Here is a 115343-nt window from a genome sequence, read left to right as displayed (position 1 = left end):
CTGGCACTGTAAGCGCGATACCTGCATTGGTAATAACCTCAATGGTTCCTGAGTATGGTCCGGCACCACAGCTGTTAACAGCCTGCACACGGTAGTAGTATTTTGTTCCGCTCAGCAATCCAGTAGCATCGTAGCTGCTGGCACTAAGATTGCTGATCACCCGCAGGCTGGCACCAGTAAAGGCTGAATTGTCGGCTATTTCAATGGTGTAACTTGTGGCATTTGTAACGGCAGCCCAGTTTGCAGTAAAGGCCACGCAGCCTACATTGGTAGCAGCACTGGCAACAGCCTGCTCGCCAAAGCCAATGTTATGGCTTGCATTAATAGTAGTAATGCTTATCGGGCACTCACCTGAAGTAGCCGAAGTGGCAGGCCCAAAGGTAAAGTTAACTTCGCCACAAAGTGCAGCATCAAATTCAAGCGTAAACAGTGCTGCTCCAGCCTCAAGGCTAACAGCTGTGGCTGAAGTCCAGTCTACACCAATGCTGCCAGTGGTTTCATCAACTACAATATTGGCACCTGTTAAGGCTGATGAAACTATGTTTTGGAAGTCCAGTTTAGCGGCATCTGCCCAATTGGCTTTGAACGCCAGGCTATTCAGGTTAGTGATTGCATCTGTAGTAATTACCGACACCTGCAGCTTACCAGTTGTTGTAACAGTGGCTGGGCTGATGCTGAAGCCAAGCGCTGCAGTTTGCAGGGCATTGGTGGTTACCTCTACTTCATTTGAATTAACACTGGCTCCGCAGGCAGCGTTTGCTATAACGCGGTAGTAGTATGCTGTGTTCGCTGTTAAGCCGGTGAAGTCTTCAGTAGTAGCAGGTGCAGCAACTGTACTTGTTTGCAGTCCACTGGTGAATGAAGCATTCGTTGCTATTTCCACTGTATAGGAAGTAGCACCTGCCACTGCAGACCAGGAAGCCTGGAAGCTGTTACATGAGATATTGGCAGCAGCAGGCTGTTGTGCAACTGGTGCAGCTAACTGCTCCAGCGTAATTTCTCCTGTTACCGATACTTTTGTTTCGTTACAGATGTTGCTGGCAGTAACCCGGTAGAAGTACCTAACCCCTCTGTCGAGGCCTGGAACCTGGTGGCTCGTACCTGAAGTGGTTATTGGGGTAACTACCGGAGTAGTAAAGGCATCATCAGTAGCAACTTCAATTACATAAGCCGAAGCATTGTTCACAGCAGCCCAGCTCAGGCTAAAGCTATTACAGCCATCTTCGAGGGCTGTAACAACCGGACTGTTTTCCGGAGCCTCCACTGTTTTTATCTCAACAGCTTCAGGTAACGAAGTAGCAGCACATTTGCTGTCGGTAAGGCTTACTACTGAATAAAGAGTAGTAGTCGTTGGTGCCACTGCAACAGTATGACTGGCTGTGGTGATATTTTCAATCGTATAATCGTTAGTACCGTCGCTGTATACAAAAGTATAAGGAGCAGTACCGGTAAAGCCGAACTGAAGGCTGGCTTTGCTCTCCTCACCCGGACAAATAGTATCTTCGCCAACGATCGCCAGCGTTACAGTTGGCGTTTGGTTGATGGTGATGGTTACTTCGTCAGTATCCGTCTCATTACTGATACATTCTGTGGTAGCAGGATCTTTGCTTAGACGCACTTCAACTCTAAGGCTGCTTCCGCTAATGCTGGTAGCAGTATAGGTGCTGCCGTTCTGGCCACTTACTACAGTACCATTTACCACCCATTCGAAAACAGGATTGGCACCTGCGTTTTCAGCAATTGCTGTAAATGCTACTGAGCCGCCTGCGCAGGCTTCGGTTACAGGTGCGCTAAGTGTAACACTTGGGTCTACAGCTGGTGTAACAGTGATCTCTGTCGTTTCTTCGTCAGAACATTCATTCTGAGTGATACTATATAATATAGTATACTTTCCGGCGGCGCTTGCTGAAAATACACCTGATACAGGATCAATCGTTGCGCCAGTTGTTTCCACAACACTAAAAGTACCACCACTTACTTCCGGATTGAAGTCAGCTGTGTTGCTAATACAAACCGTAGCCGGACCACTAAAAGCTGCATTTACTTCCTTCAGCGTTACAGTAGCTTTAGCGGATAGGGCTGATGTCTGGCTGCCAGGGCACTTAACCGTTGGGTCCTGTACCACCTCTACCCACACCTCGTCGTTAGCCTTAGGATCGGCTAAGGTGTAGGCTGGCAGATTTTCACCAACAGGATTTCCATTCAGGAACCACTGGTAAGCTGGTACATCACCTCCATTGGTCACACTGGCGCTATAGCTTACAGGCGCTCCCGGACAAACATCAGAGGTAAGTGGCGAAATGCTTACAGATAATTGTTCTGTTGGATTTACCGTGATGGTTACAGAACTGTTCAAGGCTTTAGTACAGCCATTTGCATCCGTAATGCTAGTGAGGGTGTATATAGTTGTTACTTCAGGGCGTACAGTAATGCTGTTCTCCCCTGCAGCAAGGCTTACAGTTTGTACCTGGTTGCCATCGCTGTACTCCAGGCTAAAAGGTGCTGTACCGCTAATCAGCTCAAGTTCCAGTTCCTGGCTGGCACCAAAACAGATGCTTTGGTCTGTAGTAGTCCATGCTGCATCCGGCAGTGGGTTAACCTTAATATTCTCAATGGTGTTAGAGGATGCGGTATTTTTATTACCGCACTGTAAGTCTCCCTGGGTAAGAAGCAGTTGCACATCATCACCCTCTGCAAGACTGGTGGTGGTGAAGGTTTCTGCTGTAGAAGCCTCAACACCATTTACCAACCATGAATAGGTAGGATTGGCACCTCCATTGGTGATTTCAGATACAGTAAAAGTAGCAGGTGCACCTGCACAGATTGTTGCCGGACCCGCAATTGTAACTGCTGCATCAAGCATTGGGTTTACTGTAACCGTTACACTGGCGCTTGCCTCACATCCGTTTTCATCTGTGTATGTATATACAATTAGATGCTCCCCAACAGTGGTGTTTTTAGGATGAAAGGTACCTCCACTAACGCCAGGACCAGAAAATTTTCCACCTGCCGGTAAGGCGTTCAAACTGTAAGACTTATCATTCAGACAGAATACTGTCTGCTCCATGGTAAAATTGATGACAGGCAATGGATGCACTGTGAATTGCTGGCTGGCTTCATTCGTACACCCCTTCTCATCTGTATACCTATATATTATAGTATAGATCTTATCAGACTCCAGTGCCTCTGCTAAGGAAACCTGTGTGGCTTCAACATTATCTACATAATATTTACCTCCAGCGGGCAAGCCACCATCCAACACAAAAGTCCCTCCTTCTGCATAGCATGCTTCAGTAGCTGATAGGTTTAAGGTTACAGCTGGCTTTTCCAGCTTGATCACCTGTGCTGTAACAGCTAAATCTTCCCTGCTACACGTATTGGCATCACTCACTGACTTAAGGGTGATGGTTCTGCCTGCAGTTACATTTTCAACCGCAATTGTATAAGTATTTGCATTGATATCTGTAACTGTTACATCTTCTATTCCATTGTTATAGGTTACACTAAATGGCTGAAGACCTGTGAGGTTAACAGTTAACGCTCCATCTGCTTCATCACAAACCTCTATGGTACTGCTCTGAAAGCTGGCGGTTGGCAATTGATGAAGGACAAAGCTAACGGCGATGGCTTCACTCTCGCAAGCAGTAGCGTTGGACTGGGTAATATAATATGTATGGGTTCCTGCCTGTGTAATATCAAATGCAGTGTCATCATCAGGATCAAAAGAAGTAATACCTGAAGCAACAAGATCTGTTAAAGCTTCATCGCGATATACTTTTGCAACATTCTCAGCATTGTCCAGTGTAATAACAATTGCCTCTACATCAGACCTGGAGTCGGCACAAACAGCATCTGGTGTGGATGCCGTTGGTGGGTTGGGGTAAGCTACTGTAGTCAGCGTAATCTCACCGGTCATTTCAGCTGTGCAGCTGTTAGCTGTGGTCGCATAAGCTGAAGCTGTATAAACACCTGCAGTATTGAATGTACCGAACGATACAGGACCACCGTTGCCTGTAACTGTAGCCACTATTTCTCCACCCCGTATAAGGTTGTAGGTGATTTCTGTTTCAGAATTGCTTAAACCTATGGACGCTCCTGCTGTCTCCTCACAAAAAGTAATATCTCCGCTTGCAGTAAGTGCGTAGCTGGTTGGAAGAGGAGTCACATTAACACTGAAGCTGGCTTCTTTACCTTTACATCCGCCGCTATTGGTTTCCTGCACAGTTACCTGTCCGCTGCTTGCGCCAAAATCAACAGCTATTGTGTTGTTCTCGGGTCCGGTTGCGCCAGATACAATTGTGGCACCTGCAGGAACAGTCCAGCTATAGCTCGATCCGGTAGTTACGGGCACACTATAAGTTACATTCTTTTGGTTTTCGCAAACAGAGGCAGTACCTGAGATAGTAACATCTATGGGTGTTTTACCTACCGGTTCGATAACAAAACCATCAGAAAAAGGGGGAACACAGTCATCTATCTGGCTGTCATAGATCTCAATCTTGTAATTTCCTTTTTCTATGCCTGTGAATGTATACGAATTCTCATAAGTCTCAGGACTATATTGATACTCAACAAACGTTATAAGACCTATCCTTTTATATAGTATAAATGCATAGGGAGCAACACCACCCTGTATGGAAATAGTGGCTGTACCGTCTTTTGCATTCGGACAGCTTTCAGGAGTGAATGTTACTTCTGAATTTTCTTTTGTTGGACATCCTTGTGCATACAGTGTAGTGCTTCCAAAAGAAGCAAGCAGCAAAGCAGCAAAAAATATCCAAAAAAAACGACGTTGTAAATTTGATGCCATGTTAATCTTGCTCATTTATTATTGGATGCGGAGATCAATTCTACCTACCTGGCTGCAGCCTGCATTTGTGAATGCCTCTACTAAATACACGCCGCTGCTCAAAGCTTCACCTTTATATTGGTTCCAGGGTGCCCTTGCCCCTTTTGAAAGATTCTTTATATTGACAGCAAATGGTTTGGCTCCATTCGCAAAAAGTACAGTCAGCTTTTTTGCACCACCAGCCACGCCAGTTTGCCTGATGGTGAGATCACCATCTAATGCCTGACCTTGCGGCAACTTAACCTCATGCTTTGTAACACAACCATCTGCATCTCTAACGGTCACAGTGTATGATCCGGCAGGGAGTCCATTCCTGGTTTCACCAGATACATCATCCGACCACTGAACATTGTATGGTTTCTTTGCTCCACTTACTTGAAGAGACACTCTTCCGTCCATTCCATTGTAGCAGGAGGGTGCCGTAACAGCATGCGTTATGCGCATATTGCAGGCAGCCCGCTTTCCGGATGCTTGTGCCCAGACACTATATCCCAGTAAAAGGGCTAAAACGGTAAGTATTAAATGTTTCATCTGTGATTGATTTGCAGATTCTATGCTCCGGCTGCACAAAACTTATTTATGCTGCTCTTACGGAGGCTATTACACCTTTTCAGATAGTAAAGATGTTTGTTATATGCGGGCTAAAAAATTCAATAATACTGAAATTACTACATCAGAAATCTTGCTCCTGGCTTTCACAAATGCAGATTCGGCAGCGGAGAGGTAATAAAAATGGGGGAAAAATTCTGAAAAAATCTCCTGCTTTGATTTTTGAGTTTAAGACTTGCGTTATAAATAGTTGTTACACAAAGCATTAAAAACAAAATAGCTACTAGCCTGTACCTTTCTTCGAATCAGGGGTATTCTCCAACTAAAAAGGCAGCTTTTCCGTCACTTGGCGCAAACAAAATTGAACAGAACCATTTTTTTGCTGTATTTTTACAGACAGATGTAAGAAACGGAATTAAAAAATGATTAAGCAGCTTTTATACTTAAATGGGTAGTTTTCGCTTCTCGTTTTTATATTAGACAAAATTTTTAACTTTGCCGCCACTACAACTGTTAGTTGTTTATAAGGTATAGAACTAAACTTTTCGTACTACAATGGCTTTTGACATAGACATGATCAAAGCAGTGTATGGCCAAATGGGCGATAGAATCTCCAGAGCCCGCAAAATTGTCGGCAGGCCGCTTACACTCGCAGAAAAAATTCTTTATTCCCACCTTTACCAGGGAGACCCAACTGAAGCATACGGCCGCGGTAAATCTTATGTAGAATTTGCCCCCGACCGTGTTGCCATGCAGGATGCTACTGCTCAGATGGCCCTGTTACAGTTTATGCAGGCAGGTAAAAAAACAGTGGCTGTACCTTCTACCGTTCACTGCGACCACCTGATACAGGCAGAAATTGGAGCTGCAGAAGACCTGCAGAAAGCAAATACCAATAATAAAGAAGTATACGACTTCCTGGCATCGGTTTCTAATAAGTATGGTATTGGCTTCTGGAAGCCGGGTGCCGGTATTATTCACCAGGTGGTGCTGGAAAACTACGCCTTCCCCGGCGGTATGATGATTGGTACCGACTCCCATACGCCAAATGCAGGCGGCCTTGGCATGATTGCCATTGGTGTTGGTGGTGCCGACGCCGTAGACGTAATGGCCGGCATGGCCTGGGAGCTTAAATTCCCTAAACTGATTGGTGTTAAACTAACGGGCAAACTAAGTGGCTGGACAGCCGCCAAAGACGTTATTCTTAAAGTAGCTGGTATTCTTACCGTAAAAGGCGGTACCGGTTATATTGTAGAATATTTCGGTGAAGGTGCCGATGCCATCAGCTGTACCGGTAAATCTACCATCTGTAACATGGGTGCGGAGATTGGTGCCACTACTTCGCTGTTTGCCTATGGCGATAGCATGCGCTCTTACCTGGAAATGACAGAACGTGCCGATGTTGCCGCTGCTGCCGAAGGTGTTCGTGAGCACCTGCGCGCCGACGATGAGGTGTATGCCGATCCGGAGAAATTCTATGACCAGGTAATTGAAATTAACCTTAGCGAACTGGAGCCACACATTAACGGACCGTTCACGCCTGATGCTGCCTGGCCAATTTCTGAATTTGCCGCTGCCGTTAAAGAGCACGGCTGGCCAGAGGAGCTTGAAGTAGGCCTTATCGGTTCCTGCACCAACTCAAGCTACGAAGACATTACCCGTGCTGCTTCTGTTGCCCAACAGGCGATAGATAAAAAACTGAAGGTACAGTCTGAATTTACCGTAACCCCTGGCTCTGAACTGGTACGTTTTACTACGGAGCGTGATGGCCTGCTGGAGCCTTTCACCCAAATTGGTGGTGTGGTGCTGGCAAATGCCTGCGGACCTTGTATCGGACAGTGGGCGCGCCACATGAAAGATCCAAGCCGCAAAAACTCCATTATTACCTCCTTTAACAGGAACTTTGCAAAACGTAACGATGGTAACCCGAATACGCATGCCTTTGTAGCCTCTCCGGAGATTGTTACAGCCATGACCATTGCCGGCGACCTTACCTTTAACCCGCTTAAAGATAAGCTCCGCAATGCCGATGGCGAAGAAGTAATGCTGGATGAACCAATGGGTATTGAGCTGCCGCCTAAAGGCTTTGCAGTAGAAGATGCCGGCTACCTTGCCCCTGCCGAAGATGGCAGCCAGGTAAAAGTGGTAGTTGATCCTGCTTCTGACCGTCTGCAGCTGCTTGATCCATTTAAGCCAAACAAACCAGACGATTTCCGTGGCCTGCGCCTGCTCATCAAAGCGAAAGGCAAGTGTACCACCGACCACATTTCTATGGCCGGCCCCTGGTTAAAATACCGCGGACACCTGGATAACATCTCCAACAACATGCTGATTGGTGCAGTAAACTTCTATAACGAAGCCACCAATAAAGTGAAAAATGTGCTGACAGGTGAGCATGGAGAAGTGCCTGCCACAGCCCGTGCTTACAAGCGCGAAGGCATTGGTACTGTTGTGGTAGGTGATGATAACTATGGCGAAGGTTCAAGCCGTGAGCACGCAGCCATGGAGCCACGTCACCTGGGCGTACGTGCCATACTGGTAAAATCTTTTGCCCGTATTCACGAAACTAACCTGAAGAAGCAGGGTATGCTTGCCATTACCTTTGCCGATCCTTCTGATTACAACAAAGTTCAGGAAGACGACACGATTGACATCATTGGCATAGACAGCTTTAAGCCGGAAACCCCGCTTACAGTAAAACTTACCCATGCCGATGGTTCTATGGATGAGTTTAAGGTTAACCACACCTATAACGAAGGCCAGATTGCCTGGTTCTGGGCTGGTTCTGCCCTTAACCTGATCAAGCAAAAAGAAGGTGCTGTTTAATAAGCACTCTCAGCAATAAAAGAAAAGCCAGCGCATTTGCGCTGGCTTTTTTCATATTCATATGAATTGAAGAGTAAGGCAGATCCGTTTGGCCAGCAGGGGGCTCCCTGTGCAACACCCACTCTCCTACTCTTTCTCAAGGAAATGCTTTTTCACCAGGCCATCGGCATCAGATGGCCTTACATGGCCCATCCATTCATTGCCAACAATTGCTACGGGAGCTTCTTTGCAGCGACCCGTACACTTGGTTTTTATTACCTTGCTTACCTTTTTAAGCTTGTTCTTGTCCAGCGCTTCTTTAAAAGACTTCTGTAGAGATTTGCTATCTGACTTGCAGTCAGAGCCGGTGCAGACAAACACAAAATTCTGTATGTGGCTATAATCTTTCTTTCCCATGCTTGTTCATTAACGGTAAAGCAACAGTTGAGGCTTTACTAAAGTTCTAACCAATTACCCCTGCCATCCATTGCATCAGCAAACCACAAATATAGGCTCCATAGGTGCCCAGGGCGTAGCCTAAAACAGCTAAAAGTACTCCTACAGGCGCCAGAGACTCATGAAATGCCGAAGCCACCACTGGTGCAGAAGCCGCTCCGCCCACATTGGCCTGGCTGCCAACAGCCGTAAAAAAGAAGGGGGCCTTGATCAGGTAGGCTACAAACAACATCACACTCACGTGCACCAGCATCCAGATGATGCCTACCACGAAAATTCCAGGGTTATCGGCAATGGCTGTTATATCCATGTGCAAACCAATAGTAGCCACCAGGATGTAGATCATTACACTGCCCAGGCGGGAAGCACCCACCCCTTCCAGCTTGCGTGCCGATGTAAAGGACAGCAAAAGCCCTACCGTGGTGGCAATCACAACAATCCAGAAAAAGCCGCTGGTTAAGCTAAAGTCAGTAAGCCATTTGTAAGGCAGGGTGTAGGCTTCTCCGGGATTTACTGCTTCGGTGCTGGGTGCTACAGCATATACCCTTGTTTCTGAAACCTCCTGCAGCCAGGGTGCAATAAGATCTGCCGCTAAATGTGAGAGCCCTACAACACTAAACCCAACACTCAGGATAATGATGGTATCAGTAAGGCTCGGCATTTTAGCAATGCTCAGGCGGTACTCTTCTATACGCTTGCGCACATCTGCAATGGCAGAGGCATCTGCCCTGAATAAACGATCCACACGCCTGGAGCGTCCGGCCCCGAACAGCAAAAAGGCCATCCAGATGTTGGCTACAATTACATCTACAGTTGCCATAATGCTGAAGATACCGGCACCATACTGATCTACCTCGAACAGCTCTTTCATGGCTGCCTGGTTGGCACCGCCGCCAATCCAGCTACCGGCTATGGTAGACAGGCCCCGCCAGATCGCATCACCACTTACTATATCAGGGTTAAAAATAGATACTATCCACATGGCAATGGGTCCGCCAATGATGATGCCCAGTGTACCTGCCAGGAACATGATCACAGCCTTGGGGCCCAGCTGTACAATGCCCTTGAAATCTATGCTGATGGTGAGCAGCACCAGGGCACCCGGTAGTAAGTAACGTGATGCCATAAAATACAGGTTCGACTCATGCGGATCTACAATGCCAAAAGTATTGAGCAGCGAAGGCAGAAAGTAGCAGAGCAGCAGTGCGGGTACTACACCATAAAACTTTTGCCAGAACGGATGCGAGCTTTTAGAAGTATAGAAAATAATGCCTAGCAGGGCCATTAGTATGCCAAACACTACGGCATCATTAGAAATTAAAGCTTCAGACTCCATAAAGATGGTCCTAGTGGTTCTAAAACCGGAAAGATAAGTAAAATTTCCTGCCCTCCCCTAAAACATCAGGCTCATAAGATAAAATAAGAGCATGTTTAACCTTTAGACTTTTTGCGACAAAAGCAGTAAGCAGACTTGCACTCAAATGCTTAAGCCACTAAAAAAGCTTACAGAGGTTTGGCTGAAAAAAAGAACTGAACGTTCAAAAGTATTATGAAAGGATTCCTGATTTTGTTACCTGAAACCCTACCAGCTGCAAATTAAGGCAAATGGGAGGGTTAATGCCTATATAGCAAATGCCGCGCTTCCATTTCATTTACCATGCTTACAAACTCGCTTAAGATCATGGCGGTAGCACCCCAGACCACCCGTTCATTTACAGGGTAGTAGGGCGTTCTGATCCGGTAGAGGCTGCCGGGTGGGGAGTCGGTAAAGCGTATAAAATTTTCTTCCAGCAGATCTTGCAGAGATAGCTCCAGCACCTGCTCCACCTCTGCAGGATCGGGTTTAAACTCGGGGGCAGCCGGCATATAGCCCACTACAGGCAGCACCACAAAATTACTTGGGGGTATGTACAGCTCTGACAAGGTTCCCAATATTTGCACGCCCTGCCGCGGAATACCCATTTCTTCTTCGGTTTCGCGCAGGGCCGTGTAGATGCGGTCAGGATCATCGGGCTCCCCTTTTCCGCCCGGCAGGCTTACCTGACCGCTGTGGTGCCCTTCGTACTGTGGCCGCTGCATGAGGGGTAACCAAATGGTATTTTGCCGGGGGTAAAGCAGTAGCAGCACACTTCCCTGCCGTGCATCGGGCCGCGGCTTTATTTTAAAGCGCACATCCTGCTCGAGCTGCGGCGACATAAGGGCCTGGGCTTTGATACCCGGTAATGGCTGCTGCAATCGATCTTTCAGTGCTTTAATGAAGTCTTCCATCATATTTAAAAACAAAAAAAGCTTCCACTGTTTGGTGGAAGCTTCTCTTTAAAAAGAGTAGTCTGTTCTTCTCTTTAAGTAAGAATTTCAGGCTGCTCTCTCACGTAAGAGATTTATTCTCCGGTCTCGTTCTTATCGTAGCTTATTTTAGGAATCTGCTTATCGATCATATAGCGGCCCACACCTTCTTCTCCAATGGTATCGAAAAGTTCAAGTGCGCGGCGTGCAATGTACTCCTCTTCGATCTGCTCTTCGAGGAACCACTGCAGGAAGGTAGCAGTTGTAAAATCCTGCATCTGGTAGCATTTTCCTACAATGCGGTTAATAGACTGGGTAATGGCTATTTCCTGCTCCAGAGTTTGTTCAAAAACAGCCCTGAAAGAATCGTAATCCTGCTGAATACCAGTTACTTCCGGTGATACAGCATTACCGCCAACATCCAGTATATATTTGAAAATCTTCATCATGTGGCCTCTTTCTTCTGAAGATTGCCTGTAGAAGAAGTTAGCGCTGTTTTCAAAGCCATGCTGGTCGCACCAGGATCCCATGGCCAGGTATACAGCAGATGAATGTGCTTCGCGTTTTATTTGCTCGTTCAGAGCGGTTTCTATTTCTTCTGTAAGAGATGTCTTACGTCTTAATAAATCTTTCATAATCAAAATTGCTTGTGCGTCTCTTTCTTATACTGACGAAAATACATCTAAGTTGCCTTATTGCAATATCCCCAGCTAAATTTGGAATTGTTCTAAATCCGAATAAGACAGCATGGATATGAGCAGTCTGCAAGATTGTTGCCAGTAAGCCCTTGTGATATACCGATGCAGGTAACAGGCTGCAGGTGATTCAGTAGGCCATTAATGCCAAAGAATATTACATTAAAGCATCAATTGCGTGTGCAAAAAATATAGGAAAAGCTTTTCCCCTCCTACCTAGCAGAAAGAAGCAGAACGGCGAAGGCGCTCATGCAGGATTGAGTTTAGCTCCATCATAGCCCTGGTACCATTCAGGAGGTCCTGAAACTCCAGCACATCCATCACTGTAAGTACAAAGCAACGATCACAACCGCAGGGAGTGAGAATTTCCAGATCGTGGGCACGGCTGGTATTGGTTAGCAGCTGCTCTACATTGATGTTGGCAGCCAGCTTTTTAAGTGAAAAGAAACAGGGCAGTTTCAGCAGGGAACGCCTACCGTACCACTCCAGTACTAGCAAACTACGCAGGTTGTCCTGATAAATGCAGCCGTTCAAAGTGCGGTATAATTCCTTAAGGTGCTGATCTTGCATAGGTCTAAAAGTTCATAACACAAAGATGAGGCTTATTTAGATTAAATCCAAATAAAAGCTATCAACTATAGTTATCATAACCTTTCAGGATATAGAGGGTTATTTGTTTAAACAACTGACAAGATCATGAAACATATTTCTTTAATTATAACATTTTTCTCCCTTGTTTTTGCTTTTCAAAGCTGCGCTCCCACCAACCTCACCTACCACGAAGCGCAGCAACGTAACCTGCGGAAACTTGATACCGAAGCACAGCGTACCGATTCAGATTTTCTGGTTGAGGCCGCAAATTATAACCTCCTGTTTATCGATATTTCTAACAGGGCAATGCAGGAGGGTTATGCCCGTGTAGTAACAGACTTTGCAAACAATGCCAATACCGAGTACCGTCGCATGCACGACGACCTGAAGAAGCTTGCAAAAGATAAGAAAATGTCGCTGCCTACTACCATGAGCGACCGCCTACAGCAAACATCCAGGGAGTTGGTTACCAGCGATAGAAGAGCTTTTGATAAAGGCTACCTCAACACCATGGAATCACTGCACGAAAATGCCATCAGGCTGTACGAAGATGCTGCAATAAGAGCGAACGACAGTGATATCCGTGCTTTTGCCGCTGCTAAGCTTGATCTGATCCGTGCCAACGAAAGAAGGGCCGACGAACTGGAAAACCAGCTGCTTTGATGCAACGTTAAAATTCTATAAGCACTACAAACATGAATCATCCCGAATTTTTAAGGAGCTAGCGTTCCTAATAGAAGTGGCCTCTGGAGATTTCCAGAGGCCACTTCTATTAGCAGTACAGTCATTGCGAACGCAGCGAAGCGGAGTGTGGCAATATGGCATCTATGCGCGTAGATGCCAGATTGCTTCGTCGTGCCTCCTCGCAAAAACTAGTACCTTTAAGCAAAAACAGCCTTGGAATAGCATCCAAGGCTGTTTTTGCTTATTTTTTCCCAAATCAAAATTCTGGATAATTCATATTTGTAGTCTGTTTCAGCATTAAGATGCTCTCAACAAATTTCAGGAATCTACAGGCTTTGTAAAAAACATGCTGTAGTTATTACTGGCAAAGCTCCTGCATTGCCTGTATGCCGGAGGGTTCCTCCTTTTCGGCAGATATTTTCCAGGCTGCACAGGCCTTATCAAACTGGTTCTGGCGGTAGTAAAGCTCACCCAGGTAGTAGTTTACCTCATCCAGGAACGGGTCTTTCTGTGCTGCCTTTTGCAGATAATTTTCTGCCTGTTCAAACTGCTCACGGTACAGCAACAGAATTCCCTTGTTACGGTATACCCAGGCGTTTGTAGAATCTATCTGCAGGCTTGCATCTATGTCGCTGGCGGCTTCTTTATACTTTTCGAGCTGCGTGAGCACAAAACCCCTGTTGTTCAGGAAGTACGGATTTTTAGGCTGAAGGCGTACAGCCCTGTTGATTACTTTCAGGGCTTCATCATATTTCTTTTGTTCAATCAGCAGCATCGCCAGCGCATTGTAGGCATTGGCCTCGTTGCTGTCCAGCTTTATGGCTGTTTCCAGGTCGGTGCGGGCGCCGGTAAAATCAAGCTGATCCATCTTAACGATGCCTCTGTTCACATATGCTTCAGCATTTCTGGGATCCAGCGACAGCGCCCTGTCAAATGCCATCAGTGCGGAATCTCTTTCCTGAAGATGGTTATAGGCCAGGCCTTTTGCAAAATAAACATAGGCCGAATCCTGGTAGTCGCTGGAGACCTGCTTCAGATCCTGTAATGCCTGGCTCCAGTTCCCGGTTTCGAGATAAACATTGGCTCTATTGAAGCGGGCATCGGTATATTCAGGGCTAATCTGCAGCGCTGCTCCGTAATCTTCCAGGGCCTGCTCATACTGGCTTGTCTTAAAATAAGCTATTCCACGGTTATTGTAAGCATCTGCATATTTAGGATTATGCTTCAGTGCCTGGGTGTAAAGACGGATGGCTTCGGGGTATTGTGCCTGTTGCAGATAGGTGTTTCCTTCCTGTAACAGATCATATGCTTTTTCTTCATTGCTGGGGTTACAACCAAGCACCAGTAAAAAAAGCAGTAGAAAGTAGGTATACTTTTTCATTTCCACCACAAATATAGAACCCACTGCGCATTCGTTCATACTTTAGCAGCAAAAAGAAAACGGAAGGGCTACTATTTGGCAAGGAGGGCCAGTAAACTGCCTGGCTGCAGCAGCTGTGTTGCTAAACTACTGGCACTTTGTTGTTCAAATTCAACAGAATACAGGAATGGGTGTGGTTAAAAGCTACTGTTATCTTTTCCTGTTCTTGTCTTTCACCTCCCCATCTTCTTCATCATCTATTGTTTTATCTACCTTGAGCGGGGGCTTTTCTCCTTCATCGGTAAGGCGGGGAGTTTCGTAATCTTTATCCAGCACCTCCTTTACCTTATCGCTCTGCACTTTCACATACTCTGCTTCTCCTTTCTGCGAAATGCGCCGGTAGTATTCATACACAGGCACAGCATAGTGTTTTGGCTCTATGCGATGTCCGTAACGTTTTGCCCAGACAGCTGTAAAAGCCGCCCCTAAAAAGAAAATAAGGCTGGCATAGGAGGTCCAGAGCAGAATAAGAATAATAGAGCTGGCAGCACCATAGGCAGAAGCAGGATCGGTTATACCTATATACCTGGCAATAAGCGCCTTGCCTAAAAGAAAAAGTACAGATGTTACAAAAGCACCAATCCACACATCGCTCCAGGATACATTAGCATCTGGCAACACTTTATAAATTGTAGCAAACAGCAGCGTAATCACTGTTACTGAAATCACAAAGTTAACAACGTCGATGATATAAGTTGAGTAGCTTGAATAAACATCTATATGCTCTGTCATGTACCCGCTGATAGCAGTAACAACAGAAGATACAATAAGAGAGGTCAGCAACAGAAAGCCCACCACCAGCACCATACCAAAAGCAAAGAGCCGGTCCAGGATTAACTGTTTGAAGGCCCTTTCAGGTATTACCTTCAACTCCCAAATATCATTCAGGCTTATTTTGAGGTGAAAGAAAACCCCTGTTGCTGCATAAACCAGGGAGGCAATACCTATGATGGTAGCAATGGTACTACGCTGGGCTTCACTTGCCGCCAGGATGGTATCCTCAACCTGGCGGGCACCTTCAGAACCCAGTATGTCGCTTAGCTCACGATAAACCTGGCCCCTTACTGTTACGCCACTAAAAAACTGCCCGGTTACGTAGAATATCACTACGAACAAACCGGGCATTGAAAAAACGGTGTAATAAGCAATAACGGCGCTTAAACGGAATGGATCGTTCTCCATCCACTTGGTATAGGTGGCCACAAGCACTGACCAAACCGTTACAGCACGCCGTTTTATTCTTTTCATCCGCCTACAACCTCACCACCATTGATATGAATGATCTGGCTGGTCATGTAGGAACCATCTGCAGATGCCAGGAATACATAGGCGGGCCCTACCTCACTGGGCTGTCCGGGACGGTTCAGAGGCACTTTTTTACCGAACTCATCTACATTATCCATGGTGCTGGGAATCAGGGGAGTCCAGATGGGACCCGGTGCCACACCATTTACCCGTATATTTTTCTCTGCCAGGTTTTTGCCCAGGCTGCGGGTAAAGGCCGTAATGGCTCCTTTGGTGGAGGAGTAATCGAGCAGGTGCCCGCTACCCCTGTAAGCGGTAACACTGGTTGTATTGATGATGCAGTCTCCCTCCTGCAGATGCTCAAGCGCCGGCTTGGTTAAATAAAACATGGAGAAGATGTTGGTGCGGAAGGTTTTCTCCATCAGATCCAGATCCAGGTCATCCATCTCGTCTGTGGGGTGCTGCTCGGCTGCATTGTTTACCAGTATATTCAGCTTACCATACTCGTCTACTGTTTTTTGCACACACTGTGCTGCAAAATTACGATCACCAAGGTCTCCGCGCAGCAGCAGGCATTTTCTGCCTTCTTCTTCCACCATGCGCTTGGTTTTACTGGCATCAGCATCTTCGCTGAGGTAAACAATGGCAATGTCGGCTCCCTCACGTGCATAATGCACGGCAACAGATCGGCCAATGCCACTATCACCACCTGTAATGAGTGCTACTTTGCCTTTTAGTTTATCACTGCCTTTGTAATCGTCCCTGATCACCTGCGGCTCCGGCTGCATCTGCGACTCCTGGCCCGGCGTTTTCTGGGACTGATCTTTTATTTTATCTGACTTTTGTTCGGGTGCGTTACTCATATTCTTTCAGTGCTATTTGTGATTTAAAATTTAAAAGGAGCAGGCATTGTACAGCATATACCAAGAGCATACTGCTGCACCCCTGCTGGCTACAGGGCATGGCCGGAGCACTAAGCCCTGTTTACCTCGCTCTCAAGCTTAAGCACTTCACTGCCATCCTCCTGGCTAATGAGGAGCGCCTTGTTTCCCGGCTCCCCTTTCCTGGTTATTTCGGAACCTTTGATGGTACGTTTCACTTCATGATCGTACGTTTTTTGTACTTTACCTTCGGCTGTGCCTGAACCCCAGTTCCACTTAACTTTTGTGCCTTCCCTGATCATACTGCAATAGTTAAAGTTTAAAATACAGAGTTTAAACAAAGCTTTCCGGCTTATGTTTCTGTATTACGAGCGAATCTGTAACCCTGGCTAACAAAGCAGGCACTTAAGGCAAAGTCAGGCCATCCAGGATATTTTTTTCAAACCGGAACGACCTGGCATTCATACAATTCCGGGAAACAGTACTTTGCCACAACATTTCAACCCGAATGTAATACCAAAGTGCCTGCTTAATATTCAGAAAGCACAAAAGCAACAAACTGTTAACCCACTGTTTCGTAGGTTATACAGTGAGCTTCGTATATTTTTTTAACACATTAATTTTTTAAACACGATGGCTTACAACATTTACACAAATCTTTTTTACGGACAAACATTATCAAGCAGACCTATGAGTGAATCAAAAAAAACAACAGATAAAGAAACCATCAGAAGCTGGGCCGAAGCCCGCAATGGTGTTCCTGCATTTGTAAAAGGAACAGAAAATAATGATAGTGGTGTACTGCGCATTCATTTTCCGGAAGCCAGCAGCAGTGACAGCCAGTTTGATAAAATCAGCTGGGATAATTTTTTTGATCAGTTTGAGAAAAACAAGCTGGCCATGGTTTACCAGGATAAAAAAGATAATGGACAGACAAGCACCTTTTATAAACTGGTGAGCCGTAATGATAAATAATCCGGGCTTTTACCTGGACAGTAAACTCCATAAAGCCAGGTTAAAAAGGCAGCCTTTAGCAAGCAGGGCTGCCTTTTCCGTTTATAAGTTTTAAGGCCGCGGTGAATGTTTTCAGATCAGGGATGAAGAATAATCTTGCCTATATTCTGCTGTTCTTCCAGCATTCTGTGGGCTTTACCTGCTTCCAGCAGGGATAAACGTGCATGAATAACCGGTTTTATTTTTTCTTCAGCCAGCAAATTGATCAGGTTTTTCATGGAGTGCCGCAGCAAAGGTCTGTTCTGGATAATACTGAATAAATGAAAAACGCTAACGGTGTGACTGGGTGCCGGGTTGCGGGCAAAGGCTTTCAGGATATTTGCTCGGGGCATACCACCACTGATTCCAAACCATATTATTTGCCCCAGAGTATTCAGCATCCTGAAGTTATCTTTGAAGCCTTCGCCACCTACGGAATCCAGGATCAGGTCTGCACCCTGCCCATAGGTACAATCCATTACCTTGCTTAATACATTTTCTGTTTTGTAGTTGATTACCTTCCAGCAGCCGGCTTCGCGTAAAAAGCGGGCTTTTTCATCGGTACTGGTTAGTCCGATAACCCTGGCGCCGGCCAGCTTTGCTAACTGCAGTACGGCGGTACCCACTCCGCCGGCAGCAGCATACAGCAGTATGGTTTCCCGCTCACGCACCCTGCGCATGGTGTGCAGCATATGCCAGGCGGCTAAATAAGTTACCGGCAATGCAGCTGCCTCATCCAGGTCTACACCGGGCGGAATGGGAAAAATCCTTTCCTGGCTAACCGCCAGGTAACTGCTGTAGCAGGGCTTGCCAAAAACCAGCACTGCCTGCCCTGCCGTGAAATTTTCAACACCGGGGCCTACCCTTTCTATGTATCCGGCACATTCAGCTCCGGGTGTTGCGGGAAAATCGGGCATATAAGGATAATGCCCCCTGCGCACCAGTATATCAGCAAAATTTATGCTGATGCTCTTTACTTTAACAAGCACCTGACCCACCCTGGGCACCGGCTTATGTATCTGTTCCAGTTCGAGCACATCTGTGCCACCGGTTTTATACATTCTGATCGCCTGCATGGTTTCGGCCATAAAAAATGGGTTTACATGATAAAAACCTGGTAATTCAGAAGTCAGTACCTGCTTAAACTACTGAATATATGAAAATTACCCGAAACATTACAAGTACAGCTTTTGCAATAATACCGGAACGGCACTATTCAGGGAGAATTAGTATTTTCGCGGCATGTTTTTCATACTCTCCAAAACCCTGGGCCTGTTGCTGAACCCGCTGGTGCTGCTGATCATATTACTGCTACCGGCGCTGTTTCTGAAAAAACCGCTGCTAAAGCGTATTTTCCTGGCTGCGTTTGCCTTTTTCTCTATTCTATTCACCAACCCTTTTATTACCAACGAGGTAATGGAATGGTGGGAGGTGCCTCCGGTGCCCTTTAAGTCGCTTACAAAGCCATACAGCACAGCTATTGTACTTTCGGGGGTAACAGTATCAGACAAAAGCCCACACGACCGTGTTTACTTTTCCAAGGGTGCCGACAGGGTAATGCATGCCGTACAGCTCTATAAAACAGGTAAAGTACATAATTTACTGCTTAGCGGTGGCTCCGGCTCGCTCGAAGCCGATACCGTAACGGAGGCTGAACGTATGCGGCGGGTAATGCTGCTTTCCGGCGTACCCGATTCGGTAATATTGGTTGAAGGAAAGAGCAGGAATACACACGAGAATGCCCTTTTTACAAAACAAATGCTGGATAGCATAGGGCAGGAACAGCACTACCTGCTGGTTACCTCGGCCTTTCACATGAGGCGTGCGCAGGCTTGCTTTGAGCATGAAGGGCTGCAAACCGATGCCTTCACCACAGACTTCTACAGCTCCGATACACCCTATGGGTTAGATAGTTTTCTGCTACCTCGGGCAGAGGCGATTGTTGCCTGGGATAAGCTGATCAGGGAATGGGTTGGCCTGCTGATGTACAAGATATCGGGTTACGCATAAAAGAAAGAGAGTAGCACTTTGCTACTCTCCTACCCATATTGTTTTCTGGTTCAGGAACTCATACATGCCCACATCGGCCAGCTCCCGGCCATAGCCAGAGAGTTTAACACCACCGAAAGGTACTGCAGGGTCGCTGGCCATCATTTTATTCACATATACTGCACCGCTTTCTATGCGACGGGCCAGGGCAATACCCCGTTCCTCATCTTTCGTCCATACCGAGCCCCCCAGCCCGTACACAGAACTGTTGGCGAGGTCAACAGCTTCATCTTCGTCCATCACCCTGAATACAGAAGCCACAGGGCCAAAGAGCTCTTCTTTATATGCAGGCGTGCCCTTGGGTATGTCGGCCAGTATGGTAGGGGTAAAGAATGCACCTTCCTTATCGGGCCTCTCGCCACCCAATACCAGGGTAGCTCCTTTTTTCAGTGTTTTTTGTACCTGCTCCAGCAGATCTTCTGCAAGATCTTCGCGGGCCATCGGGCCATAGTCTACATCATCGTCCGTTGGGTCTCCTATTTTCAGGGCCTCCATTTTTTCGCTGAACTTTGCCAGGAACTCATCGTGGATCTTATCCAGCACAATAAAGCGTTTTGCTGCGATGCAGCTCTGGCCCAGGTTTATCATGCGGCTTTTCACAGCCCATTCGGCAGCTTTATCAAGGTCGGCATCATCGAGCACCACAAACGGATCGCTGCCGCCCAGCTCCAGCACTGTTTTTTTAAGCCGTTTGCCTGCGCGTGCAGCCACAATACCCCCGGCCCTTTCGCTGCCGGTAAGGGTTACCGCTTTTATGGCTTTATGATCGATAAGCTTTTCGGTTTTCTTGCCCCCTATCAGCAAAGACTGAAATACACCTCCGGGAAAGCCCGCCCGCTGAAAGATCTCCTCCAGTGCAAGGGCTACCTGAGGCACATTAGAGGCATGCTTTAGAATACCTACATTGCCGGCCATCAGGTTAGGGGCTGCAAAGCGAATCACCTGCCAGTACGGAAAATTCCAGGGCATAATGGCCAGTACCGTACCAATTGGCTCATAAGAAACAAACGCCCTGCCCTTCTTTACATTCAGGGGCCTGTCTTGCAGAAACAATTCGGCATGTTGGGCGTAGTAGCGGCAGGCATCTGCGCATTTCTGAATTTCAGCTCTTGCTTCCTTCAGGGTTTTGCCCATCTCGAGTGTCATGAGGTGGGCGTAATGTTCCAGGTCATCTTCCATGATCTGTGCGGCTGCATTCATGCATTCCACGCGCTCACTAAAGGGGGCCTTGCGCCAGTGGCGAAATGCATCCTGCGAGAGATCCAGTACATTTTTTATATCACTATCAGAGGCCTCGTTAAATTGACGGATCGTCTGGTTATTAAATGGATTTACTGATCTTATACTCATAGTTTAAAAAACTGCCTTATCTGTAAGATGTTTGTAATTGACTTTTGTACATATATAAACTTTAGTTGCCGGCAAAAACAGCTGTTGCTGCCTCAGGTGTAAACTTCGTGCATGCCTTAACAACTGGTACTCACTACAACGATTTATACATGCAGTTGTCACAACGTATTTTAAAACTTCACGAAGTAAAGATAAGTGAAGTTCCTGTTTTGGGTATAAATCATAAATATGTTCAGCGAATTTCAAAGGCAGCAGCCACTGCAGATAATAAAAGCTGTAACCCCTGAATTTCATGTAGGATAAGTCGGCCTGAACAGTAGGAATCTAAGCTTTCAGCCTATATTTTTGAAGGATCATCAAACAACATTATGAAACAACCACCCTTACGCTTTCTTGAAGTTATTTCGTCGCTGCTGGCTTTGCTTGCCGTATGTGTACTAATTGCTCTGGTTGTAGTGATACAACTACCACGGCCAGCAGAAAACACCCCGGGCAGCCCACAGACAGCCCAGGCAAGTGCCGCACCTGCCTATGATGAGCAAAAAGCGCTCGCTGCAGGCCTGCAGCCGAGCCCTACCGGCAAACAACTTTTCAACAACAACTGTAAGCAGTGTCATGCCATTGATGCGGTTGTGGTAGGCCCTGCCCTTGGTAATGTTACCAACAGAAGAAGCACAGAATGGATCCACGCTTTTGTAAGAAACTCCAGCAAGGTTATTCAGAGCGGCGATCCTGTGGCAAAAGAGTTGTACGAAAAATTCAACAAGACCCAGATGCCTAACTTCAACTTTAATGATGAAGAGCTTAACGCACTTATAGATCATATTAAATTTGAAACCAGCGCCTACGGCATGTAGCAACCCGGGGCAAGAGCATTGAATACCGGGCTTATCAGAAACCTGCTACAGAATAGCCTTCCTGCCGGAGGTGGTGGAGACCGCCCTCTAAAAAGTAAACCTGTGTAAAACCTGCCTTTTGCATATACTGCAGGGCTTCTTCACTGCTTATGCCATCGTGGCAATAGAGATAGTATACTTTACGGCGGTTCAGGCGGTTGATGGATCTTTTGAATGCCTCCGGATTATCGAAAGCCAGGTTGAGTGAATTGGGCAGATGCTCCTTATTCCACTCGGCCCTGTTGCGCACATCGATGAGCTGCCCCGGCTGCTGCTGAAGTGTGTACACAAAAATGTTAGGAGACAGACTGTAATCAGCTGGTTGTGAGCAGGCAAACAGACTTGCAATGACTATAAAACATGCAAACCTATAGTAATACTGCCCCTTCATAGCTAATCCTCCAGAAATGATTCTACATAAAAATAAAAGCGAAACAACAGCAAATTGTTTCGCTTTTATTTTGTCATTTATGGTAATAATTATAGGGATTAACCTACTCTGAAAAAGCTTTTATGCTGCTATACTCCACTGCTCTGATTACAGGCAGGAATAGCTACCGCTAAAAGCGTTTACATATAATCTTTGATGGCTTCTCCCAGGTCGTATACCCGGGTATTTTTCAATGCCGTTTCCATAATGCTGAAAGCCGCTGCAGAACGGTAACCGGCACCACAATGTACCACAACAGGCTTATCCACTGGCACCTCTCCTGCCCTTTCACGCAACTGGTGCAAAGGAATAGGTATGGCATGATCAAAAATTTTGCCCTGCCTTACTTCTGCTTCGTTCCGCACATCAACAACCGTATAATTTTGGGGAGCTGCTTTAAAATGCTCCAGGATAAGAAACATATCATGCTCCTCGCCTGGCGACTGGTTTACCACTGCTCCTTTTATATTGCTTTCGTAGCCAATTTTGGCAGCTTTGCTGATAAGCCTGTCCAGCATTTCAGCACTATCGGCAATCAGGTAAAATGGCTCCTCTGGCCCTATGATACTACCCAGCCAGGTCTCAAACTTTGGCCCGTCCATTAGGTTAATGGCTCCTTTGATGTGGCGGTTCTTGAACTTTAGCTGATCTCTGCTGTCTACAATTACCACCCCAGGTTCCAGAGGCTCTTCTGCAGTAAGGCGCTGTACCTGGCTGATGCTCTCCTCAAAATCCGGGGCACCCGTTTTATTAAGTACTATTCCCCTACTGAAATACCTGGGCATATGGGGCTGATCTGCCAGTAGTTTTTCAACAAACGCCTGTTCAGACATCTCCTGAAGGGCATAGTTGTGCTCCAGCTCCCTGCCAATGGTACTGGTGCGTTCATTACTGATGTTCCTGGCACATAAGGATCCCGCTCCATGAGACGGGTAAACCAGCACATCCCGGTCCAGCTCCCTAATTACCTCACGAATGCTCCGGTACATCTGCTTTGCCAGGAACTCGGGCTTTGTCTCTCCCTTACCTTCTGTTTCCCGTAAATCGGGCCTGCCTACATCGCCTACAAAAAGCGTATCTCCGGTAAAAACAGAATGCTGGCGGCCATCACCATCAACCACTAATACAATAATGCTGTCCAGGGAGTGGCCCGGGCTATTAAAAGCTTTAAGTTTTACTGCTCCAAGTGCCAGCTCGTCGCCACTATCAAAGCCTGTATGCGGATACTCCGCTTCAGCCTTTCGACTAATGTATATGGTTGCGCCTGTTTTCTTGTGCAGCTCCAGGTGAGCACTTATAAAATCGGCATGTGTATGAGTTTCTATTACTGCAACTATTGCTGCTCTATGTTCCCTTGCGTAGTCTAAATAAGGCTTAGGATCCCGCCCGGGATCTATCACTGCTATTTTGCCTTCGCTCAAAACTGCGTATGAAGCCTGTGCTAGGCCTTCGTCATAAAATTGCTTAATCTTCAGCATAAAAATTTTGGTTTAGCTGGCTTAGAACATAAACATACCGGAAGGGAAATGTTCTACGGCTTAAGCCAGAACTACGCCAGATCAGCGCCGCAAGCACGTGGTGCCTTAAAACAGAAAGGAAGGCCCTAAAGCCTTCCCTCCAATGTGTTTGTGTTCAGAAAAGTATTATTTAATCCAGTTCCTCACCAGGAGGTAATCCAGGAAATAAGTCATTTTAAGTGAAAAGGTGTGGGTGTGAGGCTTGCGTATAAAATGATTTACGTTTTCTGAAAAGCCGGGACTGTAACCCTCCAGCCAGTCTTGCGATGCATCTTTCCAGGCGAAGGTAAGGAAACTGCCGGGAGCTATCTGCCAGCTATAGAACAGGTCTATGTTAAAGCTGTTGAAATTCACATCAGGATCCATAACGCCATCCTGATCCTCATCTGCAAGGTAATCGGTTGGCAGGGTGGAGCCATCTGCCTGCAGGCTCATAAATTCACTGTCGTAGCGCACCCGGCTCCAGTAGTAGCGGGCACGCAGGTTCAGGCCCATCTTGTTGTTGAAGGTAAGGTTAAGCCTTAGCGAAGGCTCCAGGGTCTGTATATGCCTGTTCCCGATAATGATTGCCTCCAGGGCCCCGTTATCCTGCTCAAGGGTAGTAACGTATCCGCGCTCATTTCTGGCCCTTGAGTAGTTAAGACCTGCATTAACAGAAACATTATTGCTTAACCGGTAGCGTGGTTCAAACCAAAGGCCCCAGTCGCGCGCCTCCCAGGCTTTACGGGTAAACCGCCAGAGCTCCACGCCTGCTGCAAAACGCTTTCTGCGGTCGGTACCCACATACAGAAACTCGTGATGACTGGGCAGGCGTGTAAAATAATAACCTTCCACACGGGGCTCAAAGTAGTCGTGACTGTTAAAGGGGGTCTGGCTCTGGCCAAAAGACAGGTCCCAGAAATTCCTGAACTGTACCCAGCCATTGATGTCGCCACCCGCGTTGGTGAAGGTAGAAGGTTTATAGAGCCGTTCGTACGACAGGTTCACATTTATCCCTCCCTGGTTAATGATCCATACAGGTTCAAAAACCTGGTAGCCCATCCATAAATAATGGCTTACTTCATTTGGAGCCTGTATCATGCCCAGGTCATTGATATCGTAGCGGTCACTTTCCACATTGCGGCTTAGCCTGAACTGGAAGTTGCCACTGATCTTACCTGCAGAAAGTGCATAGCGGTAACCATCGCTGCGCTCCCTGAAGCCGGTATTAGGATCGGCATTGGCCCAAACATAGCTAAGGGCACCAAAGCCCTCTAATTCATACATGTTTTTCTTGTTGCGCAGCCTGAATTCGGTGGCTGTTACATTGGCATCACGACCTCCTTTCTGGCGGGTAACATTGGTATTGAGCAGCGAGATATTTGAGTTGTTCGGCAGGTTCTGGTCAACCACCACAATATTGAAATTTGTTACTGGATCCATGAGCAGCTTTCTTCTCTGCAGCTCGTAACCGCCCTGCAGGTAGCCCTCTGTGTGGCGTATGGTATCCTCAATTTCCAGGATGGTTTCATTGGTTACGGCATTAAACAAACCTATGCCAAGACCTTTGTGGGTGCGGCCCGAAATTTTGGTTGCATTCAGCAGCTTTGCATTTCCAGGAGAACCCACTACTGTTGCTGTTTCCGGTACCTCCCGGTTAAAAGTATTGAAAACCTGGCCTACCCTTCTGCTGTAAAACAGGCCATTTTTATTGAACAGCTCTGTGCCTTCTGTAAAGAAAGGGCGGTTTTCGTCGTACTGCACCTCATAAGGTGAAAGGTTCAGCACCTGGTTGTCTGACTGCACCTGGCTGAAATCAGGAATCAGGGCCATATCCAGGGTAAAGCTTTCGCTGATGCCCCATTTAACGTCCATGCCGCCGCCAAAATTAGTAGAAGTACTGCGACTGGCCCTGTCGTGGCCGGCAATAGCACTAACATAAGGAAATAACTGCAGCCGCAGCGGCGGGTCTATGTTGTTGATACCGCTAAGGGTACCCGACTGGTTTACAAGGCCAGCCACGGAAGCATCTACCGGGCTCCAGAAAGCTTCGTCGTTTTTGCTGCGTACAATGCGCATAAAATTCAGGCCCCACAGCTGTTCCGGTCGTTTGGCAAAGCGTATGGCCGACCAGGGAATTTCCAGCTCTGCCACCCAGCCCCCATCAGTTAATTGTACGGCACTGTTCCAGACGGCATCCCAGGAAACATCTTCGTTATTTGGTGTTATGTAGAGATCGAGCTGAACACCGGCAGAGGTAACTGCAAAATAGAAGGCATTCTGCCCCTGGTTATAGGTATCCAGCACAATACCGAAGCGATCCGCAACACTTTCGAAATCATCGCGCAGGCCCAGCTCCCTGGCAACAGATTCCGGGGCCGGATCGCGCATATACGCTAAAATGTAAAGCGCATAATCGGTATAACCTGCCTTTATTTCTGTAATATAGGGAGAGGTTTCCAGGTTTTTCGGACTGATCTGGGTGAAATTTCCCGAAAACCCAAGGGGTACGTGCTGCCATACCTCATCATCACCTTCGCCGTCTATTTTAGGTTTTTCCGGCAAGGCAGTGGCCTGCATATGTCTTTTTTCAGGTGTTAGTTTTTGCTCCTTTTTGTCTTTTTCACCTTCTTTTTTTTGCTCCTGATTTGTTTGAGCATAGCCGCTGATTGTTAAGAACAACAGCAGGTAAAGAAAAGCACTTACACGCATGAAAAGAAAGATTGATTTTTATGCTGCAGCCCCATGATTTCGTTAGAATAGTATGATTTTTTTACTGGCAGAAAACAGTGTGTGACAAGCTACAAATATACTTTATAATAGGTGTATTGACTAATGATTATGGCTGCTGCCCTTGTAACTTTAGCCTTAACTATTGCGTGAAGTAAATAGAATTATGAAGAAACAAGTATTTCGCTATTTAGGCCGTTCGGCCAATAAATTGGATTATTATCGGTTCCGCTTCAAGCAGCGAACCGGCCTGCTGGGGCAGCCGCGCATACTGCCTTTCAGGGGCTTTGGGAACGACACTACTGCCATTATCAGGGGGCTTGTGCTCGAGGATAAGGGCCACCAAACCTTACCGGAAACTGCCAATCGCTGGCACAATGCATCTGCCCTTTTTAAACGCTACATCAGCAGCGAAACTCCCCGCGTGCAGCTTCGCGCTCATTTTCAGGGACAGCACAAAACTGTACAGACCGATTCAGAGGGCTATTTCTACCTGTCCTTTAATGTAAACAAGCTGCCGAAAGTTACCGAGCCCTGGGATAGTGTACGGCTTGAACTGCTGGATAAGGTTACCTACGACCAGGGACCTGTACGATCTACAGGCGAGATTCTGCTCTCCGGGCAGGATAACGAGGTAGGTGTTATTTCCGATGTTGATGATACCATACTGGTCTCCAGGGCTACAAATGCCTATAAAAAAATTCGGCTCATGCTCTTTCAGAATGCGCAAACCCGTTTGCCATTTGAGGGCGTTGCAGCTTTTTACCGTGCACTGCACCGCGGCTATCACCAGGAGCGCTTCACGCCTATCTTTTATGTAAGCAGCAGCAGCTGGAAACTATACGATATGCTGGAAGAGTTCTGCCATGTACAGAATATCCCGAAAGGCCCCCTGTTGTTACGCGACAGCCGGCTCGACAGGTTCAGGTTTATGGCTTCACTGCATGAAGGGCACAAACTGGCGCAGGTAAAAACCATTATGCAGATGTACCCGCAGAAATCATTTATCCTGATTGGAGACAGCGGCCAGAAAGACCCTGAAATATACCGTGAGGTAGTCTACAGATACCCGGAGCGGGTAAAAGCCATTTACATACGTGATGTATGCAGGCCCCACCGCCACGAAGAAATAGCAGCAATAAGGCAGGAACTGTGGAATAAGGCTGGCGTTGAAATGCTGCTGGTAAAGAATACAGTTGAGGCCGCCGAACATGCGGCCAGCAAACAATGGATAGAATCTAATGCCCTGCCGGAAATACGCGGAGAGCAGTTAAAAGACCAGGAAGCAGAAGATCTTGTAGAAGCCTAAGCTGACAGGTTTGAGTATTAGGCATCTGGTATGCAGAAAACAGCGCTTGTACCCTGGCAGCAGCAGCCTCTTCCATTTATGCACACATAAAAAAAAAGAAAGGCCACCGGTAGCGGTAGCCTTTCTTTGTATTCCGGTGGTTGTGGAATGGAGATATTCCTTAATACATCACTTCCTGAATCTTATAATTACGTCCGCGGAAGCTAAAGCTCTGTCCGGGCTCTTTGCCTTCCATTGCTTCATAAATAGGCGTTTGGGTAGAGATAATAAAATACTTCTGCCCGTCAAGCTCAAAATCTCCCAGGCTGGCAGCAACAAAAAAATTCATTTTATCTGTGATCACCAGGGAGCCAAAACCAACGCCTGTACCCTTGCGAACACCCTTTACACGCTCCAGTATGGTAAGCACTCCTGTGGCTTCGTGCATGCGGCGGGCATACATGCTCTGTTCATTCTGACATTGGGCAGTAAAACTGTCGGTCATCTCTTCATTGCTGCGCTCGGCTAGCGCACTCTCCTGAATGGATATCATAGCCTCCCGGGCCGTCTGTACCATTTGTTGCTGTTTTTCGATGCAGGCATCCAGCAAACTATTTTTTAATGATTTATGATCAACTGCTTCCATTGTAGTATCTAGGTTGGCTTTTTAACGAAAACGATTTCTTTTAGTTCTGTTTTACGGATATAAAATTTAGTGGTTATTTTACAACATTACCATTTTTCATTTTTACATGAGCAATATGCGCAATTATGTATTTGGAGCTGCCGTACTACTGTTTGGTCTGGGGGGGTGTCAGTCTGGCCAGACAGGCAGCGAGACTCAGACAGTTGCAGTTGACACTACCCGGAGGCCTGCTGTGAGGGCTTCTGTTAATCTAGAGAAAAAACTTGAGAAGTACACTCAGGTGCGTTTAACTTCTGATTTAAGTCAGCTTTCCGACAACCAGCGGCGCATGATCCCCCTGCTTATCGAAGCAGCCGACATCATGAACCAGCTGTTCTGGTACGAGGCATATGGCGATCCCACTGTTTTGCTTACTGGTGCCGACAACGACTCCCTCAGGCGCTACATCAACATAAACTATGGGCCCTGGGACCGGCTGGAAAATAATGCAGCATTTGTTGAAGGCGTAGGCCCTAAGCCCGAAGGCGCTAATTTTTACCCGGCAGATATCACCAAAGAGGAGTTTGAAGCAGCAGACCTCCCGGACAAAACCAGCCAGTATACCTTTATCAGGCGCAATCCCGACAGGAGCCTTACGGCTGTTCCCTATCACCAGGTATTTGCACCGCAGGTAAAAAGAGTGGCCGAGCTCCTTAGACAGGCGGCAGCCCTTGCAGAGGACCCCGGCTTTAAAAATTACCTTGAGCTACGGGCAGAGGCCCTGCTTACTGACAACTATCAGCCCAGCGATCTTGCCTGGATGGACATGAAGAATAACAGGATTGATGTTGTTATTGGTCCTATCGAAACCTATGAAGACCATCTGTATGGCTATAAAGCAGCCCATGAGGCCTATATTCTCATCAAGGACATGGACTGGAGCCAGCGCCTTGCAAAGTATGCCTCTTTCCTGCCCGAACTGCAGCGCAACCTACCGGTAGATGCCCGCTATAAAACAGAAACACCCGGCACAGATTCAGACCTTAACGCATACGATGTGGTATATTATGCCGGCGATGCCAACGCCGGCTCTAAAACGATTGCCATAAACCTGCCCAACGACGAGGAGGTGCAGCTGCAGAAAGGCACACGCCGCCTGCAGCTCAAAAATGCCATGCGGGCTAAATTCGATGAGATTCTTATTCCCATAGCAGAAGAGCTTATTGCCGAGGATCAGCGAAAACACATAACTTTTGATGCTTTTTTTGCCAACACCATGTTCCATGAAGTTGCGCACGGGCTGGGCATCAAAAACACCATCAACAATAAAGGCACCGTACGCGAAGCCCTCAAAGAGCATGCCTCTGCCCTGGAAGAAGGCAAGGCCGATGTACTTGGCCTTTACATGGTTACACAGCTACTGGATAAACAGGAGCTTGATGGCCAGCTGGAGGATTATTACACCACCTTCCTTGCCTCTATTTTCCGCAGCATACGCTTTGGTGCCAGCAGTGCCCACGGCAGGGCCAACATGGTTCGCTTCAATTACTTTGCTGAAAAAGGAGCTTTTGAACGCGATGCCACCACTGGTACTTACCGGGTAAACTACGAAAAAATGAAGCAGGCCATGAACGACCTTAGCCGCGATATACTGGTGATGCAGGGCGAAGGCGATTACAGCGCCGTAAGCCAGCTGGTAGCCGAAAAAGGTAACATCAGCGAACAGCTTCAGGCCGACCTTAACCGCCTTTCAGCCAAAAGCATACCGGTAGATGTGGTATTTGAACAGGGAGTAGAAACATTGGGTTTGCAGTAGTCGTAAAGAGTCTTCTAATCTTAGGAGACTTACTTATGACTTTATACATAGAATTGCCAATGCTCGTGATCCGGGACTATAACGGTGCCGATGGCGTAAACCAGATTATGGATGATCACCTGACAGACCTGGTGCTTAAACCTTTTGAAGAAAGAGATATAGCTGCAAAGCTTATTAAAATAGACTTTGTAGATCCCATACCGAATGCAAATGATGAACTGCTGCGCTACGAAGTCGAGGCCGATGTGGATGAAAAAGAGTTCAGGGCAGCGTGGCTGGTACAGGCTTTCGAAGAAGAAGGTTATGAAAAAGGATTAACCATCAAAGATCATCATGGTGAAAGCCTTTACCACGATGAAGATACAGCTGACATAGTTTTACGAAGAAAAGTAAAGATGAAGTAAAGCTCATTTTCAATATTTGCTCATTCAATCTGGCGCCATGGTGTAGCAACCATGGCGCTTTTTTTGTTCCGCGCCTTCCAATCACAAAACAAGAGGGCGTGCATGACACTTAATATTGAAGTATAACATTGTGAGGCAAAGAAATTATTAATAGCTAAGATGGATAACCCTATTGGAAAGAAAAAATGGGCAATTGCCGAAGGATATATTCCCAGCTGGAGTAACGGGCCCGAACCAGAATTTTTAAGCCATGAAACTGCCTGCATTCTTAATGCGGGAGAACAGGATGCCCATGTGGTACTTACCGTCTTTTTTTCTGACAGAGAACCTGCAGGACCCTATCGGTTTACCGTACCGGCACGGCGCACCAAGCATCTGCGCTTTAATGAGCTGAAAGATCCGGAGCCAGTTCCTGCCGGAAAAGACTATGCCAGCCTTATAGAATCAGATGTGCCCGTGGTGGTACAGCATACCCGCCTGGACTCCAGGCAATCAGAAAATGCACTGATCTCCACCATTGCCTATTCGCAGAACGACTAAGCTGCCATAACCTGTGAAATACAGGCTGCATCTGCACCCTCTATAATCACGTACAAAGCCGCCCCGGCAGCTATTAATATGCTATTGGCTGGCTTACATTTGTAAAACAAAAAAGCCCGCCTCAAGAAGAGGCGGGCTTTACGTTTGGCGGGTTTACTTAGAAGCTAACCACGCCTTCCACTACTACCCCATTGAATTCGCCACCATTTCTGATATCAGTGGCTGCGAAGCCTTTGTATTGTTGTTTTACATATTCACCTTTCAGCAGCACGTTCTTAGTTAAGAACCAGCCAAGGCCACCTTGTACCCTGTTGATGGTAGGCTCAAGTCCACCCAGCATCTCACCACTTACTGTGTTGTAGCGGCCTGCTACATAAACCTGATCGTACATTGGCAGGCGGTACACGACTTCAGCTGCTAGTTGGTTCCAGGGGCGGTTTTCTGGTTCGCCATAGGCAGAACCTGTGGCTCTTTCAAGGGTACCGAAGAACTCCAGACCACCTATTTTCACGAATGGGTTGATCATTACCGCTGTGATTTCGTTGGTCATGTTAGGGTTGAAACGACCTGAAGTGAAGTTAGCAGAGGTAGTTGCCAGTGTGTTTTCCATCACCAGGTAGTAACGAGAGCCGGTACGGTCGCCACCATAAAGGGTGTTTCTCACAGAGTTTTTAGTGGTGTACACAGAACCAGTCAGACGAACCCTTACATCTTCGTTAAGCTGTTTGTCATAACCAACTTTACCTATTACAACAGGAGATCTTTTTCTGTCTGTTACTTTGTTGATACCACCCTGGATCTCACCACCGGTTACACCAACCACAGCCAGGAAGCCGCTTGGGTGCTGGTAAATCACCTCACCACCAATTTCTGTGGTAAAGGCATCCATGATCAGGTTACCCACCAGCGGGTTGTAAATGGCACTACCGTTGTCTGTTCTGCGGAAGTGGGCATCGCCATAGTTCACTTCGTAGTGACCGGCACGGATGCTTACATTCTGCATAATCCTGTCTAAGACCGGAAGGTTGAGCATTGGCAGTTTATCTACTTGCAGGTAACCACCTTTCACCCAGGTCTCCTGGTGGTGGCGGCTGGAAAGGTAGGTCTGCAGGCTTACGCGGATACCATCGGCCAGCTGTGCATCGATGTTCAGGTTAGCTGTGGCCAGGTTAAAACCTGATCCTATGGCATATAGCTCGTTAGTATTTTTGCCTGCTTCGTTAAATACCGCTGTGGCTGTATTGCTGTGGCTTAGTGCCTGGAACTGCTGGGTAAAGCCTGCTCCCAAACGAACAGCCAGACCATTAAATTCTACTGTATCTCCGTGTTTCTTAGGCTCGAATACGTTCAGACCATTCTGGTCGTGAGGTCTGAAGTACTGGATAGGAGCGTATTGTGCAAATGCACTACCGAAGCTACCAACTGCTGCCAGCATTAAGGCGGCTCCAAATTTTGTTAATTGAGAAGTTTTCATGACTTGTTTAGTTAAGGGGTGTTAGTTTTTTTCTGATACCGGAGTATTAGTTATTTACCAGGTCTTGTGAAGAACTTAATTGTATGTTGAAGTTGATGGTGATTGCATCGCCTGTTGTTACGCTGCCAAACATAAAGGAGGGTGGCTCTACACCGTACTCACTCATCTTGATGGCTTTGCTGCCCTGGAAGCTGATGGCGCCTTTGCTGTCAGCCCTGCCTATAAGCTCAATGGTTTCTGCTTTGCTTTTACCAGCAATGGTAACAGTACCAAGGGCAATGATTTTTGTGGCTCCGTTTTGCTGCTCAACGCTCTTGATGCCGGTAAGCACAAAACTGATGTCTTTATGCTTGCCTGTGTTCAGTGCCTTGTATGCATTCTTGTCCATGGCATCTTTGCCGCTTTTCAGGCTTTCTGCCGCAAGCTTAAGGTTGGCCTGCTTAATATTGTTGATCTTGCCGCCCTGCTGATCCAGTACCACTGTGCCCTGTACAGAGCTGCTTTGCATAGACCAGTCGTGCATGGTGGAAGTACCATCAACCTTTACAGTGCTCTTTGGAGATATCTTATAGCTCTCCTGGGCAAACACCCATATGGGAAGTAAAACGAGTAGTAGAAGGGTTAGTGAGCGTTTCATGGTATTAGTGATTTTGTTGAAACTGTGCTGCGGTTTCCCGCTCTTGTTGATACAAAGCTACTATCGCCCGCCCCCCTGGAACATGATGAATCTTGGTTTGAAATATGATAGTTAGAGTGGTTGTAAACTGACTAATGTCAGGTATAATAAAACAGCCCTAAGTGCAATCGTATGAAGCCGCCTGGAAGCCTGTTCCGGAATAAAAGACTCTAAAGTCCTATTTTGATGCAGTAATAGATCAAAAAATAATTTTTATTGAAAGAAATCCATTAGAAGCCCAGAAAAGCAGCCTGGGAATAGTTTGCTAAGCCGTGATGCATCAGGCACTGCAAAAATAGAGCTGCACTACCTTTAGGATGTTGGAAAATCCGGGGCAGCAGCTTAACCCTTTTTTCTCAGTTTTTGGTAAGCTGCATCAGTACTAATCTATATCTTAGTAAACTGATCCCATAAGCCTGTGCAAGCCGATACCAAGAACTTTAAAATATACCGCTCGTCTGCCGGTTCCGGCAAAACCTACACCCTTACCCGTGAGTATCTTTCCCTGGCACTGCAAAGTCCGGATTATTTTCGCTCCATACTGGCCGTAACCTTCACCAACAAGGCTACCCAGGAAATGAAAAGCCGCATAATTGAAACCCTGCACGAGCTGGCAGAAGGCAAACCACACTCCATGCGGCAGGAGCTGATGGTACTTACTGGCCTTTCTGAACCACAGCTGCAGCAAAGGGCATCACAGGTATTGTCTTCTATCCTGCACAACTATTCCCACTTTGCTGTTAGCACCATCGACAGCTTCTTTCAGCGTATTATCCGCTCTTTTGCCAAAGAGATAGGCTTAAGAGCTGGCTTTAAAGTTGAGCTGGATCAGCAAAAAGTGCTCGACGACCTGATAGACCGCGTACTGGCCGGCGTTGGGGTTGACAAACACCTGACCCGCTGGCTTACTCAGTTTGCCGAAGAACAAATAGACGAAGGTAAAACCTGGGATATACGCCGCAGCATCCGCACCCTGGCCGGAGAGATTTTCACCGAAAGCTATAAAGCCCACGAGAAGAGCCTTAACCGCATTGCACACGATGAAAAAACACTGCTGAAAGTACTGGGCCAGCTAAAGGATCTTAGAGTAGCATTTGAGCAGCAGATGCATAACATCGGCAGTGCAGCCCTGCAGTTTATGGAAGATCGCGGACTTAGGGTGGAAGATTTTGCCTACGGCCGCAGTGGCCCGGCAAACTACTTCAGCAACATCTTAAAGGAAAATGCAAAATATGAACCAGGCAGCCGCGCCAGGGAAGTGCTGCTCGATCCGGAAAAATGGGCAAGCAAAAGCAACAAGCAGCGAGACTTTGTAGTATCTGTAGCCCTGGAAGGCCTGCAGCCGCTTATGCAGGATGCAGTTGCGCTGTTCGACGATGGCTATGAGAAATACCTTACAGCCAAAGAAGTGCTGCGCTTCATTTATACGCTGGGTATACTGGCACACCTCACTGCAGTACTTAGCAAATACCGCGAAGACAATGACCTGCTCCTGATCTCCGATGCTGCCGTTTTCCTCAAAGACATCATCGGTGAAAACGAAGCTCCCTTTATTTACGAAAAAACCGGCACACGCTACCTCCATTTCCTGATCGACGAATTCCAGGATACCAGCGGCTTCCAGTGGGATAACTTCAGGCCCCTGGTTGCAAACTCAGTTGCATCAGGCAACCGCAACCTGGTGGTGGGCGATATCAAACAAAGCATTTACCGCTGGCGTGGCGGCGACTGGAAACTGCTCCTGAATCGCATTACGCTCGATATTGGGACAGAAAATACCGAGCAGGTTAACCTCAACCACAATTTTCGCAGCTGCCGGCAGATCATAGATTTCAACAACAGCCTGTTTTTCCAGGCAGCCTGGGAGCTAAAGGAGATCTGCAGCAGCAAATTTGCCGAAGTAGCCGACCAAAAAGAACTTAATGCCCTAAACTTTGAAGCCGGGAATATCGCTGCAGCCTATGCTGAGGTTACCCAGACCTACCCGGAAAGCAAATCTGAAAGCCCCTGTGGACTGGTAAAGATAAATTTCCTGGAAGCAGATGAGGAAGAAGGCAGCTGGAAAGAGCAGGCCCAGCAGGCCATGCTCAGCACCATAGAAGAGCTGCAGCAAAAAGGCTACAAAGCCAGGGATATTGCCCTGCTGGTGCGCAGCAACCGCGAAGGCCAGGAGCTGGCAAACAGGCTCATGCAGGCCGAAGAAGACAAAGCAGCCGACTCCCCCTGTAACTATCGGGTTATCTCCAGCGATTCGCTCTTCCTGAGCAATGCTGCCTCGGTGTGCCTGCTGCTGAATGTGCTCCGCTACCTGCATAATGCACAAAACGCTGTGGCCCGCACCAACATGGCCTACGACTACCAGCGCTACATTCTTAAGCCCGCTCAGCTAGACCTGCACCGGCTATTTCATGCCTGTGCCCTGGGCGATGATGCACTTGAGGAGTACCTGCCGCCAGATTTTATGCGCAAGCGTGCTTACCTCACCAAACTGCCCCTATACGAAATGGTAGAAACCCTCATTATGCTCTTCAGGCTTAACCAGCTGCCGGGAGAATGGGGCTACCTGCAGGCATTCCAGGATGCCGTGCTGCAATACAGCGGCGAAGAAAAAGGTGATATCGACACCTTTCTCAGGTGGTGGGACGAAACCGGCTATAAACATACCGTACAGGTGAGCGAATCGCTTGATGCCATTCGTATTTACACAGTACATACCAGCAAAGGCCTGCAGTTTAGGGCGGTGCTTATGCCCTACTGCCAGTGGGAGCTAAACCACAAGCCTAATGCAAACAACTTTATATGGGCCAGCAGTAAAATGCACCCCCTGCAGGAGCTGGAGGCACTACCTATTCGTTACTCCTCCCGCCTGGAGCAAACTGTATTCCGGGAGCAGTACTTCCGGGAGCTCATTCAGGCCTACCTGGACAACCTCAACCTGCTGTATGTAGCTTTTACCCGGGCAGAAGAAGCACTCTATGCCTGGACTCCCCTGCCAAAGATACCAAAAGGGCAAAGTCTGCCCCGGGCCGATGCAGTCAATGGGATGCTCTACCGCCTGCTAAGGGGCGAAATGCAGGCAGCGGGTGTTGCAAGCACTTATCACGAGCCCCTGGTATCGCTGCCCGATGGATGGCAGGAGAGTGATAACTGCTATACCAGCGGAGCCCTGGAACAGGTAGCAGTACGTGAAAAAAAAGGTGGCGATGATTCTTTTGGACTTACGCAGTACCTCAGCACCCGCTGGCGAAGCCGTTTAACAGTGCGCAAACGTAATGCCAGCCTTGTGCTCGCAACCGACGAAAGCTCTGCTGCCCGTATTAACTGGAGCCGCACCCTTCATACCCTGTTAAGGCAGATCCGGCAGCCGGAAGACCTGGAACAGGCCCTGGAAAATATCTACTACGAGGGTATGGTAAACAGGCAGGAAATTCCAGCCGTACGAAAGCAAATGCAGGCCTTGTTCAGGCATCCTGTAGCCGGTCAGTGGTTTCAGCCACATTGGGAAGTACGTACTGAGCTGCCGCTGCTAAGCACCACCGGCTATCTGTTGCGGCCAGACAGGGTTATTACCCATGGCGCTGTGGCAATAGCCATCGATTTTCGTGTAGAGAAACCCCATCCTGCCCATGAAAAACGGGTGCAGCGCTACCTGCAACTCCTGCAACGCATGAATTTCCAGGAAGTAAGCGGCTGGGTGTATTATCTTGAGCAGGGCGAGGCAAGTGAGGTCGGAAAAAGCAGCAATGGCCAGTTAGGTCTGGGATTTTAACTACTTTTGCCCTTCAATCTATTGATAGCCGCTATGCCACGTAAAATAAATTATACTTTTATCTTCCTGTTGCTGATCATTGGCACTGTTTTGTTCATCATGTGGAGCTCACTTTCGCAGCCGGGGGTAAAAGACCTGGAGGGAGATTTCAGGGAAGAAGCGCTCTACAGAAATGAGAACAATACCGGACCCATTGTACGACTCTATGCAGTAAGCCTCAGGGATACCCTCTGGCAGGAAATGAAGCAGTATGGCGATTTTATGCCCTATACCAAATACGGCACTACCAAAGTTTACTTTTTCCCGAACAACAGCCCGGTGCCTAACACAATAAAACCCGGTGCCGAAAGTATTGACGACCGCTATAAACCCTATTGTCTGGCAGTTTATGAGAAAAACAACATGGGGCAGGTAAGTTTTATCAGGTATCCTTTTCAGTAACAAGAGACTGCCACTCTTAAAGCCCTTATACTTGGGCTATAGCAACAAACGTTGTTTAAGTAGCAGTGCAGCAAGTTCAGGAAGGTAAGTCATTTCCGGAGATCCGATCAAAGGCTAAACCTGCCTTTTGTAAAATTGCATGCAAAGAAGGTTTAGATGCTGTGCAACCATTGCATCCATTTTAGTATCATTATTAAAAAGATGTGCCAGATAACATTATCTGAGGCAATCTATCTACTGATGAAAGCAATGCTCCACCTTTAACTTTTTCCCTTTCGATGAAAAGCCTTTTCTCAACCCTGCTGGTTCTGTTATTTTTCATATCCGGACTTTATGCCCAGGGCATCAGGGGCACCGTAAAAACAGCTGATGGAGAGCCTCTTCCCTACGCATCCATTTATGTAATGGAGTTAAAGAACGGCTCTTCTACCAATATAAATGGTAGTTACGAGATTAAGCTTTCTCCCGGCACTTACAACATCAGGATTCAGTATTTAGGTTACCAGATGCAGCAGCATCAGTTGGAGATCGGTGAAGACTGGCTGGAACAAAATTTTGTACTCAAAGAGCAGGTAGAGGTGCTCAATACCGTAGAAATCAAGCGTAAGGAAGAAGATCCGGCCCTTACCATTATGCGGAAAGCCATATCCAAACGCAAATACCACCTGCTGCAATACGATAGCTACCAGACAAAAGTGTATATAAAAGGCACCGGCCAGGTAACCAGTGTGCCCTTTTTCCTCAAAAAGAAGCTAAAAGAAGAAGGTGTGCTGCTTGATGAGGCCTACACCATGGAATCTGTAAGCATTGTTAAATTTCAGCAGCCCGATAAGATAGAAGAAAGGGTGATTTCCATCCGCAGCTCTGGCGAAAACAATGGAGCCTCCCCCAGTCCCTACATCAACCAGAGCTTTTACAACGATCGCATTGCTACCGCCATCTCTCCCCTTTCAGGAGCTGCATTTGCCTATTATAAGTTTCGTTTTGAGGGTAGTTTTCGGGAAGGAGACCTGGAAATAAACAAAATACGCGTTATTCCCAGGTCTAAGGGCGAGCAGGTGTTCGATGGGTATATCTATATCATCGATGATCTGTGGGCCATCCACAGCCTTGACCTTACCACCAGCATACAGGGCTTTAAGGTAAGAGCAAAGCAAAATTATGCCGAAGTGGCCCCAAAGGTATGGATGCCTGTTACGCACCAATATAAGATATCGGGTAAAGCACTGGGCTTCGCTGGCGAAGTGCATTACATTGCCTCCTGCAGCGAATACCAGGTACAGCTGAACCAGGATCTGCTGGCCGAAACCGAGATCATCGACGAAAAAATAGAAGAAGTACCAGAAGACCTGGAGATTTCCAAACCTTCAGACAAAGATGATATTGTGGAAACCCTGGCGAGCGAGGAGCAGATGACCAAGAAGCAGTTCAGGAAAATGATTAACCAGTATGAGAAAGAAGCGCTGAAAGAGCAAAAGAACCCGGAGGTGGTAAGCGAAAGAAAACAGGAAATAGACAGCCTGGCTTATAAGCGCGATGCCGCCTACTGGGCAGAAATACGTCCGGTGCCGCTAACTAAAAAAGAAATTGAAGGCTACAGGCGTGACGATTCACTGGCCATGGTGCAGCAGGCAAGGCTTACCGGAAAAGATTCGGCCAACGTAATAAAAAAAGGGCGTCTCAGGCCACAGGTAATCTTGTTTGGCGGCAAGTATGAACTTTCTCCCAGAACAACCCTGGCCATAGATCCCACCATTGCACAAACTTATTATAATACGGTAGAAGGCTTCAATGTAAACGTAAGTGCTAAGCTTATCCATCGCTTCGATAGCTTAAGGAAAAGGATAGAATTCAACCCCACCCTGCGCTACGGTTTCTCCAGCGAAAATTTCTATGGCAAAGGCCGCCTTAGCTATGCCACTAACAATGAGGGCAAACGAAACAACTTTCACCTGGAAGGGGGCAGCTTTGTATCCCAGTTCAACGATGAGGAGCCCATTCACCCGCTCATCAACACCCTTTACTCGCTGGCACTAAGGCAGAATTTCATGAAGGTCTATGAAAAGAACTATGCCAGGCTTGGCTACCAGTACAGTCATTTAAGGGAATTTGTAGTATCTGCCAGCCTTGAGTGGGCGCAAAGAAACGAACTTTTCGACCAGAGTAATTACAGCTTTTACAAGGGAGATTCGAGATCATATTCGTACAACCGTCCGCAGAACATAGAGCTGCAAAATACAGGTTTTCCGGAGCATGAAGCCCTGATCTTCAATGCGGAGTTGCGGTACAGGCCCGGCTTAACCTACAGAATGTACAATGGCAAAAAATATGCAAACCTGCACAAAGCGCCCGAGCTCATTCTTAATTACCGCAAGGGCATCTCTAATGTGCTGGGTAGCGACGTAGATTACGATCAGTTGGAGCTGGGTATTAACCATGGCTACGAGTTTGGTGTAAGCGGCAGGCTTGAGTTTGAGCTGCGGGGGGGCACCTTCCTCAATAACAGGCGCATGCATTTTATGGACTACGAGCATTTCGATGGCAATAGAACAATCCTTAGTACGCTGCGTCCGGCGGGTGGCTACCGCCTGCTCGATTATTATGATTACAGCACCAACGGCAGTTATTTTGCAGGCCACACCCACTACCAGTTCAGAAAGTTTCTGTTAACCCAGCTACCTATGCTGCGCATGTCGGGCCTGAAGGAAAACATCTTTGTAAATTACCTGAAAACCGGCAGCTCTCCACACTATTATGAGCTGGGCTATTCTATTGATAACATTCTTAGGATCTTCAGGGTGGAAGCAGCAGCCTCCTTCAGAAATGGTGATTTTGTTGAAGTAGCTCCCAGAATAGGCATTGCCACCATTTTTAAGATCAATACAGATTAAAGTTGCTTTATTGGGTTGCTTCCGGAGAGCAGGCTTGAAAGTTCAAAAGCCGCTGCCAGCGCAAAAATATGCATGGCAGCGGCTTTTACCACAAATAGAGCGCTGTATGATATGGCATCTTTTGGGCACACAACCTACTGAAGGGTGGTATCATAACTCTTCAGCTCTAAATTAAAATCAATAGTAAAGCAGTCTTTTACCTTAATGGCTCCCATCATTTTAGTAGGAGGCTCTATGTTAAAATCTGTAAGATTAAACTCCAGGCTACCAGCCAGCATGGCTTTGCTCTTGCCCAGCTCCTGGAATGTGGCACTAATCTCATACTGCCTGCTTACACCTGCCAGGCAAATTTCCACCACGCCCTTTGCTTTCTGCTGATGACCACTGGAAGGCATACGCTCCAGGGACAGGAAATGTACTTTTACGTTTGGGTATTTATCTGCCTTAATGGTCTTTTGCATATCCTGGGTCATAATCTTGTTCTGGCAGTCAAAAGCAGAAGCCTTCAGGGTAATAAGTCCGCTCATCACAGGCCTTTTACTGATCACATCCCAGGTTTCGTACAGGCTGTTGCCACCTGCATAAGAGAGGCTCATGCACTGAAATTCGTTTACATTAGAGCTGCCGGAAATTGTTAGCTGACTTTTCTCAGTAACTACCCACTCTTTGCCATAGCCAGCTCCCAATTGGCTGCCATTAGTGGCTAAGAGCGCATAAAACGGGAACAGCAGTAACAGCATCAGTATGTTCATTCTCTTCATGGCTGTACATTTATGTTTCTCCATCTACAGCCCCTGCCCTGCTTAGCATTCCATGGGTAGGGCATGCCAGGCTGTATGATGATAGTATAAAAGTACCACTGATGATGTTTTAAGGCTATGACCTATGTCTGATGTAAACATGATATAACTCATACCTGCCAGCGATCTGTATCAGTACAGGCATTGGTAACAGCAGACTACAGCCGAAAAAGCAGCCCGAATTATTGTCAGCACCTTGTACCATATACCAAATACCTTGTACTTTGTAACTGGTACTTTACATTCAAAACCCTGCATGAACACCTTCCTGGAAGAACTAGCCGCCGAGATCCTAAAAAACCACTCCAATAATATGGATGGGCTAACGCTGGTGTTTCCCAACAGGCGGGCAGGCTTGTTCTTTCAGCAGTACCTGGCCAGGCAGCTGAACCAGCCGGTATGGTCGCCTACGGTACTCACGCTCGAGGAGTTTGTACAAAGCCTTAGCACCACAAAAAAAGCAGATACGCTGCTGCTGGTCTTTGAGCTATTTGAAATCTACAAACGCCTGGTGCTTACGGAAGAAAGCTTCGATAAATTCTTTTTCTGGGGCGAAATGCTCCTGAACGATTTCGATGCCGTAGATAAACACCTGGTAGATGCACGGCTGCTGTTCACCAACATCTCGCAGATCAATGATATGGGCGATGCGCTGGACTTTCTTACCCCTGAACAAATACAGGTGGTGCAGGAATTCTGGCAGAGCTTTGGCACCAGTCGCAGCAGGCAGCAGCAGGAGTTTATTGCCGTTTGGGATATTCTGCCCAAGGTGTATGAGCAGTACCGTCAGCGCCTGCAAACAACAGGGATTGGCTACGATGGCATGCTGTACCGCGAGGTTGCCGAGGCGGCCGCAGCCCATGCACTCGACCACCCCTATCAGCAGCTGGTGTTTGCAGGTTTCAATGCCCTCAATCCGGCCGAAGAAAAAATACTGGCTTACTTTGTAAAGCACCAGAATGCCCACATTTACTGGGATACGGACGCCTATTATATGCTGGATGAACGGCAGGAAGCGGGAACCTATTTGCGAAAATGGGCCCGAAGCAGCACTTTTGGCCCCGGCTTTCCACAGGAGTACCCCAAACACCTGCAAAACAAGACCAAAAGCATAGAGCTGATAGGTGTGCCCCTGGAGGTAGGTCAGGCCAAGGCCATGGGCGAAAAGCTGTTGCACTGCCTGCAGGCACAACGGGGCATTGAGTTGGAAAAAACGGCTATTGTGCTGCCCAACGAATACATGCTCTTCCCGGTGCTGCACTCCATTCCCGAATCGTATAAAGATTCGCGCGGCAGCAGCCACCCCATCGGAAATATTAATGTAACCATGGGTTACCCCCTGCGCAGTACCCCGCTCTACAGCCTTATTGAGCTGATGGTAGAGCTACAGGCTGCTGCGCGCGGCGAGGGCGCCAAAGTAGCTTTTCACTACAGAACCGTACTTGCCCTGCTGCGGCACCCTTACCTGTACTACTACAATACCGGGCTTGCCCGCAAAAACATTCAGAAGATAGAGGCTAAAAATAAGGTATACCTTAAACCAGCAGGACTGGAGGGGGATGCGCAGCTGTACCCTGCGCTGTTCAGGCACATCAGCGGCATTCAGCCTATGTTCGATTACCTGCTGCAGGTGCTGGAGCTCATCAACGAAAGCATCAACGAAGAAAATTACGAATTCCCCACCCTGGAGCAGGAGTACATATACCAGTTTTTTACACACCTGAAGCGCCTGCGCGAACTGGTGCAGCAGCAGCGGCTGGATCTGCAAATGCCTGTTTTCCTGAAGCTCCTCCGGCAAATTGTGCAGGAGCAGCGCCTGCCTTTTACCGGAGAGCCTCTAAGCGGCCTGCAGATCATGGGGGTCATGGAAACGCGCCAGCTCGATTTTGAAAACCTGTTTATCCTAAGCATGAACGAGGGCAGCTTCCCTCCGGCCCCCTCACATGGCTCCTTTATTCCCTATAACCTGCGCCGGGGCTACGGCCTGCCTACCTTCGATCAGGAGGATGCCCGCTATGCCTACTACTTTTACCGCATGATACAGCGGGCCAGGAACGTTCACATTTTCTACAACACCAGCAGCGCCTACGGCCTGAATGGTGAAAAGAGCCGTCTGCTGTACCAGCTGCTTTATGAATCGGGCCTGGAGGTGCGGCAACAGGTGCTAACCCACCCACTGCAGCTGGCCAAAGCCCTGCCGTTGGAGATTCCCAAGACCAGTGCCGTGCGCGAGGTACTGCAGCAACATCTGGCCGCCAAGGGAGAAGCTCCCCAGCGCCGCTTTACTCCCTCGGCCCTTAACACTTACCTTGACTGCTCGCTGCGGTTCTATTTTAAGTATGTAGCCGGTATACAGGAGCCCGATGAGGTACAGGAAGAGGTAGACCCTGCCGTTTTTGGTAACCTGGTGCACCGGGCCATGGAGCTGCTGTATAAAGAACATATTGCAGGCAAAGGCGGCAATGCCCTTATGGAGGCCCGCGACCTGGTGATGCTGCATAAAAAGCTACCCGAGGTGGTAGATCGGGCATTTGCAGAGCATTACGGGCTGGCACTTCCCCTGCAGCTGGAGGGCCGCAATCTTATTATCAGGGGCATTGTTGAAAAGCTGGGCAAAGCCATTCTCAGCTGCGATGAAGACTACGCCCCCTTTGAAATTGTAGCCCTGGAAAGCGAAAGCCGCTTCAGGGGCGAAGGCCCGGAAAGCAACCGCTACCGCATGGAGGTACCCATAGCTGTTAATGGCAGCCGTTACTGGGTGGGACTCAAAGGCATTATTGACCGCATTGACCGTAAGGAGGATAAAGTAAGGATCCTTGATTATAAAACCGGCCAGGACGAGAAGCGCTTCGAAAGCCTGGAATCACTATTTGACCGGGGCAACGACCGCCGCAACAAGGCAGCCATGCAAACAATGCTCTACAGCCTGCTGTACCTGAATGTAAACCCACAGGAAGAAGGACGTGTAATACCCGGGCTCTACAACAGCCGTGAACTGTTTTCTGCAGGTTTTGATGTGCTGCTGGAAATTAAGGCAGAGCGGGGCTATATGCCGGTGCGCGACATCAGGCCTTTTGAAGAAGAATACAGGGTACAGCTGACAAAGCTGCTGGAAGAAATTTTTAACCCGGAAGTGTCTTTTACACAAACTGATAACTTGCGTAAATGCGATTACTGTACTTATAGAGGCATGTGTCACCGTTAATACTTTAACACCCCCGAATTTTTTAAACTCTTACTGAATGTTATTATTTATACATGGTAGCACATACGTTACCCGCACTATGAGATGGACCATTATTCTGCTCGTTTTCATCACAGCCTGCTCACCAGGTGGCGACAACAATACTAAAAATGACGATGATGCAGCATCAGCACCCGAATCGCTCCACATAGATTTTCAGTCGGGCTTTTACCAGGATACCGTTACGCTGTTCCATGGCAGGGAAAAGGTTTATGAAAAGGTGCTTACCACCCGCGAAGGCCAGCGGCTAACAGACCAGTTTTCCATTCCAAAAACAGAGCTGAAAGACACCCTCTATTTTAGGGTTGGCACCGAAAAACAGCCACTGCGGGGGCATATACCTCCAAATTCGGCCCAACACGTTGGTTTTTATCTTACTTCCGGCACGGTAGTAAATATTTATTCACGCGAGGCCCCGTTCGAGTATGATTGAAATAAGCAGGAGCGAAAAAAAGAACATTTTTAAATGGAAGAGTACATCCAGGCCTTGAATATCAGCCGGTAATATTATTATTGCTTACCTTCAGCCCTGGTAAAAAAAGCCATATGTTACTGAAAAAGCGACTCCTTTACCTGCTGCTGATAACAATAGTAATGGCACTGGGCCTAAGCACCAGAAAGTTTTCCGATGCCATGCCCCCTTTCGTTGCCCTTCATTTCGGCGATGCATTGTGGGCTGCCATGGTTTATTTTGGATTCAGAGCTTTACTGCCCGCCAAACCATTGCTACTCTCACTCTTGTTAGGCTTGAGCTTTTCTTTTCTGATAGAGTTCAGCCAGCTGTACAATGCACCCTGGTTAAACAGTATAAGGGCAAGCACAATGGGAGCATTGGTTTTTGGTAAAGGCTTCCTGTGGATAGATCTGGCCAGGTACACTGCAGGAACAGCACTTGCTTATTGCCTGGATCTTTTTCTGAACAGGTTTCACATAATTACTCCCCTTGGCGGAGGCACAGCGCATATCACAAACAGAGGTAAACTACCTTAAATTAAATACCCACTCTTATTGTGAATTTACTTAAACAGACACTACTAACTATTGCAACAACATATCCGGCTATACGATCGCCAGTACTCTTTTAAAAAAAGAAAACGCAGGCCTAATCAGCGCCTGCGTTTTACCTAACAATCAACCAATTTCACTTACTAACAATATTTTAAGCACCAGTTCCGGAGCCAGTTTACCTGGCAAATGCAGCGAACCGGTAAAGGAATCAAAATTCAGGGAATGCAGACTTCAAATTGCACTGTAGCGTTACGTTACCAAAGGTGCACTGTTAGTACTGCCCGTTCACATTACAATTTTAGCCAAAGTAGCTGTGCGGAAAAAACCAAAAATACAACAAATAGTACGCGCTCAAGAACTAACCTCAAGCACAAGAATACCAGCTATATATCTGAAAATAACTACTTAAACTGATGAGCTGTAAACTCCATCTTTAGAGATAACTGCCAGCCGTTCGCCGGCGCTTAGGCACAACAGATCTTTTAAACACAAGAATTGAACTTAAATTTATTTTTGATAGTATTACTATCATATCTGCTAGCTAGTGTATATTTGCTGCACGATCATCTAGAAATATGGCTCAAACCGGAACACAATCATTAACGCCTCTTACCCGTTTCTTCCGTCTGCTAAGGGTAGACCGTAAGCTGATCGGTCATATTTATCTTTATGCAGTGGTGGGCGGACTCGTAAGTTTGTCTCTACCCCTGGGTATACAGGCCATCATAAACCTGTTGGGCAGTGGCAGGGTATCTACCTCACTGGCAGTGCTTGTTTTACTGGTAATGCTGGGCATGGCACTGGTTGGGGTATTGCAGGTGCTGCAATTAACGGTATCGGAGCTGTTACAGCAGAAAGTTTTTACCCGCACGGCATTTGAATTTGCTTATCGCATACCCCGCCTGAAAGGCGATACACAGCGCTCCTACTATGTACCAGAGCTTATTAACCGCTTTTTCGATACTTTATCAGTACAAAAAGGACTTTCCAAGATTCTTCTTGATTTTTCAAGTGCCGCCCTGCAGGCAGTGTTTGGGTTAATCCTGCTATCACTCTACCATCCCTTTTTTATCTTATTCAGTGTGCTGCTGGTGGTGCTGGTAGCCGTGATGTTCCGCATTACCGGCCCAACAGGCATGGTGAGCAGCCTAACAGAATCGAAGTACAAATATGCAGTGGTGCACTGGCTGGAAGAGATGGCCCGCACCCTGGAAACTTTTAAACTGGCAGGCACCTCTCCTCTACCGATGGAACGTACTGATAAGCTGGTAAATGGCTACCTGGATGCCCGCAGCAGGCACTTTGGCGTCTTAAAGTTTCAATACATCAACCTGGTGGTGTTTAAGGTGCTGGTAGCTGCCGGCCTGCTGATTCTGGGTGGTAAACTGGTGCTTGAACAGCAGATGAACATTGGCCAGTTTGTAGCTGCAGAAATCATCATCATTCTTGTGCTCAATTCTGTAGAGAAGCTCATCATGAGCATGGAAACCATATATGATGTTTTAACCGCTCTTGACAAGCTGGGGCATGTAATGGACCTGCCTCTTGAAAACCATACCGGCACTCATCTGGATAAGAGCTTTGGCGCCAAAGGAGGCATGTCTATCCAGATGAACAATGTTTCTGTTAAGGAAGCTGATGATCGCAGATACCTGCTTCAGAACCTGAACCTAAATATACAGGCAGGAGAACGCGTTTGTATTACAGGGCGCCGCAACAGCGGCAAGAGCCTGCTGCTGCGTATAATGGCAGGCCTGCAGGAACCTTCTGAAGGGCTTATGAATTACAATGGACTACCCCTTGACAGCCTTAACCTCGAAAGCCTCAGGCATACCCTGGGTGCTAACCTGGAAAAACAAGGAATATTTGCAGGTACCCTGCTGGAAAACATAACTTTGGGAAAGCCCGGGATTGATTTTGATACAGTACAGGAAATGGCCGAGGTTACAGGCCTGAACCGCCTGGTACAGGAAATGGCCGATGGCTACAATTCCAGGCTGCTGCCCGAGGGGCGTCATTTGCCGGAGAGTGCCGTGCACAAGATCCTGCTCACCCGCAGCCTTATCAACAAACCCAGGCTGATTCTGCTTGAGGAGCCCTTCGAGGCCCTGAATGTACCGGATCGTAAACGACTGCTCAAATACCTGCTCAACCCTGCCCATCCCTGGACTGTTGTGCTCAGCACTACACAACCGGAACTGGCAAAGCAGTTCAACAGGGTGCTGGTGCTGCACAATGGTGAGCTCATAGAGGTTCCTGATCCCGCCAGGTTAACCGATGAAAAATGGTATCATGAGGTATTTATCAGCTAAAGACTTTTATGCTCAACATAAGCAAAAATGAAATAGATTTTGAGGTGGCCCCAGAGCGCTACGCCTCAATTAACCGGCTGGAGAATAAAAGTGGTAAAAACATTGCTTCACGCCTGCTGATTATTGCCCTGCTGATATTTATTGCAGTTTTGTTTCTTCCCTGGACCCAAAACGTGCAGGGAGTAGGTTATGTAACCACCCGCCTGCCCAGCCAGCGGCCGCAGACAGTTCCGGCCATTATAGATGGCCGGATAGTACAATGGTATGTGCGCGAGGGAGAGCTGGTACACAGAGGAGACACCCTGCTGCAGCTGGGCGAAATTAAGGAAGACTACCTGGACCCGCTGCTGGTAGAAAGAGCCGAACTGCAGTTTGAAGCCAAAGCACAGTCGGCACAGGCTTATGGCCAGAAAGCCGATCAGCTCGACAACCAGATTGCAGCCCTGCAGGAACAGCGTGTTTTTAAGCTTGAGCAGGCGCGTAATTACCTGCAGCAGGCTGCCCTTAAAGTACAGTCCGATAGCATGGATCTGGTGGCCTCACGCACCCAGATCAGCATAGCCGAAAACCAGTACCTGCGCATGGAAGAGCTTTTTGAGCAGGGGCTCAAATCGCGTACCGATCTTGAAGCACGGCGCATGAAGCTGCAGGAGGCACAGGCAAAAGTACTGATTGCCGAAAACAAACTCCTAAGCAGCAAAAACGACCTGCTTAATGCGCGCATCGCGATTAGCGGTCTGCAGGCAGAGTTTCAGGATAAGCTCGCCAAGGCCGCTTCGGAGCGTGCCGAAGCGCTTAGCGGCCGTTATACCGCCACTGCCGATGCTGCCAAACTGCAGAACCAGGCAACTAATTACGACATCAGGCGGGGACTTTATTTTGTAACGGCCCCACAAACCGGCTATATCACTAAAACCATTAAATCCGGTCTTGGAGAAACCGTAAAATCCGGCGAGCAGCTGCTTACCATTATGCCATCAGATTATGATCTGGCCGCCGAAATATATGTGCAGCCTATTGACCTGCCGCTGTTGGAAACAGGGCAGCCGGTTAGGGTACAATTCGATGGCTGGCCTTCTATTGTATTTTCCGGCTGGCCAAATGCAGCCTACGGCACCTTTGGCGCCGAGATAGTTGCCATCGATAATGTGATAAGCGAGAACGGCAAATACCGGATTTTGGTAGCGCCAGACCCTGATGAACACGACTGGCCCGATGCCATGCGCATTGGTGCCGGCGCACAAGGTATGGCCCTACTGGGCGATGTACCCCTGGGGTATGAGCTCTGGCGTAAGATCAATGGATTTCCACCAGACTTCTACCAGAGAAAACCGGTAACGACTAACCCTGCTGCTAATAAAGAGAAGAAATGAAAGGGACCTGCATCAGTGTATTTCTTTGTTTGTTATGCTTAACGTTTTCCGCCCTGCCCGCCACGGGGCAGCAGCCCGATACGCTGAGCCTTAACGAGTACTTAAGGCAGGTGGTGCAGCATCACCCCACTGCCCGTGCTGCTGCCTTACTGGTGGAGCAGGGGCGTATGGAAGTACGCAGTGCCCGCGGCTTTTTTGATCCTGTACTGGCGGCAGACCTGGATGAAAAACAATTCAAAGACAAAACCTACTACCGCATATTTGGCAGCGAGCTAAAGGCCACTACACGCCTGGGTATAGGCTTAAAAGCCGGTTATGATTATGCCGAAGGTGATTACCTGAACCCGGAGCGAACTGTACCCTCCGGAGGTTTATGGTATGCAGGAGTGAGTGTTCCCCTAATCCAGGGACTGATCTTTGATGAAGGGCGGGGCATGTTACGCCAGGCCCGCATACGGCAGGAACGCTACCAGTGGGAGCAGCAGCAACTGTTGGCCAACCTGCTGTACGAAGCCACTGCAGCCTACTGGCAATGGGCAGGAAATTATCAGCAGCTAAGCACCCTGCAAAATGCAGTAACAGTAGCTCAGCAGCGGTTCAGGATGGTTAGAAGTGGATTTATGGTGGGTGAGCTACCCGCCATTGATACCCTGGAAGCTTTTCTGCAGCTACAAACCCTGCAGAGCAGCCTTCTGGAGCAGGAGCAGGACCTGGTAAAATCAGAGCAGGCGGCTGCCTCGTTCTTCTGGAGCGAGGGTGGTGATCCGCTGTGGGTAAGCAGCAGTTTACCGGCACCCCTCCCCGCCCCTGTATTAGCCGATAGTTTGAACGGAAACTCAGACCCGGAGCAGCTAATATGGGCAGAGGCCAGCCCCTCTGTTAGGCTATATGGCTATAAAATAGCAGAATTAGAAGCAGAAAGGCGCTGGAAGGCAGAAAAGCTTAAGCCTTACCTGGCTGCCAGCTACAACATTCTTAGCTCAGAGGCTCCTACGGAAAATCCCGCTTCCTATTCGCCAAACAATTATAAGATTGGTGTTAGTTTTAAAATGCCCTTGCTGCTGCGCAGTGCCAGGGGTGAACTTCAGCTTAACCGCCTGAAAATGCAAACCGCAGCACTGGAGCAGCGGCAAAAGCGCCTGGAGGTAACCAACAAGCTGGAGGCCCTTATCAGCAGCTTACAGCTGTTGCAGGATCAAATACGGCTGAACCAGCAACTGGTAACAGGCTACCAGGCTATGTGGCTTGGCGAGCAGCGTAAGTTTGAATATGGCGAGAGTACTCTTTTTTATGTAAACACACGCGAGCTCAAATACCTGGAGAGCCGCTTAAAACTACTCTCGCTGCAGGTGAAATTTCAGCAGCAGGAGGCAGAGTTAAGAAGGCTGATGGGAATAGTACCTTAAGTGCAGTGTACCCTGCTTCATTAGCACTTTAACACATTAACTTTATTTAGCACCATTCTAAATTAATCTGAAACAGGGAGTTAGCCGCAACCAGGCATCAAAGCAGCAAGTATACTACAGTAGTAAATATTGTAGAACTTAATTTTTTATAGATATGGAAGCTACTTGCAACCACTGCACCCACTGGGAGCAAACACAGGCAAAACTAGATGTTCCAACCGATAAGTTTGGTAAGTGTAATGAGCTATCAGATGCTCATGTTGATCCGGAATACATTGTACCGGTTCTGAACGATGGCAGGCCGGTATCAGAAAAAAACGGACACTATGAATACATTACCGGCGCTGACTTTGGCTGCAACCACTTTGCAGAAAAGATGAACCGCATTACGTTTTAAACAGATGTAGACAAATACAGAACGGTGGCCTTTCAGCCACCGTTTTTTGGTTTCCTGTTCTATAAGCCGCTAAGGTCTGTGTTGGTTAAAAAATGGAAGTACCTGTTTTAGTTGTAAGCAGCTCCAGTGTTTTCATGCCCAGCACAGAGTTGCCTTTGGGGTTAAGTTTAGGGCTCCAGACGGCAATGCTGTAACATTTGGGGTGTACCGCAACGATCCCCCCGCCTACGCCACTCTTTCCGGGCAGGCCTACTCTATACGAAAACTCACCAGCCTCATCGTAAAAACCACAGGTCTGCATCAGGGCATTGATACGCTTTACCTGTGACTTCTTCAGAACTCGTGAATCTGATTTGTAGAGACAGCCTTCATCAGCAAACGCCATAAAAGCATGGGCCAGATCCTCACAACTCATCGCTATGGAACACTGGTGGCAGTAAAACTCCAGCACTTTATCTACATCATTCAGGATGTTGCCGTAAGATTTCATCATGTTGATGAGCGAGGCATTCAGATAACCAGTTGCTATTTCAGAAGCTGCCACTTTTTTATCGTACTCAATAGTACTATTGCCTGAAAGCTCCCGCACAAAAGACAAAAAAGATTCCATGGGATCATCAAAGCGGCTGATGAGAATATCTGCCATTACCAGCGCCCCTGCATTCAGAAAGGGGTTTCGTGGTATGCCGTTTTCATACTCCAGCTGCACAATAGAATTGAATGGGTTGCCGGAAGGCTCAACATCTATACGTTCCCAAAGTGTTTCTCCCAGCAGAGGCAGCACCTGCGCCAGCGAAAGCACCTTTGATATACTTTGAATGGAAAATCGTTCCTTGCTATCTCCCAGGCTGTAGTCCTCTCCTGCTACTGTAGAAAGATGTATACCATACTTAAGCGGATCTACCAGGGCCAGCTCGGGAATGTATCTTGCCAGCTCCCCCTGCCCCTTATAAACTTTGGCTTCCAGGTAAATTTCATCAAGTATCTTTTTGTAATCCATGAGGGCTTAAATTTCTTACTACTAGCTATAAAAAGCCTGGTCACCCGAAAAGTGTTTTACCTTTAACTGCCCTGCTCACTTAACCTGAAATCTAGTGCCATTAAAAAAGCAGGCCCGGAAGGGCAAATACTGCTTTCCGGGCCTGCTGCTCATTGCTTATTAACAGATAAATCGTTTAAGCGCTACTATCGCTCTATTTCTTCCAGCAAAGGGTAATCGATATAGCCTTCTTCGCCTGTAGTGTAAAAGGTTTTATCATCCCACTCTGCCAGTGGTGCATCATGCTCAAAACGCAGCGGTAAATCAGGGTTAGAGACAAAGAGCTTACCATAGGCTACCAGGTCTGCTTCGCCTGCAGAAATTACTTTATTGCCCTTTTCTTCGTCAAATCCCCCATTGATGATCAGCGTGCCCTTGTACAGCGGACGATAGTGTTTTGCAATATGGGGTTCTGCATATGGCAGCTTGCTCACATCTGTAAACGGCTCAGAAAGATGCAGGTAAGACAGCTTATACTCATTAAGCTTTCTGGCGATATAGTCGTGGGTAGGAATACTCTCTTCATCCAGCTCCATACCAAAAGTACCGTGCAGGGACGGGTTCATCCGCACACCTATGCGGTTTTCAGGCATTACTTCCTTAATGGCATCTATTACCTCAAACAGAATGCGGGCACGGTTTTCTATGGAGCCACCATAAGCATCTGTGCGCATGTTGGAAGTGCGGTTAAAAAACTGCTGCAGCAGGTAACCATTGGAAGCATGAATCTCTACGCCATCAAAACCGGCATCCATTGCATTTTTAGCAGCCTGTTTAAAGTCTGCTATGGTCTGCCTGATTTCTTCAAGGCTCATTTCCTTTGGTGTTACCGTATCCTTAAAGCCCTCGGGGGTATAGGACTTGGAGTTGGGATTGAAAGCAGAGGGTGCCAGTGGCAACTCTCCCCCATGAAAATCGGGGTGCGACATACGGCCAACATGCCACAGCTGGCAAAAGATCTTGCCGCCCTCTTCGTGCACTGCCCGAGTTACTTTTTTCCAGCCCGCCACCTGTGCAGGTGTATGTATACCAGGGGTATTGATATAACCAACGGCACGTTCAGAAATCTGCGATCCTTCTGAAATGATAAGACCTGCAGAGGCGCGCTGGCGGTAGTACTCTGCATGCATACCTGTGGGAGCTTTATCCTTGTTATCAGCCCTGCTACGTGTCATGGGAGCCATTACCACCCGGTTTTTAAGCTCCAGATCACCTAACGTATAAGGGGTTAAAAGAGGTTTATTATGATTCATCTTTGTAAGTCTATATGTAACATCATTCAATGTTTAAACTACGGATTTAGACTTAAAAGAGTTATTTCCGGAAATTAGAAAAAGGATGAATATTCATGAGGAAACCTTTACAATCCGCCAGAAAATGGGAAAAATCACTATAAAAGCATAAAAAAAAAGCAAAAGCGTGGCAGGATGAACATTGTACTATTCCTGCACCTCCTCCTCTGGCATTGAAAAAAGATCAATAAAAAAGCCCCACCTGAAAAGGAGGAGCTCTTTATATATTTATAAGCTACGCTTAGGCCATTTGTGCGTCCAGCTTCTGAGCCAGAATGTTTTTGCTAACGGCACCTACCTGCTTGTCTACTACCTGGCCGTTCTTGAAAACCAACAGGGTTGGAATGCTGCGAATACCAAATTTAGCAGATACCTCAGGGTTGCTGTCAACATCAACTTTTCCTACTACGGCCTTGCCTTCGTAATCACCGGCCAGTTCTTCTACAACCGGGCCAATCATTTTACAAGGTCCGCACCACTCCGCCCAAAAGTCTACCAGTACTGGCTTGTCGGAGTTCACTATTTCTTCAAAATTAGAATCGGTAATTTCTATTGCTTTACCCATGACTGAAAAATTTAACTTTATGGTAAGAAGACACAAATATACAATAAAAAGTTTCCGCTTAATGCCAGGTGGCTAACAGGCAAAAGCTTAGGATTAGCTCATCAATGCCATACGCTACAATAAAACAGCTGTTAATCATCAAGTAACTAACAAGTTGCAGCTGAAGTTAGGGTTCTATCAGCTTTTCTGATACAACTATCATATTTTTTTATAGTACAATTTTTATCTTTCAAAGCCATTGTACTACCAACCTTAAAATGACAGAACGCTTACGCAGGCTGCTTGTTTGCCTGATATGCCAGGTTATGCAACACTACATGAAAAGGCCACTGCCAGTCAAAAAGCACCAAGCTCCTGCAGCAGCTTTAAACCTTCAGGCCATGGGCCGTAGCCATCTTTAGGAAGGAAATGCCCTGCTTCACGCACTACCTCCAGCCGGCTGCCCAGGCATGAGGCAAAGTAAGTAGCCCGCTGCAACGATACTACATGGTCGGTATCGCTAGCTACTAGCAGGGAGGGGAAAGGCAGCTGATCGAGCGGCATGGGCCCAAAGTTTTTGATGTATGGCGGGTAGTTAGGGTGATCAACATCACTGGGTCCTACCAGTAAGGCTCCTTTTAATTTCCAGCCCCACTTTTTAACCCCATGCAAAATGGTGGCGCAACCAACACTGTGTCCAACCAGCACAAGTTCCTCCGGTTTGTACAGGTCTACTACTTGCCCTAGACGGGCTACCCAGGCCTCTTTTTCAGGCTCCTGCCAGTTCTCCTGCTCTACACGTACAAAATACTGCGGATACTGCTGCTCCCAGTAGCTTTGCCAATGGTCCGGACCAGAATTTCTAAGACCTGGAATGTTGATGATCATACTTCAGAAACAATAAAACGGAATGAGGCTCAATGATAAGACATAGGTATGAATTTTTCTATCTCAGTGGTTCCTATTCTCCCCCCCTTTATCGTTGAACAATTCTGATCTATTGTGCCATACCCTGATGCGCCCTTGTGCTAAATTTCTTTCAACAACAATAAAGCCGGTAACTTCTTAGCAGAAATTACCGGCCTTTGTTTATTCTTTTGATGAGGTGCTATTGAACTGTAAGCAACCAATTGGTAGCTTTTTCAACATCATCGAAATACTGCATCACAAAAGGAGCATTTTTTGTCTGATCTTTAAAATTTGATACAGACATTTGAGTAAATGCATTAGTAGAGATGATGAAAGCAACAGCTTTCAATCCATTCTGCAGCATATTGCCGATGCCATAGGTTGCCGCCCACTCTGTATCTTCCTTTTTTACCAGCGAACTGTTCTGGGTGTTGGACAGTAACCTGGAAGGCTTTTTTTGCCGGAATATTTCTACAGACTTTTCTATCCCTTCCCTGAATTCAGCAGAAGTAGCAAAACCTCTCCAGTTTTGAATAAGCAGCTTTTTCTCTGCATCATATTCAATTACCAGGTATGATTTTTCATAAAGCTTCGTTGTGGGTTTGGCAGCGGCAATCATAAATGTGTGAACAAATAAAGTTTAGGCTGCAAATCAGCAAAACAAAAGTGAAATACAATAATCACTTGCTGGCAAAAGCATTCTCACGTAAGAAAACAACCCGCTTTACTAAATGATTGCTAGTTGCTTTGATCAACGGTTAAACAATCATCAATCATCGTTACTAAACTTTATACAGCTTCAAGACCTCTATGCTTCTACTGCGCCCCATTACCATTACCCCAGGCTATACTCCACATCCGGCTTAAGCACATCCAGCTGTTTGAACAGATCGTTGGAGGGGTCGATGCGGTATTTGCGACTAAGGAGTTCTACCTCCATGCCCTGGCCATTCTCGTGTGCTTCTATTGAAACTTTCAACTCACAATTACCCGGGAATTTTGAACCTACCTGCTCCAGCAGCTCAATTAGCTCTTTGCTAATGTGCTGCACCGGCACCTTTAGCTTCAGGGTTTTGGCCAGTTTGCTCCTGATATCGCCCAGCAGCTGAATGTTGGTGATCTTGAATTCCAGATCATCTTCCTTCCAGGGCTTAGACTGTACACTGCCCGTGAGGTGCAGGAACCAGCCCGGCGTGAGGAAAGCCTTAAAACGGGTATAGTCTTCGCCGAAAAGATAAAAGGTAAAAGAGCCTTCGTAATCTTCAAGGGTAAGTGTGCCAAAGGGCTTGCCGTTCTTGGTCATGCGGTGGCCTACATCCGTAACTGTTCCCCCCAGGGTTACCTGGTTACGGCTGCGCAGGGTGGGCAGGTCGTTTAGTTCACTGCAGCGGGTGTTGCAGAACTGGAGCAGCTCCAGCTTAAACTGGTCGAGCGGGTGGCCGCTTAGGTAAAAACCAACCACCTCTTTTTCAATCCGTAGCTTTTCCAGGTCGCCAAAAGGCTCTACCTGTGGCGGACGTGGCATGGGAATGGCTACAGTGCCACTGCCTGCACCACCGAAAAGGCTTACCTGGGCGCTGTCTTCCTCCTGCTGGGCCCGCTGAGCCCATTTAATGGCCAGCTCAATAAGGGTACCTTCCCCTGCTTCGTCGTTGTGCAGGTACTGGCGGCGGTGGCAGTCTTCGAAACAGTCGAAACCACCAGCCATGGCCAGGCATTCAAAGGTCTTCTTGTTTACTGCCCGCAGGTTAACGCGCTTGGCAAAATCAAAAATATCTTTGTATTTGCCTTTTTTGTTTCTTTCGTTGATGATCTCCTCCACGGCAGCTTCGCCTGCACCTTTGATGGCTCCCAGACCAAAGCGGATCTCCCCGGCATCGTTCACCATAAACTGCACATCCGATTCGTTTACATCGGGGCCCAATACTTTGATGCCCTGGTTGCGGCACTCTTCCATAAAGAAGGTTACCTTCTCAATGTTGCTCTGGTTGTGCGTGAGCACCGAAGCCATGTACTCTGCCGGGTAGTGCGCCTTGAGGTAGGCGGTGTGGTAAGCCACCACCGAATAGCAGGTAGAGTGCGATTTGTTGAAGGCATAGGCTGCAAAAGCTTCCCAGTCTTTCCAGACTTTTTCCAGTGCTTTGGGATCATGCCCCCGCTCCTTACCGCCCTCTACAAACTTAGGCTTAAGTTTCTCCAGCAGGGCAAAGATCTTTTTACCCATAGCCTTACGCAATACGTCGGCATCGCCTTTGGAGAAACCAGCCAGCGACTGCGACAGGAGCATTACCTGTTCCTGGTATACCGTAATACCATAGGTCTCACCCAGGTACTCATCCATGGCAGGTATATCGTAGGTAATAGGCTCACGGCCGTGCTTACGGGCAATAAAGTTAGGGATGTACTCCAGCGGACCCGGACGGTATAGGGCGTTCATGGCAATAAGGTCCTCGAACTTGTCCGGCTTCAGGTTGCGCAGGTGCTTTTGCATACCGGGCGACTCGAACTGGAATGTACCGTTGGTTTCGCCACGCTGGTAGAGTTCGTAAGTCTTCTCGTCGTCGAGCGGAATGGTATCCGGATCGATGGTTACGCCATGGCGCTTTTTGATGTACTGTATAGCTGTTTTGATGATGGACAGGGTTTTCAGGCCCAGGAAGTCCATCTTCAGCATACCGGCGCTTTCTACTACCGAGTTATCGAACTGGGTGTTTACCAGCGCCGCATCTTTGGAGGTAGCTACCGGTATATACTTGGTGATGTCATCGGGCGTAATGATTACACCGCAGGCATGTATACCGGTGTTGCGAAGGGAACCCTCCAGGATCTCTGCCTGCTTCAGCACTTCTGCCCTGAGGCCACGGCCATCGCGGATGGCTTTGAGTTCGGGCACCTCTTTGAAGGCTTTTGCCAGGGTTGTGCCAGGCTTCTCCGGCACCATTTTGGCCAGCTCGTTAGATTCCTGGAGTGGCAGCTCCATTACCCTGGCACAGTCACGAATGGCCGATTTGGCTGCCATGGTACCATAGGTAATGATCTGTGATACCTGGTTCTGCCCATATTTCTTTACCACATAATCAATAACCGCACCGCGGCCTTCGTCGTCGAAGTCAATATCAATATCGGGGAGTGATACCCTGTCGGGGTTCAGGAACCTCTCGAACAGCAGGTCGTAGGCTATGGGGTCTACGTTGGTAATACCAATGCAGTAGGCTACGGCCGATCCCGCCGCTGATCCCCTGCCCGGCCCTACGGCCACGCCCATTTCGCGGGCTTTGTTGGTAAAGTCCTGTACAATGAGGAAATAGCCGGGGTAACCTGTTTTGGCAATCGTCTCCAGCTCAAAATCGAGGCGCTCCTGTATTTCAGGCGTGATTTCGGCATAACGCTTCCTGGCCCCCTCGTAGGTAAGGTGGCGCAGGTAATTGTTCTCCCCCCTTTTACCGCCATCCTCTTCATCGAGCGGATCCCGGAATTCGGCCGGGATATCGAATTTAGGCAGCAGCACATCGCGCTGCAGCTTATAGGTTTCTATTTTATCTACAATTTCCTGGGTACACTCAATGGCCTCCGGCAGGTCGGCAAAGAGTGCCTTCATTTCGTCTTCCGACTTCAGATAAAACTCCTGGTTTGGAAAGCCAAAGCGATAGCCACGACCCCGGCCAATGGGTGTTGATTGCATCTCACCATCGCGCACGCAAAGCAATACATCGTGTGCACCGGCATCGGCTTTATCGAGGTAGTATACATTATTGGCTGCAAAGTATTTCACGCCATACTTACGGGCAAAACCAAGCAATACCTCGTTTACCTTGTTTTCTTCATCAAGGCCATGGCGCTGCAGCTGCACATAAAAATCATCGCCAAAACATTCGTGCCACCACTTGAAGGCATCTTCTGCCGGGCCTTCACCAACGTTCAGGATCAGACCTGGAATTTCACCATCCAGACCGCCGGTGGTAGCAATCACACCCTCGCGGTACTGGCAGATCAGGTCTTTGTCTATGCGAGGGTACTGGCCGTAATTACCCTCCATATAAGCCAGGGAACTTAGCTTGGCCAGGTTATGGTAACCTGTTTTATTTTTGGCTAGCAGTACCTGGTTAAAGCGCTTATCGGGATTGTCTTTGGTAAACTTAAGCGTAGTACGCTCTTCGGCCACATAAAACTCGCAGCCAACAATAGGTTTCAGCTCTGCGGCAAGGGCTTCCTTCACAAATATAAAAGCACCAAACATATTGCCATGGTCGGTCATGGCCACAGCCTTCATACCCAGTTCTTTGGTCTTTTTAACCAGGTTTTTAATGTTTGGTGTTGCCTGCAGAATGGAGTACTGGGTGTGAACGTGCAGGTGCGAGAAAGGGCTGTCGATTTTTTTGGCGGCAGCCTTGTCCAGAACTAAGCCGGCACCATCCTTGGGTTCTTCCTTGCGTTTGGCAAAGTTGGCAGCATCCAGCTCCGGGGCCTCATATACGATCTCAGCGTAGGGCGTGGCATCGAAAGGCTTCACCACCTGATGGCTTATCAGGCCAAAGAAACAGCGGGTGGTGGCATGCACGTCGTAGGCTGCATCGTGGGCATCGCCAAAGCCTTCGCCAAAAAGCTTGGTGTGCAGCTCAGTAAGCGTGGGCCACTTAAATTTACCGCCCCTGCCGCCGGGAATGGCGCAAAAGTCGGTTGAGACTTCTTTGGTATCGAGGATGGCTGTTTCGAGCAGCTTGCTGGCCACTGCACCGCGGATAAACTCCGCCCCCATCACATTAATATCGAACTCTACGTTATGGCCCACCAGCACCCCGGCTTTGGCTACATCAGCAGCAAAGATCTCCAGCACCTCCTTCAGCGGCTTACCCATCTCCAGGGCCATCTGGGTGCTGATGCCGTGGATCTTCTCCGAATTATAGGGGATGGTAAAACCATCCGGCTTTACTATGTGGTTGCCTGCATTGAGCAGTTCGCCCTTTGCACCATGCAACTGCCACGCAAGCTGTACCAGGCGCGGCCAGTTGTCCAGATCGGTAATCGGGGCGTTATAATTCTTGGGTAAACCGGTGGTTTCGGTATCGAATATTAAATACATGCAAGCAGCTAACAATGGTTGAAAGAGCAGTAGTTCCTACACTTTTAAAAGTAAAGGAAACACCTCTGCCCCCGATGAGGCAGGGTAACAAAGATAGCGAAAAGGCCATTATCAAACCTCCATGGTTTTAAAAAGCTTAACAGTTTTAACTTAGCCAAAAGCCTCTACAGCAAACACCATTTTTAACACTATTTAAGAATCCACCAGGCATTAGATGGCATATTTTTTGATTCATTATCAGTAAGATATAAAACAAAACAGCATGAAAATATTTAAAATAGTTTTACTGGGACTCGCGTTGGTTTTTGCAGCTCAGGCTGGATGGGCACAAACCAGCAGCAGAGAGCAGAAGAAGATAGAGAAAGCCGAAAGAAAACGGCTTAAGGAAGAAGAGGAAAGAAAGAATCATGAGCTGCTGGTAAGTTTGGTAAAGGATCAGACTTATGTACTTGAGGCTACGACACTTGCTGGCAGGTATGGTTATCAGTACCAGGTAAGCCCTAATACTAACTTCATCATGGTAGAGGGTGATCAGGTTATCGTTCAGACTGCCAATAACCATGGCGTTGGCTATAATGGCCTGGGGGGCATTACCATTAATGGTACCATCAGGGATTACGAGGTACACAATGAAAAAAATGGTGTATCTGTTATGATTAGGTTCCAGGACCCTGTGTTAGGGCTCTCTACCTTAAACTTAAGCGTACAGGCCAATGGTTATGCCCGCGCTACTGTGCTGGGAAACTGGGGAGCCAGGGCAACATTCCAGGGCCAGTTTAGTGACCTTGAAGAGTCTCGTATCTTCAAAGGCCGGCCAATTATCTAATATTTATAGATCAGTCGCTATAAATCTCATCAACTGCTTTGCTTGTAGTCAGGATACTTTCCGCTACAGTAAAGCAGTTTTTTTTGCTCTTGCCAGGGTAAGCTGCTCTCATCCAGTTGCAATCAATTTTAGTCCTTCAGTATGCCATTGTTAAAGGCAGGGCATGAAACGTTTTGCGCTGCCCCGCCCTCCCCTCATCAAAATACAGGGTGAGGTGGTGTTGCGGGGCTGGCTCGAATGAGATCTTCCCATTATTTCCGAAGAAGCTGGTGTAGGCATTCTGATAGTGAGTTTCTGGTATACCAAACCGTATCTTTGTGAGCTTTTTCAGCGCTGGCTGATGATCAACTGGCTCTTCCGCTTTTTTCATCCCAGGCATTGGAGGCCAGCGAAAAGTCCAGGGCAGGTAAGGATTCTCCTGGTTTGTAATCACTTCTATCGCCATACCTTCAGGCAGATAAACAGGCTGGTATTTAAGGCAACCCTCGAAGAGCCTGTCTGTATCTGCTGAATACTCCAGACAAAGCCCGAAGGGAGAGCTGCCGTTTTGTAGATGATTTGCCCGTTCCCACAGCTTTGTTGGAGCAGTCAGCGGGTTCGTTATATCGTTTACGTTGTTTACCCAGAGTATCTCCAGGTAAAAATTTTCAAAATAGAACTTCCTGTTGCGGGTACCCTGTCCCGGATGTACGCGATTGCTGCCCTCCTGCAGTCCAAAGCTTAATAACTCGTCAGCTTCAGCGCCATCACTGTCAGAGAAAATAAAGATATGACCAATCTCCATGCTTTCGGTATTTCTGGAAAGATAGTGAGGTTGGATGTTATTATAACAAACTACTCCTGGCGGGAATGATAAAATAACGGCATCTACAACTATTGCCAGGGAGAATGTTAGCCATGCTAACTTTTTGCTTAAGCAGCTAAAAAAAATCAATGTTGGCTCCTACCGCAGTACTACAGGGGTCAGGATATCTATCCCTGTCTGCTTCGGAAAATTCAGAATAAGTTCTTTATCTGAAACTTCCAGGGTTCCCTTATTAAGCTGCTTACCATTGTTTAATTCTATGGCGTATTCACCATTTTCAAGATTACCCAGGTTTATACTGGCTCTTGCAGGCCCTACTGCAGAGGCACATTGCTGCGAAGCACCAGGCGCTATGTGCTGAAAATCAATTCTGATCACATCACCATCACCGTTCCTGTCGTAGCCGATTACATAGTCGTAGCAGATGTATTCCTTCAGGGTTTTACAATGCAGTACTACCTGCTCCCCACCTCCCACTGCGGCTTCTGCCATTTCCACCTCCACTAATGAATCAATGAGCAATTCATCACCAGGCCCCTTTTCACAGGAAAAGATCAACAAGAAAACCGGAATACAGAAGAGGTACTTCATGATCTGAAATAAGTCAGAGAATATTTTCTTATCTCAAGACTTAAATCAGCGCAGGATGGTTGGAATTATAGCAAGATATTCTAGAACTAATCTTACTAAAACAGGTCAACCATATGATTTATAGGCATATGAATTGTGAGAAAACTTATAAAAATATACAAAACAAGCTTACCTGAATGTGTGGCCAACCGGCCGAAATGATCCTTCGGATACAACATGCAGCTGTGGCTTATCTTTGCTGGGCTTAATTTCCCTTTTCTTTAATCTGATCTTCATGAAAAATCAAAACAAAACATCTGTTAATCCTTTTTATGTTCTAACTTGTTTAAGATAAAGGCATATCTATTGCCGTTGTGCCTCCCTAAGCCAGGCATAGTAATGCTTATAAAGCAACACCTGTAAAGGGTACCCTGATAGAAATATCCGCCCTGCAAATGGTGCTGTTGTTAACTCGCCGCAGGTATGTTATTTTTTGCTTTAGCATGGTTTTACAGCCAAAACAACTGAAGTGGAAAATAGCTAGCAATGATTCCACACTACGATACAGCAGATCAGATCTGATCTGCTGAAGTCCCTGCAACTGTTTGTTTGCCTCTATAAGCTGGTGGTCTGATCTACACTTTCAGAAGCCTGAAAATTAACAACTGCTAAGGCTGCTGCGCTTCCTATGCCTGCGCTGCCTTTATTTTTTACCTCCCTGGCATCCCCTTGATATCAAAAGCCACGGGAGTAGAAAAAATATTTTACCTGCCCCTCCCTCTGGTCAATTGCTGAGGCTGCCAGCCCATATTTCCAGGCCGACCCCGGATCGTCCGCCTGTTGGTACATGCTTACTGATTGACCTGTTTTTAAACATTTTTTAACTAAACTTTCACAAAATGAAAAATTTCTCCCTTCTGCTCTTGATGGCACTGGTAATGACTATTACCAGCTGCCACTACCTTGACGACATTTTTGATGAGGTGGAACCTACAAAACCACTTGTCCAGACCTATGCTACCGGCTTAAGTGCCCCCATTGGACTGGTTATGGGAGACCAGAACCGTTTATGGGTTAGTGAAAACGGCCCCGGTGCATTCGATGGTCAGGTATCTATGATCATGCCCGGGGGCATGGTATACCCGGCAATTGTTGGCTTTCCTACTTATATCAATCCCGAGGGCTTACCGGGAGGGGTAAACCATTTGGCGTATAAAAATGGCATGCTGTACATTTTGAGTGAGGTTGATGGTAGGTTGTATATGGCTGATGTCTCTAAATTCAGACCGGGCAGCACGCCTGTGCAAGCAAGTGAGCTTGCTTATCATGAGATCCGCAGCTTTATTCTGGATTATGATTTTGGCCCCCTCGATACAAATGAGAGCAATCTTTACAATCTTACCTTTGGGCCCGGGGGCGATCTGTTTATTGTGGATGCTGCCGCTAATGCAATTATAAGAAGGGATGCTGGAGATGCTTCCTTAAGTGTGTTTGCCTTTATACCTGATATCCCGAACCCAACACCAGTTGGTCCGCCCACCATTGATGTTGTACCCAATGGTATCGTTTGGGATGGAGAGCGCTTCCTGATATCTACCCTTATCGGTTTCCCTTTCCCGGCTGGTGAATCACGCATTTATGAGCTTGACCATGACGGCAATATCTCGGTATACCAGGAAGGCTTCACCAGCCTGGTGGACATAGCCCTGGGACATGACCAGCTGCCTATGGTACTGCAGTTCAGTGAGTTTTCACTGGCTAACGGAGGCTTTCAGCCCATGCAGGGTAAGGTGATCATAGCCAATGGTACTACCCAAACAATTCTGAAAGACAAGCTAAACATGCCCACCTCTCTTGAGCTCGATGGCCGCAAAGCCTATGTTACAAGCCTGGCAGATGGTACCGTAACCCGTATTATCTGGTAAAGCTACAGGAGCTGCCTCCTAAACAAGAGCGGGAAGCATCTATACTGCTTCCCGCTCTTTATTTTACCATCAAGATGCAGCCAGTTTTTACTAAACACATATCAGGCCTAACTGCAGGCTGTAAATTCTTTCTCTAAGAACGCTAAGCTCCTGCAGCATGCGCCTGCTGTTTTCCTCTTCTTTGCTGAAAGAAGGAACAATGGTTTTATAATACTCGATACCCGCCAGCAGGTTATCCTTAAATGTTTGCAGCGACTTCAGCTGCCTGGCAGAAGCCTCCTTCAGGCTGTCGGTCATTTGCTTTTCGAGATATTCAATGTAGAGCACCAGTTCATTTATAAATAAACTGGGCCGGTACACATTACTAAGTATATTTCGCCTGCCGTAAATATGCCCTACAATTTCTTCCAGGCTGAAGATCCTGGAGAAGTAAGCCATATTGGGTCCAGGACAAATACTCACTGCCTTACTCTTCTTTACAATTTTGTTGATGATCAGTGCAGAATTGGCCAGTCCTACACACAGGCACTCTTTGGCAGTGATCTTTTCTGCTGCTTCTCTATGTGCCGCAGGCTCCATTTCCAGCTTATCGAGTTCTTGCAGCTTTAGCTTCTGATACTCATGAGAGGCTGTACAGATAGGCTCTTCTGAAAACTCCGTATTAAACACCAGGTGTTTTTTTATGCAGGGGCTGCCGGGTTTTCCCTGCCTGATCCGCGCCTGCTTCTCCTGCTCTGCAGAACTATCCTTTAGCGTGTTAAATGGCACCCCCAGGGGCGATACATAGCTAAGATGCAGATCTTTCTTTTCTGCCCTGGCTAAGCGCTCCATCGTGGGCTCGTCTACCGTAGTGGCCTCGGGAACCAGTAAGAATGGTGTGCCCCAACCGGTTTTATCTACCTGGTAATACTCAAGCAGAAAGGCCTGCTCTCCCGCAGTACCAATACCCCCCTGGTAGGTAAGCGCCTGCTCGAGCGGCTGCGCAGAGGGCTGCAGCCCCTTCTCCTCCAGGGCCTTATCCAGGATGGACTGGAGCTCTGCTGCCAGTGCTGCCCGCTTTTGCTTAAACTCTTCCAGGATAGGGCCAAGCAGGAGTCCGTCGGTTGCAAAGGCATGTCCGCCACAGTTGAGGCCCGATTCTATCCTGAACTCCGATACCCAGATACCTTTTTTGGCCAGGAATTTACCTTGTATTGCTGCCGATCGGAAATCGCTTACCTTTAGCACTACCTTTTTCCTGATGGCACCAAAAGCATCGGGGTAAAAGTCGGGGAAGTTCTCCAGGTAGGTGTACAGCCTGGGGTTGAGTCCTGCAGAAAAGATGATGGAGGAATTTAGCTGACTGTTGGCATAGCCACGCAGGGCCGCCAGTGCATCAGAATATTCAGGCGGCAGGGCATTGCCTTCTTTACTGAAATTAGCCCTGTCCAGTTTGGTCATGATGTTAACATCTATCGCTCCGGGCTGCATCTGCAGGCGAAGTTGCTGCTGAAGCTGCTCCTTTCTCTCCCCATCTGATTCCTGCTGCATTTGCCTGTACAGGCGAGTGAGCGGAGCAGTATCGGGCAGCAGCTCAAAATAGCGAGTAATTTCAGTACCTGCGGCAAAGGCTTCTTCCTTTAGTTTGCAGAACTGCTGCCGGGTAATCGTATGCAATAAATCAAGATATGCGGTTGTTCTTTTAGCCCTGTAGTCTTCTGCAGAAGGGTGAATGGGATCATACGCCAGACCATACTCCCCACAGTAATGCCGGCGCATCTGTTCCATCAGCGTATCGTCGCTAAGCGATACTACCGAGCTGATACCAAAGCGGGCAATTTTAAGTGGTGAATCAATTGTAAAGGCGAGTCCCATTACCGGGATGTGAAAAGAATGAGGGTCTTGAAACATAAGTCAAACAGCAAAATAAGTTCATAAGCAAGAAGCAGAAGATTTCTGCCCTTAAATATGACTTAAGTCAGGTATAGATCTTTTCAGGCAATAAGTGACTCCGCACTACTCCCCACCGGATAAAAAAATCTACTTTAAATCAACAAAAGAAAGGGCTGCTTCTATCTGAAGCAGCCCTGCTAATTACATCATGATAAATGTCTTAGAAATCCATCTCGTCGGCACTGGGACCATAGCTGCCTGGAATGGGAATATTGAGTAGCCTTAGGTAAACACCCAGCTGTGCCCTGTGGTGTACAATCTGGTTAAAGCTCATACGCAGTACGGCAAGCTTCGGGGATGTATCGTAAATGGTGTCTCCATCGCGTAAGGTCCAGGGGTCGGACAACTGCTCATCGCGCCCCATCGCAATATGCTTTCTGCCATCTTCCAGGCTTTTTTCAAAGTACTCCAGCAATTCTGCCGTTGTATTCACATCCACTGGCGCATAAGGATTATTTGAAAAATCAAGCTCATTGGTGGTGAGGGTCATGCCGATCCAGGTTGGCAGCTCTGCAATGTGGGTAGCAAGCCGCTTGATGGTCATGCTTTTAGGGTGTGGCTGCCAGCTGAATTTATCATCCGGAATGCGCTCCAGCATTTTGCGGGTGGTAACAGCCTCCTGCTCCAGCTCCTTGGCAAAGATGTCGATGAGAGTGGTAGTAGCGGCTGTTGTTTGTACCGGCGGGGTCTGAATCATAGTCATAGTGCTTGTTGTTTTTGGTGATATCACAAAGGAAACACCACCCACTGACAACCCTATGGCAGCCTAATTTCAGGGTAGAATATTTATTTTAAAATTTTATAGAGTAGCCTGTAACTAAGGGTTTAAGAGTCTGTCATGCTTCCCAAAACACTGGTAATGGGCGGTGGAGACTTACTGAACTATAAACTTCAGATGCTTTACCTCTTTTCCATTCTCTAGCTTCAGCAGGTATAAGCCCGGCACCAGGGCAGACGACATTTCTATCTCAAGTAGGTCAGATTGATTAACGGTAGCTTTCACTTCCAATACTTTAAAACCGCTTGCACTGTGTATTTCTGCAACTAGTGTTTTTCCTGCAAGTCCTGCACCAGCATTTACGCTGATCCGCCTGCCGTTACCCGGATTAGGGAATACATAGGCCTGCTGCAGTATCTCTCCTTGTTCCAGACCGGTAACAGTCCCTGGCTTTTCCCCGCTAATCTCCAGCCAGTTGAGGTTAAAGCCGCCCTTTAGCACCTTCAGCCTTAGGGTGTGTTTTCCTGAAGGGATTATTAGCTGCTGATCGACCGTTTGCCAGCTTTGCCAGCCAGCTGTTTGGGCTATGCTGAACTGCGTGACCAGCGCTTCATCCAGTATTACCTCCAGGCTCCCGGTTTGTGTACCGGCAACACGCAGGCTTAGGTACCACTCCTGCCCTTCTGCAACATCTATATTATATGCCAGCCAGTCTCCGGCATCTAATGAGCCCACATGCAGAAGGCCGCTTTCGTCTTCCGTAGCTTCCAGCTGAATACCCTGCATTTGCTGGTAGTCCTGCCCCTGGATTCTGGCCGGTACAGCCCTATGATATGCAGGATCGTGTACAGGCATGTTCACATACAGCTCACCCAGTTCGGTTAACTGCCCATTCTGGCCCAGGAGAGAAATATTTGGACCATCGGCCCGGCCTGCAAACCATGCATAACGAAAAACGTTGGGGTTGTTCTCCATATGCTCCACGGCATTGATCAAAAAGCTCTTTTGCTGCTCCAGGCTTATAGCAGCATTATCCCAGCAGGCAAATTCTGTTACCCAGATCGGCTTGTTGTATTTTTCAAAAAGGGAAAGGTACCACTCCAGTCCGCCGCAGCCATACCAGTGTACAGCAATGTAGTCTACCCGGCAATCTTTGCAGGCTTCAAAAAATGCATCCAGGTACTCTACAGGATCGCTATAGGTAGTACCATTTTCGCTTACGCAATTGCCACAGTAATTCACGGCAGGGCCTATCAGCTCCAGCCCATAACCGGTGGCAATGGCCTCCAGCTCCGGCCAGCGGGCTGCTGCCTGTACAGGAGTCATATTTGCCTGATCCTTAAAGTTTGGTTCGTTAAAACCAAGCAGGTATCTTATTTCAGGATCGTTCTCCAGGGTATTATTAAGTGTTGCCTGGCTCCAGCTGCCACCCCAGACCATAGGCACAAACTCCACCGCATAATCTTTGTACACCCATTTTACGCCATTATCAGGAGCCTGGTACCAGTTGTACCACCAGCTGACACCTTTTGAAAGGGCTTCCATATCCTGTGGGGTATGATAGCCATAACCTATTCCTCTTTTCTCACTCCTGGTTTGTGCCTGCCCAGGGGTTGGCATGAGCGCAACTATAAGAATGGAGATGATTAACGTCCGCATGATTCGGGATCTACAAAAACAGAAAGTTTTAACTTACACTCTTTTCAGCAATGCCTCGATCCTACTGGTATTATCTTCTGATTTCAGCACCAGGATTCGCACATCAGCTAATTTTTACCCTCTGCCTGCATTGCTCATGGAACTGCTGCTGTTGCTGGCACTGGCTAAGCTGTCCCGCAATTTAATCAGGTAGGCTTTTCGCGTTTGGAGCTCTCCTATTTCAGCCTCATAAGTGTTTATGTTAGCCAGGCTGGGGAAGCTTAGCCTGGCTTTGGAGAAGGAATACGAAATGATTAGATGTACATAATTGAATATTAATAAAAGAGCCTGGCTGAAACTTGTTCTGGTTCTCTTAAGACCAATTTTACTGGCTGTCCGCTCATTCAGAACATAACTCGTTCCCTTTATTTTGATGTCCTTACTGTTCTCCTCCCGATGCTCTTCCAGCAGCTGTAACAACCCATCGAGGTAGCTCCTGATGATTAGCCTGGTACGCTGTTTGCCATTCAGCTTTCTATTTATCACAAATACATAATCGAATAAAGTACCACCATGCACTGTAATGACTCCCCGCTTCTCATTCTCAGCTAAAAATAGTGGAGAATAATAGAAAAGCTTTCCGTTTCGCACCAGAGAGGGAGTATCAAAAAATGGAGCAATAACAGTGAGCGTTAGTGCTATAAAAAAGATTGACAGCAGATAAAAGCCCAGCAAATAAGACACCAACAGCACTCCAATGTTCACCGCAGTAGCAACACTGCTGATCATCAGCTGAATATGATTTTGCTCTTTTTTTGACTTCAGGTAAAATGTGTGCTTTATTTCTGTCATTGTATCTTTGCTGGCAGTCATTGCTGATTTATGTTTCTCATCAGCCTGCAGGGTCAATTTAAATAGATTCTACCCTGGCTCTCGACTCCTACTCACTAAATGATCACTGGAAAATTGTATGCAAGCCTGGTCCTGATTTCATTAGTGCCTTGCTGTTCTGCCTAACAACAGTAAAAAAGGCTGCCACCAGCACAAGCGCTGTACCTGCCCCCGTAAATTAGCTTTGGCAATTAAAAGCAGTGCAGCTTCAACTTAAAGCTAATGAGGCCGGATGTATTTGATACATAGGGCCTCCAGAATAGCAGCCAGTTTATCTCAATCCGTTGTTGCACTCAAACAGGAGCAGTTCTTCCTGATTTGCAGGCATCTGGATGTTTTTAACAAAACCAAAGCCAAGTTTTGTCAGTAATTTTTGAGAGGCAACATTTTCCTTTACAGTGATGGCCCTAAGGAAAGATAATCCAAACTCCTCTTTTGCCGCTCTTTTGATCTCGCTCGCTGCCTCAAATGCATATCCCTTCCCTTCGTGTTGGGGTAGTAAAGCAAATCCTAAATCAATTCCTTCCAGTCCTTCCCTGTCATACAAGCCGCAGATACCCACTTTTACTCTGTCAGCTTTATCAATAATCGTATAGTTCGAAAATCCCAACCTTTCTAACTGGGTTTGCATCCGGTTTCTAATGTATGCCTGTGCATCTGCTATCGACTTTACATTTCTATCTCCTATGAATTTTATCCATTTAGGAGTGTTGAGCAATTCATAAATCAGATCTGCATCCTCTTCTGAGGTTGGCTTGAGCATCAGCCTTGCAGTTTCGAAAGATTTAAATGGTTTCATTTATGCTGGTAGCTAAAGAATCAGACAACAATATATGGATCAGTAGGGCTATCTGATACAAACCGACTCCAATATATTGTGCTTCTATGAAAGTGGGTTGTGTACAAGGTATGATATCTCCTCTAAATAAGTTCTCCGTTTGTGGGTGTTTTCATTCATGCCAGTACAGGTTTGTAGCTTACTATAGTAGCACTTCCTGTAAAATAAGCTTAACAGAAAGCTTGAAAAGCATGACAAAGGTCATGTTTCCCGGTGAGCCATCTCATAACCTCTCCGTTCAGTTGCTACTATTTTTGTCCCGTGTGAGGCCTGTACAAACAGCCTCCTGTTTCAGGAACGGAAAGCACAAGAGAAGGGACGGAAGAAAGCAGCGGTAAATCCTGATTTTCCTACACAACAATCCAACTACAATGCTTTTGATTATGTGGCAAAACAGCAGTAAGCTGTTTTGCCTGCAGGTTACATTGACTGGTGTTAAGAAAGGCCCTGTGCAGTAGAAGTTAACCTTGCAACAATATTTAAAACTATGTTCGTAGATGAAACAAGTTGAACCCAGCCTTAACTCTTACCTGTCCTTCAGGCTTGATCATGAGACTTTTGGGGTGAATGTAAGTAAGGTAATTGAGATACTGGAGGTACCTCACATTACCAAAATTCCCAAAGCCCCACCTTTTATGCGGGGAGTTATTAACCTAAGAGGCACTGTATTGCCAGTGGTAGACGCACGCCTGAAACTTGGGCTGAAAAAAATAGCCGGTTCTATAGATACCTGTATCATTGTCTTCAGAATTGTGATAAGCACAGAAGAAGTACTTGTGGGTGCCCTTGTAGATGCGGTGCAGGAAGTGTTTGAAATGGATGAAAGCCGGCTGATGCCCCCTCCCTCTATTGGCGGAAAGTTCCGTACAGATTTCATACAGGGCATGGCCAGAAAAGAAGATGACTTTGTGATGATTCTGGATGTAGACAAGATTTTCACCAGCCAGGAGATCATCCACCTGCATGCAGAACTGGAATAAGTAAATAGGTAACATTCAGATACTCAAAACTACGGACTGCTACACGACAAGCTGTTTATCTGAAAAATTTTACACTCTTCTTATTATTAATTCAAAATGAAACTGACGATCAAAACCCGTTTAATTTTAGCCTTTACCCTGCTGATTGGCTTATCCGGCACTGTTTATTTCATGGCCGATAAAGCGTTGACTAATTTAAACAACAGGCTCAATATCATTGTGAACTCCAATGCACAGCGATTGATTTACAATGGCCAGTTGTCATCAGACCTGCAATATGTTGCCGTACGCATACGTGATATCGTTATGTCTGATGACCCTGCTTTTATTGAAGAAGCCATAGCGCTTAGAGCGCAAAAGCTAAAAAGTATGGATAAAACTGTTGAGGAAATTCTGAAGCTGCAAGATGAAGAAAGCAAGGAGCTAACATATGAATTTGTTAAGGTTATGGACCAGTTCGGCAGATCTCACGATCGCATTATAGCTGTTAAAAGAAAAAACGCTGAAAATGCAAGGGAGGAAGTTGACAGGATATTGACAGAAGAAGGCAGGCCACTGCTGGCAAAATGTGCTAAACTAATTGAGCAGTTCACAAAAGTTAACCAGAGAGATTTACAGAATGCAACCCAAGAGACTGATGTTTTGTACCAGGAAACACAAAACTATATGCTGACAATCATCATTACAGGTGTATTGCTTGCCATCGGTATTGCTTTCTGGATCATCTACTCAATTTCAGTGTCTATATCAAACGCCAGGACTGCCATACAGGCAGTAGCCGGGGGCGACCTGACGGTGAAGATTTCTACTGAAAATAAGGATGAAATGGGAGAACTGCTCCTGCATCTTAACAACATGGTGGTGCGCCTGAAGGAGATCATTACATCAGTAACGGCAGCAGCAGACAATATCGCTTCAGCCTCCCAGCAGATGTCTGGCTCCTCACAACAGATGAGCGAGGGAGCAACAGAGCAGGCAGCCTCTGCCGAAGAAGTATCCTCTTCCATGGAAGAGATGGCTGCAAACATTCAGCAGAATACTGATAATGCCCAGCAGACCGAAAAGATAGCCCTGCAGGCCGCAGAAGATGTGCAGGAAGGCAGCCAGGCGGTGAACCAGACAGTAGACTCTATGAAGAAGATCGCCGAAAAGATCACCATCATTGGCGAAATAGCAAGGCAGACAAATCTTTTAGCCCTTAATGCAGCAGTAGAAGCAGCCCGTGCAGGGGAGCATGGCAAAGGCTTTGCCGTAGTGGCCGCAGAAGTAAGAAGATTGGCAGAGCGGAGCCAGCTGGCAGCCAACGAGATCAATGAACTATCCTCATCATCAGTAGCCATTGCCAATAAATCAGGCAAACTGCTGGAGCAGATTGTGCCAAACATCCAGAAAACCGCACGCCTGGTGCAGGAGATCACAGCCGCTTCGCTGGAGCAGAATGCAGGCGCAGAGCAGGTGAACGGAGCCATTCAGCAGCTTAACCAGATCATCCAGCAGAATGCTGCCTCTTCCGAAGAAATGGCCGCTGGTTCTGAAGAACTTTCCTCACAGGCAGATCAGCTCAAAGATACGGTAAGCTTCTTTAACATCGGTCACCAGAGCCAGAGCAGCCAAAGCAGAAGCAGCAATAAGAAAAAGAAGCAGCACATACCAGTGGTGCAGCTGAATGGTAGCGGTGTGCCTAAAAAAGCTACTACTGCTAAAACAGGACTGCAGCTGGAGCTCAATGGCCACGACAGCATGGACAGCGACTTTGTGCGGTTCTAAGGATCAACTCCTTTGTTAAGATGAGTAAAGGGCTGCAGGATATATTTCTGTAGCCCTTTATCATTTTACCAGAACAACAGAACAACAATTCAGGAATTTTACTGGAACCGAAATCAAGATTCTAGTAAACAAACATTCGCCACACCTTACTACCGCTTCCCATAGTTTTCCTGAAGTACCTGCTGCGCTGCTTTTCCCTGTGGGGTGAAGTCGGTCTCTGTGCGATGGTGGCTTTGTGGGAGATCTGGGTACCATTTCCAGACAAAGCCGCCGGCAAACCATGGCTCCGGCCAAACGGCCTGGAAAAAGGCCTGGTAGGCATTAGCCTGGGCCTCCTGGTCGGCTGTGCCCCCGGTATCGGATCTCCAGGGTTCTTGTGTGGAAGCTCTTATGCTGCGGTATCCCCATTCGGTGAAAAGCACCGGCTTCTGGTACCTGGCAGATAGCCTGCGAAGCGCCTGCAGGTGGGGCTGCCAGCCTTCTGTTATTGCTGCTATTGTTGGCTGTGGGTTTTGGGTGAGGGGATAGTAGGCATCTGCTCCTATATAGTCAAGTGATTCCCAATGGGGAAAGTCCTCAACTGCATCCCAGTTGGCTGCATAGGTAAGCTTACCGCTGTACACATTACGAATAGTATCGATAAGTTGCTTCCAGTACTGTGGACGCTGCCGGTTGTGCAATGTAAGCTCTGTACCAATACATAGCAGTGGCAACTGCATGGAATCTGCTATACGGGCATGATGGAGAAGGTAACGGGTATATGCCCGCTCCCAGGCCTGCCACTGTTCATCACTTCTAAAGCTAAGATCTCCTGTAAAGCCCCCTCCCCTTAACCAAAGATGTGGCTTGAGCATTACCTGCAGCCCCTGCTCCCGGGCAAGGCGGATGGATTGTATCAGCCCCTCGTCCCGCTCGCCCCACCACTGCCGGTCAATGTTATACTGAAGGCTTGTGTCGCCCATACGGGCAAAGGCGTAGGGCATCAAGCTCACCCACTCCACCCCTGTTTGCTGCAACTCCTCCATTACCCCAGGGCCCATGGGTTGAGGTGGTGCTACCAGGCTCACCCCCTTAAGCTTCTGCCCCTCATAGGTAAAGCTTTCGCCATAGCAGGCACTAAGGAGCAGTAAAAAAAGCAGCCTGATGTATTTCATTAATAAGTTTGCAGGTATTTTGTGCACGGACTGATCATTTCCTGTTCCAATAAATGCATTACCGAAAGCTACAATATTCCTCATGAACTTCCCCTCCTCCCCTTTCGAATAACAGGGCCAAGGAATTTCAGCCCGGATCAGGTTTCAGTCCGGCCTTTACGAGGAATTGAAGAAAATGTCGTTGCTGTGACGATTGATAGCCCCTGGTGCTGTAACACAAACTGCACATAAATATGCAATAACAGCTACACATACAAGGTCCCCTGCCTGCTAACAAATCACTTTATCTCCACACATCACTACAAAACAGCTGTTTATATAAAATATTTACTTCCGGCTTATACTTTAACAAGCTAATCAGGAAATATGCTTACCTTAATATAGTCTGTTCAACAAATCCCATAACCTTATTTTTTATGAAGAAACAGTACTTCTTTTTCTCACTGCTCCTGCTGCTTGCCTTGGGATCTTACCCGGCAGCTGCACAGCAAAAAGATGTTTCCTTTTCGCTGGAAGAGCTCGATATTCCCTACAAAAAGTTTGTGCTCGATAATGGCCTCACCCTTATCGTACACGAGGACCACAAGGCACCAATCGTTGCGATTAACGTGTGGTATCATGTGGGCTCTAAGAACGAAAAAGCAGGTAAAACAGGATTCGCCCACCTCTTTGAGCACCTGATGTTCAACGGCAGCGAAAACTACAACAACGATTACTTTCAGGCCATGGAGAGCATGGGTGCAACCGACCTGAATGGCACCACTAACTTCGACAGAACCAACTACTTTCAGAATGTGCCGCTGTCTGCCCTGGATGCAGCCCTCTGGATGGAGTCCGACAGGATGGGTCACTTTAAAGGAGCCATCTCGCAGGAAAGGCTTGACGAACAAAGAGGTGTGGTGCAGAACGAAAAGCGCCAGGGCGAAAATCAGCCCTATGGTAAGGACTTTGACCTGCTCTTCGAGCAGAGCTTTCCGGCCGGACACCCTTACAGCCACTCTGTGATTGGCTCTATGGAAGATCTGAACGCTGCCTCGCTCGATGACGTAAAAGAGTGGTTCCAGGAATATTATGGTGCTGCCAATGCCGTGGTGGTAATTGCCGGCGATGTAAATACTGAAGAGGCTTACCAGAAAGCAGTGCAGTATTTTGGCCACATCCCTGCAGGACCACCCATTACCAAAGCAAGCCGCGATATTGCCAAAAGAACCGGCGAAAAGCGTATTATCCGCCAGGACCGGGTTCCGCAGTCACGCATTTACATGAGCTGGAACGTACCTGAATATGGCAACCCCGATGCTTTCCTGCTCGATTATGTGTCCGGTGCCCTTGCCTCAGGCAAAAACTCCCGGCTCTACAAACGCCTGGTGTTCGATGAGCAGATTGCTACTTCGGTACAGGCCTTTAACTACGAACTGGAAGCGGCAGGCTTTTTTGCCATTTATGCCGATGTAAAGCCTGGTATTCCGGTAGAGCAGGTAGAGGCTGCCATTAATGAAGAAATGAACCGCCTGCTGGCAGAAGGCCTTACCGAACAGGAGGTAAAGCGCATCAAAACCCAGAACATTGCTGATTTCATTAAAGGCATGGAAAGAATTGGTGGCTTTGGTGGCAAATCAGATATTTTAGCTGAAAATGAGGTCTACAAAGGGGATGCCAGTTTTTACAAAACCCGGCTCCAGGGGATGCAGGCCGCCACAGCCCCTCAGATCAAAGAGGTAGCTAACCGCTGGTTGTCCGATGGCAAGCTGGTACTGGTGGTAAACCCTGTGAAGGAGTACACTACTGCCGCCGCTGCTGTAGACAGAAGCAAGGGCTTACCGGCACTGGGTACGGCGGCAGCGGTTAAGTTCCCCGACCTCCAGCGATTCACCCTCTCCAACGGCCTGAATGTAATACTGGCAGAAAGAAAAGAAGTACCCCTGGTGCGCCTGAAGATGATGGTAGATGCCGGTTATGCAGCTGACCAGTTTGGAACCCCCGGTACTGCCTCGCTGGCCCTGAACCTGATGGACGAGGGCACCAAAAGCCTAAGCTCACTGGAATTTAACGACAAGCTCACCATGCTGGGTGCATCCCTCTATACATACTCGCAGCTGGATCATTCCTTTGTAGACATGACCGCCCTGAAGCCAATGCTCGGACAAAGCCTGGACCTTTATGCTGATGTGATCCTGAACCCTGCCTTTAACGACAGCGACTTTGAGCGCCTGCGCAAAGAGCAGCTGGTAAAGATACAGCGGGAAAAATCAGAACCGGTTCAGATGGCCCTGCGGGTATTTCCCCGCTATCTCTACGGCGAGGGCCATGCCTACAGCAATCCTTTTACAGGCTCCGGCTTCGAAACCACAGTAGCAGCACTCAGGAAAGAAGATCTCTCCAAATTCTACAGCACCTGGTTTAAACCTAACAATGCCACCCTGATCGTTACGGGTGATATCTCTAAGGCCGAACTTCAGAAGGAGCTGGAAAAAAGGTTTGCCAAGTGGAAAAATGGTGAGGTGCCTAAGAAAAACCTGGCTACCGTGCCTGTTACCAAAAACAGGATTTACCTGATGGATAAACCCGGCGCCGTACAGTCTGTGATTATTGCGGGACATGTAGCCCCAGCTGCCGGTACCGACGATGACATTGCCGTAGGCATGATGAACGACATCCTGGGCGGACAGTTTACCTCACGGGTAAACATGAAGCTGCGGGAAGAGAAGGGCTGGTCTTATGGTGCCTCAACCCTGCTTATTACTGCTACCGGACAGCGCCCTTTCCTCGCTTACGCACCGGTTCAGTCAGACAAAACCCAGGAGTCTATGGTGGAGCTGAACAAGGAAATCAGGGAGTACCTGAAAGAGCGAAAGGCAACCGACGAGGAATTTAAAAAGGTGCAGACCAACAATGTACTGCAGCTGCCCGGCCAATGGGAAACACTGGCTGCCGTAGAGGCATCTGCTGTGAACATTGTGCAGCACAAGTATCCCGACAACTACTACCAGACCTATCCGCAAAAAGTGCAGGACGTAAAGCTTGCTGAAGTGCAAAAGGCCGCTAATAAAATAGTGAAGCCCGATGCTTTCAGCTGGGTTGTGGTGGGTGACAGAACAATTCTGGAAGAAAAGTTGAAAGCCCTCGGCTTTGGTGATGTTGTGATCATCAATGGCGATGGAGAGATCCTTGAAGAAAAAGCAGCTGAAAAACAGTTAAAAACCAGGAATTAACTTACATCTGAAAATTAAAAAAACAGCCGGCGCTAAACCGGCTGTTTCTATTTTTATAGCAGCATATCAGCCTTTTACAAAGGCACATACACCACTTTCTTGGTCTCAAAGAATGGCTCTTCAAAAAAATCGGTTAGCTCATACGACGACCAGTTCAGCCCCGTTTCTTTCATCTCCTCATCGAGCTCTCCACCTTTAAGATAAAGAATTCCATTGTAGAGCGGGTGGCTCGACTTTGTTTTGATCTTACTCTCTACCCAGCCAATAAAAGGCTTCATGCGGGTAACAGCACGGCTAACAACAAAATCGAACTGACCTTTTACCTCCTCGGCACGGATTTGTTCTGCCCGCACATTTTGCAGGCCCAGCGCCTGTGAAACCTCCTTCACCACTGTAATTTTCTTGCCGATGGAGTCTACCAGGTAAAAGCTGGCCTGTGGGTACAAAATAGCCAGCGGAATGCCCGGAAAACCACCGCCAGTGCCTACATCAAGGATCTGGGCACCACTGACAAAGGGCTGCACCCTGGCAATGCCCAGCGAGTGCAGCACATGGTGCACATAAAGCTGCTCAATGTCTTTACGCGACACTACATTGATCTTGCTGTTCCACTCCTCGTACAGGGCACCCAGGCGGCCAAACTGATCCTCCTGTTCGGCTGTGATATCGGGAAAATACTTTTTGATAAGTGCTACACCTTCTTGCATATCGCTAAAATACAAAACTCCGGCAACCCTAAAGGCACCGGAGTTATTTTTTTATATCCATGGCTAAGCCATGGGGGTTAGTATTTTTTTAATCAATCCCAATGGCACCCACCATTGTTTGATTTCCTGATTACTTCAGTACTCTTGCTGATAGCTGATACATCATACCCGATACCCCTCACCCAATCACATCTGGTCCTTTTTATCTTTTACCAGCTCGTACATGAGCTCACGCGCACGGTACAACTGTGCTTTGATGGTACCCAGGGGTGCATCAAGTTCTTTGGCAATTTCGTCGTAAGAGAGCTCATCGAAGTAGCGCAGGCGCACCAGCCGCTGGTATTTAGGCGGAAGCTTGGTTACAAACATCTGCACCAGCTCAATTTTCTGGCTCTTAATGGCCTCCTGCTGCGGGTTCAGGGTTTCGTCCTCAACATCAATATTCACATCATCACCGCTGTCGTTCTTAAAGGTGGTGTTGAGGCTTAAGGTTTTTAAGCGCTTTTTGCGAATAAAGTCAATGGCATTGTTGGTTGCAATCCGGAAAAGCCAGGTACTAAAAGTATAGTCCTGCTTAAACTTATGCAGGTTCTTGAAAGCTTTTGCAAAGGCCTCTATGGTCAGGTCTTCGGCATCATCTACATTGCGAACCATTTTCAGGATCATGTGGTAGACTGCCATTTTATAGCGTTTCATCAGCTCGCCATAAGCAGTCTGGTCCTTTTCCTGAAGCGCCTGGTCAATTAGCCGAAAGTCTTCTAATGCCTTGGCAGAAAAATTCTTATTGCTGTTTACTTCCATTTAGTCTGTTTCGTAAATAAGGCGGTTATACCTACAAAAAGCTGGTAGAACATCATTAAAAAATCTAAAAACAACAAATACCAGCACTGGAAAGAATCCCCCAGCTTTTTGCTGCCTTGTATCAACAGGTAATAGAGAAGGATTGTTCTTACCAGAAACACCCCAAGTACTAGGTAGGGCTCAATCCATAAACTCATCAGGAGCACAAAAGTTATCCAGAACAGCCAGTGCGAAAGCATAAAAAGCGCAAGCCCGGTTCTGGAGCCTGCCCTGTAAAGCTTTCCGGCAGATAAATGTCGTAATTTTTGCTTATACCACGCGTCCCAGCTTGTTTTAGGGTTTGAATATACCAGGCTCTCCGGACCTATGGTAACTGCAGTATTCCGCTTGTTTGCATTATAGTTCACAAACAAATCGTCGTCGCCACTGAGTACCTCCTTATGAGACATAAAACCCTTGCGCTCCATAAAAAACGCTTTCCTGTAAGACAAATTGCGTCCCACACCCATATAAGGCATGCGTGCCAGGGCTGCGCCTATGTAGAGCAAGCCGGAAAACAGGGTTTCGAAACGGATAAAGGTATTCAAAAAACCCGGCAGTTTTTTATACTGTGAAAAGCCCAGGTTGATCTGGGTGCCATTATTTTCAAATTTTGCAGCCATGTCCCTTAGCCAGTAGGGGCTGTTTGGCTGGCAATCGGCATCGGTTAGCAGGAGCACATCGTTAACGGCATGCTTAACCCCCATGGTAAGGGCATATTTTTTCGGCGTAAAGTGCCTTGGGGTTTGCTCAATATGCAGGGAGCGCACCCGGGGATCTTTTTTCTGCTCTTCCTCCAGCCAGGTATGGGTATAATCAGTGGAACGATCATCTATCACCAGCACCTCGAAGTTTGGATAATCCTGTTCCAGCAACCGTGGCAGCAGGCGCCTTAGGTTCTGGCTTTCATTATGAGCACTGATGATAATACTAACAGGCACTTCGGGACGCGGTGGAACCTGCGGCTTTTTGTACGCTACCACACGGCCAAACCTGAATAAGTAGAAGTAGAGTTGAATTAAGAAGACGACACCAAAGAGGATCAACAACCCTGCAGATAGAAGAGGCATGAATTGAGTGAAATTTAACTTTTCAAATATAGTGCCTCTTGCCCATCATTTCTGCTATTAAAGGGCAGAGATATTACACAAAAAATATTTTACGAAGGAGGAGCTCACCCGTACCCTTTTATGAACAAACTGCGCTAGGTAAATCCCTGAAAAGGGAGTAAATTTGCAGGTTGAAGCGATTTTTCTGAAAATGCATTTTACACTGGAACATCTTGATCCCGGAAGCAAGGCCCGCGCCGGACGCCTAAGCACGGATCATGGCACTATAGAAACCCCTATTTTCATGCCTGTAGGCACTGCCGGCACGGTAAAAGCCGTGCATCAGCGTGAGTTGCGGGAAGATATAAAGGCACAGATTATCCTGGGCAATACCTACCATTTGTACCTGCGCCCCGGGCTGAATATCCTGGAAAAAGCTGGCGGACTCCACAAGTTTGGCGGCTGGGATGGCCCAATCCTTACCGATAGCGGCGGCTACCAGGTTTTCTCCCTTTCCGACATCCGTAAAATTGAGGAGAACGGGGTTAAATTCAGCTCCCACATCGACGGCTCTAAAATTGTGTTTACGCCGGAAGGGGTTATGGACATACAGCGTATCATAGGCGCCGATATTATCATGGCGTTTGATGAGTGCCCGCCCTACCCCAGCGACTATGCCTACACCCGCAAAAGCATGGAAATGACACACCGCTGGCTGGAGCGCTGCATTGCCCGCTTTGATAGCACCGAGTCTAAATATGGCTATGAGCAGCAGCTGTTTCCCATTGTGCAGGGTGGTACTTATAAAGACCTGCGGGAGCAATCTGCAGAATTTATAGCTAAGCAGGGCCGTGCCGGCAATGCCATTGGCGGCTTATCAGTAGGCGAGCCTGCAGAAATCATGTACGAGCTTACAGAGGTCGTGTGCGGTATACTACCTGCCGACAAACCCCGTTATTTAATGGGTGTGGGCACACCGGCAAATATTCTGGAATGTATTGCACTGGGGGTAGATATGTTCGACTGCGTGATGCCTACCCGCAATGCCCGTAACGGAATGCTCTTTACTACCGAGGGTATCATCAACATCCGCAATGAAAAGTGGAAGGAAGATTTTAGCCCGGTTGATCCCGGCCTGGAGAACTATGCCAGCACTTTTTACACAAAGGCATACCTGCGCCACCTGATCCACAGCAAAGAAATGCTGGGAGCACAGATTGCATCTGTACACAACCTTAGCTTTTATTTGTGGCTTGTTGGGCAGGCCCGGGAACAAATTAAGAGCGGAACCTTTTATAGCTGGAAAGAACGCATGATTCCGAAATTAATGCAGCGCCTCTGATGAAAATACTGGATCGGTATATCCTGACAAAATTCCTGTCGGCCTTTTTCTTTGTGGTAGCCATACTGGTTACCATTGTATGCGTGATTGACCTTACGGAAAAGAACGACGAATTCATCAAACACAACCTGGCGCTGGAAGAGATACTGGGCTACTACATGGCCTTTATCCCCTACATTGCCAATTTCATTACCCCCATCACAGTTTTTATTGCTACGGTATTTGTAACCTCCAAAATGGCAGGCCATACAGAAATCATAGCTATTTTAAGCAGTGGGGTAAGCTTCAGGCGCATGATGGTTCCCTACCTGATTGGTGCAAGCATTATTGCCGCCCTTAGCTTTGCGCTCACAGCCTATGTGCTGCCCAATGCCAATAAAAAACGGGTGGCTTTTGAAATCACCTATATCAAAAAGCCCTTCCGCAATACCGACCGCAACATACACATGAAGATAGGCCCGGAAACTTATGCCTATCTGGAGAGCTATAATAACGAAGCCGATGTTGGCTACAGGTTTACCCTGGAGACGATCAAGGACAACCAGCTGGCAGAAAAACTTACTGCCAGACGGCTGGAATGGAACAAGGATAGCAGCAAATGGGTGCTTAAGGAATGGCAGCTCCGTGAAATAGACAATATGGAGGAGCAATTTTCGCAGGGCATGACCCTGGATACTACCCTTGCCATAACCCCAAAGGATTTTGGCAGCAGCTATCACCTGCAGGAAACCTTTACCCTGCCTGAGCTGAATGCCTATATTGCAGAGCTGCAGAACCGTGGTGCCGACAACGTAATGATCTATCAAATAGAGAAGTACGTGCGCTTCATGTCGCCTTTTGCAGCCATAATCCTTACTTTCATTGGTGTGATCATGTCATCCCGCAAAAGCCGGGGCGGCAGCGGACTCATGATTGCCACTGGCTTTTTGCTGGCTTTCGTTTACATTCTGCTTTTTGTGTTCGCAAAAAGTCTGGCAGAAGCAAAAACCATTCAAAACCCGGTGATAGCCGTCTGGGCTCCAAATATTCTTTTTGCCATTATTGGTTTAGTTTTATACCGCAAAGTACCCCGCTAGCATGAGTGCCCAGCCAAAAGACTACCTGCAGCTACATTTTATTGTAATGCTGTGGGGATTTACTGCCATTCTGGGTGTGCTTATTAGCATACCTGCGGTAGAAATGGTTTTTTACCGTACCCTCCTGGCAGCAGGCGGGTTGTTGTTGCTGCTGAAATTCGGCAGAAGAAAAGTATTACCCGGCAGAGGCCCGCTTAGCGGAATGCTGCTCACCGGCATTCTTATTGCTGCCCACTGGATCCTCTTCTTTGCCGCTGCCCGTGTATCCAGCGTTTCCATATGCCTGGCCGGCATGGCTACCGGCACCCTCTGGACCAGCGTACTGGAGCCCCTGGTAATGAAACGACCCTTCAAATGGTATGAGTTAATGCTGGGCGCTGTGGTGATCCTGGGCCTGTACGTGATCTTCAGGTTTGAGTTTGATCATGCCCTGGGCTTATCTATGGCCGTGGCTTCAGCTTTTCTTTCCTCTGCATTTACGGTTATCAACAGCCGCTTAACCCAGCATCATAACCATTTTCTGATTACCTTTTGGGAAATGGTAGGCGCCTGCCTTGCCACTGCCCTCTTTTTTCCCCTCTATGTAAACACCCTTGCGCCCGGGGGTACCCTTAGCCTGGGCCTGAACTGGGTAGATGTTGCCTGCCTGCTGGCACTGGCACTGGTGTGTACGGTTTATGCTTATTCCGTATCGGTAGAGCTGCAAAAAAGGCTAAGTGCTTTCACCGTTAACCTTACTGTAAACCTGGAGCCTATTTATGGCATTTTACTGGCTATTTTCATCTTTAAGGAGCATAAACAGCTTACCACCGGCTTTTTTATCGGAACGCTGATTATATTATCTGCAGTGCTTATTTACCCAGTACTGGTAAGAATGGAAAGAAAGCGACAACTGGCTGTAAGAAAGCTACAGTAAGCACCCGCCATTAGTAGAGAAGTTATATTATTATTTCACAAAATAATAATATTTTACAAACAAAGCTGTAATTTTGAACCACTTACAGCCTAAATCTTCCATGAAAATGATTCCGGATCTCATATCACTTCTTGTACTTGCGTCGGCTTGTTTTACATGCGATAATGAGCCAGTAGTGGAGCCAACACCACCGCTACCGGCCTCCCAGTTCGAAGCCGAGCCTGTACGAAAGGCGGTTGTGCCCATGGTACTGGAAACCTCCGGCATTGCCGACAGCAAAACTTATCCAGGACACCTCTGGGCGCAGGAAGATAGCGGCAATCCAACCCAGCTGTACCTGATGGGGCATGATGGCAGTGTTAAAAAGAAGGTGTTCCTGAAAGGAACAGTTAACAGAGACTGGGAAGATATGATACTTTCCGGCAACGATCTGTACCTTGCAGACTTTGGCGATAACAACCAGGTATACGGCACCTACACCATTTACCAGTTCCCGGAGCCTGCCGCTGCTGTAGATACTGTTGAGAACATAAAAACCATTAGTTTCAAATACCCCGATACCCCACACGACGCGGAGGCTTTTCTGGTTGATGCCACCAGCAGTGATATTTACATCATCACCAAAAGAGATGATGTGGCTAAAATCTACCGCCTGGCCCACCCCTACAGTTACACCAGCATAAACACCCCTACCCTGGTGGGTACGCTGCCTTATAATAATGTTGTGAGTGCAGCTCAATCACCAGATGGAAAAGACATTATTATAAAAACCTATACCAACCTCTATCATTACAGCCGCTCAGAAACACAGTCTATCGGGGAGGCACTTAACAATTCATTCACCAGCCTGCCTTACCTGCTGGAACCACAGGGCGAAGCCATCACCTTTGCTAATGACAACAAAGGCTTTTTTACCCTCAGCGAAAAAGGCATTGGCACCATGGTTAATCTTTACTTTTACAAGAGAAAATAGAGGGGTGTGGGGTATGAGGTATTAACCACCTACTTTACCCCCATCTCGCGCAGTTCTTTCTCGATGCGGGCATTCCAGCGCTCCTGTGCCGAATTGTTCAGCCCATGCTGTGTTTCAGAATCATACTGATCCTGCAGGCGGTTCATTTCGCGGAACGATTCAATATATTCATAGGCAATGATGCCGCCGTAGTCTACCACAGGCAGCTGCTTTGAAGTTATTCTGTTTTTGAAGCGTTCCACCACCAGTTTAACAATATCAAAATGCCGCTGCTCATGATTAAGCGCATAATCATTATTGGCCCCGGCTCTTACCCAGGAATTTTCCTTCAGCACAAATACCTTCATGTTCAGGTTCAGGTGAATGTAGCCATCAACCACTGCTGAAGGACCACCATAGCCAAAACTTGGAAACACCTGTGCTGCATACCTGCTCCCTACTGGTTTACCCACAAAATCATCCCAACGAAGTGGACGTGCAGGGTCATAGAAAACAGTATCAGCTTTGTTATGCTGCACATAATCAGTGAAAAACACTTTTACACCCAGCGCCAGCTTTTCATTTTTTGTGGCCTCAGTATCCATCCATTCATTCAAAAATTTAAGGCCACTGGCTAAAGAGCGCCGCAGGGCTGGCTCCACCACGGTATGCTGGCCCGGGGATCTGCTGTAGCGAACAGCTCCCTCATAGTCTGTAAGATACACATACTCACCATCGCGCAGCAAATCGAAAGACATGGAGAGCTGCACCCTGCCCTCTACCCTGCCCTCAGAGCCGGCTTTTTCCGTTACTTTAAAATCATGTATACGTACCACAACAGGCCTTAGCTTTTTATTTACCGGAAGGCTCTGGTGAATAAACTGCTTAAGTGCCTGTCCGCCTCCCTGAAGATCTACCGGCTGTGCTTTGGCTGCTGGATTAAGTGTTTGTGCAACAGGAAGCAGCCAGGCAACTGCCTTCTGGTTTTCACGCTCATCCAGCACCTCGGTAATAAAAAATTCCTTTGGGATGATGGGAAGGCTCTCGGGCTGCAGGGCAATAGGATTTGTACTAGGCTCAGCCGGGGCAGCAGCCAGGAAAAGCGATACAATTACGCAGGCAAGCCCCAAAAGGCCTATGCTGCTGAAAGTTTTAGACCTGCAGGCTCGCCCACGCAGGTACTTAAACAAAGATATATTGCTTATAATCAATTCTGATACTGTTAATAGGAAATGAAGCACCTAAGCTGACAGAGGGCCTGCCAGGCACTTTTTCCATTAACACCATCTCTATTCTGCAGGTTCGTTTGCAACAGGTGTATGTGGCTATAGATAGTATAAACCAGCATATATTTTACACCAGGCAACTATTTATGCCTGTGTTAATGCCTGCAGCTGGGGCTGCATTTTTTCACCAAAGGCCTCAATAAATTGCTCCTGCTCCAGGTTTACATTATGCAGAATTATTTTACTGAAGCCCATTTCTGCATACATTCCTACCAGGTCTACAATTTTACCGGGGCTGGAGGTAATATGAACATGCTGCTCAATATCCTCTGGCCTTACAAATTTTGATGCCTGCTCAAACTGCTGTGGAGTTTTAAGATCTGCCTGCAGCTTATCTCCCAATATATTCGTCTTCCACTGCTCAAAGGCTCCACGCTTTGCTTTTTGCTCGTCAGAATGATAGGAAATATGCAGTTTGAGGATCATTTGCTTTGAGCTGCCTCCGCTGCTCCTGTAGGCATCCACCACCTTCTGCAGTTCTTCTTTAGGTTTGGAGATGGTAATCAGGCCATCTGTCCAGTCGCCCATCCAGGCGGCGGTTTGGGGGGTTATGGCTGCGCCGATAATGGCTGGAGGCGTTTTAGGCAAGGTATATAGCTGTGCTTCTTCTACAGTAACAAGGCCATAGTGGCTCACCCGCTCGCCCCGCCACAGTGCACGGGTTACCTCCACACATTCTTTCAGGCGGGCATTCCGGTCTGCTTTTGCCGGCCATTTTTCGCCTGTTATGGCTTCATTCAGGGCCTGACCACTGCCCTGGCATAGCCAGAAACGGTTGGGGAACATCTCCTCCAGGGTAGCAGCTGCCTGCGCAATAATGGCCGGATGGTAGCGCTGTCCTGGTGCATTCACCACGCCAAACTCCAGGGAAGTTGCCTGCATGGCGGCCCCAAGCCAGCTCCAGGCAAAGGCCGATTCTCCTTGTGTTTCACTCCATGGGTGTATATGATCCGAAGAAAGCGCAGCTCCGAAACCAGCCTCCTCTGCCTTTATTACACACTTTAGCAGAAAACTTGGGGCGAACTGTTCATGAGATGCATGGTATCCGATCTTAATCATGTATAAAATAATTGTGATGAAAAAAATAGCACAGGCTTTCCAAGCAATTTTAGGCGCTGAAAAGCCTGGCTTACATCTTTACTCCGCAGGAACAGGAAAGTTTCCTGAAACTGTATTTTTGAGTGTTTAGCATGTATTGAGTAAGATCTCAGCAGCAACAAGTGCTGTTTTAATCATGGAGCCAATTATTTAATGGGATGGCTTTTGGAAATTTTATCGAGCAGGGGACTGATGCTGTTAGCTTCTTTCATAAGCTCAAAAAGGCCGGGAATGTCTTTATTTTGCAGGCGCTGCTGAAAGCGCTGCAGCTGTGCAATGTACTCGCTTAGGGCCTGGTTCAGGTACTCCACATTCTGCTCGGCAATGGGGGCCCACATAGCGGGGGAGCTTTTTGCCAGCCGCACGGCAGAGGCAAAACCACTCCCGGCCAGGGCAAAAAGATCTTCCTCTTCCTCTCCTTTTTTCATAACGGTGGTGCTTAACATAAAAGCACTTACGTGCGAGAGATGCGAGGTATAGGCCAGCTGGCGGTCGTGCTGTTCGGGGGTCATGTAAGTGGTATTCATGCCCAGGATGTTAAAGATCTCTGCTGCAGTGGCAAGTGCCTCTGCAGAAGATGCCTCCTGCTCACAAATAATGTTGATCTTACCCCTGAACAAGCCCAGAAAAGCAGCCTTTGGGCCTGTATTTTCGGTACCTGCAATGGGGTGAGCCGCAACATACTGCCCCCGCTTTGGATGGTCTTTTACAGAAGCACACAGCTGCCGCTTTGTAGACCCCAGATCAATTACAACTGCGCCAGCTGCCAGGTGGTCCAGCAGCTCGGGCAGGAGTTTATTGATAACGTTTACTGGAATGGCCAGCAGCACTACATCCGACTGCCTTACTGCTTCCTGCAGCGGCAGCACTTTGTGTACAAGGCCCAGGGCAAGCGCTTCCTGTGCATGGGCAGGATTTGCCTCCACACCTATGAGCTCCAGGGCTACCTTTGCCTGGTCTAGTTCTTTTGCAACTGAACCCCCAATCAGGCCCAGACCAACAATCGTTATGCGTTTCATGTAAATAGTAGCGAAAATAATTAATCAGTTAAAGGAGTAGTTATTAATGGGCAGCTGCAGCGCTTTGCTGTAGAAAGCCTGTTATCCTGCTTTTGGCCTCTTCCAGGGCCTCCAGGGGGCTGCAGAGCGAGAGGCGTACGTAACGCTTGCCGGCATCACCAAATATAAAGCCGGGGGTAAGAAACACATGGGTGGCATACAGGATCTCATCGATCCAGGCAGGTACATCTGTTACTTTTTCCGGCGCCTTGGCCCACAGGAACATCCCCGACTGATCATTGGTAAAGGTGCATTCCAGTGCATCCATAATTTGTGCGGCAACTTTTTTACGCCTGCTATACTCCTGGTTAAGCTTTCCGAACCATTCCTCTCCCTGCTGCAGTGCCTCCACGGCAGCATGCTGGAGGCCCAGGAACATACCAGAATCCATATTGCTTTTTACCCGCAGTACGGCATCTACATAGTCTTTATGCCCGGCCAGCCAGCCAATACGCCAGCCAGCCATATTGTGCGATTTGCTAAGGGAGTTAAGCTCCATGGCTACCTCCGCGGCTCCGGGAACAGAAAGCACGCTAAGGGGCTTCTCGTTGAGGATAAGGCTGTAGGGATTATCATTTACCAGCAGGAAATTATGCTGGCGGGCCAGCGCTACCAGTGCTGCCAGCTGCTCGGTGGTAGCAGTGCTGCCTGTTGGCATATGCGGAAAGTTGATCCACATGAGTTTTACCCGCGAAAGATCCTGCTGCTTTAGCTCCTCCAGGTCAATATTCCAGTTAAATTCTTCCTTTATGGCATAGGGCCTGATGGTGGCGCCTACTAAGTTGGCCACCGCTGCATAGGTAGGGTAGCCCGGATCTGGCACCAGTACTTCCTCCCCTGGGTTTACAAATGCCATGGTCAGGTGCATAATACCTTCTTTTGAACCTACCAGTGGCAGAATCATGGTTTCAGGATCGAGTTCTACACCATAAGTATTTCCATAATAAGCAGCTATTGCTTTTCGCAGTTCAGGAATGCCTTTATAGCTCTGGTAGCCATGGTTACCCTCCTGCCGGGCAGCACTTACCAGTGCTTCTACGGCACTCTCCGCTGGTGCCATATCGGGGCTCCCAATGCCCAGGTTGATCACAGGCAATTCAGGCGTATTCAGCCGGCGAACTTCGGCCAGCTTACGGGAAAAGTAGTATTCCTGTACCCCTTCGATGCGATTTGCGGTGCTTATCATGTTTTTAAGGCTTATTTATTTTCGGAAAGGCTTTGCTTATACTATGGACAAAAAAAATCCCGGCAGGCCGGGACTTGGTAAGATCGAATCGTATTGTTTTGGTTAACAACGCGCTACTATCCTTAAGTCCGGGCAGGGCTTAGGTTGCAGTAGTAATAATAATAGCGCAGCTTGTTGCTCATAATTCTATCAAGAAGCTGCCAATTAAAGCACGATGTTTAAGAATAGCAAGTACCTGCTTTAATTTTTGTTTCTGTCATTGCCGGAAGGCTTTTGGTCATCCTCCTCATCTTCATAACTATCCAGCGATACAGGCTCCCCTTTTATGTTGATCATCTGGATCTGCTGACGGGTATATACCGGGATTATTTTATCGTGGTACTCTGGTTTGCCTGTGGCTTCAGCAGTTAGCAGAATAAGCTCTGTTTTCCATTTGCGGCGTTCACGGGCACCTACCAGGTAGCGAATGATAACGTTTGTCCAGGAATCTGTTGTAGATAAAAACACCTGTGGCTTATTGGGTATATCGTAATGTAAACCAGCCTGTTTCAATATCTGCCCGTAGTGCTGGGCAGGCTCTCTCATATAATCCCCCAGCAGGCCCATGGCAACCTCCTCCAGCACCTGCATCGCTAGCTTTATGTCTGATTCGTTTGCTACGCCAACCACCAGTTCATCCCACACATAAGGAAAATCGCTGGTATAGTTCACCACGGAACCGGATAAAACCTCATTGTTGGGAAAGGTAACCAGCCTGCCGGTGGGCTGCTCTGCCTGCAGGTACCCTTCCCTGAAGGGCGAACCAATTTCCCAGACAGTAGTGGTTAAAAAATCAATTTTATAAACATCGCCCACCACATCGCCTACGCTGATGCGGTCGCCAATCCGGTAGTAACCCTTAAATGAATTGATCAGCCAGCCGGTAAAACTTTCGATTGGTGTTTGCAGCGACCATGACAGGGCAAGGCCAATCAAACCTAATGAGCCTACCATTGCCCTGATATCCCCTACTACAACAGTAACAGCCAGACCAATGGCAAACAGCCAGACACAGATATTCACCAGCGTAATGATTGCCCCGGCACGCTCCCAATTACCTAAAACTTTAGGCAGCAACCATTTCAGAAAGCGTGCAAAAAGCCAGGTAACAAATAAAATAGCAATGGCAACAAGCAGCTTGGGCAGATTTTCGTAGAAGCGCTTCCACAGGTTTTGGAAAGCACCAACTGCTTCTTCACGGGCAGCCCTGGTAATTGGCTCGTTGTTTACTTCCTCTTCCTCTGCTATAACCTCCTCCTCCTCTGCCTGATTTTCCCCTTCTACCTGGGAGGAATCATTTACAGGTTCATCTGTTGCCTGTGCAAGTAATCCGCCTTCCATAGCTTCATTGCCTGAGCTTACCTCAACCGTATCGGCGGCTGTTGCTGCATCCTGCGAGTAGCCCGATTCTGCAGGCGCAAACACCATCAGAAGAAACCCTGTAATGGCAACTGCCAGTATAGAACCCTGCTTAAATCTTTTAAGTTGATTCTGGGCACCTTTGACTGCTGCTCCTTTTCGCTGAACAACCCGCCGCCTGGTCAGGGTACTTCCACTGCGGAGTTTGCTTCTGCCTAGCGTTCTGCCCCTTACCGAGCTAGCTGTTTTACGCGGGGTGCCATAACGGTTAGTTGTACCAGATCTGGTACTGGTGTTAGTAGTAGACCTAAAACTTCTTTTCTGAAAATTAGAAGCCATGCGTGCTGGTTATATGAAAAAATGTTAGCTAAAGCAGTATAACTAAAAAGCAGGGCTAACTTCTTCAAAAGAAACTTAATTTGAAGTGCTAAGCAAAGCCCCTTAGCCATTGTTGCTAATTGCACTACTTACAGCAGTAAAAAATGTTGCAGGCTCCTGGCTGATGCGCTTGTAAAACCAGCTGTTCTATCTCATTGGCCCCTGCCAGAACTGATAATCTGCCTCCAGCGAAAAGGCAGGAACTGGTTGCCTGAAAATGCCATATACAGCCGATCCGCTGCCGCTCATACTGGCATAGAGGGCACCGGCAGTATACAGCCGTTCCTTAAGCTCCTTTATTTGCGGAAAGCGGGGGAATAAGCTGTCTTCAAAACTATTGTGCAGCAGGTTCTTCCACTCCTCCACTGGCTTCTGCTCCAGAATTTCTTTCAGGTTGTGCTCCGGGCTGGCAGGACTCACACCAGCATAGGCTTCTGCGGTAGAAACATGCACTGGTGGTTTTACCACCACCAGCCAGTACTCTTTCAGATCCAGCTGCACATCTTCAAACACATCGCCACGTTCCCGAACTATCACAGGCTTGTTTTGTATGAAGAAGGGGCAATCGCTCCCCAACCGGCTGGCATAATCTTCAAGAATAAAATCATCCAGAAACAGCTGATACATTTCATTAACAGCCCTTAGCATAAAGGCTGCATCGGCAGAACCACCTCCTAAACCGGCTCCTGTTGGTATGATCTTGTGGAGGTGCACCGTTACAGCAGGCAGGTTATAATCTTTGCGAAGCAATTCGTAAGCCCGCAGCACCAGGTTATCTTTTTCTTTTCCGGCACCGCCTGGTCCTGGTATATCCAGGCCTGTTATCTTAAGCTCTGTTTTCTTCTTATTTTCCAGTACCTCCAGCACATCCTGCCAGCCTATGGGATACAGGCAGCTTACAATATCATGATACCCATCCTTACGTTTGGCAACAATGTTGAGCCCCAGGTTTATTTTAGCGTTTGGAAATAGTATCATTTTTGTTGTGGGTAATGGGTATCAGGTATTGATTACGAAGTACGGGTAAAATAGGTAATTGGTCAAATATATTCATCCAGGGCTTCGATGCACGAATGCGACAAAAAAAAGAGAAGGCGCCATACCTTCTCTCTTATCTTTTTTAATACTGATATTCTTCTAAAAACTTATCAGGTAAATTCATTCAATACCAGAAACTCACTATCCAATACCCCTTAAGCCTTCGTCATCTGGTCTACAATCTCCTGTGTAATACCGCTGCTGCTGAAGCCACCATCGTGCATCAGGTTTTGCATGGTTACCATACGGGTGTAATCAGAGAACATTACGGCAATATAATTAGCGCAGTCTTCGGCAGAGGCGTTGCCCAGGGGCGACATTTTATCGGCATAATCGAAGAACACATCGAAACCACCCACACCAGAACCGGCAGTGGTTGGCGTTGGGCTTTGAGAGATTGTATTAACACGCACCTTATTCTTCTTGGCAAAGAAATAGCCATAACTGCGGGCAATGCTCTCTAGCACGGCTTTGGCCTGTGCCATATCGCTGTAATCGGGGAACGTACGCTGGGCGGCAATGTAGGTAAGTGCCAGTATGCTGCCCCATTCATTCATGGCGTCCAACTTATCGGCTGTTTGCAGCACTTTATGAAAAGAGATACCAGAGATATCAAGCGATTTCAGAAACCAGTCGTAGTTAAGGTCGGTGTAATGCTTGCCTTTGCGCACATTCGGGCTCATGCCGATAGAGTGCAGTACAAAGTCGAGCTTACCGCCAAGAATATCCATTGATTGGGAGAAAAGTTTCTCCAGGTCTTCAACTGAGGTGGCATCGGCCGGAATTACCTGGGTGTTACACTGCTTGGCCAGCTCATTGATCTTGCCCATACGCATGGCTACAGGCGCGTTTGTGAGTACAAATTGTGCACCCTCTTCGTGGCAGCGCAGTGCAGTTTTCCAGGCAATGGAGTTTTCGTCCAGCGCACCAAAAATAATTCCTTTCTTTCCTTTCAGTAAGTTAGTGGCCATATAGGTATGATGTTGTTTCTAATTAAATTATGGTTGCCAGCCGGCAATTTTGGGCAAAATACAAATTTATGGAATATCGCGGGCAGTATTTGCTGATTTGATGGTAAAGGCTTCAGTTCTGTTGCAGCTATGATCCTAAAATAATCCTGCTGGCTTCCGGCAAATCTGCAACCTTATAATCTGCTGTGGGGCTGTCGTTGTGGTCTACCTGTATGGTTTTCAGGCCAAGCTTATGTGCCGGCACCAGGTCGCGATCTTTATCGCCCACCATCCAGGAGGAGCCAATATCTATTTTATAGCGGCCAATGGCTCTTTCGAACATCAGGGAACCAGGCTTGCGGGTAAGACTTTTGCTCACCGATTCGTGCCAGGGGGCGTAGTAGATATGATCGATGGTATGACCAACAGCAATCTGCACCAGCCGGTGTGTTTCGTGCATCTGCTCCCTGGTGTAAATGCCTTTGGCAATGCCGGATTGGTTGGTGATTACGATGATCAGGTAGCCTGCAGCTTTCAGGGCCTGCAGGGCCTCTGCCACACCGGGTAGTATTTCCAGTTTATCGGCCGAGTACACATAATCTACATAATCTTTATTGATTACCCCATCCCGGTCCAGGAATACGCATTTGTTCAAAGCCATTTCTGCCTAGTTCTAGTAAAAGAAGGGGCAAAAGTAAGCGTTTGACATCAATAAAACTATTTTAGAGCGAATAGCAGGTACTGGTATTGATGTGCAGGTTCAATGCACGCTTGTTATTCCCAACAGCAAAAAAAGTACGCCTATACCAAGCACAGCACCTGCTCCGGAAGCACTGCTTGTATAGAATTTATTTTGGTCCCTCCTTTCATCCAGGTAGTAATCAGGCCGGGTTTTTGTTTGCACAATTTCCGCTATCCAAAAGCTGCTTTCAAAGATTAATGGCTTCACAAAGGAGGGATCTGTTGAGATCGTGAGGTAGCTTCGGAACTTCAGGGGTGAGTTATCATCTCCATACCGGTAACAGGTAGCATCGGCAGGCCCCTCTTCAGGAGAGTCCATTACCTGGTACTGCTTCTCTGTTTCACTAAGTGTTACAAAGTCAGGGCCGATCATTACCATATTGGATTCCTTGTATGAATCTGGAGCAATGAAATCAATGGCTTCATCGCCCGTGATCTCACCGGTAATGGTTGCGCTTGTGCTACTTACCCTGGGCGTCCACTGAACCTGGTATCCTTCTGCTGTAGCTTCCAGCCTTGAGGTATTTTGCCAGTAGGTATTGCTGTGATCGTTCATGACCAGCGCCGACTGTTTCCAGTCTACATAAAGAGGTACATCTAGTTTATTTTGGATAGTAATCCGAACAGGTCCACCATAACCATAAAAACTATAGCTGATCATGAGCGTGTCGTTCTCAAGAAAAAATTCCTGATCATCACCAGCTTTCAGGTTGCTGCTTACGGTGGAGTACTGGTAGTTCATGCAGCCAGCTAAAAAAACAGCACTGATAGCCAGCAGCGGTAGCGTTTTAAAAAATTGCATAACATCCTGTTGACAGTTAATAAGTTAACCACCGCAAATATTATGCCTTCATGCAAGTAATGTTAAAAAATGCTATTTACTAAACAGGCTGCCTTGAATCTTAAAGCTCGCTGCTCCGGATAATTTTACCACCTTTGCCAGCCAGTTCTTCTTTTGCTTTTTTGAACCCTTCGGGACTGATGGGTCGGGTGGCATCTTCGATGATGAAGGCTTCAAAACCTTCACCAAGCGCATCTTTGGCGGTGAAATAAACACAGAAATCGGCTGCCAGGCCCAACACGTATACCTGCTTAACCTCTTTTCCACGAAGGTACTCCGCAAGGGCAGTAGATTTGCGGTGGCCGTTGTCGTAAAAGCCACTGTAGCTGTCTATTTCAGGGTCTGTACCTTTCCGGAAAATAGCCTCTACCCTGTTCATGTTCAGTTCGCTGGAAAATTCAGCCCCTTGACTCCCCTGTATGCAGTGATCGGGCCATAGTACCTGATCCAGGCCATGCAGGTCAATGGTTTCAAATACCTCTTTCCCCTCATGCTGCGAGGCAAAGCTTTTGTGATTGACCGGGTGCCAGTCCTGTGTAGCTACCACTACCTCAAATTTTTCCTGTAGCAAATTCGCCAGGGGAATTACCTTATCACCATCTGGTACAGCAAGGGCTCCACCAGGCAAAAAATCATTTTGAATATCTATCAGAAGTAAGGCTTTCATGAGGGGTGGTTTTGAGGTATCTGGTTTAAGGTATGGGTACGAATTTACCGGGAGAGGTTTTATTGTTAAAGCTGTTGCCGGGTGAATTTACAAAACTGATTTTTAAAATGGTAAAAGACTCTAAAAGAAGGAGGTTTGCTTGCGTACGTTTCTAGCGCTTATCCTGAAGATTTGATCTTGTACCAAGCTATAAGCAAAAAAAAGGCCCCGGATAAACACCCGGGGCTTTTTACTATTACCTCATCTTAAACTTCAAGGGAAATTATTTAGCAGGCTCAAGTAAGGTGAATTTCTTTACCTGGTCTCCTACTCTTACTTCAAACTCACCTGGCTCTATTACCTTTTTACCATACCTGTCATAGAAGGCAAGATCTTCGGGTGTAAGGGTAAAGCTTACAGTTTTAGTTTCGCCTGGTTTCAGGCTGATTTTCTCAAAACGGCGCAGGCGTTTAACATCCGGAGTGATATCTGTAGCATACAAATCTGAAGTATACAGGTGCACTACTTCTTTGCCTTCGCGCTTGCCGGTATTGGTTACCTCAACAGATACTGTGAGGTTATCGCTAAGGTTAATAGACTCCCTGTCGAACTTCAGGTTGTTGTACGCAAAGGTGGTGTAGCTAAGCCCATGGCCAAACTCCCACTGCGGGCTAAAGTCTGCCTCATAGTTATACACACCTGCTGCAGGCTTTTGCTCTTCAGATGGTTTGTGAATATAGGTAGTGAGTGAGTTAGGATAGCGCGGATAGGTGTAGGGCAGTTTACCGGAAGGGTTCACATCGCCAAACAGCACATCTGCCAGCGCATCGCCACCGAAGTTACCTGGCTGGTAGATCTGAACAATAGCAGGAATCTGCTGCTCAAAACGGCTCACCACACGCGGACGACCTTCATTCAGCACCAGTACTATTGGCTTACCGGTAGCAGCAAGCTTTTTAGCCAGCTCTGTCTGCAGCTCCGACAGGTACAGATCGTTGAGGTTACCAGGTGTTTCGGTAGAGGTGTTCTCTCCCAATGCCAGTACAATTACATCGGCCTGCCGGGCTGCTGCTACGGCCTCTTCCATCCTGTCTTCGTTCTCCTCCCAGTATTTGCCGTCCATTTTGTAGCTCACGCCAGGCACATAGGTTACGTTCTGTGCACCTATCTCCTTTTGAACTGCCTCCAGGATGGTGTTATACTGTCCGGCAAACTCATCTACCTTTTCGCCCTGCCAGGAGTAAGTCCAGGCACCGTTAAGGGTACGCATGTTATTGGCATTTGGGCCAGTTACCAGCACCTTAGTAGTTTTGCTTAGGGGCAGTACATTGTTTTCGTTTTTCAGCAGGGTGATCGATTCGGCAGCCATCTGGTAAGAAGCCTGCTCAAACTCTTTGCTGCCAAACAGCGGGTAGTTCTTAGGATTGGTCGTAGGCTGATCGAAGAGGTTCAGGGCGTATTTCACGCGCAGGATACGACGCACGGCATCGTCCACACGCTCCTGCTTTACCTTACCCTCCTTCACCAGTTCTATCAGTCCGTTTACAAATGGCTCCCACTGGTATGGGATCATCGACATATCGATACCGGCATTAATGGCCAGCATGATGGCTTCTTTATCGTCTTTGGCAATGCGGTCTCTTCTGTGCAGGTTTTCAATATCTGCCCAGTCGGTTACCACCAGGCCACGGAAGCCCAGCTCTTCTTTCAAGAGCTTGGTAAGCAGATCGTAATTGGCGTGTACAGGTACTCCGTTAATGATGCTGGAGTTTACCATTACGGTATGTGCACCGGCATCTACGGCAGCTTTAAAAGAAGGCACATGGTAAGAGCGCAGCGCTTCTTCTGAAATATAAGCCGGGGTTCTGTCTTTGCCAGATACCGGCACCTGGTAACCCAGGAAGTGCTTCATGGTAGAAGCCACATGCTCCGGATGGCCAATGTTGTTTTGCTCACCCTCATAACCGTTAATGGTCGCTACACCCAGCTCGGCTGCCAGGTACGGATCTTCGCCAAAGGTCTCCCAGATACGTGGAGAACGCGGATCGGCACCCAGGTCGAGCACCGGGGCAAAGGTCCAGGGAATAGAGCTAGCGCGTGTTTCGTAGGCAGTGATTTCTGCACCCCTGCGCACAAGCTCGCGGTTGCGGCTGGCAGCCTGACCAATCTGCTGCGGAAACATGGTAGCACCTGCTGTGTAGGTAGCACCATGTATCTCATCCACCCCGTAGATCACCGGGATCTTCAGGCGGGTTTGCTTCATGACCACATCCTGGATCTGGCTGATGATCTCGTACCATTTCTGTGGGGTAAGCGCACGGTTATTGGCAGTGTTCAGCACTGAGCCAATGTGGTTATCCACCAGCGCCTTTTTCATTTCTGCCGCATCCAGCGTGAGCGGTTCAAAGCTGGAGTAGCGGTTTTCACCCTTGCCTATTACATCAAGGGTGATCTGTGCCATCTGGCCCACTTTTTCTTCCAGGGTCATTTTGCTCAACAGCTCCTCTACCTTCCGGTCAATCTCTGCCTGGGTTGGGGCATAAAGGGCTGCATCTGCCTTTTTACTGGTTTTCTGCTTCCTCTGGGCTTCAGCACCAGACATAAAAGCTGCCACCAGGAAAACAGCCAGAACTGCTTTTCTTATGTTCATGCTAGTAAGTTGTTTTAGGTGATTGGTTAGTAAATCGCTGTAAAACTAATCTTCAGTTTTCTCTTAACCATTGATATTTATCATTAATTCAGGAAATCTCCTGAACTACTCCCAAACATAGGTTCCAACTGCGCCACCTGTTAAGGAAGTTGTTACCACCTTATCGCCGGTTTGGATGTTGAAAGACTGCTGTGTTCCGCTGTTGTTCAGCACAATCAGCACTTTTTGTCCGTTTGGTGCCTTAAATGCCACGTTTGGTAAGTTATTGAGCATATTAGAGGCTATCCTTACCGAACCAGGCCTTACAAATTTAGACGCATGGGCTATGATATAATAAGCCGGGTTGCGTGTAACATTATTACCGGCAATGGTAACAGCACCCAGGCACTGGTCGCAACCACCCCTATCGGTGTGGGGCTGCAGGTTAGGGTCTGATGAAAGGTTCCACTCCAGCACGGTACGACTCCAGTTACGGGTAGCACCAATGATCAGCTCACGGGTATGCCAGGCTAGGTCCTGAGGGAAGTTGCCGGGAGCGCCAATCCACTGCTCTGTAAAATAGATGTTCTTATCGGGGTGCGCATTGTGCACCTGCGAGAGGGCATCGATGCTGCCGCCATAGAGGTGAAATGCAGAACCGTCTATATATTGCTTTGCTTCAGGATCGTTCAGCACTGTAATAGGATAATCCGGCCTGTCGGCATTGTGATCGTAAATCACAATTTTGGTGTCGATGTTAGCGGCCCTGAAAGCTGGCCCCAGGTGGTTTTTGATAAAGACGGCCTGTTCTTCAGGCAGCATCAGCAGGCTTGGGTTATTGCCAGGGTGCAGTGGCTCGTTCTGCACGGTAAGTGCATCTATGCGAATACCCTCTGCTGCCATACCCTGAATGTATTTCACCAGGTACTGGGCATATACATCGTAATATTCTGGTTTAAGGCTGCCACCACGGGTATCGTTGTTGGTTTTCATCCAGGCCGGGGGCGACCAGGGCGATCCCATAATCTTGATTTCAGGGTTGATGGCAAGGATTTCCTTCAGCACGGGAAGCAGGTTTTCACGATCCGGATCCAGGCTAAAATGTGCAAGGGTAGGATCAGTTTCGCCAGCTGGCAGATCGTTGTAAGAGAAAGGCCTTTCGTCCAGGTCTGATGCGCCCACGCTTACTCTTAAATAACTAACACCAATGTTGTTATCGGTAGTGGCAAACAGTTCCTGCAGCAGGGCGCCACGGGCAGCTGCACTCATGCGGTTCAGGTGCATGGCACTGCCGCCGGTAAGTGTATACCCAAAACCATCTATACCCTGGTAGGTCTGGTTGGTATCTATCTCAATAAGCGGATGTGTAGAATTAGTGGTGGCAAAGCCGGGGTTATTTTCCTGTTTTTCAAACAGGGCCGACTTATCTGGTGTGCTAAGCCAAACCTGCACATCTGAAGTTCTTGGTGGACCCGGGTTGTTGGTATCCCCTACACCATTTTCCTGACAGCTAACGCCCATGCTAAGTGCAGCACACAGCAGGCCAAGGTGTAAAAATGAAAATTTATTGTTGCGTATCATAGGTTGTAAATCTAAAGGTAGTGCTGACGAGAGGGTTCTCGAGGAACAATGTCACCTCAAACTCCTGGTCATCAGCTGTTTTTAACAATGCGTAAGGGTTAAGTCTGCAAATAAACTCCCGGCCCCCTGCCATAGCAGCAGGGGGTACCGACAGTTTGCTACACTAAACCAAATCAACTTATTGTTTCACGAACGTATAGGTACCAGTAGCGTAATCAGGTGCTACTTCTATGGTTACCTTGTAGTTACCAGATTCTGTGATATTCTTGAAGTTAGATCCTCCTTTATTGGTCATGGTACCAGTTAAAGCAGCAGGATCATCAGCTCCCATCTCAACATCCCAGGGAGAGTTGAACTTCATTGCATAGTTTGCACTAAGATCAGTAGTTACCTCATACTTATAAGGATGCACGTAAGTCATCAGGAATTCATTACGAGTATCCCAGCCACCATCCGCATCTTCCCAATGGAACAGTTTTATGTTATAGTGCTTCCAGGCAAGGCTGCCATCTGCAAAATTAAAAGTAAGCTGGTAAGCCTGGTCGCGTGCTACGCTGATAGCGTCATTACCACTCAGCAGTACCGCGTTTCCAGTTACCGCATCTCCTCCGGTATTACCTGTTTCACCTATAGGCGTCTCTAAAGTATAGGAGTCTCCGGAGCCATCTTCTGCTGTATTCAGGCTATAGGTTTTAGATGCCTCCAGTGCCAGGAAATTTGCAGTGGTAAAGCTGTCGCCGTTTTTGTTAAGCTCTGCCACAACAGCGCCATCAGATAGCAGGAACAGTGTTTCGGGTGTTTCGGCTGGTTCTTCAGTGCTGTTATCTTCCTCTATGGTGTAGGTGTATTTACCAGCAGCAAGGTTAAGTGTAAACAGGTATTTACCTGCTTCTTCTGTAAACTGAATATCATCAAACTCAATTCCCTGGGCGGCAGCCTGCGATTCCATAACCAGTTCATTGCTGGAACCTTCAATCCATTTCAGCAGGTAAGCCCAATCGCCATTGGCACGGAATACGTAACCTGCAGGCTTCACCACGTTAATACTACCCTGCCATACACTGTTGCCTTTGTACTGCAGCGGGGCATCGCCTCCCCAGCCACCTTCAATAATATCACCTACCACACTCCATTTGTCAATTTTCAGGAGGTTATAAGTATTATTTTCGAAGTTAACCGTTATGCGGTACTGGCCTGCTTCTGTTGCAGTAATTGCCTCGCCATTTTTCACCAGCTGGCCGTTAGCACCACCATATACCATAGATTGCGCAGCTGGCTGGCTGTAGAACTTAAAGCCCTCTCCTGCTTTCAGCGAGGTGTAGATCTCGAATATGTTAGCTGGGTTACCATCAGCATCTTTAAATGCCTTCATGGCAATGGCCTGTGTAACATCTGCACCTTTCTCAGTAGCTGCGCCTGAAATATAGAGTGTAAGCGGGGCCGACTCTGTAAGGAAGCGAGTGATGGCAATGGGCTGCGATACTACAGCTTCCTTGCTTAGCGACTGTGCAATTACACCCCATTTCAGGTTAATGGTGGTACCTGCCTCATAACCGGCCATGGAAAGTGCCTGGTCTATCTGGCGGGCCGTTGGGGTTACAAAAAGGCCTTTACCATTATCGGCAGAGGCTACACGCATAATAGGCGTGCTGAAATCTTCACTGTTGGCAGAGTCAAGTACAAAGAAATACTTAACACCGTATCCTTTGCTGGATTCTGCAGGTCCCCACTCAAAGCGCACAGGCGTAGTGGGTACTGTTTCATCCAGAACGATGGTGGTATTATCTGCTGGTGAAATGATTGCAGGGGTGCTCAGTTCCCAGTTACCAATTGGATCGAGGTTATCTTTTTCTTCACACGACCACACTACAGCTAGCATGATCAGCAGATATGTATATAGATGTAACTTTTTCATACTGTTGTAATTAGCGTATTTGTTTCTGTTTTGAGCTCATCGGTAGCAGTTAGGCAGCAGGCATGAGTTTTCTTAACCAGCCTGCTGCCACTGCTGAATTATAAAGGATTTTGCTCCAGGTTAGGATTTCTGTTGATCTCCTGCTGCGGAATTGGCAGCAACAAATCGCTTTGCGTTACATTGTAGTTTACTCTCTGCCCATTACGCAGGTCAATTTCATTCAGGCTGTTCATCACCTCAATGGCTACCCCATAGCGGCGCAGGTCGTCCCAGCGCTGTGCTTCCTGGGCCAGTTCCAGTCGGCGCTCTTTCAGAATTACTTCACGCATAGCCTCCTGCGAGGCAGCAGTAGCATCAGACACTGCAGGCAGGTCTACCCTGGCTCTAATAGTATTTACTTCTGCAGCAGCTTCTGTCGGGCGGTTCAGCTCGTTCAGGGCTTCTGCCTTCAGCAGGATGATATCACCCAGCCGGAAGATATACTGACGGTCGGTGCTTGCCCAACCCATGGCATTCTTCCACTTGTAGGCAAAAGGAATTTCGCTGTTAGTGGCGTTGCCCCAGAACTCATCTACCCAGGGTGCTGATTCGAACAGGATGCTGGCGTCTTTGCGGATCTCATCACCTTCGCTATCGAAAGCATTTACCAGGTCGTGAGAAGGCACCACAAATTTTCTCCAGGTATCGCCGCTGATGGAAGGTGGCAGGTGCATTTGTGGTGCCCAGTTACCTTCGTTAGCACCCAGGAACTGCACCTCCATGATTGACTCATCATTATTGAAATGAGCACCATCGAAAAGGTGACGGTAATCCTGCAGCAAGCTATAGCCGGCAGGACTGTTGATTACAGCATTTGCATACTGCAGTACTTTGTTATAATCAGGGTTTGGCTTTTGCGCGTAAACATGTGCCAGCAACGCATTGGCTGCCCCTTTTGTAGCACGGGCTTTATTCACACTGGCATCGCTACCGTAAGTATCCGGCAGGCGGTTATCCAGCGCAAACTCCAGGTCAGCAATAATTTGCGTATATACCGCTTCTGCAGTGGCCCGCGGTAAACGTACCGCTGCAGGATCGGCAGATTTTACTGTTTCCAGCACCAGCGGAACACCACCCCACATTTTCACCAGGTTGTAATAGTGGTAAGCACGCAGAAATGCAGCTTCTCCCAACATCTGTGCTCTGCGCTCTTCGCTTAAGGTTGGATCCTGCAGCAGTGGAACCCGCTCCAGCACCAGGTTAGCTTTGGAGATTGCATTGTAAATGGAAGACCAGGCGCCAAATACACGGCTGTTGGTTGGAGTAACCTCTACCGCATCGATTGCAAAGATCTCGGGGTTGTCGCCTCCGGCGTAGTAGTTGTCGGCCATTACATCCTGGAACAGCACGTTATCCCACACATAGTAGTCTGACGACTGAAACGATTCATAAACCCCGGTAAGGGCAGCCTCCAGCTGAGAGCCCGTTACATAGGCATTGTCTATGGTTTCATCAGAAATTGGGTTAATGTCAAGGTAATCTTCGCAGGAAGTACCACCTATAGCCAGCGATAGGCCTAGTGCATATAGGATTATATGTTTGGATTTCATAATGATCTGTGACAATTAGAATGATACATTTAATCCGAAGATGATATTTCTGGTCTGCGGATAGGTGCCAAAGTCAATACCCAGCGCGGTGTTCTTTTGGGTATCATTGTTGCTATTACCTGCAAATGCGTTTACTTCAGGATCGAAGCCAGAGTAGCTGGTAAAGGTCAGCAGGTTTTCGCCTGTTGCATAAATCCTTACACTACCCAGTTTTGCACGGCTGATCAGCGATGTTGGCAGATCGTAGCTAAGCGTCGCTGCTTTTACACGCAGATAAGAACCATCTTCTACAAAACGGGTAGAGGCAAGTGAGTTGTCTGTACTGCCCCAAACGGCTCTTGGAATATCGGTTACATCACCTGGCTGTCTCCAGCGGTTTAATACTGCAATGGTCTGGTTTTTAGGATCCAGCATGCCTTCAGTTTCTACACGGGTAGCATTGAAAATGTCGTTACCCTGTGATCCCTGCAGGAAAATGCTAAGGCCAAAACCTTTGTAGGAGAAGTTGTTTGTCATACCATAGAAGAAGTCCGGATTGGCATTGCCAATGACGGTACGATCTTCGGCAGTTGGTTCAAAAGTGCTTTCACCATCTTTGGTAATATAGTATACGTCTCCGGTGGCAGGATCTACACCACCCATTACATAACCATAGAAGGTACCAAGCGGCAAACCTTCACGCACCAGGCTCACCTCACCCCTGCCAGCAACATTTCCGGAAAACTGCTCCTGTCCTACTAAATCAGTTACTTTATTCCGGTTAAAGCTGATGTTAAAGTCAGTTTCCCAGCGCAGCTCATCCACTAAGTTCTTGGTTGTCAGCATAAACTCAAGACCTTTGTTTTCCAACTGTCCAATATTCTGTCTTGCACTGTTAAAGCCTGTTGAACGTGGCAGTGGCGCATCAAGCAGCAGGTCATTGATTCTTTTCAGGTACGCATCTGCAGTGAAAATAATCCTGTTGTTCAGCACAGAAAGATCAATACCTATGTTAGTCTGCTGAGATCCTTCCCACTTCAGGTCTCTGTTTTCGATAGATGCAGGATATGTTCCGGGCATTACAACACCACCAATGGGATAGTTACCACCGCTGCCTACACGTCCGATGTAACCATATGTTCCAATCGCATCATTGCCTACAATACCCCAGCCAGCCCTGATCTTCAGATCTGTTAGTGCACTGATGTCCCGCAGAAAACCTTCTTCAGAAATTCTCCAGCCCAGTGAGAAAGAAGGGAAGTAACCCCAGCGTTTACCACTACCAAAGTTGCTGGAACCATCTGTACGGAAGTTAGCAGTAACCAAATATTTGTCTGCATAATCGTAGTTAACACGTCCAATAACCGAGGCGTTTGTTCTTTCAGAATTATCAGCAGTGGCTGCAAATAACTCTGCACCACCATTAGGTGTCACAATCTGGTCGCTGGCAAAGTTTCTTCTCTCCAGTGAGGCATTTTCCCAACGGTATTTCTGCGCCACTGTACCCGCCATTACACTAAAATTATGCTCACCAATATTCTTTTCGTAGCTTAAGGTATTATCCCAGATGTAGTAGTTGGTTTCCCATGATTCATACCTGCCAATGCCACTCATTGCACGGCCATAGCTGGTGCGGAATGGATCAAGGAAGTAGTCAGAACTTGCCATGCTGTAGTCAACACCAAGGTTAGACCTGAACTTCAGTCCTTCCAGGAGGGTGATTTCGGCAAAAACATTACCCAACAGGCGGTTGTTTTTATATCCGCGAACAGAACCATCAGTGCTGGAAATTGGGTTTTCCCAGTTCTGGAAAGGGTTACTGGTAAAAGTACCATCGGGATTATAGATGCCAATTACCGAAGGTGTTGAAAGCACACCCAGTATAACACCACCCTGGTTGATGGCAGCATTATCACTTACGTCTACATCCTTGTAATTTGTGAGGCCAATCCTGGTACCCAGGTTAAGCCAGCTGTTCACCTCCTGATCGAGGTTTACTTTAAAGCTGTAGCGCTCCATTTCGGAACTGCGCACGGCACCTTCCTGCTGCGTCCAGCCACCGGAAAGGTAATAAGCCGTTTTGTTGCTTTTACCAGTTAAAGAAAGCTGGTAGTTCTGTGAAGTTCCCGGCTGGAACACTTCCTTCTGCCAGTCAGTATTAGCTGTATACAGGTCCCAGTTTGTGTTACGACCTAATTCCGTCATCAGGTCTCTGTACTGCTCTGAGTTGAGCACCTTCAACGTATTCCATACAGTTGAATAGCCCCTGTAAGCAGAAAACTCAAAGCGTGGTTTTTCTTCAGTACCTCTTTTAGTCGTAATCAGCACAACACCATTCGCACCCTGTGCTCCATAGATGGCAGCAGATGAAGCATCTTTCAGTACAGAGATGCTTTCAATATCTGCAGGGTTTAAGGAACGGGTGTCGCTGGTAGGCACTCCATCTACTACATATAGCGGGCCGCTGCCAGCGTTAATGGAGTTGGTACCCCTGATCCTGATGTTAAGGCCTGCACCAGGCTTACCAGACGACGACATTACCTGCACACCGGCTGCCTTACCCTGTAACAGAGAGGCCACCTGTACATTGGGGCGGGATGCAAATTCTTCGCTGCCAACAGTAGACACAGAACCGGTGATGTCTTTTTTCTCCTGGGTACCGTAGCCTACTACTACTATTTCACTAAGGGTTTCAATGTTTGGGCTTAGTGATACATCAATTGTAGTTCTGTTGCCCACCTTTATTTCCTCAGACAGGTAACCTATAAAAGAAAATATAAGTGTATCGTTAGAAGATGCCTGCAGCTGATAGCGGCCATCCAGATCTGTAACAGCACCTCTTGTGGTGTTTTTAACACGTACGTTAACGCCTGGAATAGTTTCAGAATTTTGGGCATCTGTAACTACCCCTGTTATAGTACCTGTTTGCGCAAGGCCCCAGTGCGATAGTAGCAGGAGCCAGAGGCATGAGTAAAGTCTGATTCTCATACTTTTATGGTTTAGTACTTGGTTGGTTTTAACATTTCTTAATAGAAAGTATACATAGCGCTGGGCCGCAAAGACCTTATGCTATTTTATCTGCTTTTAATGCAATCGTTTTCTGAATTGCATCTGATTAATTATGGTTTTAGTGCCTGTAGAAAAATTTGTTCTTGTTTTTTTCATAAGACAAATCTTGATAGAATCCTTTTTTAATATTTTAAGAAAGAGAGGTATTCAATTCCGGAAGTTTCCCGGTCCTGAATTTTTACACAAGCTAGGCCCACGGGAAAACTAATCCAATTTTACTGCTACACCTCTGTTACACCCTTCTCCGGGCTTACTACGTCAACACTACGTCAAATATTTTAAATCATTGAAAATAAAGAGTTTATTAGCTATTTTTGCACACACTTTTCTGTACCACAACAAGCTATTACGGAAAGGCTGAAGTATTTTAGTTTAAAAAGATTACCTTCAGTGGTAGATTAAAAAAAGCTACTCCAAGCAACATCTTTCAAAATTTTGTACAAACTGTATATCAATATATTACAAGCGCTTAGCTCTTTTCCCATGCGAAATAAGTTGCTGGTTCTTTGCCTCTGTTTGTTGTTCAGCCTGCATCTTGCTGCACAGCAGGAGCAAACAAATAGCCCTGCTCCTGTGTATGGTGTACCGGGCATTACGCACTATCAGCGTCAGGATTTCAATGCCGATCCACAGTTCTGGTCGGTGTGTGAAGATGCCAGTGGAGTTCTGTATTTTGGCAACAACGATGGTGCCCTGGTTTTTGATGGAGAACGCTGGCATAAAGTGTACCTGCCTAACAATTCTGCTGTACGTAGCCTCACTACTGACGGTGCCGGTAATGTTTATGCCGGCGGCTACAACGAAATGGGGCTGATCAGGCAGGATGCACAGGGACAATACTATTATGCTTCGCTGCTGGATAGCCTGAAGTTTCAGGATAAAGACCTTGAAAACCTCTGGCAGGTACATGCACTGAAGGGGGCTGTTATTTTCAGAAGCTTTAATAAGCTGATTGCCATCAGGGGTAAAAATGTTACAGCGTTGCCCTCCACCAGCTCCTTTCAGCGTTCATATACTGTTAACGATCAGCTTTATGTGCATGATAAAGAACTGGGCCTGCTGCGGCTGGATGTAGAAAAGCTACAGTTCTCAAATGCTTTTTCAGCTGAGGCGCTGCACCATGAGTACGTGGTTGCCCTGCTGCCTGGCAAAGAAGCCAACCAACTGGTGGCCTTTGCCAATTCAGGTAAAATTTACCTGCTCAACCAGCGTAGCGGCCAGGCAGAACTGTGGAAAGATATTTTTCAGGATACTTCCCAGGACCAGGTGATCAATGCCATAAAGTCGGCAAACGGGCAGTACTACCTGGGTACTCTTAGCTCCAGAATCATTGCCATGAACGAAGATGGCTATGTATACAAGGATGAGCAGAATTTTCAGCGGATACAGGACAAAACCGTACTTAACCTCTACCAGACCAGTAAAGGAAACATCTGGGCGCTGCTTAACAACGGCCTTGACTATATAGATTTCAATTCTCCTGTAAGCACGCTCTTTGATAATGCTTCTATCTACGATGTGCTGGTGCAGCAGAATAAAATGTACCTGGCTACCAACCAGGGTATTTTTTATACGCCTCTTAGCAAACATAACCCTGAGATCTCCAGTCTGAGCTTTGAGAAAATAAAGGGAACAGAGGGCCAGGCCTGGTCTTTACAGCTGGTAGATGGCGAGGTAATAGGAGCACACGACCATGGGCTGTTTGTGCTGAATGAAAGGGAAAGCAGCAAAATTGGCAGTATTGAGGGAATCTGGAAGGTGATACCGGTGGCCGGTAGTACCAGCCAATACCTGGCCTGCAGCTATAACGGACTCTACCTGCTGGATAAGAATCCAGAAGGAAAATGGCAGGTGCTGCGCAAGATCAGCGGGTTTAACGAATCCTGCAGGGATATACTGGCCGCCGAATCACCCGGCACCTACTGGGTTTGCCATGGCTATAAAGGGGTTTTCCGCATAAAGCTTGATGCTGACCTAAGCCGTGTTACTTCCATGGAGCATTTTACTACCCAGAATGGCCTCCCCTCCCCTTTTAATGTGAATGTATTCCGCTGGGAAGGCGATGTTGTTTTTACCACCAATGGTGGCATTTACAGCTACGACCTGCAGAACAACCAGTTTGTACCCTACGCAGCGCTAAACAGCATACTGGATAAAAATGTGAATACCCGAAAGCTACTCCAGTTCAGGGACAGAACCTGGTTTGTGCAGGATGATGAGGCCGGTTACTTTATCAGCGAAAAAGGCAAATCTTCAATAGAAAAAGAGCTCTTTCTGCAGTTTAAAGGCAGTTTTAACCGGGGCATGGAATGCATTGTGCCCCTGGATGAGCAGCGCGTGCTTTTTGGTACCAACATTGGTCTGTACCTTTTTGATTTTTCCAATAAGCAGAACAAACAGGAGGTGCTGACACATATCAGCAGCGTGCGGTATACAATAAACCAGGAAGAGTTAGGACTCCCCGTTAAGGCAGAAGTTAACAACTGGGTAGCGTTGCCGCACAACACCAGCACCATCCGCTTTGAATTTTCAGCACCAAATATGCAGAATAACTCCAACGTGCAGTACAGCTACCTGCTGGAGAATGTAGAGTCAGACTGGTCGGCCTGGAAAAGCACTCCTTATAAAGAATACACCCACCTGCGGCCTGGCCGCTACACCTTTAAAGTAAGGAGCAGAAGTCTGCTGGGGGTTAATGGCAAAGAAAGTGTTTACTATTTTGAAGTGCAGCCCATCTGGTACAACACCCCCTGGGCATGGGGTCTTTACTTAGTACTTACCGCACTGTTTATAGTATTGCTGGTATACCTGATAGGCCGTAAAATAGCCTATGAGAATGATAAAACACGGCACGAAGAACAAAAGGCCCGCAAACTACTGGAGCTGGAACTGCAGCAGATGAAGCTGCAAGCAGAGCAGGAACGCATGCTCCAGGAGAAAGAACAACTGGAAGAAGATGTTATTTACAAAAGTAAAGAGCTGGCAAATTACACCATGCTGCTGGTTAAAAAGCGTGAGGTGATCTCAGATCTGCTTCAGGACCTGAAGGCATTACGGGAGATCTCTAAGAATGATACATCACGCACTAAGCTCCGTGAAATTGTGAAGAAAGTAGGCGATCACCTCTCCGACGAAGAGCACCTGCAGGTATTTGAAACCAACTTTGAAAAGGTGCATCACGATTTCTTCACAAAGCTAAAGGAACTCTATCCCGATCTTAACCAGCGGGAGCTGCGCTTATGTGCTTTTGTAAAAATGAACCTTAGCAATAAAGAAATCTCCCCCCTGCTGAATATTTCTGTCAGGGGTGTTGAAACAGCACGTTACCGCATCAGGAAAAAGCTGAACCTTGAGCATGAGCATAACCTGGTGGAGTACCTCGAAAGCCTATCCCCTTCCAGCGAGCAGGAGGAGGAGGCTAAGGAACTACAATCCTAGCTTTATAAAAGAAAAGCCCCGCAACCGACGGGGCTTTTATAATATAGGCTAAGTTTAAAAAATATTGAACAATAAGACTGTATGGCCTGAATCAGGAGAACGCAAGCTTTTGTCGGCTTGTATTTTGGAGAGAATGAGCTTTCAGGGAAGTTATCATGTCTTCTATCCCTTTTTTATCTTCAAATATGTTGTTGCTGATATAAACAACTTCATGTTTTTCATTCAGCAGGTAAGTTACCCGCTTTGTGAATTTGATCATGGGCATATACGCATCGTATAAACTTGCCACCTCTCCCTCGGGATCTGCCAGGAGGTCGTAGGGCAGTTCATAGGCTTCCTTGAACTTTAGGTGCGTTTCTATGCTGTCTTTGCTCACCCCCAATACCTTTATGTTAAGGTTTCTGAAGAAATCAAAGGTGCTTTTAAATTCACAGGCCTCCAGTGTGCAAACCGGAGTAAAATCTTTAGGGTAAAAGTACAGGACCAGGGGCTGGCCTGCAGCATCCCTGTCCAGCTCAAAAGTGCTGCCAGCCGTAGAGGCAGCTGTAAAATTAGGGGCTTTTGTATGTAGTTTGATTTGCATATGAGGAGTAGTTAGAGGAGCAAATCTATGCGCCCCAGGGCTACCGCTCAAATAGAATATAATGATGCTAGAATAGGTAAAAATGATACTTAGCTTAATCTGTTGCCTTTTAACAGCTTAGTGAGCTAATCGATCTGCAGCAGTTTTTTAGCCAGTTCGATCATTTCAGGCTGACCGGTATATTTACCCCTTTCATCAGATAATTTTACAACAGGTATCCACTGATCTCCCTCGGGCTGGGTTTCTGTCATTTTAATTACCATGTTCATGGCTTGCAGCCCTACATCATTGGTAAAGTTGGTGCCTATGCCAAAAGAAAAGCCAATCTTGTCCCGGCAGTATTCAGCAATGCGGGCTACTTTATCGTAATTAAGCGCATCCGAAAAAATGATTGTTTTTGACAGGGGGTCAATGCCCAGACGCCTGTAATGACCAATGGTTTGTTCGGCAAATGCTACCGGATCGCTGCTGTCGTGCCGAACACCATCAAACAATTTGGAGAACATTTTATCGAACTGCTGCAGGAACACATTGGTGGTGTAAGTATCTGAAAGGGCAATACCCAAATCGCCTCGGTAAACGTCTACCCAATGCTGCAGCCCCAGCACATTGGCCATCTTAAAACCATAACGGGCAGCATGGAACATAAACCACTCATGGGCATGGGTTCCAATAGGCTTTACCCCATTAATGCGTGCCAGGTGTACATTGCTGGTGCCTACAAATGTGCCGCTCCCGTACTTTTTCAGCGCCTCTACCACTACCTGGTGTACTTCGTAGGAGTGCCTGCGGCGGGTGCCAAACTCTGCTATTTTAACATCCAGTGCCCGGTATTTCTCTATTTTCTCCCTGCTGATACGGGTAACCTCCTCATTATTTACCCGCTCCAGCCCGTTTTGGGTGTAGTACAGTTCAGATATAAGAGCCATCAGTGGCACTTCCCATAAAATTGTGCGGTACCAGTAGCCCTCTACCTCCACACTCAGTTCCTCACCTTTCTGCGCTATTGTAACTTCCCCCGGATCGTAGCAGAAACCCTGCAGAAAATCCAGGTAGGTAGGATCCAGGTAAGGGCAGGTAGTGGCCAGCCAGCGCTTTTCTTCCAGGCTAAGGCTTAGCGCCCCCATGGCATCTACCGCCTTTCTTAGGGCATCGCCAAAGCCTGCAGGAAAGCGGTGTTTGCCCCGGTTGATAAACTGATAACGGGCTTTAGCCCTTGGAAAAAGCTTTACCACCCCATGCTGCATGGTGAATTTGTAAAAATCATTATCAAGCAATGATGGCAGGCGGGGTGTAGTTTGCTGAGACATAGTCTTTGGGTAAGGGTTATCGGGTATGAGGTTATCAGATACCGGCTAATGCTTTATGAGGTCTGGGATGTGGCAACCTGAGGGTGAGAAGTATTTGATAAGGAACGTCTATCCGGATAGAACTTAATTCCTCCGCCGGCCTGGTGGCCGCTGGGCCGCCTAGTACTCATGCTATATAGATACATTCAACACTTAAGAACCCTGCCTTTGTTCTTTAATTACATCTTCCAGTACATCCCACACATTTCTGGCAAGGATTTTCTGACCTTCTTCAGTGGGGTGGATGCCATCTCCCTGGTTCAGTTCCCGCTCTCCGGCAACATCCTGCAGCAGGAAAGGAATCAGTTCTACATCTTTCTCTTTTGCTACCTCGGGGAATATTTTCTGAAAGTTGGTACTGTAGGTCTGCCCCAGGCTGGGCGGCACCATCATGCCCGCCAGTATTATTCTGGCTTCCGGATAAGCTTTTCTTACCTTATCAATCATTTCTTCCAGGTTATTCCTGATCTGGTCCTGATCCTGGCCCCTGAGGCCGTCATTGGCACCTAGCTCCAGCACAAATATATCTACCTTCTGGCGTTCAAGCACCCAATCAATCCGGCGCAGTCCGCCCGAGGTTGTTTCACCACTAAGGCCGGCATTTACAACCTTATAATTATAGCCCAGGGAATCCAGCTTTTCCTGGATAAGACCCGGAAATGCATCCGAAGGATCATCTAAACCATAGCCTGCCGTTAGGCTGTTGCCATAAAACAGAATCACTCTTTCTTCTTCCTGTTCCTCTTCCTGCTCAACTGTGGCCACACCTGCATCATCCTCTGTTGCAGTTCGCACCGGCCCACTGCTTTGTTCAGGCTTTGAGTTGCAGCCCCAGAGAAGGCTTATACAGGTGCATAGATAAAGAATATTTAAAAAAAATCTCATTGATTTAAGCTGTTGCATTACGACATTTAAAAACTACAACGTTATATGGTTGTTTATGATGCCCGTTAAAAGTACTAATCCTTACTGTTCAAAAAAACTAAAGAGGGCTCCTGCACATGAATTCTATTCTTGAAGTTAAAGATTTAAGCAAAACCTACCGCAGCGGCGAACGCTCTCTTACCGTGCTCGACAGGGTAAACTTTAGCATTGCAGCCGGTGATACCTGTGCTATTGTTGGCCCTTCCGGCAGTGGCAAAACAACACTGCTTGGGCTGTGTGCGGGTTTAGACAGGGCCAGCTCGGGCTCGGTTATCCTCAATGGTGTGCGCCTTGATAATCTCAGCGAAGACCAGCGGGCCGAGGTACGCAACCTGCATGTAGGCTTTATTTTTCAAAGCTTTAACCTGATGCCAACCCTCACCGCGCTTGAAAACGTGATGGTACCCCTGGAGTTGCGCAGGGAAAAGAATGCAGCCAGACGTTCGATGGAGCTACTGGAAAAGGTAGGTCTGGCAGAACGCCGTAACCACTACCCTACCCAGCTATCTGGTGGCGAACAGCAGCGGGTATCCATTGCCCGGGCTTTTTCAAACCAGCCAAAGATACTTTTTGCCGACGAACCTACCGGCAACCTCGATGAGGATACCGGTGCCCACATAGAAAACCTGATCTTTGAGCTGAACCGTGAGGCCGGCACTACGCTGGTGGTGGTAACGCACGACCTGGAACTGGCTGAAAAAACAGGCCGTATCATCCAGATCCGCGGGGGCAAAATTGCATACGACAGCTTTGAAACCGGCTCCATGCAGCTACGGCCGTAGCAAAGTTTTGTAATTGGAACTGGGCATGGCGTATGTGGTATAAAGATAGTAAAACATCGTTCCACATACCGTAGCCATGCAACCTGCAGCACCCCGCCTGGTACATCAATAATTAGTAACAGCGACTACGCCCCCAGGCAAACCGTCACATTAGCACTTTATATAATTAGCACATTAACCCATGCCTTTCTCCTGGTTACTTACAATGGCCTGGCGCGACAGCCGCCGAAACCGATCCCGCCTGCTGCTGTTCATGAGCAGCATTGTGCTGGGTATTGCTGCATTGGTAGCCATAAATTCGTTTGGCAATAACCTGCAGGACGAGATAAACGGAGAAGCCAAGAAGTTACTGGGAGCCGACCTGGAAGTGGAAAGCAGCCAGCCTTTTTCGCCGGAGCTGCGCCAGTTTTTTGATTCACTGGGCGCAGAGGCTTCTGAAGAAATCAGCTTTGCCTCCATGGTGCTTTTCCCCAAGAATGGAGGTTCACGCCTGGTACAGGTAAGGGCACTCAGTGGTAATTATCCTTATTATGGTCGCATCGAAACCAGTCCTGCGGAAGCTTCCGGGCAATACCAGGATGGGCAACAGGCCCTGGCAGACAGAACGCTACTGCTGCAATACGATGCAGCCCCCGGCGACTCCGTTAAAATTGGCAACCTCACCTTTGGCATCAGGGGCAGTGTACTGAAAGTACCCGGACAATCTGGTGTGGCCACTTCTGTAGCACCGCCAGTGTTCATACCCCTGCAATACCTCGACTCTACCGGTCTGCTGCAAAAAGGCAGCCGCATTAATTATAAGCTTTACTACAGGTTTGAGGATGATGCCCGCTTCGCCAGCCTTTTAGAGAGCACTATTGAGCCACGGCTGGAAAAAGAAGAGCTTCGTTTCGATACTGCCGAAGAGCGGCAGGAGGAAATTGGCAGTGCCTATAAAGATGTAACAGGCTTTTTGAACCTGGTGGCTTTTGTAGCCCTGCTGCTTGGCTGTATCGGGGTAGCAAGTTCAGTACATATCTACATCAAAGATAAGGTAGTATCGGTGGCAATATTGCGCTGCCTGGGTGTTACCGGTAATGGGGCACTGGCCATTTTTCTGATACAGATCATACTCATGGGGCTGATGGGCTCAATACTTGGCACGCTCCTGGGTACTGTTTTACAATTTGGATTGCCCCTGCTATTTGCAGATTTTCTGGCTGTAGAGGTTAGTGTAAAACTCTCCTGGCCTGCCATCACACAGGGAATTCTGCTTGGGGTGGTGGTGGCTATTTTATTTGGCCTGCTCCCCCTGCTTGGTATCCGCAAAGTATCGCCTCTCACCGCCCTGCGTGCTTCATACGAGCATCCTGAAAAAGACAAGCTGCGCTACGCTGTTTTTTTACTGATCATCCTCTTTGTTGCCGCCTTCTCCTATCTGCAGCTGGGAGAGTTTGTAGAAGCAATGGCTTTTACGGGTGGCATTCTGCTTGCCTTCCTGGTGCTGGCAGCCATTGCCCAGTTAATGATCTGGCTGGTGCGCCGATATTTTCCAGTAGCTTGGTCGTACAGCTGGCGACAGAGCCTGGCCAACCTGTATCGCCCCAATAACCAGACAGGTGTACTGGTAACCACCATTGGCCTGGGCACCGCCCTTATTTGCATTCTGTTTTTTGTACAAAACCTGCTGCTTGATAAGATTGAGCTTACCGGCAGCGAAAATCAGCCGAATATGGTGCTGTTTGATATACAGGATGATCAGGTAGAAGAACTGGCTTCACTAACCAGGCAATATGATCTGCCCCTCATCCAGGAGGTACCAGTGGTAACAATGCGGCTGGATGGCATTAACGGGCGTAGCGCTACCCAAATCAAGGAGGATACTACTTCCGGAGTACGTAACTGGGTATTAAACAGGGAATACCGGGTAACCTACCGTGATTCACTCATCGATTCTGAAACAATCGTCGAAGGCAGCTGGAAAGGCAGCGTGTCCTCACCCTCAGATAGCATCTTTGTTTCGCTTTCTCAAAACATAGCCGAAGACATGAAGGTAGGTGTTGGCGATAAAGTAACATTTAATATACAGGGTGCCATTATGGATACCTGGGTTGGCAGCATACGTGAAATAGACTGGCAGCGGGTACAAACTAATTTCCTGGTAGTATTCCCCGAAGGGGTTCTGGAGCGGGCGCCCAAGTTTCATGTAATTATCACCCGGGTGGATTCTGCGCAGCAGGCTGCTGCTTTTCAGCGGGCAGTGGTACAGCGTTTTCCAAATGTTTCCCTTATCGACCTCAACCTCATTTTACAAACTGTCGATGAGGTGATTGGCAAAGTTTCCTTTGTGATCCGTTTTATGGCTTTCTTCAGCATTGTTACCGGACTGGTGGTACTGATTGGATCAGTGATCATCAGCAAATACCAGCGTATCAAAGAAAGTGTGCTGCTGCGCACCCTTGGCGCAAGCCGCAGGCAGATCCTAAGCATTAACCTGAAGGAGTATTTCTTCCTGGGCAGTCTGGCTGCTTTAACCGGCGTGGTTATTTCACTACTGGGCAGCTGGGCCTTGGCTTATTTTAGTTTTGACACCCCCTTTTCGCCCCCGCTTTGGCCCATGCTGGCAGCATATGCTGTTATTACAGGCCTTACCATCCTTATAGGACTCTCCAACAGCCGCAGTGTACTTAGCAAGCCCCCGCTGGAGATTCTAAGAACAGAAGCCTGATCCAATTTCTGATGGTAGGCTAAAGCACATGAATTATTAGCCTCTGTCTACCCTGTGCAAAAGCCAAAGCAAACGAAATAATACCACATAGTGCAAAGAACCTTCAATAGTGAGGGGATGTTGTAGCTGGTATGGGAAGAGTGAAGAAGGTAGAGATTCATGAGAGTGCAGAGGAGCTATTACAGAGGAGCAGGAAGCTTACTCATCCCTTAGCCCAGGCAAGAGTAAGAGCCTTTTATCTGTACAAGATTAACCAGAACAAGGAATATGGAGAAATAGCCAAAGAAGTTGGTTATGGTCCACATGC

The 115343-nt window shown here is 47.5% G+C and carries 87 protein-coding genes (1 of these 87 running past the window's edge); 32 read left to right on the top strand and 55 right to left on the bottom strand.

Going from position 1 to position 115343, the window contains the following annotated elements; all coding sequences use genetic code 11:
* Positions 1 to 4810, bottom strand: the start of a protein-coding gene (locus tag KWJ01_RS14340) for a gliding motility-associated C-terminal domain-containing protein (RefSeq protein ID WP_224997248.1). It extends 7628 nt beyond the left edge of the window; the window shows 4810 of its 12438 coding nt (coding positions 1-4810); it begins with the start codon at positions 4808 to 4810; its stop codon lies off the left edge, out of view.
* 18 nt (positions 4811 to 4828) lie between these two features.
* On the bottom strand, positions 4829 to 5380 hold the full coding sequence (locus KWJ01_RS14335; RefSeq protein ID WP_224997247.1) for a SprB repeat-containing protein: 552 nt from the start codon (positions 5378 to 5380) through the stop codon (positions 4829 to 4831).
* A gap of 573 nt (positions 5381 to 5953) precedes the next feature.
* On the opposite strand from KWJ01_RS14335, the gene KWJ01_RS14330 reads away from it, so the two are divergent.
* The gene (locus tag KWJ01_RS14330) at positions 5954 to 8224 is read left to right on the top strand and encodes an aconitate hydratase (RefSeq protein WP_224997245.1); all 2271 of its coding nucleotides are present in this window, start codon (positions 5954 to 5956) and stop codon (positions 8222 to 8224) included.
* A gap of 126 nt (positions 8225 to 8350) precedes the next feature.
* Here KWJ01_RS14330 and KWJ01_RS14325 read toward each other — a convergent pair whose 3' ends face one another.
* The 5 genes from KWJ01_RS14325 to KWJ01_RS14305 all read right to left on the bottom strand — a co-directional run bounded on the left by KWJ01_RS14325 (position 8351) and on the right by KWJ01_RS14305 (position 12210).
* Positions 8351 to 8620, bottom strand: coding sequence for a ferredoxin (locus KWJ01_RS14325; protein WP_224997244.1), 270 nt, complete (start codon positions 8618 to 8620; stop codon positions 8351 to 8353).
* A 46-nt stretch (positions 8621 to 8666) separates the two neighbouring features.
* Positions 8667 to 9995, bottom strand: coding sequence for a DUF819 domain-containing protein (locus KWJ01_RS14320; protein ID WP_224997242.1), 1329 nt, complete (start codon positions 9993 to 9995; stop codon positions 8667 to 8669).
* 278 nt (positions 9996 to 10273) lie between these two features.
* Positions 10274 to 10930: a CoA pyrophosphatase gene (locus KWJ01_RS14315; protein ID WP_224997241.1), complete on the bottom strand. Its 657-nt coding sequence runs from the start codon at positions 10928 to 10930 to the stop codon at positions 10274 to 10276.
* A 110-nt stretch (positions 10931 to 11040) separates the two neighbouring features.
* Entirely contained in the window at positions 11041 to 11580 is a 540-nt protein-coding gene (locus KWJ01_RS14310) for a ferritin (RefSeq protein WP_224997240.1), read from the bottom strand.
* A 276-nt stretch (positions 11581 to 11856) separates the two neighbouring features.
* Positions 11857 to 12210, bottom strand: coding sequence for a hypothetical protein (locus tag KWJ01_RS14305; protein ID WP_224997239.1), 354 nt, complete (start codon positions 12208 to 12210; stop codon positions 11857 to 11859).
* Positions 12211 to 12336: 126 nt separating this feature from the next.
* On the opposite strand from KWJ01_RS14305, the gene KWJ01_RS14300 reads away from it, so the two are divergent.
* Positions 12337 to 12894 carry a DUF4142 domain-containing protein gene (locus KWJ01_RS14300; RefSeq protein WP_224997238.1) on the top strand — a complete coding sequence of 186 codons (558 nt, stop codon included), beginning with the start codon at positions 12337 to 12339 and terminating at the stop codon, positions 12892 to 12894.
* Between the two features lie 379 nt (positions 12895 to 13273).
* Here KWJ01_RS14300 and KWJ01_RS14295 read toward each other — a convergent pair whose 3' ends face one another.
* The 4 genes from KWJ01_RS14295 to KWJ01_RS14280 form a co-directional block, all read right to left on the bottom strand.
* Positions 13274 to 14335, bottom strand: coding sequence for a lipopolysaccharide assembly protein LapB (locus tag KWJ01_RS14295; protein ID WP_224997237.1), 1062 nt, complete (start codon positions 14333 to 14335; stop codon positions 13274 to 13276).
* Positions 14336 to 14485: 150 nt separating this feature from the next.
* On the bottom strand, positions 14486 to 15583 hold the full coding sequence (locus KWJ01_RS14290; protein ID WP_224997236.1) for a YihY/virulence factor BrkB family protein: 1098 nt from the start codon (positions 15581 to 15583) through the stop codon (positions 14486 to 14488).
* Positions 15580 to 16443 carry an SDR family oxidoreductase gene (locus KWJ01_RS14285; RefSeq protein ID WP_224997235.1) on the bottom strand — a complete coding sequence of 288 codons (864 nt, stop codon included), beginning with the start codon at positions 16441 to 16443 and terminating at the stop codon, positions 15580 to 15582. Before KWJ01_RS14285 ends, KWJ01_RS14290 begins: the two co-directional genes overlap by 4 nt.
* Before the next feature lie 110 nt (positions 16444 to 16553).
* Positions 16554 to 16763 carry a DUF2945 domain-containing protein gene (locus KWJ01_RS14280; RefSeq protein WP_224997233.1) on the bottom strand — a complete coding sequence of 70 codons (210 nt, stop codon included), beginning with the start codon at positions 16761 to 16763 and terminating at the stop codon, positions 16554 to 16556.
* A gap of 388 nt (positions 16764 to 17151) precedes the next feature.
* Between KWJ01_RS14280 and KWJ01_RS14275 the strand changes: the two genes are divergently transcribed.
* Complete coding sequence (locus KWJ01_RS14275) at positions 17152 to 17436, top strand: hypothetical protein (protein WP_224997231.1); 285 nt, start codon at positions 17152 to 17154, stop codon at positions 17434 to 17436.
* Between the two features lie 116 nt (positions 17437 to 17552).
* Here KWJ01_RS14275 and KWJ01_RS14270 read toward each other — a convergent pair whose 3' ends face one another.
* Entirely contained in the window at positions 17553 to 18542 is a 990-nt protein-coding gene (locus KWJ01_RS14270) for a zinc-binding dehydrogenase (protein WP_224997229.1), read from the bottom strand.
* A 154-nt stretch (positions 18543 to 18696) separates the two neighbouring features.
* On the opposite strand from KWJ01_RS14270, the gene KWJ01_RS14265 reads away from it, so the two are divergent.
* Positions 18697 to 19464, top strand: coding sequence for a YdcF family protein (locus KWJ01_RS14265; RefSeq protein WP_224997228.1), 768 nt, complete (start codon positions 18697 to 18699; stop codon positions 19462 to 19464).
* Between the two features lie 21 nt (positions 19465 to 19485).
* On the opposite strand, the gene KWJ01_RS14260 is transcribed toward KWJ01_RS14265, so the two are convergent.
* Positions 19486 to 20853, bottom strand: coding sequence for an NAD-dependent succinate-semialdehyde dehydrogenase (locus KWJ01_RS14260; RefSeq protein WP_224997226.1), 1368 nt, complete (start codon positions 20851 to 20853; stop codon positions 19486 to 19488).
* 368 nt (positions 20854 to 21221) lie between these two features.
* Here KWJ01_RS14260 and KWJ01_RS14255 point away from each other — a divergent pair, with 368 nt between their 5' ends.
* Positions 21222 to 21710: a cytochrome c gene (locus tag KWJ01_RS14255; RefSeq protein WP_224997225.1), complete on the top strand. Its 489-nt coding sequence runs from the start codon at positions 21222 to 21224 to the stop codon at positions 21708 to 21710.
* Positions 21711 to 21744: 34 nt separating this feature from the next.
* Here the strand turns inward: KWJ01_RS14255 and KWJ01_RS14250 are convergent, their stop codons facing one another.
* The 3 genes from KWJ01_RS14250 to KWJ01_RS14240 all read right to left on the bottom strand — a co-directional run bounded on the left by KWJ01_RS14250 (position 21745) and on the right by KWJ01_RS14240 (position 26387).
* Positions 21745 to 22038 carry a rhodanese-like domain-containing protein gene (locus KWJ01_RS14250; protein WP_224997224.1) on the bottom strand — a complete coding sequence of 98 codons (294 nt, stop codon included), beginning with the start codon at positions 22036 to 22038 and terminating at the stop codon, positions 21745 to 21747.
* 281 nt (positions 22039 to 22319) lie between these two features.
* Positions 22320 to 23657: a rhodanese-like domain-containing protein gene (locus KWJ01_RS14245; RefSeq protein WP_370634723.1), complete on the bottom strand. Its 1338-nt coding sequence runs from the start codon at positions 23655 to 23657 to the stop codon at positions 22320 to 22322.
* A 165-nt stretch (positions 23658 to 23822) separates the two neighbouring features.
* Positions 23823 to 26387, bottom strand: coding sequence for a DUF5916 domain-containing protein (locus tag KWJ01_RS14240; protein ID WP_224997223.1), 2565 nt, complete (start codon positions 26385 to 26387; stop codon positions 23823 to 23825).
* 184 nt (positions 26388 to 26571) lie between these two features.
* Here KWJ01_RS14240 and KWJ01_RS14235 point away from each other — a divergent pair, with 184 nt between their 5' ends.
* Positions 26572 to 27714, top strand: a complete 1143-nt coding sequence (locus KWJ01_RS14235) for an App1 family protein (RefSeq protein WP_224997222.1) — start codon at positions 26572 to 26574, stop codon at positions 27712 to 27714.
* A 160-nt stretch (positions 27715 to 27874) separates the two neighbouring features.
* Here KWJ01_RS14235 and KWJ01_RS14230 read toward each other — a convergent pair whose 3' ends face one another.
* Positions 27875 to 28339 (bottom strand): hypothetical protein, encoded by a 465-nt coding sequence (locus tag KWJ01_RS14230; RefSeq protein ID WP_224997221.1) that lies wholly within the window; start codon positions 28337 to 28339, stop codon positions 27875 to 27877.
* Positions 28340 to 28454: 115 nt separating this feature from the next.
* Here KWJ01_RS14230 and KWJ01_RS14225 point away from each other — a divergent pair, with 115 nt between their 5' ends.
* From KWJ01_RS14225 to KWJ01_RS14215, 3 genes are all read left to right on the top strand, one after another.
* Complete coding sequence (locus KWJ01_RS14225; protein WP_370634727.1) at positions 28455 to 30134, top strand: Zn-dependent hydrolase; 1680 nt, start codon at positions 28455 to 28457, stop codon at positions 30132 to 30134.
* 35 nt (positions 30135 to 30169) lie between these two features.
* Positions 30170 to 30538: a hypothetical protein gene (locus KWJ01_RS14220; protein WP_224997219.1), complete on the top strand. Its 369-nt coding sequence runs from the start codon at positions 30170 to 30172 to the stop codon at positions 30536 to 30538.
* A gap of 159 nt (positions 30539 to 30697) precedes the next feature.
* The gene (locus KWJ01_RS14215; RefSeq protein WP_224997218.1) at positions 30698 to 31078 is read left to right on the top strand and encodes a sensory rhodopsin transducer; all 381 of its coding nucleotides are present in this window, start codon (positions 30698 to 30700) and stop codon (positions 31076 to 31078) included.
* Positions 31079 to 31235: 157 nt separating this feature from the next.
* On the opposite strand, the gene KWJ01_RS14210 is transcribed toward KWJ01_RS14215, so the two are convergent.
* Positions 31236 to 32552: a hypothetical protein gene (locus KWJ01_RS14210; RefSeq protein ID WP_224997217.1), complete on the bottom strand. Its 1317-nt coding sequence runs from the start codon at positions 32550 to 32552 to the stop codon at positions 31236 to 31238.
* A gap of 46 nt (positions 32553 to 32598) precedes the next feature.
* Positions 32599 to 33189 (bottom strand): YceI family protein, encoded by a 591-nt coding sequence (locus KWJ01_RS14205; protein WP_224997215.1) that lies wholly within the window; start codon positions 33187 to 33189, stop codon positions 32599 to 32601.
* Positions 33190 to 33646: 457 nt separating this feature from the next.
* Between KWJ01_RS14205 and KWJ01_RS28340 the strand changes: the two genes are divergently transcribed.
* The 3 genes from KWJ01_RS28340 to KWJ01_RS14190 all read left to right on the top strand — a co-directional run bounded on the left by KWJ01_RS28340 (position 33647) and on the right by KWJ01_RS14190 (position 40329).
* Positions 33647 to 36997, top strand: coding sequence for a UvrD-helicase domain-containing protein (locus KWJ01_RS28340; RefSeq protein WP_224997213.1), 3351 nt, complete (start codon positions 33647 to 33649; stop codon positions 36995 to 36997).
* A gap of 33 nt (positions 36998 to 37030) precedes the next feature.
* Entirely contained in the window at positions 37031 to 37438 is a 408-nt protein-coding gene (locus KWJ01_RS14195; RefSeq protein WP_224997212.1) for a hypothetical protein, read from the top strand.
* A gap of 278 nt (positions 37439 to 37716) precedes the next feature.
* Positions 37717 to 40329, top strand: coding sequence for a DUF5686 and carboxypeptidase regulatory-like domain-containing protein (locus KWJ01_RS14190; RefSeq protein WP_224997211.1), 2613 nt, complete (start codon positions 37717 to 37719; stop codon positions 40327 to 40329).
* 134 nt (positions 40330 to 40463) lie between these two features.
* On the opposite strand, the gene KWJ01_RS14185 is transcribed toward KWJ01_RS14190, so the two are convergent.
* Entirely contained in the window at positions 40464 to 41090 is a 627-nt protein-coding gene (locus KWJ01_RS14185) for a YceI family protein (protein WP_224997210.1), read from the bottom strand.
* Positions 41091 to 41385: 295 nt separating this feature from the next.
* Here KWJ01_RS14185 and KWJ01_RS14180 point away from each other — a divergent pair, with 295 nt between their 5' ends.
* From KWJ01_RS14180 to KWJ01_RS14150, 7 genes are all read left to right on the top strand, one after another.
* Positions 41386 to 44334: a PD-(D/E)XK nuclease family protein gene (locus KWJ01_RS14180; RefSeq protein ID WP_224997209.1), complete on the top strand. Its 2949-nt coding sequence runs from the start codon at positions 41386 to 41388 to the stop codon at positions 44332 to 44334.
* 79 nt (positions 44335 to 44413) lie between these two features.
* Positions 44414 to 44806, top strand: a complete 393-nt coding sequence (locus tag KWJ01_RS14175; RefSeq protein ID WP_224997208.1) for a hypothetical protein — start codon at positions 44414 to 44416, stop codon at positions 44804 to 44806.
* 113 nt (positions 44807 to 44919) lie between these two features.
* Entirely contained in the window at positions 44920 to 45363 is a 444-nt protein-coding gene (locus KWJ01_RS14170) for a DUF2809 domain-containing protein (RefSeq protein ID WP_224997207.1), read from the top strand.
* Positions 45364 to 45956: 593 nt separating this feature from the next.
* Positions 45957 to 47693 (top strand): peptidase domain-containing ABC transporter, encoded by a 1737-nt coding sequence (locus KWJ01_RS14165; protein ID WP_224997206.1) that lies wholly within the window; start codon positions 45957 to 45959, stop codon positions 47691 to 47693.
* Positions 47694 to 47701: 8 nt separating this feature from the next.
* On the top strand, positions 47702 to 49066 hold the full coding sequence (locus KWJ01_RS14160) for an HlyD family secretion protein (RefSeq protein WP_224997204.1): 1365 nt from the start codon (positions 47702 to 47704) through the stop codon (positions 49064 to 49066).
* Positions 49063 to 50472 (top strand): TolC family protein, encoded by a 1410-nt coding sequence (locus tag KWJ01_RS14155; protein ID WP_224997202.1) that lies wholly within the window; start codon positions 49063 to 49065, stop codon positions 50470 to 50472. Before KWJ01_RS14160 ends, KWJ01_RS14155 begins: the two co-directional genes overlap by 4 nt.
* Before the next feature lie 154 nt (positions 50473 to 50626).
* On the top strand, positions 50627 to 50869 hold the full coding sequence (locus tag KWJ01_RS14150) for a hypothetical protein (protein WP_224997200.1): 243 nt from the start codon (positions 50627 to 50629) through the stop codon (positions 50867 to 50869).
* An 85-nt stretch (positions 50870 to 50954) separates the two neighbouring features.
* On the opposite strand, the gene KWJ01_RS14145 is transcribed toward KWJ01_RS14150, so the two are convergent.
* The 6 genes from KWJ01_RS14145 to dnaE form a co-directional block, all read right to left on the bottom strand.
* Positions 50955 to 51869: a glutaminase gene (locus KWJ01_RS14145; protein ID WP_224997198.1), complete on the bottom strand. Its 915-nt coding sequence runs from the start codon at positions 51867 to 51869 to the stop codon at positions 50955 to 50957.
* Positions 51870 to 52054: 185 nt separating this feature from the next.
* On the bottom strand, positions 52055 to 53161 hold the full coding sequence (locus KWJ01_RS14140) for an alkene reductase (protein ID WP_224997196.1): 1107 nt from the start codon (positions 53159 to 53161) through the stop codon (positions 52055 to 52057).
* A 280-nt stretch (positions 53162 to 53441) separates the two neighbouring features.
* Positions 53442 to 53765, bottom strand: coding sequence for a thioredoxin (gene trxA / locus KWJ01_RS14135; RefSeq protein WP_224997194.1), 324 nt, complete (start codon positions 53763 to 53765; stop codon positions 53442 to 53444).
* Positions 53766 to 54101: 336 nt separating this feature from the next.
* Positions 54102 to 54632, bottom strand: a complete 531-nt coding sequence (locus KWJ01_RS14130; RefSeq protein WP_224997192.1) for an alpha/beta hydrolase — start codon at positions 54630 to 54632, stop codon at positions 54102 to 54104.
* Between the two features lie 220 nt (positions 54633 to 54852).
* Positions 54853 to 55272, bottom strand: a complete 420-nt coding sequence (locus KWJ01_RS14125) for a hypothetical protein (protein WP_224997190.1) — start codon at positions 55270 to 55272, stop codon at positions 54853 to 54855.
* Positions 55273 to 55488: 216 nt separating this feature from the next.
* Positions 55489 to 59733 (bottom strand): DNA polymerase III subunit alpha, encoded by a 4245-nt coding sequence (gene dnaE / locus KWJ01_RS14120; RefSeq protein WP_224997189.1) that lies wholly within the window; start codon positions 59731 to 59733, stop codon positions 55489 to 55491.
* Positions 59734 to 59995: 262 nt separating this feature from the next.
* Here dnaE and KWJ01_RS14115 point away from each other — a divergent pair, with 262 nt between their 5' ends.
* On the top strand, positions 59996 to 60559 hold the full coding sequence (locus tag KWJ01_RS14115; protein ID WP_224997187.1) for a DUF4251 domain-containing protein: 564 nt from the start codon (positions 59996 to 59998) through the stop codon (positions 60557 to 60559).
* Between the two features lie 136 nt (positions 60560 to 60695).
* Here KWJ01_RS14115 and KWJ01_RS14110 read toward each other — a convergent pair whose 3' ends face one another.
* The gene (locus KWJ01_RS14110; protein WP_224997185.1) at positions 60696 to 61343 is read right to left on the bottom strand and encodes a VOC family protein; all 648 of its coding nucleotides are present in this window, start codon (positions 61341 to 61343) and stop codon (positions 60696 to 60698) included.
* 159 nt (positions 61344 to 61502) lie between these two features.
* Entirely contained in the window at positions 61503 to 61955 is a 453-nt protein-coding gene (locus tag KWJ01_RS14105; RefSeq protein ID WP_224997184.1) for a hypothetical protein, read from the bottom strand.
* A gap of 878 nt (positions 61956 to 62833) precedes the next feature.
* On the opposite strand from KWJ01_RS14105, the gene KWJ01_RS14100 reads away from it, so the two are divergent.
* Positions 62834 to 63859 carry a ScyD/ScyE family protein gene (locus tag KWJ01_RS14100; protein ID WP_224997183.1) on the top strand — a complete coding sequence of 342 codons (1026 nt, stop codon included), beginning with the start codon at positions 62834 to 62836 and terminating at the stop codon, positions 63857 to 63859.
* A gap of 90 nt (positions 63860 to 63949) precedes the next feature.
* On the opposite strand, the gene KWJ01_RS14095 is transcribed toward KWJ01_RS14100, so the two are convergent.
* The 5 genes from KWJ01_RS14095 to KWJ01_RS14075 form a co-directional block, all read right to left on the bottom strand.
* Positions 63950 to 65749 carry a hypothetical protein gene (locus tag KWJ01_RS14095; RefSeq protein WP_224997182.1) on the bottom strand — a complete coding sequence of 600 codons (1800 nt, stop codon included), beginning with the start codon at positions 65747 to 65749 and terminating at the stop codon, positions 63950 to 63952.
* A gap of 202 nt (positions 65750 to 65951) precedes the next feature.
* Complete coding sequence (locus KWJ01_RS14090) at positions 65952 to 66494, bottom strand: DinB family protein (protein ID WP_224997181.1); 543 nt, start codon at positions 66492 to 66494, stop codon at positions 65952 to 65954.
* A 171-nt stretch (positions 66495 to 66665) separates the two neighbouring features.
* On the bottom strand, positions 66666 to 68168 hold the full coding sequence (locus KWJ01_RS14085; protein ID WP_224997180.1) for a glycosyl hydrolase: 1503 nt from the start codon (positions 68166 to 68168) through the stop codon (positions 66666 to 66668).
* Positions 68169 to 68282: 114 nt separating this feature from the next.
* A complete protein-coding gene (locus KWJ01_RS14080) occupies positions 68283 to 68999 on the bottom strand; it encodes a hypothetical protein (protein WP_224997179.1) in 717 nt (238 codons plus the stop codon).
* Between the two features lie 310 nt (positions 69000 to 69309).
* Positions 69310 to 69837, bottom strand: coding sequence for a GNAT family N-acetyltransferase (locus KWJ01_RS14075; RefSeq protein WP_224997178.1), 528 nt, complete (start codon positions 69835 to 69837; stop codon positions 69310 to 69312).
* 536 nt (positions 69838 to 70373) lie between these two features.
* Here KWJ01_RS14075 and KWJ01_RS14070 point away from each other — a divergent pair.
* Together KWJ01_RS14070 and KWJ01_RS14065 are read left to right on the top strand one after the other, a co-directional pair.
* Positions 70374 to 70856, top strand: coding sequence for a chemotaxis protein CheW (locus KWJ01_RS14070; protein ID WP_224997177.1), 483 nt, complete (start codon positions 70374 to 70376; stop codon positions 70854 to 70856).
* A gap of 96 nt (positions 70857 to 70952) precedes the next feature.
* Positions 70953 to 72623, top strand: a complete 1671-nt coding sequence (locus tag KWJ01_RS14065; RefSeq protein WP_224997175.1) for a methyl-accepting chemotaxis protein — start codon at positions 70953 to 70955, stop codon at positions 72621 to 72623.
* A gap of 149 nt (positions 72624 to 72772) precedes the next feature.
* Here KWJ01_RS14065 and KWJ01_RS14060 read toward each other — a convergent pair whose 3' ends face one another.
* Positions 72773 to 73861, bottom strand: a complete 1089-nt coding sequence (locus tag KWJ01_RS14060) for a hypothetical protein (protein WP_224997173.1) — start codon at positions 73859 to 73861, stop codon at positions 72773 to 72775.
* A 332-nt stretch (positions 73862 to 74193) separates the two neighbouring features.
* Here KWJ01_RS14060 and KWJ01_RS14055 point away from each other — a divergent pair, with 332 nt between their 5' ends.
* A complete protein-coding gene (locus KWJ01_RS14055) occupies positions 74194 to 76989 on the top strand; it encodes a pitrilysin family protein (RefSeq protein ID WP_224997171.1) in 2796 nt (931 codons plus the stop codon).
* 74 nt (positions 76990 to 77063) lie between these two features.
* Here the strand turns inward: KWJ01_RS14055 and rsmG are convergent, their stop codons facing one another.
* From rsmG to KWJ01_RS14040, 3 genes are all read right to left on the bottom strand, one after another.
* Positions 77064 to 77696 carry a 16S rRNA (guanine(527)-N(7))-methyltransferase RsmG gene (rsmG, locus tag KWJ01_RS14050; RefSeq protein WP_224997170.1) on the bottom strand — a complete coding sequence of 211 codons (633 nt, stop codon included), beginning with the start codon at positions 77694 to 77696 and terminating at the stop codon, positions 77064 to 77066.
* Positions 77697 to 77882: 186 nt separating this feature from the next.
* The gene (locus tag KWJ01_RS14045) at positions 77883 to 78497 is read right to left on the bottom strand and encodes an RNA polymerase sigma factor (protein ID WP_224997169.1); all 615 of its coding nucleotides are present in this window, start codon (positions 78495 to 78497) and stop codon (positions 77883 to 77885) included.
* Entirely contained in the window at positions 78488 to 79606 is a 1119-nt protein-coding gene (locus KWJ01_RS14040) for a glycosyltransferase (protein WP_224997168.1), read from the bottom strand. The genes KWJ01_RS14045 and KWJ01_RS14040 overlap by 10 nt, the downstream gene beginning before the upstream one ends.
* Before the next feature lie 190 nt (positions 79607 to 79796).
* Here KWJ01_RS14040 and tgt point away from each other — a divergent pair, with 190 nt between their 5' ends.
* From tgt to KWJ01_RS14020, 4 genes are all read left to right on the top strand, one after another.
* Positions 79797 to 80927, top strand: coding sequence for a tRNA guanosine(34) transglycosylase Tgt (gene tgt, locus KWJ01_RS14035; RefSeq protein ID WP_224997167.1), 1131 nt, complete (start codon positions 79797 to 79799; stop codon positions 80925 to 80927).
* Positions 80927 to 82003, top strand: coding sequence for an LptF/LptG family permease (locus tag KWJ01_RS14030; protein WP_224997166.1), 1077 nt, complete (start codon positions 80927 to 80929; stop codon positions 82001 to 82003). The genes tgt and KWJ01_RS14030 overlap by 1 nt, the downstream gene beginning before the upstream one ends.
* Position 82004: 1 nt before the next feature.
* Complete coding sequence (locus KWJ01_RS14025; protein WP_224997165.1) at positions 82005 to 82919, top strand: DMT family transporter; 915 nt, start codon at positions 82005 to 82007, stop codon at positions 82917 to 82919.
* A gap of 100 nt (positions 82920 to 83019) precedes the next feature.
* A complete protein-coding gene (locus KWJ01_RS14020) occupies positions 83020 to 83892 on the top strand; it encodes a hypothetical protein (protein WP_224997163.1) in 873 nt (290 codons plus the stop codon).
* Positions 83893 to 83921: 29 nt separating this feature from the next.
* On the opposite strand, the gene KWJ01_RS14015 is transcribed toward KWJ01_RS14020, so the two are convergent.
* Both KWJ01_RS14015 and KWJ01_RS14010 read right to left on the bottom strand, forming a co-directional pair.
* A complete protein-coding gene (locus KWJ01_RS14015; protein ID WP_224997161.1) occupies positions 83922 to 85061 on the bottom strand; it encodes a hypothetical protein in 1140 nt (379 codons plus the stop codon).
* Positions 85062 to 85241: 180 nt separating this feature from the next.
* Positions 85242 to 86216, bottom strand: a complete 975-nt coding sequence (locus KWJ01_RS14010; RefSeq protein ID WP_224997159.1) for a TIGR03885 family FMN-dependent LLM class oxidoreductase — start codon at positions 86214 to 86216, stop codon at positions 85242 to 85244.
* Between KWJ01_RS14010 and KWJ01_RS28025 the strand changes: the two genes are divergently transcribed.
* Positions 86215 to 86346 (top strand): hypothetical protein, encoded by a 132-nt coding sequence (locus KWJ01_RS28025; protein WP_255651096.1) that lies wholly within the window; start codon positions 86215 to 86217, stop codon positions 86344 to 86346. The genes KWJ01_RS14010 and KWJ01_RS28025 overlap by 2 nt on opposite strands.
* A 55-nt stretch (positions 86347 to 86401) precedes the next feature.
* Here the strand turns inward: KWJ01_RS28025 and KWJ01_RS14005 are convergent, their stop codons facing one another.
* The 13 genes from KWJ01_RS14005 to KWJ01_RS13945 form a co-directional block, all read right to left on the bottom strand.
* Positions 86402 to 87274, bottom strand: coding sequence for a prephenate dehydrogenase (locus KWJ01_RS14005; RefSeq protein WP_224997157.1), 873 nt, complete (start codon positions 87272 to 87274; stop codon positions 86402 to 86404).
* Between the two features lie 43 nt (positions 87275 to 87317).
* Positions 87318 to 88499, bottom strand: a complete 1182-nt coding sequence (locus KWJ01_RS14000) for a pyridoxal phosphate-dependent aminotransferase (RefSeq protein ID WP_224997155.1) — start codon at positions 88497 to 88499, stop codon at positions 87318 to 87320.
* 240 nt (positions 88500 to 88739) lie between these two features.
* Positions 88740 to 90236: a mechanosensitive ion channel family protein gene (locus tag KWJ01_RS13995; RefSeq protein ID WP_224997154.1), complete on the bottom strand. Its 1497-nt coding sequence runs from the start codon at positions 90234 to 90236 to the stop codon at positions 88740 to 88742.
* A 186-nt stretch (positions 90237 to 90422) separates the two neighbouring features.
* Positions 90423 to 91253 carry a 4-(cytidine 5'-diphospho)-2-C-methyl-D-erythritol kinase gene (gene ispE / locus KWJ01_RS13990; RefSeq protein ID WP_224997152.1) on the bottom strand — a complete coding sequence of 277 codons (831 nt, stop codon included), beginning with the start codon at positions 91251 to 91253 and terminating at the stop codon, positions 90423 to 90425.
* Between the two features lie 215 nt (positions 91254 to 91468).
* The gene (locus KWJ01_RS13985) at positions 91469 to 92284 is read right to left on the bottom strand and encodes an enoyl-ACP reductase (protein ID WP_224997150.1); all 816 of its coding nucleotides are present in this window, start codon (positions 92282 to 92284) and stop codon (positions 91469 to 91471) included.
* Positions 92285 to 92411: 127 nt separating this feature from the next.
* Positions 92412 to 92924 carry an HAD-IIIA family hydrolase gene (locus KWJ01_RS13980; RefSeq protein WP_224997148.1) on the bottom strand — a complete coding sequence of 171 codons (513 nt, stop codon included), beginning with the start codon at positions 92922 to 92924 and terminating at the stop codon, positions 92412 to 92414.
* Positions 92925 to 93023: 99 nt separating this feature from the next.
* Positions 93024 to 93806, bottom strand: coding sequence for a hypothetical protein (locus KWJ01_RS13975; protein WP_224997146.1), 783 nt, complete (start codon positions 93804 to 93806; stop codon positions 93024 to 93026).
* 100 nt (positions 93807 to 93906) lie between these two features.
* Entirely contained in the window at positions 93907 to 94512 is a 606-nt protein-coding gene (gene pncA, locus KWJ01_RS13970) for a bifunctional nicotinamidase/pyrazinamidase (protein ID WP_224997145.1), read from the bottom strand.
* Positions 94513 to 94774: 262 nt separating this feature from the next.
* Complete coding sequence (locus tag KWJ01_RS13965; RefSeq protein WP_224997144.1) at positions 94775 to 97141, bottom strand: glycoside hydrolase family 3 N-terminal domain-containing protein; 2367 nt, start codon at positions 97139 to 97141, stop codon at positions 94775 to 94777.
* Between the two features lie 105 nt (positions 97142 to 97246).
* The gene (locus tag KWJ01_RS13960) at positions 97247 to 98701 is read right to left on the bottom strand and encodes a glycoside hydrolase family 30 beta sandwich domain-containing protein (protein WP_224997143.1); all 1455 of its coding nucleotides are present in this window, start codon (positions 98699 to 98701) and stop codon (positions 97247 to 97249) included.
* A gap of 178 nt (positions 98702 to 98879) precedes the next feature.
* Positions 98880 to 100616 carry a SusE domain-containing protein gene (locus KWJ01_RS13955; protein ID WP_224997142.1) on the bottom strand — a complete coding sequence of 579 codons (1737 nt, stop codon included), beginning with the start codon at positions 100614 to 100616 and terminating at the stop codon, positions 98880 to 98882.
* Positions 100617 to 100714: 98 nt separating this feature from the next.
* Complete coding sequence (locus KWJ01_RS13950; RefSeq protein ID WP_224997141.1) at positions 100715 to 102205, bottom strand: RagB/SusD family nutrient uptake outer membrane protein; 1491 nt, start codon at positions 102203 to 102205, stop codon at positions 100715 to 100717.
* A 15-nt stretch (positions 102206 to 102220) separates the two neighbouring features.
* Complete coding sequence (locus KWJ01_RS13945) at positions 102221 to 105172, bottom strand: TonB-dependent receptor (RefSeq protein ID WP_224997140.1); 2952 nt, start codon at positions 105170 to 105172, stop codon at positions 102221 to 102223.
* Between the two features lie 564 nt (positions 105173 to 105736).
* On the opposite strand from KWJ01_RS13945, the gene KWJ01_RS13940 reads away from it, so the two are divergent.
* Entirely contained in the window at positions 105737 to 108691 is a 2955-nt protein-coding gene (locus tag KWJ01_RS13940; protein WP_224997139.1) for a triple tyrosine motif-containing protein, read from the top strand.
* Positions 108692 to 108782: 91 nt separating this feature from the next.
* Here KWJ01_RS13940 and KWJ01_RS13935 read toward each other — a convergent pair whose 3' ends face one another.
* The 3 genes from KWJ01_RS13935 to KWJ01_RS13925 all read right to left on the bottom strand — a co-directional run bounded on the left by KWJ01_RS13935 (position 108783) and on the right by KWJ01_RS13925 (position 111418).
* Positions 108783 to 109274 carry a peroxiredoxin gene (locus KWJ01_RS13935; protein WP_224997138.1) on the bottom strand — a complete coding sequence of 164 codons (492 nt, stop codon included), beginning with the start codon at positions 109272 to 109274 and terminating at the stop codon, positions 108783 to 108785.
* 125 nt (positions 109275 to 109399) lie between these two features.
* Positions 109400 to 110584, bottom strand: coding sequence for a nicotinate phosphoribosyltransferase (pncB, locus tag KWJ01_RS13930; RefSeq protein ID WP_224997137.1), 1185 nt, complete (start codon positions 110582 to 110584; stop codon positions 109400 to 109402).
* A 192-nt stretch (positions 110585 to 110776) separates the two neighbouring features.
* A complete protein-coding gene (locus tag KWJ01_RS13925) occupies positions 110777 to 111418 on the bottom strand; it encodes an arylesterase (protein ID WP_224997135.1) in 642 nt (213 codons plus the stop codon).
* A 206-nt stretch (positions 111419 to 111624) separates the two neighbouring features.
* Here KWJ01_RS13925 and KWJ01_RS13920 point away from each other — a divergent pair, with 206 nt between their 5' ends.
* Together KWJ01_RS13920 and KWJ01_RS13915 are read left to right on the top strand one after the other, a co-directional pair.
* Positions 111625 to 112329, top strand: coding sequence for an ABC transporter ATP-binding protein (locus KWJ01_RS13920; RefSeq protein WP_224997133.1), 705 nt, complete (start codon positions 111625 to 111627; stop codon positions 112327 to 112329).
* Positions 112330 to 112510: 181 nt separating this feature from the next.
* Entirely contained in the window at positions 112511 to 115036 is a 2526-nt protein-coding gene (locus KWJ01_RS13915; protein WP_224997131.1) for an ABC transporter permease, read from the top strand.
* Positions 115037 to 115343 lie beyond the last annotated feature (307 nt).

It is taken from the genome of Cesiribacter sp. SM1, assembly GCF_020178975.1.
Taxonomy (GTDB): domain Bacteria; phylum Bacteroidota; class Bacteroidia; order Cytophagales; family Cyclobacteriaceae; genus Cesiribacter.
Note: the sequence above shows the minus strand (reverse complement) of the source record. Positions and strands in the feature narration are given on the sequence as shown.

Excerpts from the sequence above, each read along its gene's own strand:
- KWJ01_RS14335 (WP_224997247.1), bottom strand. The coding sequence starts at position 5,380 with ATGAAACATTTAATACTTACCGTTTTAGCCCTTTTACTGGGATATAGT.
- KWJ01_RS14330 (WP_224997245.1), top strand. The coding sequence starts at position 5,954 with ATGGCTTTTGACATAGACATGATCAAAGCAGTGTATGGCCAAATGGGC.
- KWJ01_RS14325 (WP_224997244.1), bottom strand. The coding sequence starts at position 8,620 with ATGGGAAAGAAAGATTATAGCCACATACAGAATTTTGTGTTTGTCTGC.
- KWJ01_RS14320 (WP_224997242.1), bottom strand. The coding sequence starts at position 9,995 with ATGGAGTCTGAAGCTTTAATTTCTAATGATGCCGTAGTGTTTGGCATA.
- KWJ01_RS14315 (WP_224997241.1), bottom strand. The coding sequence starts at position 10,930 with ATGATGGAAGACTTCATTAAAGCACTGAAAGATCGATTGCAGCAGCCA.
- KWJ01_RS14310 (WP_224997240.1), bottom strand. The coding sequence starts at position 11,580 with ATGAAAGATTTATTAAGACGTAAGACATCTCTTACAGAAGAAATAGAA.
- KWJ01_RS14305 (WP_224997239.1), bottom strand. The coding sequence starts at position 12,210 with ATGCAAGATCAGCACCTTAAGGAATTATACCGCACTTTGAACGGCTGC.
- KWJ01_RS14300 (WP_224997238.1), top strand. The coding sequence starts at position 12,337 with ATGAAACATATTTCTTTAATTATAACATTTTTCTCCCTTGTTTTTGCT.
- KWJ01_RS14295 (WP_224997237.1), bottom strand. The coding sequence starts at position 14,335 with ATGAACGAATGCGCAGTGGGTTCTATATTTGTGGTGGAAATGAAAAAG.
- KWJ01_RS14290 (WP_224997236.1), bottom strand. The coding sequence starts at position 15,583 with ATGAAAAGAATAAAACGGCGTGCTGTAACGGTTTGGTCAGTGCTTGTG.
- KWJ01_RS14285 (WP_224997235.1), bottom strand. The coding sequence starts at position 16,443 with ATGAGTAACGCACCCGAACAAAAGTCAGATAAAATAAAAGATCAGTCC.
- KWJ01_RS14280 (WP_224997233.1), bottom strand. The coding sequence starts at position 16,763 with ATGATCAGGGAAGGCACAAAAGTTAAGTGGAACTGGGGTTCAGGCACA.
- KWJ01_RS14275 (WP_224997231.1), top strand. The coding sequence starts at position 17,152 with ATGAGTGAATCAAAAAAAACAACAGATAAAGAAACCATCAGAAGCTGG.
- KWJ01_RS14270 (WP_224997229.1), bottom strand. The coding sequence starts at position 18,542 with ATGGCCGAAACCATGCAGGCGATCAGAATGTATAAAACCGGTGGCACA.
- KWJ01_RS14265 (WP_224997228.1), top strand. The coding sequence starts at position 18,697 with ATGTTTTTCATACTCTCCAAAACCCTGGGCCTGTTGCTGAACCCGCTG.
- KWJ01_RS14260 (WP_224997226.1), bottom strand. The coding sequence starts at position 20,853 with ATGAGTATAAGATCAGTAAATCCATTTAATAACCAGACGATCCGTCAA.
- KWJ01_RS14255 (WP_224997225.1), top strand. The coding sequence starts at position 21,222 with ATGAAACAACCACCCTTACGCTTTCTTGAAGTTATTTCGTCGCTGCTG.
- KWJ01_RS14245 (WP_370634723.1), bottom strand. The coding sequence starts at position 23,657 with ATGCTGAAGATTAAGCAATTTTATGACGAAGGCCTAGCACAGGCTTCA.
- KWJ01_RS14240 (WP_224997223.1), bottom strand. The coding sequence starts at position 26,387 with ATGCGTGTAAGTGCTTTTCTTTACCTGCTGTTGTTCTTAACAATCAGC.
- KWJ01_RS14235 (WP_224997222.1), top strand. The coding sequence starts at position 26,572 with ATGAAGAAACAAGTATTTCGCTATTTAGGCCGTTCGGCCAATAAATTG.
- KWJ01_RS14230 (WP_224997221.1), bottom strand. The coding sequence starts at position 28,339 with ATGGAAGCAGTTGATCATAAATCATTAAAAAATAGTTTGCTGGATGCC.
- KWJ01_RS14225 (WP_370634727.1), top strand. The coding sequence starts at position 28,455 with ATGCGCAATTATGTATTTGGAGCTGCCGTACTACTGTTTGGTCTGGGG.
- KWJ01_RS14220 (WP_224997219.1), top strand. The coding sequence starts at position 30,170 with ATGACTTTATACATAGAATTGCCAATGCTCGTGATCCGGGACTATAAC.
- KWJ01_RS14215 (WP_224997218.1), top strand. The coding sequence starts at position 30,698 with ATGGATAACCCTATTGGAAAGAAAAAATGGGCAATTGCCGAAGGATAT.
- KWJ01_RS14210 (WP_224997217.1), bottom strand. The coding sequence starts at position 32,552 with ATGAAAACTTCTCAATTAACAAAATTTGGAGCCGCCTTAATGCTGGCA.
- KWJ01_RS14205 (WP_224997215.1), bottom strand. The coding sequence starts at position 33,189 with ATGAAACGCTCACTAACCCTTCTACTACTCGTTTTACTTCCCATATGG.
- KWJ01_RS14195 (WP_224997212.1), top strand. The coding sequence starts at position 37,031 with ATGCCACGTAAAATAAATTATACTTTTATCTTCCTGTTGCTGATCATT.
- KWJ01_RS14190 (WP_224997211.1), top strand. The coding sequence starts at position 37,717 with ATGAAAAGCCTTTTCTCAACCCTGCTGGTTCTGTTATTTTTCATATCC.
- KWJ01_RS14185 (WP_224997210.1), bottom strand. The coding sequence starts at position 41,090 with ATGAAGAGAATGAACATACTGATGCTGTTACTGCTGTTCCCGTTTTAT.
- KWJ01_RS14180 (WP_224997209.1), top strand. The coding sequence starts at position 41,386 with ATGAACACCTTCCTGGAAGAACTAGCCGCCGAGATCCTAAAAAACCAC.
- KWJ01_RS14175 (WP_224997208.1), top strand. The coding sequence starts at position 44,414 with ATGAGATGGACCATTATTCTGCTCGTTTTCATCACAGCCTGCTCACCA.
- KWJ01_RS14170 (WP_224997207.1), top strand. The coding sequence starts at position 44,920 with ATGTTACTGAAAAAGCGACTCCTTTACCTGCTGCTGATAACAATAGTA.
- KWJ01_RS14165 (WP_224997206.1), top strand. The coding sequence starts at position 45,957 with ATGGCTCAAACCGGAACACAATCATTAACGCCTCTTACCCGTTTCTTC.
- KWJ01_RS14160 (WP_224997204.1), top strand. The coding sequence starts at position 47,702 with ATGCTCAACATAAGCAAAAATGAAATAGATTTTGAGGTGGCCCCAGAG.
- KWJ01_RS14155 (WP_224997202.1), top strand. The coding sequence starts at position 49,063 with ATGAAAGGGACCTGCATCAGTGTATTTCTTTGTTTGTTATGCTTAACG.
- KWJ01_RS14150 (WP_224997200.1), top strand. The coding sequence starts at position 50,627 with ATGGAAGCTACTTGCAACCACTGCACCCACTGGGAGCAAACACAGGCA.
- KWJ01_RS14145 (WP_224997198.1), bottom strand. The coding sequence starts at position 51,869 with ATGGATTACAAAAAGATACTTGATGAAATTTACCTGGAAGCCAAAGTT.
- KWJ01_RS14140 (WP_224997196.1), bottom strand. The coding sequence starts at position 53,161 with ATGAATCATAATAAACCTCTTTTAACCCCTTATACGTTAGGTGATCTG.
- trxA (WP_224997194.1), bottom strand. The coding sequence starts at position 53,765 with ATGGGTAAAGCAATAGAAATTACCGATTCTAATTTTGAAGAAATAGTG.
- KWJ01_RS14130 (WP_224997192.1), bottom strand. The coding sequence starts at position 54,632 with ATGATCATCAACATTCCAGGTCTTAGAAATTCTGGTCCGGACCATTGG.
- KWJ01_RS14125 (WP_224997190.1), bottom strand. The coding sequence starts at position 55,272 with ATGATTGCCGCTGCCAAACCCACAACGAAGCTTTATGAAAAATCATAC.
- dnaE (WP_224997189.1), bottom strand. The coding sequence starts at position 59,733 with ATGTATTTAATATTCGATACCGAAACCACCGGTTTACCCAAGAATTAT.
- KWJ01_RS14115 (WP_224997187.1), top strand. The coding sequence starts at position 59,996 with ATGAAAATATTTAAAATAGTTTTACTGGGACTCGCGTTGGTTTTTGCA.
- KWJ01_RS14110 (WP_224997185.1), bottom strand. The coding sequence starts at position 61,343 with ATGGAGATTGGTCATATCTTTATTTTCTCTGACAGTGATGGCGCTGAA.
- KWJ01_RS14105 (WP_224997184.1), bottom strand. The coding sequence starts at position 61,955 with ATGAAGTACCTCTTCTGTATTCCGGTTTTCTTGTTGATCTTTTCCTGT.
- KWJ01_RS14100 (WP_224997183.1), top strand. The coding sequence starts at position 62,834 with ATGAAAAATTTCTCCCTTCTGCTCTTGATGGCACTGGTAATGACTATT.
- KWJ01_RS14095 (WP_224997182.1), bottom strand. The coding sequence starts at position 65,749 with ATGTTTCAAGACCCTCATTCTTTTCACATCCCGGTAATGGGACTCGCC.
- KWJ01_RS14090 (WP_224997181.1), bottom strand. The coding sequence starts at position 66,494 with ATGACTATGATTCAGACCCCGCCGGTACAAACAACAGCCGCTACTACC.
- KWJ01_RS14085 (WP_224997180.1), bottom strand. The coding sequence starts at position 68,168 with ATGCGGACGTTAATCATCTCCATTCTTATAGTTGCGCTCATGCCAACC.
- KWJ01_RS14080 (WP_224997179.1), bottom strand. The coding sequence starts at position 68,999 with ATGACAGAAATAAAGCACACATTTTACCTGAAGTCAAAAAAAGAGCAA.
- KWJ01_RS14075 (WP_224997178.1), bottom strand. The coding sequence starts at position 69,837 with ATGAAACCATTTAAATCTTTCGAAACTGCAAGGCTGATGCTCAAGCCA.
- KWJ01_RS14070 (WP_224997177.1), top strand. The coding sequence starts at position 70,374 with ATGAAACAAGTTGAACCCAGCCTTAACTCTTACCTGTCCTTCAGGCTT.
- KWJ01_RS14065 (WP_224997175.1), top strand. The coding sequence starts at position 70,953 with ATGAAACTGACGATCAAAACCCGTTTAATTTTAGCCTTTACCCTGCTG.
- KWJ01_RS14060 (WP_224997173.1), bottom strand. The coding sequence starts at position 73,861 with ATGAGGAATATTGTAGCTTTCGGTAATGCATTTATTGGAACAGGAAAT.
- KWJ01_RS14055 (WP_224997171.1), top strand. The coding sequence starts at position 74,194 with ATGAAGAAACAGTACTTCTTTTTCTCACTGCTCCTGCTGCTTGCCTTG.
- rsmG (WP_224997170.1), bottom strand. The coding sequence starts at position 77,696 with ATGCAAGAAGGTGTAGCACTTATCAAAAAGTATTTTCCCGATATCACA.
- KWJ01_RS14045 (WP_224997169.1), bottom strand. The coding sequence starts at position 78,497 with ATGGAAGTAAACAGCAATAAGAATTTTTCTGCCAAGGCATTAGAAGAC.
- KWJ01_RS14040 (WP_224997168.1), bottom strand. The coding sequence starts at position 79,606 with ATGCCTCTTCTATCTGCAGGGTTGTTGATCCTCTTTGGTGTCGTCTTC.
- tgt (WP_224997167.1), top strand. The coding sequence starts at position 79,797 with ATGCATTTTACACTGGAACATCTTGATCCCGGAAGCAAGGCCCGCGCC.
- KWJ01_RS14030 (WP_224997166.1), top strand. The coding sequence starts at position 80,927 with ATGAAAATACTGGATCGGTATATCCTGACAAAATTCCTGTCGGCCTTT.
- KWJ01_RS14025 (WP_224997165.1), top strand. The coding sequence starts at position 82,005 with ATGAGTGCCCAGCCAAAAGACTACCTGCAGCTACATTTTATTGTAATG.
- KWJ01_RS14020 (WP_224997163.1), top strand. The coding sequence starts at position 83,020 with ATGAAAATGATTCCGGATCTCATATCACTTCTTGTACTTGCGTCGGCT.
- KWJ01_RS28025 (WP_255651096.1), top strand. The coding sequence starts at position 86,215 with ATGTATAAAATAATTGTGATGAAAAAAATAGCACAGGCTTTCCAAGCA.
- KWJ01_RS14010 (WP_224997159.1), bottom strand. The coding sequence starts at position 86,216 with ATGATTAAGATCGGATACCATGCATCTCATGAACAGTTCGCCCCAAGT.
- KWJ01_RS14005 (WP_224997157.1), bottom strand. The coding sequence starts at position 87,274 with ATGAAACGCATAACGATTGTTGGTCTGGGCCTGATTGGGGGTTCAGTT.
- KWJ01_RS14000 (WP_224997155.1), bottom strand. The coding sequence starts at position 88,499 with ATGATAAGCACCGCAAATCGCATCGAAGGGGTACAGGAATACTACTTT.
- KWJ01_RS13995 (WP_224997154.1), bottom strand. The coding sequence starts at position 90,236 with ATGGCTTCTAATTTTCAGAAAAGAAGTTTTAGGTCTACTACTAACACC.
- ispE (WP_224997152.1), bottom strand. The coding sequence starts at position 91,253 with ATGATACTATTTCCAAACGCTAAAATAAACCTGGGGCTCAACATTGTT.
- KWJ01_RS13985 (WP_224997150.1), bottom strand. The coding sequence starts at position 92,284 with ATGGCCACTAACTTACTGAAAGGAAAGAAAGGAATTATTTTTGGTGCG.
- KWJ01_RS13980 (WP_224997148.1), bottom strand. The coding sequence starts at position 92,924 with ATGGCTTTGAACAAATGCGTATTCCTGGACCGGGATGGGGTAATCAAT.
- KWJ01_RS13975 (WP_224997146.1), bottom strand. The coding sequence starts at position 93,806 with ATGCAATTTTTTAAAACGCTACCGCTGCTGGCTATCAGTGCTGTTTTT.
- pncA (WP_224997145.1), bottom strand. The coding sequence starts at position 94,512 with ATGAAAGCCTTACTTCTGATAGATATTCAAAATGATTTTTTGCCTGGT.
- KWJ01_RS13965 (WP_224997144.1), bottom strand. The coding sequence starts at position 97,141 with ATGAACATAAGAAAAGCAGTTCTGGCTGTTTTCCTGGTGGCAGCTTTT.
- KWJ01_RS13960 (WP_224997143.1), bottom strand. The coding sequence starts at position 98,701 with ATGATACGCAACAATAAATTTTCATTTTTACACCTTGGCCTGCTGTGT.
- KWJ01_RS13955 (WP_224997142.1), bottom strand. The coding sequence starts at position 100,616 with ATGAAAAAGTTACATCTATATACATATCTGCTGATCATGCTAGCTGTA.
- KWJ01_RS13950 (WP_224997141.1), bottom strand. The coding sequence starts at position 102,205 with ATGAAATCCAAACATATAATCCTATATGCACTAGGCCTATCGCTGGCT.
- KWJ01_RS13945 (WP_224997140.1), bottom strand. The coding sequence starts at position 105,172 with ATGAGAATCAGACTTTACTCATGCCTCTGGCTCCTGCTACTATCGCAC.
- KWJ01_RS13940 (WP_224997139.1), top strand. The coding sequence starts at position 105,737 with ATGCGAAATAAGTTGCTGGTTCTTTGCCTCTGTTTGTTGTTCAGCCTG.
- KWJ01_RS13935 (WP_224997138.1), bottom strand. The coding sequence starts at position 109,274 with ATGCAAATCAAACTACATACAAAAGCCCCTAATTTTACAGCTGCCTCT.
- pncB (WP_224997137.1), bottom strand. The coding sequence starts at position 110,584 with ATGTCTCAGCAAACTACACCCCGCCTGCCATCATTGCTTGATAATGAT.
- KWJ01_RS13920 (WP_224997133.1), top strand. The coding sequence starts at position 111,625 with ATGAATTCTATTCTTGAAGTTAAAGATTTAAGCAAAACCTACCGCAGC.
- KWJ01_RS13915 (WP_224997131.1), top strand. The coding sequence starts at position 112,511 with ATGCCTTTCTCCTGGTTACTTACAATGGCCTGGCGCGACAGCCGCCGA.